General features: G+C 64.7%; 74 protein-coding genes and 1 pseudogene. 31 read left to right on the top strand and 44 right to left on the bottom strand.

What is annotated here, in order from left to right; all coding sequences use genetic code 11:
• Nucleotides 1-151 precede the first annotated feature (151 nt).
• Nucleotides 152-1,078: a response regulator gene (locus tag AB4Z51_RS28630; protein ID WP_441498450.1), complete on the bottom strand. Its 927-nt coding sequence runs from the start codon at nt 1,076-1,078 to the stop codon at nt 152-154.
• Complete coding sequence (locus AB4Z51_RS28635; RefSeq protein WP_441498451.1) at nt 1,062-4,433, bottom strand: hybrid sensor histidine kinase/response regulator; 3,372 nt, start codon at nt 4,431-4,433, stop codon at nt 1,062-1,064. Before AB4Z51_RS28635 ends, AB4Z51_RS28630 begins: the two co-directional genes overlap by 17 nt.
• Nucleotides 4,434-4,602: 169 nt before the next feature.
• Here AB4Z51_RS28635 and urtA point away from each other — a divergent pair, with 169 nt between their 5' ends.
• From urtA to AB4Z51_RS28680, 9 genes are all read left to right on the top strand, one after another.
• Nucleotides 4,603-5,862, top strand: coding sequence for an urea ABC transporter substrate-binding protein (gene urtA, locus AB4Z51_RS28640; protein ID WP_028149118.1), 1,260 nt, complete (start codon nt 4,603-4,605; stop codon nt 5,860-5,862).
• A 124-nt stretch (nt 5,863-5,986) separates the two neighbouring features.
• Nucleotides 5,987-6,913, top strand: a complete 927-nt coding sequence (urtB, locus tag AB4Z51_RS28645) for an urea ABC transporter permease subunit UrtB (RefSeq protein WP_441498452.1) — start codon at nt 5,987-5,989, stop codon at nt 6,911-6,913.
• Between the two features lie 18 nt (nt 6,914-6,931).
• A complete protein-coding gene (urtC, locus tag AB4Z51_RS28650; protein WP_354177123.1) occupies nt 6,932-8,074 on the top strand; it encodes an urea ABC transporter permease subunit UrtC in 1,143 nt (380 codons plus the stop codon).
• Nucleotides 8,075-8,138: 64 nt separating this feature from the next.
• Nucleotides 8,139-8,894, top strand: coding sequence for an urea ABC transporter ATP-binding protein UrtD (gene urtD / locus AB4Z51_RS28655; protein ID WP_011083791.1), 756 nt, complete (start codon nt 8,139-8,141; stop codon nt 8,892-8,894).
• Nucleotides 8,895-8,906: 12 nt separating this feature from the next.
• Complete coding sequence (urtE, locus tag AB4Z51_RS28660; protein WP_028149116.1) at nt 8,907-9,596, top strand: urea ABC transporter ATP-binding subunit UrtE; 690 nt, start codon at nt 8,907-8,909, stop codon at nt 9,594-9,596.
• Nucleotides 9,597-9,624: 28 nt separating this feature from the next.
• The gene (gene fmdA / locus AB4Z51_RS28665; RefSeq protein WP_441498453.1) at nt 9,625-10,854 is read left to right on the top strand and encodes a formamidase; all 1,230 of its coding nucleotides are present in this window, start codon (nt 9,625-9,627) and stop codon (nt 10,852-10,854) included.
• A gap of 94 nt (nt 10,855-10,948) precedes the next feature.
• Nucleotides 10,949-11,326, top strand: coding sequence for an FmdB family zinc ribbon protein (locus tag AB4Z51_RS28670; RefSeq protein ID WP_085404020.1), 378 nt, complete (start codon nt 10,949-10,951; stop codon nt 11,324-11,326).
• Between the two features lie 56 nt (nt 11,327-11,382).
• On the top strand, nt 11,383-12,423 hold the full coding sequence (locus AB4Z51_RS28675) for an aliphatic amidase (protein WP_441498454.1): 1,041 nt from the start codon (nt 11,383-11,385) through the stop codon (nt 12,421-12,423).
• Nucleotides 12,424-12,816: 393 nt separating this feature from the next.
• A complete protein-coding gene (locus AB4Z51_RS28680) occupies nt 12,817-15,813 on the top strand; it encodes an autotransporter outer membrane beta-barrel domain-containing protein (RefSeq protein ID WP_441498455.1) in 2,997 nt (998 codons plus the stop codon).
• A 199-nt stretch (nt 15,814-16,012) separates the two neighbouring features.
• On the opposite strand, the gene AB4Z51_RS28685 is transcribed toward AB4Z51_RS28680, so the two are convergent.
• The 5 genes from AB4Z51_RS28685 to AB4Z51_RS28705 all read right to left on the bottom strand — a co-directional run bounded on the left by AB4Z51_RS28685 (nt 16,013) and on the right by AB4Z51_RS28705 (nt 23,566).
• Nucleotides 16,013-16,843, bottom strand: coding sequence for an MlaD family protein (locus AB4Z51_RS28685; protein WP_441498456.1), 831 nt, complete (start codon nt 16,841-16,843; stop codon nt 16,013-16,015).
• Nucleotides 16,844-16,987: 144 nt separating this feature from the next.
• Nucleotides 16,988-19,207, bottom strand: coding sequence for an acetate--CoA ligase family protein (locus tag AB4Z51_RS28690; RefSeq protein ID WP_441498457.1), 2,220 nt, complete (start codon nt 19,205-19,207; stop codon nt 16,988-16,990).
• 215 nt (nt 19,208-19,422) lie between these two features.
• The gene (locus AB4Z51_RS28695) at nt 19,423-20,397 is read right to left on the bottom strand and encodes a glycosyltransferase family 2 protein (RefSeq protein ID WP_441498458.1); all 975 of its coding nucleotides are present in this window, start codon (nt 20,395-20,397) and stop codon (nt 19,423-19,425) included.
• 153 nt (nt 20,398-20,550) lie between these two features.
• Entirely contained in the window at nt 20,551-21,120 is a 570-nt protein-coding gene (locus AB4Z51_RS28700) for a class GN sortase (RefSeq protein ID WP_441498495.1), read from the bottom strand.
• A 181-nt stretch (nt 21,121-21,301) separates the two neighbouring features.
• Nucleotides 21,302-23,566: a marine proteobacterial sortase target protein gene (locus AB4Z51_RS28705; RefSeq protein WP_441498459.1), complete on the bottom strand. Its 2,265-nt coding sequence runs from the start codon at nt 23,564-23,566 to the stop codon at nt 21,302-21,304.
• Nucleotides 23,567-23,753: 187 nt separating this feature from the next.
• On the opposite strand from AB4Z51_RS28705, the gene AB4Z51_RS28710 reads away from it, so the two are divergent.
• A complete protein-coding gene (locus AB4Z51_RS28710; RefSeq protein WP_166071581.1) occupies nt 23,754-24,524 on the top strand; it encodes a helix-turn-helix transcriptional regulator in 771 nt (256 codons plus the stop codon).
• 48 nt (nt 24,525-24,572) lie between these two features.
• Nucleotides 24,573-26,063, top strand: coding sequence for a glycosyltransferase family 2 protein (locus tag AB4Z51_RS28715; RefSeq protein ID WP_441498460.1), 1,491 nt, complete (start codon nt 24,573-24,575; stop codon nt 26,061-26,063).
• Here the strand turns inward: AB4Z51_RS28715 and AB4Z51_RS28720 are convergent.
• Both AB4Z51_RS28720 and AB4Z51_RS28725 read right to left on the bottom strand, forming a co-directional pair.
• On the bottom strand, nt 26,060-27,280 hold the full coding sequence (locus AB4Z51_RS28720; protein ID WP_441498461.1) for an ABC transporter substrate-binding protein: 1,221 nt from the start codon (nt 27,278-27,280) through the stop codon (nt 26,060-26,062). The genes AB4Z51_RS28715 and AB4Z51_RS28720 overlap by 4 nt on opposite strands.
• Before the next feature lie 88 nt (nt 27,281-27,368).
• A complete protein-coding gene (locus AB4Z51_RS28725; RefSeq protein ID WP_441498462.1) occupies nt 27,369-28,919 on the bottom strand; it encodes an acyl-CoA synthetase in 1,551 nt (516 codons plus the stop codon).
• A 264-nt stretch (nt 28,920-29,183) separates the two neighbouring features.
• Between AB4Z51_RS28725 and AB4Z51_RS28730 the strand changes: the two genes are divergently transcribed.
• The 8 genes from AB4Z51_RS28730 to AB4Z51_RS28765 all read left to right on the top strand — a co-directional run bounded on the left by AB4Z51_RS28730 (nt 29,184) and on the right by AB4Z51_RS28765 (nt 39,164).
• Nucleotides 29,184-30,320, top strand: a complete 1,137-nt coding sequence (locus AB4Z51_RS28730) for an acyl-CoA dehydrogenase family protein (protein WP_208083600.1) — start codon at nt 29,184-29,186, stop codon at nt 30,318-30,320.
• 169 nt (nt 30,321-30,489) lie between these two features.
• Nucleotides 30,490-31,653 (top strand): acyl-CoA dehydrogenase family protein, encoded by a 1,164-nt coding sequence (locus AB4Z51_RS28735; RefSeq protein WP_441498496.1) that lies wholly within the window; start codon nt 30,490-30,492, stop codon nt 31,651-31,653.
• The gene (locus tag AB4Z51_RS28740) at nt 31,653-32,309 is read left to right on the top strand and encodes a glutathione S-transferase family protein (protein ID WP_441498463.1); all 657 of its coding nucleotides are present in this window, start codon (nt 31,653-31,655) and stop codon (nt 32,307-32,309) included. The genes AB4Z51_RS28735 and AB4Z51_RS28740 overlap by 1 nt, the downstream gene beginning before the upstream one ends.
• Before the next feature lie 207 nt (nt 32,310-32,516).
• A complete protein-coding gene (locus AB4Z51_RS28745; RefSeq protein ID WP_071909063.1) occupies nt 32,517-33,317 on the top strand; it encodes a helix-turn-helix domain-containing protein in 801 nt (266 codons plus the stop codon).
• Between the two features lie 197 nt (nt 33,318-33,514).
• The gene (locus tag AB4Z51_RS28750; protein WP_441498464.1) at nt 33,515-34,381 is read left to right on the top strand and encodes a 3-keto-5-aminohexanoate cleavage protein; all 867 of its coding nucleotides are present in this window, start codon (nt 33,515-33,517) and stop codon (nt 34,379-34,381) included.
• Nucleotides 34,382-34,495: 114 nt separating this feature from the next.
• Nucleotides 34,496-36,112: an acyl-CoA carboxylase subunit beta gene (locus AB4Z51_RS28755; protein ID WP_441498465.1), complete on the top strand. Its 1,617-nt coding sequence runs from the start codon at nt 34,496-34,498 to the stop codon at nt 36,110-36,112.
• On the top strand, nt 36,109-38,085 hold the full coding sequence (locus AB4Z51_RS28760) for an acetyl/propionyl/methylcrotonyl-CoA carboxylase subunit alpha (RefSeq protein ID WP_441498466.1): 1,977 nt from the start codon (nt 36,109-36,111) through the stop codon (nt 38,083-38,085). The genes AB4Z51_RS28755 and AB4Z51_RS28760 overlap by 4 nt, the downstream gene beginning before the upstream one ends.
• A gap of 266 nt (nt 38,086-38,351) precedes the next feature.
• On the top strand, nt 38,352-39,164 hold the full coding sequence (locus AB4Z51_RS28765) for a hypothetical protein (RefSeq protein ID WP_441498467.1): 813 nt from the start codon (nt 38,352-38,354) through the stop codon (nt 39,162-39,164).
• On the opposite strand, the gene AB4Z51_RS28770 is transcribed toward AB4Z51_RS28765, so the two are convergent.
• The 7 genes from AB4Z51_RS28770 to AB4Z51_RS28800 form a co-directional block, all read right to left on the bottom strand.
• Nucleotides 39,136-40,122, bottom strand: a complete 987-nt coding sequence (locus tag AB4Z51_RS28770) for an ABC transporter ATP-binding protein (protein ID WP_441498468.1) — start codon at nt 40,120-40,122, stop codon at nt 39,136-39,138. The two genes, AB4Z51_RS28765 and AB4Z51_RS28770, sit on opposite strands and share 29 nt — an antisense overlap.
• Entirely contained in the window at nt 40,119-41,126 is a 1,008-nt protein-coding gene (locus AB4Z51_RS28775) for an ABC transporter ATP-binding protein (protein ID WP_441498469.1), read from the bottom strand. Before AB4Z51_RS28775 ends, AB4Z51_RS28770 begins: the two co-directional genes overlap by 4 nt.
• Nucleotides 41,126-42,019, bottom strand: a complete 894-nt coding sequence (locus AB4Z51_RS28780) for an ABC transporter permease (RefSeq protein ID WP_441498470.1) — start codon at nt 42,017-42,019, stop codon at nt 41,126-41,128. The genes AB4Z51_RS28775 and AB4Z51_RS28780 overlap by 1 nt, the downstream gene beginning before the upstream one ends.
• Nucleotides 42,020-42,028: 9 nt before the next feature.
• Nucleotides 42,029-42,976, bottom strand: coding sequence for an ABC transporter permease (locus AB4Z51_RS28785; RefSeq protein WP_441498471.1), 948 nt, complete (start codon nt 42,974-42,976; stop codon nt 42,029-42,031).
• A gap of 35 nt (nt 42,977-43,011) precedes the next feature.
• Nucleotides 43,012-44,610, bottom strand: a complete 1,599-nt coding sequence (locus tag AB4Z51_RS28790; RefSeq protein WP_441498472.1) for an ABC transporter substrate-binding protein — start codon at nt 44,608-44,610, stop codon at nt 43,012-43,014.
• A 374-nt stretch (nt 44,611-44,984) separates the two neighbouring features.
• Entirely contained in the window at nt 44,985-46,535 is a 1,551-nt protein-coding gene (locus AB4Z51_RS28795) for an AMP-binding protein (protein ID WP_441498473.1), read from the bottom strand.
• Between the two features lie 18 nt (nt 46,536-46,553).
• Nucleotides 46,554-47,708, bottom strand: coding sequence for an iron-containing alcohol dehydrogenase (locus tag AB4Z51_RS28800; protein WP_441498474.1), 1,155 nt, complete (start codon nt 47,706-47,708; stop codon nt 46,554-46,556).
• Nucleotides 47,709-48,046: 338 nt separating this feature from the next.
• Between AB4Z51_RS28800 and AB4Z51_RS28805 the strand changes: the two genes are divergently transcribed.
• The 3 genes from AB4Z51_RS28805 to AB4Z51_RS28815 all read left to right on the top strand — a co-directional run bounded on the left by AB4Z51_RS28805 (nt 48,047) and on the right by AB4Z51_RS28815 (nt 53,817).
• Nucleotides 48,047-49,258 carry an efflux RND transporter periplasmic adaptor subunit gene (locus AB4Z51_RS28805; RefSeq protein WP_354118986.1) on the top strand — a complete coding sequence of 404 codons (1,212 nt, stop codon included), beginning with the start codon at nt 48,047-48,049 and terminating at the stop codon, nt 49,256-49,258.
• Nucleotides 49,255-52,425: an efflux RND transporter permease subunit gene (locus AB4Z51_RS28810; RefSeq protein ID WP_441498475.1), complete on the top strand. Its 3,171-nt coding sequence runs from the start codon at nt 49,255-49,257 to the stop codon at nt 52,423-52,425. Before AB4Z51_RS28805 ends, AB4Z51_RS28810 begins: the two co-directional genes overlap by 4 nt.
• A 198-nt stretch (nt 52,426-52,623) precedes the next feature.
• Nucleotides 52,624-53,817, top strand: coding sequence for an ABC transporter substrate-binding protein (locus AB4Z51_RS28815; protein WP_071909074.1), 1,194 nt, complete (start codon nt 52,624-52,626; stop codon nt 53,815-53,817).
• A 158-nt stretch (nt 53,818-53,975) separates the two neighbouring features.
• Here the strand turns inward: AB4Z51_RS28815 and AB4Z51_RS28820 are convergent, their stop codons facing one another.
• Genes AB4Z51_RS28820 through AB4Z51_RS28835 form a run of 4 tightly spaced genes read right to left on the bottom strand, consistent with a single transcriptional unit; the run spans nt 53,976 to nt 58,574 of the window.
• Entirely contained in the window at nt 53,976-54,362 is a 387-nt protein-coding gene (locus AB4Z51_RS28820; protein WP_063979972.1) for an MAPEG family protein, read from the bottom strand.
• 27 nt (nt 54,363-54,389) lie between these two features.
• Entirely contained in the window at nt 54,390-55,472 is a 1,083-nt protein-coding gene (locus AB4Z51_RS28825) for a lipocalin-like domain-containing protein (protein ID WP_354113858.1), read from the bottom strand.
• Nucleotides 55,462-57,924 (bottom strand): FtsX-like permease family protein, encoded by a 2,463-nt coding sequence (locus AB4Z51_RS28830; protein WP_354113859.1) that lies wholly within the window; start codon nt 57,922-57,924, stop codon nt 55,462-55,464. Before AB4Z51_RS28830 ends, AB4Z51_RS28825 begins: the two co-directional genes overlap by 11 nt.
• Nucleotides 57,921-58,574, bottom strand: coding sequence for an ABC transporter ATP-binding protein (locus AB4Z51_RS28835; RefSeq protein ID WP_085404087.1), 654 nt, complete (start codon nt 58,572-58,574; stop codon nt 57,921-57,923). Before AB4Z51_RS28835 ends, AB4Z51_RS28830 begins: the two co-directional genes overlap by 4 nt.
• A gap of 146 nt (nt 58,575-58,720) precedes the next feature.
• Here AB4Z51_RS28835 and AB4Z51_RS28840 point away from each other — a divergent pair, with 146 nt between their 5' ends.
• Nucleotides 58,721-60,058: an MFS transporter gene (locus AB4Z51_RS28840; protein WP_441498476.1), complete on the top strand. Its 1,338-nt coding sequence runs from the start codon at nt 58,721-58,723 to the stop codon at nt 60,056-60,058.
• A gap of 189 nt (nt 60,059-60,247) precedes the next feature.
• On the opposite strand, the gene AB4Z51_RS28845 is transcribed toward AB4Z51_RS28840, so the two are convergent.
• The 11 genes from AB4Z51_RS28845 to soxX all read right to left on the bottom strand — a co-directional run bounded on the left by AB4Z51_RS28845 (nt 60,248) and on the right by soxX (nt 69,881).
• Complete coding sequence (locus tag AB4Z51_RS28845; RefSeq protein WP_441498477.1) at nt 60,248-61,963, bottom strand: N-acyl-D-amino-acid deacylase family protein; 1,716 nt, start codon at nt 61,961-61,963, stop codon at nt 60,248-60,250.
• A 188-nt stretch (nt 61,964-62,151) separates the two neighbouring features.
• Nucleotides 62,152-63,357, bottom strand: a complete 1,206-nt coding sequence (locus AB4Z51_RS28850) for an MFS transporter (RefSeq protein ID WP_441498478.1) — start codon at nt 63,355-63,357, stop codon at nt 62,152-62,154.
• A gap of 276 nt (nt 63,358-63,633) precedes the next feature.
• A complete protein-coding gene (locus tag AB4Z51_RS28855) occupies nt 63,634-63,801 on the bottom strand; it encodes a hypothetical protein (RefSeq protein ID WP_441498479.1) in 168 nt (55 codons plus the stop codon).
• Between the two features lie 81 nt (nt 63,802-63,882).
• Nucleotides 63,883-64,920, bottom strand: coding sequence for an MBL fold metallo-hydrolase (locus tag AB4Z51_RS28860; RefSeq protein WP_085403993.1), 1,038 nt, complete (start codon nt 64,918-64,920; stop codon nt 63,883-63,885).
• Between the two features lie 334 nt (nt 64,921-65,254).
• Complete coding sequence (locus AB4Z51_RS28865) at nt 65,255-65,710, bottom strand: DsrE family protein (RefSeq protein WP_441498480.1); 456 nt, start codon at nt 65,708-65,710, stop codon at nt 65,255-65,257.
• Entirely contained in the window at nt 65,707-67,458 is a 1,752-nt protein-coding gene (soxB, locus tag AB4Z51_RS28870; RefSeq protein WP_441498481.1) for a thiosulfohydrolase SoxB, read from the bottom strand. Before soxB ends, AB4Z51_RS28865 begins: the two co-directional genes overlap by 4 nt.
• 56 nt (nt 67,459-67,514) lie before the next feature.
• Nucleotides 67,515-67,820: a hypothetical protein gene (locus tag AB4Z51_RS28875; RefSeq protein ID WP_028151965.1), complete on the bottom strand. Its 306-nt coding sequence runs from the start codon at nt 67,818-67,820 to the stop codon at nt 67,515-67,517.
• The gene (gene soxA / locus AB4Z51_RS28880; protein ID WP_354113866.1) at nt 67,817-68,680 is read right to left on the bottom strand and encodes a sulfur oxidation c-type cytochrome SoxA; all 864 of its coding nucleotides are present in this window, start codon (nt 68,678-68,680) and stop codon (nt 67,817-67,819) included. Before soxA ends, AB4Z51_RS28875 begins: the two co-directional genes overlap by 4 nt.
• Complete coding sequence (soxZ, locus tag AB4Z51_RS28885; RefSeq protein ID WP_441498482.1) at nt 68,680-68,991, bottom strand: thiosulfate oxidation carrier complex protein SoxZ; 312 nt, start codon at nt 68,989-68,991, stop codon at nt 68,680-68,682. The genes soxA and soxZ overlap by 1 nt, the downstream gene beginning before the upstream one ends.
• 10 nt (nt 68,992-69,001) lie before the next feature.
• On the bottom strand, nt 69,002-69,487 hold the full coding sequence (gene soxY, locus AB4Z51_RS28890; protein WP_208067648.1) for a thiosulfate oxidation carrier protein SoxY: 486 nt from the start codon (nt 69,485-69,487) through the stop codon (nt 69,002-69,004).
• A gap of 37 nt (nt 69,488-69,524) precedes the next feature.
• Nucleotides 69,525-69,881: a sulfur oxidation c-type cytochrome SoxX gene (soxX, locus tag AB4Z51_RS28895; protein ID WP_028151969.1), complete on the bottom strand. Its 357-nt coding sequence runs from the start codon at nt 69,879-69,881 to the stop codon at nt 69,525-69,527.
• 245 nt (nt 69,882-70,126) lie between these two features.
• Here soxX and AB4Z51_RS28900 point away from each other — a divergent pair, with 245 nt between their 5' ends.
• Entirely contained in the window at nt 70,127-70,801 is a 675-nt protein-coding gene (locus AB4Z51_RS28900; RefSeq protein WP_441498483.1) for a DUF938 domain-containing protein, read from the top strand.
• Between the two features lie 121 nt (nt 70,802-70,922).
• Here the strand turns inward: AB4Z51_RS28900 and AB4Z51_RS28905 are convergent, their stop codons facing one another.
• Nucleotides 70,923-72,989 (bottom strand): prolyl oligopeptidase family serine peptidase, encoded by a 2,067-nt coding sequence (locus tag AB4Z51_RS28905; RefSeq protein ID WP_441498484.1) that lies wholly within the window; start codon nt 72,987-72,989, stop codon nt 70,923-70,925.
• 197 nt (nt 72,990-73,186) lie between these two features.
• On the opposite strand from AB4Z51_RS28905, the gene AB4Z51_RS28910 reads away from it, so the two are divergent.
• Entirely contained in the window at nt 73,187-74,434 is a 1,248-nt protein-coding gene (locus AB4Z51_RS28910) for an MFS transporter (RefSeq protein ID WP_038942180.1), read from the top strand.
• Nucleotides 74,435-74,610: 176 nt separating this feature from the next.
• Nucleotides 74,611-75,846: an MFS transporter gene (locus tag AB4Z51_RS28915; protein WP_441498485.1), complete on the top strand. Its 1,236-nt coding sequence runs from the start codon at nt 74,611-74,613 to the stop codon at nt 75,844-75,846.
• Between the two features lie 127 nt (nt 75,847-75,973).
• Here the strand turns inward: AB4Z51_RS28915 and AB4Z51_RS28920 are convergent.
• Nucleotides 75,974-76,468: pseudogene (locus tag AB4Z51_RS28920) on the bottom strand (VOC family protein).
• A gap of 90 nt (nt 76,469-76,558) precedes the next feature.
• Nucleotides 76,559-77,104, bottom strand: coding sequence for a carboxymuconolactone decarboxylase family protein (locus tag AB4Z51_RS28925; RefSeq protein ID WP_441498486.1), 546 nt, complete (start codon nt 77,102-77,104; stop codon nt 76,559-76,561).
• Nucleotides 77,105-77,240: 136 nt separating this feature from the next.
• Between AB4Z51_RS28925 and AB4Z51_RS28930 the strand changes: the two genes are divergently transcribed.
• Both AB4Z51_RS28930 and AB4Z51_RS28935 read left to right on the top strand, forming a co-directional pair.
• Nucleotides 77,241-78,440 (top strand): acyl-CoA dehydrogenase family protein, encoded by a 1,200-nt coding sequence (locus tag AB4Z51_RS28930; protein WP_441498487.1) that lies wholly within the window; start codon nt 77,241-77,243, stop codon nt 78,438-78,440.
• Between the two features lie 181 nt (nt 78,441-78,621).
• Nucleotides 78,622-79,761: an acyl-CoA dehydrogenase family protein gene (locus tag AB4Z51_RS28935; protein WP_441498488.1), complete on the top strand. Its 1,140-nt coding sequence runs from the start codon at nt 78,622-78,624 to the stop codon at nt 79,759-79,761.
• 290 nt (nt 79,762-80,051) lie between these two features.
• On the opposite strand, the gene AB4Z51_RS28940 is transcribed toward AB4Z51_RS28935, so the two are convergent.
• The 10 genes from AB4Z51_RS28940 to AB4Z51_RS28985 all read right to left on the bottom strand — a co-directional run bounded on the left by AB4Z51_RS28940 (nt 80,052) and on the right by AB4Z51_RS28985 (nt 91,454).
• Nucleotides 80,052-81,089 carry an amino acid ABC transporter substrate-binding protein gene (locus tag AB4Z51_RS28940; RefSeq protein ID WP_441498497.1) on the bottom strand — a complete coding sequence of 346 codons (1,038 nt, stop codon included), beginning with the start codon at nt 81,087-81,089 and terminating at the stop codon, nt 80,052-80,054.
• 54 nt (nt 81,090-81,143) lie between these two features.
• Nucleotides 81,144-81,737, bottom strand: a complete 594-nt coding sequence (locus tag AB4Z51_RS28945; protein WP_028151979.1) for a L,D-transpeptidase — start codon at nt 81,735-81,737, stop codon at nt 81,144-81,146.
• Nucleotides 81,738-82,087: 350 nt separating this feature from the next.
• A complete protein-coding gene (locus AB4Z51_RS28950; RefSeq protein ID WP_441498489.1) occupies nt 82,088-83,062 on the bottom strand; it encodes a hypothetical protein in 975 nt (324 codons plus the stop codon).
• Between the two features lie 84 nt (nt 83,063-83,146).
• Nucleotides 83,147-83,710: a redoxin domain-containing protein gene (locus tag AB4Z51_RS28955; RefSeq protein ID WP_441498490.1), complete on the bottom strand. Its 564-nt coding sequence runs from the start codon at nt 83,708-83,710 to the stop codon at nt 83,147-83,149.
• Nucleotides 83,711-83,741: 31 nt separating this feature from the next.
• Nucleotides 83,742-84,440 (bottom strand): cytochrome c biogenesis CcdA family protein, encoded by a 699-nt coding sequence (locus tag AB4Z51_RS28960; RefSeq protein ID WP_085403979.1) that lies wholly within the window; start codon nt 84,438-84,440, stop codon nt 83,742-83,744.
• A 529-nt stretch (nt 84,441-84,969) separates the two neighbouring features.
• Nucleotides 84,970-85,581, bottom strand: coding sequence for a sigma-70 family RNA polymerase sigma factor (locus AB4Z51_RS28965; RefSeq protein WP_441498491.1), 612 nt, complete (start codon nt 85,579-85,581; stop codon nt 84,970-84,972).
• 322 nt (nt 85,582-85,903) lie between these two features.
• Nucleotides 85,904-86,635 carry a response regulator gene (locus AB4Z51_RS28970; protein WP_166348014.1) on the bottom strand — a complete coding sequence of 244 codons (732 nt, stop codon included), beginning with the start codon at nt 86,633-86,635 and terminating at the stop codon, nt 85,904-85,906.
• 24 nt (nt 86,636-86,659) lie between these two features.
• Entirely contained in the window at nt 86,660-88,405 is a 1,746-nt protein-coding gene (locus AB4Z51_RS28975) for an ATP-binding response regulator (RefSeq protein WP_063979952.1), read from the bottom strand.
• A complete protein-coding gene (locus AB4Z51_RS28980; RefSeq protein ID WP_223154137.1) occupies nt 88,375-90,375 on the bottom strand; it encodes a sensor histidine kinase in 2,001 nt (666 codons plus the stop codon). The genes AB4Z51_RS28975 and AB4Z51_RS28980 overlap by 31 nt, the downstream gene beginning before the upstream one ends.
• A gap of 83 nt (nt 90,376-90,458) precedes the next feature.
• The gene (locus tag AB4Z51_RS28985; RefSeq protein WP_441498492.1) at nt 90,459-91,454 is read right to left on the bottom strand and encodes a TRAP transporter substrate-binding protein; all 996 of its coding nucleotides are present in this window, start codon (nt 91,452-91,454) and stop codon (nt 90,459-90,461) included.
• Nucleotides 91,455-91,597: 143 nt separating this feature from the next.
• Here AB4Z51_RS28985 and ugpB point away from each other — a divergent pair, with 143 nt between their 5' ends.
• The 3 genes from ugpB to AB4Z51_RS29000 form a co-directional block, all read left to right on the top strand.
• On the top strand, nt 91,598-92,980 hold the full coding sequence (gene ugpB, locus AB4Z51_RS28990; RefSeq protein ID WP_441498493.1) for a sn-glycerol-3-phosphate ABC transporter substrate-binding protein UgpB: 1,383 nt from the start codon (nt 91,598-91,600) through the stop codon (nt 92,978-92,980).
• A gap of 191 nt (nt 92,981-93,171) precedes the next feature.
• On the top strand, nt 93,172-94,119 hold the full coding sequence (locus AB4Z51_RS28995) for an aminoglycoside phosphotransferase family protein (protein ID WP_441498498.1): 948 nt from the start codon (nt 93,172-93,174) through the stop codon (nt 94,117-94,119).
• 245 nt (nt 94,120-94,364) lie between these two features.
• Nucleotides 94,365-95,467 (top strand): ABC transporter substrate-binding protein (locus AB4Z51_RS29000; protein WP_441498494.1); only part of this gene is annotated, 1,103 nt, incomplete at its 3' end.

Genomic DNA, 95,467 nt, shown 5'->3' on the forward strand with positions numbered 1-95,467 from the left:
CCCATACTCCCAGGCAGTGGTTATAGAACGGGCAGGTAACTCCGAGTCTTCGCCAAACATCTTCCTGTGGTTATGGGTCCCGGGCTCGCTGCGCGCCCCGGGACGACATTGTTTGTTGGGCAAGTGGCATCTCAACTCATTCGCAGTACCGCTACGAATTCCTTCGCGTCGCATTCGTTGCAATCGCCGCCGCCGCGGTCCGGTTCTCCACGCCGAGCTTGGCGTAAATCTGCTCCAGGTGCTTGTCGACGGTGCGCGGGCTCAAGCCCAGAATCTGCGCGATGTCGCGGTTGGTCTTGCCCTTGCTGAGCCAGGCCAGCACTTCGCCCTCGCGGGTGGTGAGGCCGAGCTCGCTGGTGAATTCGGGCGGCAGCGCGGTGCCGGACTCCTTGGACAGCCGCAGCAGGAATTCGTTCGGCGCGGTTTCGCCCATGTAGTAGAGCCGCAGTTGCGGATTGTCGGGCAGGGGAGCCGCCTGCGACTTCGAGCTGCCCTTGTCCTTCGCCTGCTCCAGCCATTGCAGGAGTGATGGCGGCAGGACGAAGTCGTCGGTCTGCGCGCCGTGATGATCGGCCAGCAGTTTTTGCGCCTGCGGCGTTGCCCATAAAATATTGCCCTGGCGGTTGACCGCGAACAGGAAGCGGCCGGAGACGTCGAGCGCTGCGCGCGCGCTCTGGGTCAGGCGGGCGTTGCCGAGATGGACACGGATGCGCGCCAGCATCTCCTCGATCACAATCGGTTTTGTCACGTAGTCGACGCCGCCGGCCTCCAGCCCGCGCACGATGTGCTCGGTCTCCGCAAGGCCCGTCATGAAGATCACGGGCACGTTGGCAACGCCCGCATCGCGCTTGAGCCGGCGGCAGGTCTCGAATCCGTCCATGCCGGGCATCACGGCGTCCAGCAGCACGATGTCGGGGGTGATCTGGTCGACGATGCGCATCGCGGCCGCGCCGTCGAGCGCTACCATCACCGTCATCCCGGCGCCGTCGAGCGCGTCGGTGAGCAGCCGCAGCGTCTCCGGGGAGTCATCGACAACGAGCGCGACATCGCGCTTCCTCGACTCAATGCTCATGCGCATGCAACGTCTTCAATGTGGCCATGTACCGGTCGAGATCGAAGCGATCGACCAGCGACCGCATTTCCGCGACGAAGTCGGCATGCTCGGGGTGCTCGCTGCCGATCTCGTCCAGCTTCAACTGGATGCCCTTGACGTAGCCGATCTGGCCGAGCCCCATCAGCGCCTCGATGTGCCGCACCGGTGGCCTTGATCCGCTCTCGAGCCGCCAGAACGGCACCGCGATCTGGTCCGCGCCGTACTGCCATTCGATCTTCAGGAGCTGACGGATCGTTTCCAGCAGCCGCGGGATGTCGATCGGCTTCATCAAATAGCCGTCGTGGAAGGGCTGCGCCAACGGCGTGCCGTGAGCCTCCAGCGCGCTCGCCGACACCATCAGGATGCGCGCCTGGTGATGGCCGCTCGTGCGCAAGGCCTCCGCGACGGCCCAGCCGTCCATGGCAGGCATCGAGATGTCGAGCAGGAACAGGTCGGGCCGGCAATGTTGCGCCAGCGCGAGGCATCCTGGCCCATCGGGTGCACTGAGCAGGATGAAGCCGAGCGGCGCCAGCACCTCGCGCAGGAGGTCGCGATGCACGGGGTCGTCGTCGGTGATGAGGATGGTCTTGCGTGCGCCGCGATAGCCGGAGACCGGCGCCTCCACCGGCGCGATGCGCAGCGGATTGGCGACTTCCGACAGCAGGAGCTTGACCTTGAAGGTGCTCCCGGCGCCAACCGTGCTCAAGACCTTGATGTCGCCGCCCATGACGCCAGCGAGCAGCCGGCTGATGGTCAGGCCCAGCCCGGTGCCGGTCTGCGGCTGCGAGACGCCGAGCGCGCCACGCTCGAAGGGCGCAAAGATGCGTTCGAGGTCGTCGCCCTGGATGCCGGGGCCGGTGTCGATCACTTCGAACTCGGCAACGGGGCTGCGATAGTGTACGACGAACTGCACGCTGCCGGTCTGGGTGAACTTGATCGCGTTGGAGAGCAGATTGATCAGCACCTGGCGGAGCCGCTTCTCGTCGGCGTAGACCACGACCGGCAAATGCGCGGGCCGCCTGAACACGAAGTCGATGCCCTTGGCGGCCGCCTGGAGACGGAACATGCCGACGAGCTGGTCGAGGAATTCGCTCAGGCGCACTTCGTCGCGCGACAGATACAGCCGCCCCGCCTCGATCTTGGAGATATCCAGAATGCCGTCGATCAGGCCGGAGAGGTGATCGGCGCTGCGGCGAACCACGCGGACCTGGTCGCGCGGCTTGGTGTTGAGCGTCGCGTCCTGCTCCAGGAGCTGGGCATAGCCGCTGATCGCGTTCAGCGGTGAGCGCAGCTCGTGGCTCAGCCCGACCACGTAGCGGCTCTTGGCGAGGTTGGCGGATTCGGCGACCTCCTTGGCGCGCTGAAGCTCGGCGTCGGTGCGCTTGTGCGCATCGATTTCCTGGATCAAAAGCGTGGTCTGCCGCCGCGTCTCGGCTTCCGCTGCGCGACGGCTCTGCTGCGCCAGCACGAACAGCCACGCCACCACGCCGATGATGATGCTGAGCGAGAAGAACACCTTCCAGAGCACGTTCGAGACGAGCAAATTCTCGCCGGGCACGCTCGCCGAGGTCTGGAGATAGATCAGCCCCAGCACCAGCGCGACGAGTCCGGCGGAGACCACGAACACGCCGATATAGTGGCCGAACTGCGAGTTGATCCGCCGGTAGATCGGTTCGGGAAGAATCCTGCCGAGCGCTTCGGCGAACTGCACCTGCGCGCGCGCATGCGGTTTGCAGAGGTCGTGGCAGCGTGCATCGAGCGAGCAGCACAGCGAGCAGATCGGGCCGGCGTAAGCGGGGCAGGACGTCATGTCCTCCGGCTCGAAACTGTGCTCGCAGATACAGCACTGGATCGACTCGATATTGGCCCAGCTCTTCTTCGGCTTGCGCGCGATGTAGTACTTTCCGTCGGTGAGCCAGGCGATGACAGGCGCGGTGACGAAGGCGACAGTCAGCGCGACGAAGGCGGCGAGCGCCTTCATGGTCGGGCCGAACAGGCCGTAGAACGCCGCGATCGAGACGATGGTCGCGATCGTCATGGCGCCGACGCCGACCGGATTGATGTCGTAGAGATGGGCGCGCTTGAACTCCATCTGCGGCGGACGCAGGCCAAGCGGCTTGTTGACGACGAGATCGGCGACGAGCGCGCCGACCCAGGCGATCGCGACATTGGAATAGAGCGCCAGCGTCTGCTCCAGCGCCTTGTAGACGCCGATCTCCATCAACAGCAGCGCCACCATCACGTTGAACACCAGCCAGACCACCCGGCCGGGATGGCTGTGCGTCAGACGCGAGAAGAAGTTCGACCAGGCGATCGAGCCGGCATAGGCATTGGTGACGTTGATCTTGAGCTGCGACAGGATCACGAACATGCCGGTGAGCGCCAGCGCCAGATCCGGCTGCGACAGCAYGTAGCGAAACGCTTCGAGATACATGTGCGCGGGCTCGGCCGCCAGCTCGCCCGAGAGGCCGTGGCTCAGCGCGAAGAAGGCGAGAAACGAGCCCAGCAACAATTTCAGTGCGCCGAAGATGATCCAGCCCGGGCCCGCGATCAGCAGGGCGATCCACCACGACGTTCGCGACGTGCGGCGGTCGCGCGGCAGAAACCGGAGGAAGTCGACCTGCTCGCCGATCTGCGCCACCAGCGAGAACACCACCGAGGATGCGACACCGAACAGCAGCAGATCGAAATGTCCGCTCGGGTCGCCATGCTCGCCGGCGAACTTGCGCCACTCCGTGAACGAGTAGGGGTTGGCCCAGGCGATCGCGGCAAAGGGCAGGATGTGCAGGATGATCCAGATCGGCTGCGTCCAGAGCTGGAAGCGGCTGATCAGCGTGATGCCGTAGGTCACGAGCGGAATGATCGCCACTGCGCTGATGAGGTAGCCGATCGGGCGCGGAATGCCGAAGCACATCTCCAGCGCCGTTGCCAGGATCACCGCCTCGATGGCGAAGAAGATGAAGGTGAAGGAGGCGTAGATCAACGAGGTGACGGTCGAGCCGATATAGCCGAAGCCGGCGCCGCGGGTGAGCAGGTCAATGTCGATGCCGCACTTGGCTGCGTAATAGGCAATCGGCACGCCGCAGAAGAAGATGATGATGGAGACGACGAGGATCGCGGCGCTGGCGTTGGTGACGCCGTAGTTCAGCGTGATGGTGCCGCCGATCGCTTCCAGCGCCAGGAAGGAGATGGCGCCGAGTGCAGTGTTGGCGACACGGGCGGCAGACCAGCGGCGCGCGCTCTTGGCGGTGAAGCGCAGCGCGTAGTCTTCCAGCGTCTGGTTGGCGACCCACTGGTTGTACTGGCGCCTGACGCGGTCTATTCGCTGCCGCCCTGCCACTCGTTACCCCACTCCCGATACGTCCCAGAGCCCTCGCAAATTCCGTACCAGAAGCCTACGTCGGTATTTTGCGGTGCAGTATACGCGATCTTGCGTATGCTTGCGCTGCACAAATTCGAGCCATCCTCACGGCACCAATCGCGTGTCCTCGAACAAAAGTGGGGTGCTCATGTCAGACGAAGCAAACAAGGGCCTGTTGTCGCCGCTCCGGCGCAAACTATTGATGGGAATGGCCGCCGTGCCGGCCATCACGATGCTGCCGCGGGCCTCTTTCGCGCAGGCTCCGGCGACCTCGGCGGTCAACACGACGGGCCTGGCGGTCACCGACACCGAGGTGACGGTCGGCATCCTGCACTCGGCGACCGGCACCATGGCCATCTCCGAGACCGGCTCGATCGAGGCCGAAAAGCTCGCCATCGAGCAGATCAATGCCATGGGCGGCGTGCTCGGGCGCAAGATCAAGTTCATCCAGGAAGACGGCGCCAGCGATTGGCCGACCTTTGCGGAGAAGGCCAAGAAGCTGCTCGTCAACGACAAGGTCGCGGCGATCATGGGCTGCTGGACCTCGGCATCCCGCAAGGCGGTGCTGCCGGTCATGGAGCAGTACAACGGCATGCTCTACTACCCGACCTTCTATGAAGGCCTCGAGCAGTCCAAGAACGTGATCTACACCGGMCAGGAAGCGACCCAGCAGATTCTCGCCGGCCTGAACTGGATCGCCAAGGAAAAGGGCGCCAAGTCGTTCTTCTTCATCGGCTCTGACTACATCTGGCCGCGCACCTCGAACAAGATCGCGCGCAAGCACGTCGAGAACGTGCTGAAGGGCAAGGTCGTCGGCGAAGAGTACTATCCGCTCGGCAACACCCAGTTCAATTCGGTCATCAACAAGATCAAGCTGACCAAGCCCGACGTGATCTTCACCGACGTCGTCGGCGGCTCGAACGTCGCCTTCTACAAGCAGCTCAAGGCGGCCGGCATCGACCTCTCCAAGCAGGCGCTGCTGACCATCTCGGTGACTGAGGACGAAATCGACGGCATCGGCGGCGAGAACATCGCGGGCGCCTATGCCTGCATGAAGTACTTCCAGTCGCTCGACAATCCGAACAACAAGACCTTCGTGCCGGCCTTCAAGAAGATGTGGGGCGAGAAGACCGTGATCGGAGACGTCACCCAGGCTGCCTATCTCGGCCCGTGGCTGTGGAAGTTGACGGTGGAGAAGGCAGGCTCGTTCGACGTCGACAAGATCGCGGCGGCCTCGCCCGGCGTCGAGTTCAAGGGTGCGCCGGAAGGCTATGTCCGCATCCACGAAAACCATCACCTCTGGTCGAAGACCCGGGTGGGACGCGCCAAGCTCGATGGTCAGTTCGAGCTGATCTACGAGACCGCCGATCTCGTCGAGCCGGATCCGTTCCCCAAGGGCTATCAGTAAGTCGCGGCATCAGCCGCGCTTTCTCCCAAACCYCTCCCTGGCGTGGACCGCAAATCCACGCTCAAGACCCCCGCGTCGCGAACCTGCTCGCGACGCGGGACCTTATCCCTGACGGAGGACATCGATGTTCGGCGACTATTCGCTTGGTGATCTTGGCTCCATCTTCGTCATGCAGGGTTTTGCGGGACTGATCCTGTTCTCGGTCTACGTCCTGATGGCGCTCGGGCTTGCGATCATCTTCGGCCAGATGGGCGTCATCAACATGGCTCACGGCGAGTTCATGATCCTCGGGGCCTACGTCACCTGGATGACGTCGAATTTCTTCCAGGCCTATTTGCCGAGCCTGTTCAGCGGCTACTTCTTCCTGGCGATGATCCTGGCCTTCGTCGCATCCGGCGCGCTGGGAATGCTGGTGGAGTGGGTGCTGATACGGCATCTCTACAAGCGCCCGCTCGATACGCTGTTGGCGACCTGGGGCCTCAGCCTGATGCTGCAGCAGGCCTATCGTTCCGTGTTCGGCGCGCGCGAGGTCGGCGTCGAGCTGCCGCAATGGATGCTCGGCTCGCTGCACGTCACCGACAGCATCGAGGTGCCGATCAACGGCGTCTTCGTGATGTGCCTCACCGTGCTGATCACCATCGGCGTCGCCTATTTCATGTACAAGTCGCGCTGGGGCCGCCAGGTCCGCGCCGTTGTGCAGAACCGCATCATGGCCGGAGCCGTCGGCATCAACACCGAAAAGGTCGATCGCTACACCTTCGGTCTCGGTTGCGGCATCGCCGGTGTCGCCGGCAGCGCCTTTACGATGATCGGCTCCACCGGGCCAACCTCCGGACAGCTCTACATCGTCGATACGTTCCTGGTGGTCGTGTTCGGCGGCGCCGCCAGCCTGATCGGCACCATCGCCTCGGCCTTCTCGATCTCGCAGACGCAATCCACCCTCGAATTCTTCATGTCGGGCTCGATGGCGAAAGTGCTGACGCTGCTCGCGGTTGTCGGAATCCTGATGCTGCGGCCGCAAGGGCTGTTCGCCCTCAAGGTCCGCAAGTGAGAAACTGGGGCTGATGCAATGACCGACAATCGCTTCTTCAACCGATCGGAGTTCATCGGAATTCTGGTGCTCGCGGTCTTCCTGGTGGTAGTTCTGCCGCTTACGCTCGACGTCTTCAGGCTCAATCTGGTCGCGAAATACCTGACCTATGCCTTCGTCGCGCTGGGGCTGGTGATCTGCTGGGGTTATGGCGGCATTCTGAGCCTCGGTCAGGGCGTGTTTTTCGGGCTCGGCGGCTACTGCATGGCGATGTTCCTCAAGCTCGAGGCATCGAGCGTGGAGAACACCAAGATCCAGTCGACGCCGGGTATCCCCGATTTCATGGACTGGAATCAGATCACCGCGCTGCCGCTGTTCTGGAAGCCATTCAGCAGCCTCACCTTCACGATCGCCGCCATCATTCTCGTGCCTGGCATCTTCGCCCTCATCATCGGCACCGCGATGTTCAAGCGCCGAGTCGGCGGCACCTACTTCGCCATCATCACCCAGGCGGTCGCGGCCATCCTCACGATCCTGATCGTGGGACAGCAGGGCTACACCGGCGGAATCAACGGCATGACCGACCTGCGGACGTTGAAGGGCTGGGACATCCGGCCCGACCACGCCAAGATCGTGCTGTACTTCTTTGAAGTCGGACTTCTGTTCGCCTGCATCATGATCGCGCAGTTCGTCCGGCACTCCAAGCTCGGGCGCATCCTGGTCGCGATGCGGGAGAAGGAGGACCGGGTCCGCTTCTCCGGGTACAGCGTCGCGAACTTCAAGATCTTCGCCTTCTGCATCGCCGCCGTGTTCGCCGCGATCGGCGGCGCCATGTTCGCGCTCAACGTCGGCTTCATGTCGCCGTCCTTCGTCGGCATCGTGCCGTCGATCGAAATGGTGATCTACACGGCGGTCGGCGGCCGGCTTTCGATCCTCGGCGCGGTCTACGGCACGCTGCTGGTTAACTTCGCCAAGACCAGCCTGTCGGAAACCTTTCCCGAATTGTGGCTGTTTGGCCTCGGCGGTCTGTTCATCGCCGTGGTCCTGGCCTTCCCGAACGGTCTCGCCGGGATCTGGGGCGACTACGTCCAGCCGCGCATCAATCGCCTGATCTCGTCGCGCAAACCGAAACCCGAAGGCTGGACCGACAGCTCCGTCGCCGACGGCGCCCCGGCGGAGTGAGGAGATCATCATGCTCGTAGGTCACCACGATGCCGATGCCACGCTGGCAGTGAGGAGATAGATCATGCTCGTCGGTCATCAGCCCAAGGAATTCCTGCTCGCCGTCGAGGCACTGACCGTGTCGTTCGACGGGTTCAAGGCGGTCAACGATCTCTCTTTCTACGTCGACGAGAACGAGATCCGCGTCATCATCGGTCCCAACGGCGCCGGCAAGACCACCGTGCTCGACCTGATCTGCGGCAAGACCAAAGCAACGTCGGGTTCGATCCAGTTCCGTGGCAAGGAGCTGACGCGGATGAAGGAAAACGAGATCGTCAAGACGGGCGTCGGCCGCAAATTCCAGAACCCGTCGATCTACGACGATCTCACGGTGTTCGAGAATCTGGAGATCTCCTATCCGCGCGGACGCTCGGTGTTCGGCGCGCTGACCTTCACCCGCGACGCCGCCGTGCGCGACCGGGTGCACGAAGTCGCCGAAATGATCTTCCTGAAGGACCGGCTCAACGTGAACGCCGATCTGCTCAGCCACGGCCAGAAGCAGTGGCTCGAAATCGGCATGCTGCTGATCCAGGATCCGGATCTGCTGATGCTGGACGAGCCCGTTGCCGGCATGAGTGTGTCCGAGCGCGCCAAGACCGCCGAGCTGCTCAACCGCATCATCAAGAACCGTTCAGTGCTGGTGATCGAGCACGACATGAAATTCGTCGAGGACATCGCGCACAAGGTCACCGTGCTTCACCAGGGCCAGATCCTCTCGGAGGGCACCATGGAGAAGGTGAAGAACGACCCCAAGGTCGTCGAAGTCTATCTGGGCCATTAAGGAGACGCGACGATGCTGGCTATTTCCGATCTTCACGTCGCCTACGGCCAGAGCGAGGTGCTGCACGGGCTCAACGTCAAGGTCGCGCCCAACGAGATCGTTGCGATCATGGGCCGCAACGGCATGGGCAAGACCACGCTGATGAAGTCGCTGATGGGCATCCTCCCCGCCAAAAGCGGCTCGGTGACCATGGACGGTGCCGAGCTCGGCGGCCTGCCGAGCTACGAGCGCGTCGCCAAGGGCCTCGCTTATGTGCCGCAGGGCCGCATGATCTTCTCGACCATGACGGTGAAGGAGAACATCGAGACCGGCCTCGTCGTCTCCGGCGGATCGGAGGTGCCGGCCGACATCTACGAATTGTTTCCAGTGCTGCTGGAGATGAAGGGCCGCCGCGGCGGCAATCTCTCCGGCGGCCAGCAGCAACAGCTCGCCATCGCGCGCGCGTTAGCGACCAAGCCGAAGGTGCTGCTGCTGGACGAGCCGACCGAAGGCATCCAGCCGTCGATCATCAAGGACATGGCGCGCACGCTGAAGCGCATCCGCGACGAAAAGGGGCTCTCGATCGTGGTGTCAGAGCAGGTCCTGAGCTTCGCGCTCGATATCGCCGACCGCGTGCTGGTGATCGAGAACGGCGAGATCGTGCGCGACGATCCGCGCGACGCCGTCGATGCCGCGCAGGTCTCGAAATATCTGTCCGTCTAACCAACCGTGTAAAAAGGGGAGCATCTCGATGCCAGAAACACTGATCAAGGTCGATCTCACCAAGTCGGCCTACGATAATGACATGGTGCACAACCGCTGGCACCCCGACATCCCGATCGTGGCCTGGGTCAACTCCGGCGACGACTTCATCATCGAGACCTATGACTGGACCGGCGGCTTCATCAAGAACAACGATTCCGCCGACGACGTGCGCGACATCGATCTGTCGATCGTGCATTTCCTGTCCGGCCCGATCGGCGTCAAGGGCGCCGAGCCCGGCGATCTCCTCGTCGTCGACCTGCTCGACGTCGGCCCGATGAAGGAGAGCCTGTGGGGCTTCAACGGCTTCTTCTCCAAGCAGAACGGCGGCGGCTTCCTCACCGACCATTTCCCGCTGGCGCAGAAGTCGATCTGGGACATCAAGGGTCTCTACACCTCGTCGCGTCACGTGCCCGGCGTCAACTTCGCCGGCCTGATCCATCCTGGCCTGATTGGCTGCCTGCCCGATCCGAAGATGCTGGAGACGTGGAACAGGCGCGAGGCCGAGCTGATCGCGACCAACCCGACCCGCGTGCCCGGCCTCGCCAATCCGCCGTTCGCGCCGACCGCCCATGGCGGCCGCGCCAAAGGGGACGTCAAGGACAAGATCGGCGCGGAGGGCGCGCGCACCGTGCCGCCGCGCGAGCACGGCGGCAATTGCGACATCAAGGATCTCTCGCGCGGCTCGAAGATCTACTTCCCGGTCTACGTGCCCGGCGCCGGTCTCTCGATGGGCGATCTGCACTTCAGCCAGGGCGACGGCGAGATCACGTTCTGCGGCGCCATCGAGATGGCCGGCTGGCTGCATCTGAAGGTCGAAGTGATCAAGGACGGCATGGCGAAGTACGGCATCAAGAATCCGATCTTCAAGCCGTCGCCGATCACGCCGAACTACAAGGACTATCTAATCTTCGAGGGCATCTCGGTCGACGAGCAAGGCAAGCAGCACTATCTCGACGTCCACATCGCCTATCGCCAGGCCTGCCTCAACGCGATCGAGTATCTGAAGAAGTTCGGCTACTCCGGCGCCCAGGCCTATTCGATCCTCGGCACCGCGCCGTGCCAGGGCCACATCTCTGGCGTGGTCGACGTTCCCAATGCTTGCGCCACGCTATGGCTGCCGACCGAGATCTTCGACTTCGACGTGATGCCGTCGGCGGCAGGACCCATCAAGCACATCACCGGCGATATCCAGATGCCGATCTCGCCGGACAAATAGTCTCCCTGCGCGACAGGATGCGGGACGGCGCGATCTTGCCGCCCCGCATCCGCCGCGGGAATTCTCTCACAGGCAACAGCGTAGGGATGATGCGATGCCGGTCTATGAATATCTCTGTGACGATTGCGGGCCGTTCAAGGACCTGCGCCCGATGGCGGAATGCGACGATCCGCAAAGCTGTCCGCACTGCGAGACCATGGCGCCGCGGGTGATCCTGACCGCGCCGAATTTCTTCTGCATGCCGGCGGAGAAGCGCAAGGCGCACGCCGTCAACGAGCGCAGCACGCATGCGCCGCAGACGCTCGCGCAATACAAGGCCTCGCATGGTCCCGGCTGCGGTTGCTGTTCGTCGGGCAAGACCGTGAAGGACAAGAGCTCGACGGACAAGACAAAGCCCGCGCGGTTGATGACCAAAACCAGGAGCGGCGCCAAGGGCTTTCCGACCGCGCGGCCCTGGATGATCAGCCACTAGTCTCGGTCGCTCGATCGACGGCAACCTCAAACAAATAAAAGACAGGAGCGCTCAAAATGCTTCACGGTGACATTTCCAGCAGCAACGACACCGTCGGCGTCGCGGTGGTCAACTACAAGATGCCTCGCCTGCACACCAAGGCCGAGGTGCTCGATAACGCCCGCAAGATCGCCGACATGCTGGTGGGCATGAAGGCAGGCCTGCCCGGCATGGATCTCGTGATCTTCCCGGAATACTCCACCCAGGGCATCATGTACGACTCCAAGGAGATGTACGAGACGGCCTCGACGGTGCCAGGTGAAGAGACCGCGATCTTCGCGGAGGCCTGCCGCAAGGCGAAGGTCTGGGGCGTGTTCTCGCTGACCGGCGAACGCCACGAGGAGCATCCGCACAAGGCGCCCTACAACACCCTGATCCTGATGAACGACAAGGGTGAGATCGTCCAGAAGTACCGCAAGATCATGCCATGGGTGCCGATCGAGGGCTGGTATCCCGGCAATTGCACCTATGTCTCCGACGGCCCGAAAGGGATGAAGGTCAGCCTGATCATCTGCGACGACGGCAACTTTCCGGAGATCTGGCGCGACTGTGCCATGAAGGGCGCCGAATTGATCGTGCGTTGCCAGGGCTACATGTATCCGGCCAAGGAGCAGCAGGTCATGATCTCCAAGGCGATGGCGTGGGCCAACAACGTCTATGTCGCCGTCGCCAACGCCGCCGGCTTCGACGGCGTCTATTCCTACTTCGGTCACTCCGCGATCATCGGCTTCGACGGCCGGACGCTCGGCGAGTGCGGCGAGGAGGATTACGGCATCCAATATGCCCAGCTGTCGAAACATCTGATCCGCGATGCGCGCCGCAACGGCCAGTCGCAGAACCATCTCTACAAGCTGGTCCACCGCGGCTACACCGGCATGATCAATTCCGGCGAAAGCCCGCGCGGCGTGGCGGCCTGCCCCTATGATTTCTACAAGAACTGGATCGCCGATCCGGAAGGGACGCGGGACATGGTCGAGGCGATGACCCGCTCGACGCCGGGGACGGAGGAATGTCCGATCGACGGCATCCCGAACGGGTCGGCCCCGAGCAACTATTGAGCTATTGCGGACGGCGCGCTTGCCATTCATGCGAATGCACCGAGGAATGGGGGCACGGGGCGCGGCCCTGGATGATGAGCCAAGATGTGAACAGCTGTACATGGAGCGGACATTCTGACGCATGGGCGCATGCGCGGGGTGGGAATTGAGCCCGGCAAAACCGTGGCTCGGTTGCAACATGAGTTGTTGAATCTGCCCAAGTTGCGGTCCCGTTGGCTGATTCTCGAGGAACCGTAGTTCTACCGGCCAGCCTCATGGCCTAAGTTCCTCGCGGCGCCGCTGGGGAGCGCCGCGGGTGAGGGGAAGAGCGTGGGGGCTTGGTTGCCATCGAGCGGGCGGGGTTGCTCGCGTCGTGCCACCGCTGTTCGCGCGGCATTCTGGATCGGCCTCGCCTTGAGCGCGGCGGCGGCGGCGAGCCCCGCAGCAGCGCAGCAAATCTTCAACGGGTCGCAGACCACGCCGAACGGCGCCGTCAACGGCGGAGGCGGCGTCTGGGACACCACCACCACGAATTGGACGGACGTCTTCGGTTCGACCAGCACTGCTTACGATCCCTCGTCAGTCGGCACGGTGTTCGGCTACTCGGGAGTCTCGACGCCGGCAAGCGGTGGCACGGTGACGGTTACGCCAGGCGGCGTGCAGCTCACCAGCCTCGTGGGCTTCGACCTCACCGGCGACGGTTCTGTCTACACCATTCAGGGCGGCGATCTCAGGCTAGCCTCCGGGGGGACGACGTTCTTCACCAACGATGTCACCGGCACGACAGACCCATCGGCCGTCATCGCCTCGCGCATCACCGGCAGTGGTGGCATCTCCGTGCAGGGACCCGGCATCCTGGCGCTGCTCGGCGCCAACACCTATACCGGCGACACTTTCATCTGTTCGTGCGCAGCGCTGCAGCTCGGTGACGCCACCCACACCGCGAGCATCATTGGCGCCGTTAACAACGAGGGCCTCTTCAATATCGTCAATGCCGATACGTCGGGAATTACATCGCTCCTGAACGCTGTCTCCGGCACGACGATGTTCCTCAACGCGACCTCCGCCAGCTCTATGGTGATCACCAATAACGGCCAGCTGTACTTCGGTGATCCGCTCGGGGGCGGCACCGACACCGCCACGGCCGGCCGGGCGACCATCATCAATGACGGCGGCTTGACCGGCTTCTTTGGCCGGACCAACGCGGGCACGGCCAACATCACCAACCAGAATGGCGGCGGCACCGCATTCCTCGATCAATCCTCGGCGGGCTCCGCGACCATCGTGAACAAGGATTTCAGCGGGACCGTGTTTGGTACGCTGTCCGGGTCCGATACTGCGACCGCCGGCAATGCAACCATTATCAACGAGGCCGATGGCCTGACCAATTTCGGTGCGTTCACGACGGCCGGCAACGCCACGATCATCACCAAGGACGGTGGCAAGACCGAGTTCTTCGATAATTCCACCGGCGGCAATGCGCGCTTCATCACCACCGGCACAGGCGTCGTCGATTTCGGGATCAGCCTCGGCCCGAACGGCGACGGCCGCATCACGGCCGGTTCGATCGAAGGCAATGGCGCCTACTATATCGGTGGCGGCAACACGCTCGTCGTCGGCAGCAATAACCGCTCCGCGCTGGTTGATGGCGTCATCGGCGACTACGATCCCTGCGGGTGTGGTTTCATCGGCTCCGGCTCGCTGGAAAAGGTCGGCAGCGGAACGCTGATCCTCTCCGGCACAAACACTTACACCGGTACGACGACGGTGAATGGCGGCATCCTGCGGGTTGATGGCGACATCTCGCAATCGAGCCTGACCACCGTGAATGCCGGCGGTGCGTTGTTCGGCGCCGGGATTGTCGGCAACACCGTTATCGCCACAGGTGGCATCTATGCGCCCGGCGACGGCGGCCCGGGCTCAAGCATGCAGGTCCAGGGCGATCTCACCTTGCAGCCCGGCTCGGTCTATGTTGTGCAGGCCGGTAGTGGATTCAGCACGAGCCATGCGCTCGTCAGCGGCAACGTCACGCTGGACGGGACCGTGGGTGTCGCGCTGTATCCCGGCAGCAAGATAATGCAGCACTACTCGATCATGCAGTTTTTCGGCAGCGCCACCGGTAATTTCGCCGGCGTTGCCGCGCCGGGTGGCCTAGTCGGCACCACGACGGTCGGGTCAAACGAAGTGTTCCTCGATTTCACGCTGAACTATGGCGCGAAATACGCGCTCAACATCAACCAGCAGAACGTCGCCACGACGCTTCAGAATTTCTTCAACGCCAATGGCTTCCTTCAAGCCGAATTCGCGGGCCTCGGCCCCAACGGCCTCACCCAGGCCTCCGGCGAACCGGCAACGGGTTCGCAGCAGACGACCTTCAATGCGATGAACCTGTTCCTTGGCCTCTTGACCGATGTGTTCGGCTCGGGACGCAGCGGCACATCAGGTGCGACGCCCTATGCCGACGAGCCGGGCGCGAATGCCTATGCCGCAACCGGCAAGGGCGGGCGTGACAAGAACGCGCGCGACGCCTTCGCCTCGATCTACCGCAAGGCACCGGCCGCAACCTTCGAGCAGCGCTGGGATGTGTGGGCGGCCGGCTATGGCGGCTCGCAGACCACCGACGGCAATGTCGGTCTCGGTTCGAACAACACCACCAGCAGCGTCTATGGCACCGCCGTCGGCCTCGACTATCGCTTCTCGCCGTCGACGATCGCCGGCTTTGCGCTTGCCGGCGGTGGGACCGGCTTCAACGTCAACGRGCTCGGCTGGGGCCGCTCCGACCTGTTCCAGGCCGGCGCCTTCGTTCGTCACACGGTAGGACCTGCCTACATCACCGCTGCGCTGGCCTATGGCTGGCAGGACGTCACGACCAACCGCATCGTCACGGCCGCCGGCGTCGATCAGCTGCGGGCGCAGTTCAACGCCAACGCCCTCTCGGGCCGTGTCGAGGGCGGTTACCGCTACGCTACGCAGTGGATCGGCCTGACGCCCTATGCTGCGGCCCAGGCCACCCTGTTCAGCCTTCCGAACTATTCGGAGTTCGCGGTGGTCGGCAACAACACCTTCGCGCTCAACTATGCCGCCAAGGACGTCACCAGCACCCGCACCGAGCTCGGCCTGCGCGCCGACAAATCATTCGCCGCGGCCGGTGGCCTGATGACCCTGCGCGGCCGCGTCGCCTGGGCGCATGATTACAATCCGGACCGCAGCGTCGGTGCAGTGTTCCAGACCCTGCCGGGATCGGCCTTCGTCGTGAACGGTGCAGCGCAGGCACGCGATTCCGCACTGACCACGGCCGCGGTGCAGATGAGCTGGATGAACGGCTGGTCTGCGTCGGCGACCTTCGAGGGCGAGTTCTCGAACGTCACCCGCTCCTACGCCGGCAAGGGCGTCGTGCGCTACGCGTGGTAGGGCGCGACCTGCAAGCCACGGCGAGACTACCATCCTCCCCTGGAGGGGGAGGATCGGTTCGCATGGAGCAAAGCGCAATGCGAACCGAGGTGGGGTGACAGCCTTTCCGCATTGCGCGCTGCCCGTGGGGAGAGATCACCCCACCCCGCTCGCGCTGCGCGCGATCGACCCTCCCCCTCCAGGGGAGGGTAAGAGGTCTCTACTGCTTCTTCTGCGGAGGCTTGCGCGGCGGGCGCGGGGCGGCGGCAGGCCCCGGCGTGCCGCTCATCTTGTTGGCGGCCTCGCTGACGTCGAGCAGCGAGCGGCGGGTGTCCTCGAGGAAGCTCGCCGATTTCTTCTTCATGGTGTCGGCGAGTTCGTGCAGCCCTTTGATCTTCTCGAATAGCTCGTCGGCCTTGCCGTCGACGAAGCCGGGCACCACGCTCTCGATCTTCGTGACCGCCTTGTCGAAGCCCGCGAAGGCGCTGTCGACCTTGGCCATGACGGAGTCGATTTCGCCGCCCTTGCTTCTGAGATCGGCGGTGTAGTTCTCGAACGTGCGCAGGCCGTCCTTGATCGCAGGGGCATTGCTGACGATCGTGCGATCGACGCTGTGCAGGGTGTCGACGATGGATTCGGCGTCGCTGAGATCGGCGATCAGCATGGGGACGCCGTCCGTATCCAGCGGCACCGGCGGCGCGGAGGGCGCGCCGCCGATCAACGAAATCGCGGCGACGCCGGTGAGACCCTGGAACTCGATGCCCGCAACCGTGTCCTTGCGAATCGGCGCGGTGTTGTCGAGCAACACCAGCGCCACGATCTTGCGCGGATTATCCAGCTTGATCGACAGGATCTGGCCCGCGGGAACACCGTCGAAATTGACCGGCCCGCCGCGGCGGAGGCCGCTGGCGGAGCCGCCCTCGAACACCACGCGCAACTGGCTCCGGCTCTGGGCGGTGCGCCATTTCTGCACGCCGAGCACGCCGCCGAACGCCACGGCGATGACCGCCAGCGTCGCCGTTCCGATTACGAGGTTGCTCGCGCGTGCCATGCAGGGCGATTTTACGGCCAAAGCGGGATGGTTGGAAGGACGATGCTGCGGCCGCAATACTAGRGCGGGCGGGTTAACGACTTGTCCGCCGTAGCTCGAAGAGCGAAGGCGGAAGCGTAACCCGCCAATCCGCCTTACGCGACATCAATGCCCTGCCGCGCGTTTTGCCGCAGCATTGTTCAATACGATCAGCGCGTCGACGGCGATGCCCGTTTTGGTGTTGATCAGGAACGGGTTGACGTCGATCGAGGCGATCCGGTCGCCGGCATCTGCGATCAAATTGGACAGGCCGACCAGCGCTTTCACCGCGGAGGCCTCGTGCAAGGCCGGCTTGCCGCGATAGCCACGCATCTTGATGCCGGCCTTGGTGCGGCCGATCAGGAGCCGGGCCTCGGCCTCGTCGAGCGGTGCGCCGGCGAGTGCGACGTCCTTCATCAGCTCGATGTCGATGCCGCCGGTGCCGAACAGCACGACCGGACCCATCTCGGCATCGAGCGACGCGCCGACCACGAGCTCGAGATCGGCCTTGACCTGCTGCGCGATCAGGATGCCGTCGAGCTTCGGCTTGCCCTTCAACTTCGCCACCCGCGCGGTGATGTCGGCGAATGCCTTCTTCACCTCCGCCGCGCTGGCGAGGTTCAGCACCACGCCGCCGATGTCGGATTTGTGCAGGATCTCGGCGCTGACGACTTTTGCCACGACCGGGAAACCGATCTGCTTCGCGATCTTCGCGGCGTCCGCCGCCGTCTGCGCAATCGCCTCCTTCGAGATCGGGATGCCGTAGGCCTTCAGCAGCTTCTTCGAGGCAACCTCGTCGAGCGCGGCACCGCTCGCCGATTTCAGCGCCTTCTCCAGCACGGCGCGGGCGGCAGGCTTCGAGCTCGAGGCGATGTCGGGCACTGCCTTGCGCAGCTTCGCATAGTCGAGCAGCGATTTGATCGCGGTCACCGCGCGGTCCATGCCCTGCATGACCGCGAGATGCGGCAGCGATTTGCGCAAGCCTTTGGTGAATTCGGTGAAGCCGACCGACATCGCGCTGATGTAGATCACCGGCTTGCCGGCCCGGCTCGCCATCCCATCAACGATGCGCAGATTGCGCTCGCGCAACTCGTGCGGCGCCTTGGGCAGTTCGGCATCGATGATGACGATGTCGATATCGGGGTCGTCGATCATCAGCTCGATCGACTTCATGTAGACGGAGGGATCGACCACCGCGGCAAAGCCGGCATCGAGCGGATTGCCGACGATCGAGCCCGGCCCGAGCATCTTCGCCAGTTCGGAGCCGACGTGCGGGCTCAGCGGCGCAAAGTTCAGGCCTTCGGCATAGAAGGCGTCAAGCAGCATGCCACGCTTGCCGCCTGATAGTGTGACCGCGGCGAGCCGGTCGCCCTTGGGCACGGCCGCGTGAACGAAGCATTCGGTGGTCTCGATCAGCTCGTCGAGCCCGCCAACCCGGATCACGCCTTCACGGGTCGCGATGGCGTCGAACGTCTCGATTGAGCCTGCGAGCGCACCGGTATGCGCCATCGCCGCGGCGCGGCCGCCCTCGGACGAACCGAGCTTGAGCGCGATGACCGGCTTGCTTGCGGCGCGCGCGGCCTTGCAGGCGTCGCGAAACGCCTTGGTATTGCGCACGCCTTCGAGGTAGACCACGATCACCTTGATGCTCGGATCCTCGGCGAAATAGCGCATCAGGTCCGGCGTCTCGAGCCCGGCCTCGTTGCCGGTCGTCACCATGTAGCCGACCCCGACGCCACGATCCTCCAGCGCCTGCCGGATCGCCATCACGATGGCGCCGGACTGTCCGGCAATCGCCACCGCACCCTGTTCCATGGTGACGACACGGTCGTCGATATTGGTGAAGAGCTTTTCGCCCGCGCTCAGATTGCCGAGGCAGTTCGGGCCGGTGACCGCGAGCCCCGTTTCGCGTATCGCGGCTTGCAATTCGGTAGCGAGCTTCTGGCTCTCCTCATCCTGCAACTCGCTGAAGCCCGAGGTGACGATGGTGGCCGAGCGCGCGCCGGCCGCGGCGGCGTCGCGGATCACCTGCACGGCAAAGCGCGCGGGCACCAGCACCAGCACGTGATCGGGCTTTTCCGGGAGGCTCGCAAAATCCTTGTAGCAGGGCACGCCCCAGACGGTGTCGCGCTTGGCGTTGACCGGATAGAGCCCGCCCTCGTAGCCGTACTTGACGAGGTTGTTCCAGATGCGCTCGGCATAATTGCCGGGCTTGTCGGTCGCGCCCACCAGCACGATGTTGTGCGGGTGCAGCATGGCGTGGATGCCCTTGACGACATCGCTGGCATCGGGCGCTGGAGACCATGGACGCGGAGAAACAGACGCAGCAGGTACCTGGGCTTCCATGGCGCTTTACCTCTTGTTCTTGTTGCAGCGCCCTGTCTTGCGCCGGCGTCTGGTGGGGCTGATCGTGATGGCTCCATGCCGCGTGGCGGAATGGTGCATGTTTCGCGACAACGCTAGCATCACCAGACTTTTGGCGAAAGTGCGAACGATCGGACGACGTGCCACGACTGCGTGCCGCGCATTCTTTCCAATGGTGATCACGCCTCTGCTATCGTTCAGTAACGCAGCAGGCGCAGCTTGTAGGCGTAGTGATAGGCCAATTGCTTCGCGAGATAGGAAGCGATGGCGCGCCGGATCTGCATCTGCGTCGGATCGAAGCCGAGAACGCGGCGCCGCAGGATGCCCATCTCCCTGACGCCGAGCGCGTAGGTCGAAGCCGTCTTCTGTGCATCGTGGATGCGGAAGCAGGCGAGAAATCGCGGCAGGCGCACGAATTTGAATTCTGCGGCTTGCGCCCGCAGGATGAAATCCCAGTCCATCGCGTAGTGGAAGCTCTCGTCGATGGGCCCGATCCTGTCCCACACGCGCTTGCGCCAGAACATCGTCTCCTGCGGGATGTAGTCGGCATATTGCAAAGCCTTGCCGTCATGGGGCGGCAGCACGGCGCGTCCGACCTCGAGCCCCTCGCGGTCGACGAAAACACGATGGCCGTAGACGACGTCGACATCGGGATGCGACATGAAATAGTCGGTGACATAGGCGAGCGCTCCGGGCAGCAGCATGTCATCGCTGTTGAGATAGGCCATGATCTCGCAGTCGGCACCGGCGAAGCCGAGATTGATGGCGTTCGACTGCCCCTCGTCCGGCTCGCTCGTCCAGCTGATGCTCTCACCTCGGCTCTTCAGGAGATCGATCGTGCCGTCGATCGAGGCGCCGTCCTGCACGTGATAAGTCAGCTTCGGATAGTTCTGACTGACGATGCTCTCGATCGTGGCGCCGAGATATTGCGCCTGATTGTAGCTCGGTGTGACCATCGTGATCCGCGGCGCATTCGCCGGGATCGCGGGCGCAGGCGGGAAGGCAGTCAGGTTGAGCAGACGCGGCGGATATTGCTCGAAGGTCCACATCGGCGGGCGTCGCCAGCGTCTCTGTCCGGCAGCAATGAGGTCCTGATTCCGTTCAAGGAGCGCGACACGATTTTCGAGTTGCTCCAGCCGCTGTTCGAGGCGCTGCCTGAACTCGTCGTCCATTACAGGTTGTCCTGAAAATTACAGCGCCAAAAGATCAATCGGCTGTTCTTACAGGTCTATGGGAGACGACGCCAGTTCAGCGGCCCGATCAAGCGCGGTTCCCCGGCTGTTCGGCGCGGTCTCTATCGATCCCGGATGGCCGATTGCGAACCGCTATTCACCTGTTTCGATCAAGGTGGCATGCAGGACGTAGCGCTCGGGCCCGGGCGTGACGGCGTCGAAGGGCCAGCAGGTTGTGAGCACCAGTTCGACRTCTTGCGCCGCGGGATCGATGCCGGACTCATCGAAGCGAACCACAGCGGAGGAATCCGCCCGATAGCGAAAGTGCTTTCCGTCACGGCGTGTGACATCGATTACGTCACCAATGGCGACATTCCGCAGGAAGCGGAAATGTGTATCGCGGTGCGCAGCATATACGGCAATGCCGCGCTCGCCGGCATCAGCCGTTTGGTGGATATGGCCGGGTCCGAACGCGAGGGCCTGGCCGCTGGTGCCTTCCAGCACGATCGCGCTGGCCCCGATCCGCTTCACCTCGATCCGCGCGACCGGCCAGGTGTCGGCCCATGACCATGGCTTGACCGCCTCGCCGGTCGCAACGCTCCTGTCGAACGCGCGCTCCAGCAGCACCTGCGCGAGCCAGGCCTTGGCATGGATGTAGGCGCCGTCACCGAACAGGATGAGGCCGACAAGCGCAACAGCGACGGGGGAGATGAGGCGGGGCATAATGGTCCTTCCCCCGTCATTGCGAGCGAAGCGGAGCAATCCAGATTGTCTCCGTGGCGGCAGTCTGGATTGCTTCGTCGCTTCGCTCCTCGCAATGACGGCTGATAAAAAGGCGCGCGCGGCCGTTGGTATGGGACGGGCAGCCGCGCGCGCTAACAGAGGAGTTCGGGGGGCTCCTCTCTCAAACGGCGTCAGTGAGCAAGGGCTGACGCCGGTTGAACACGTACAGGATCAGGGCGAGCACGATCAGGATGAAACCTGCGATCATCTTTAGCTCGGCTGAGGTCGCGGTCTTCGGTAGACGGATCGCATCCGGCGCGGCGGGCGTCGGCCGCCTCGTCGTCGGCTGGTTGCGCGCATCCGCATGGCGTTCGCGCAACTGTGTGGGCGTCAGGTGCGGTCGCTCACCAAAAACCTTCTCGAAATCCCAGCCGGCCGGCAGGTTGAGCGGCAGCTCGCTGAGCTTGAGCGGCGCGCCCTCGGGGCGGCTCGGCGTCTTGTCGACCGCGACGAGGCTGGTGAGCCGCGTGACGATCTGATGGTCGAGCGCCAGCGCCAGGATCGCCTTGTCGGAGTCTTCGGGCGTCATCTCGCGCATGGTACGCGCCACCTCGGCGTCGCCGATCTTGCGCTTGGCCCAGAGTTTTGACAGGCCCTTGCCTTCGGCGGCGTTTTGCAGCGGCAGCGTCACCGACCACGGGCGGTCGCCGACGCGTCCCTTGATCTCGAGCGAGCCGGCGAGCTTGTCGAGCTTCGCCGCCAGCACCAGCGGTTCGTCGCGATAGACGTCGGGAATGATCGCAGGCGTCACGTCCGCCTTGGCGTCGGAGAACTTTACGCTGAGGCCGGTCACGGCCGGGTTTTCCAGCTTGGCGAACAGGCCGCGCATGCGCTCCTCGACCTGCTCGACGGAGCCGATATGGGTGAAGGCCCCGCGGCCGAGCTCGGCGGCGCGCGTCATCAGATAGGTATTGGGTGCGGATCCGATGCCGACCATGAACACGCGCGAGCGGCCCCTCATCGCAGTGATCGTTTCGAACAATTGCTGCTCGTTGCCGATCGCGCCGTCGGTCAGGAACACCACCTGGCGGACCATGCCGGTGTCGCCAGCCTTGTCGGTCAGCGCCGCGCGCATCGCCGGCACCATCTCGGTGCCGCCGCGCGCCTGCAAGGCACTGACGAACGAAGTGGCTTCACCGACATGCGTGGCGTCGGCCGGCACGGAGGCCGGGAACAGCACATCCATGGTGTCGTCGAAGCGGATGACGTTGAAGCGGTCGTTGGGTTGAAGGCGAGAGAGGGCGTAAGTCAGGCTGGCCTTGGCCTGAACGATCGACGTACCGCCCATCGAGCCCGAATTGTCGATCACGAAGACGACCTCGCGCGGCAGCGGCTTTTGCGTCGTCTGCTCGGCACTGGGCGGGGTGACGAAGGCGAGCAAATAATCGGCACCGCCGACACGCTCGCGGAACAGGCCAACCGACGGTGCCTTCTCCGCGGCCGGCTTCCAGGTCAGCTCGAAATCGCGGTCGGCGGCCACGGCGCCGTCAGCGAGCGTGACGATTCGCGTCGCATTGTCCGGGCTCTCGACCTTGACGTTATGGTGGTGACTCCTGACCTCGCCGAGCGCGAAGCCTGCCTTCAGGCGGACCGTGATGCTGGTCGGATTGACCGGCGCGTTCCTGGCGGGATCCAGCACCGGCGGCGAGATACGGTCGCGGTCCGGCACCGGCTCCGAATTGGTCGCGCCCCAGCCCGAGCCGTCCTTGCGGAAGTCGACGCTCTGCACGATCGGCGCCGGATTGTAGCGCGGCCCGACCACCAGCGGCAGCCGCAGCGAATATTCATTGCCGGATTGATGCACCGGCTCCTGATATTCGATCTGCACCAGCACGGTTTCGCCGGGACCGATATTGGCGACCGAATTGGTGAAGATGTTCGGCCGCTCCTGCTCCGTGAGCGCGGCCTTCTGGCCGGCACGGCGCGCCTGCTCGTAGATCACCCGTGCCTGCTGCCGCTCCTTGATGTCGCCGATGATGACGCGGTCGCCGACCACCATTTTCAGCGTGTCGACGGCGCCACCGGTGGGAAGCGGATAAACGTAGGTCGCCTCGACCCAGTCCTTGGTCGGATTGCGGAAGACCTGGGTGACGCGGGCGCGCAGCGTCGGGCCTGATACCGTGATGTCGACGTCGATGCCGAGGCGGATCGCCTCCGTGTAGGCACCGTCCTCCTTCAGGAGAAGGGTGCCGGATTTGGCATCGCCGGGCTGGAGCAGGCTGGCCTGCTCCGTCGTCGCCGACCATCCGGGCTCAAGACTCACGAGCAGGGCCACGAAGGCGACCAGCATCACTGCGATGCCCTGCACCAGAAGAAACAATCCGAGCTTGATCAGCCGCCCCAGCATGGGGTGCTCGTCGCTGTCGGCTGTGTCGTAGCTATCCATTTCGCCTGCTCCCGAAGGGTGTTCGCTGGCTCGGAGCATCCGTCGGGAGCGCCTGAATGCGCGAGCAGAATGATCGGCAATGTTCCGCCGCGGCCGGCCCCGGCAGGCCAWGGCCGGGATCGCCATGTACGGTTTTGTGCTGGTTTGTCCGCCCTGCTAGACTGGTGTCCGTGGAGCAGGGTTGACGATGCAGACGCAGGATAAAGTCACCGACAGGCAGCTTTCGGACGAGCAGAGCCGCGAGATCGCGGAGACCATTCGCGAGGAGCTCGCCAGGCGCCGGATTTCCCGGCAGGCGTTGGCCGAGCAGGCCAAGCTCAGCCTGTCGACGCTGGAGAAGGTGCTCGGCGGCCGGCGGCCGTTCACGCTGGCAACGACCGTACGGCTGGAGCAGGCGCTGGGCGTCTCCTTGCGCAAAAGCGCCGCCGTGGTGACGCCTCCGGCCGCAAACGATGTCGCGCCCGACAGCCTCGGCTCCTATGCGCATCGCGCGGTGACCTGGCTCGAGGACGTCTACATCACGCTGCGGCCGTCCTTCGGCGACAAGGATGCGATCTTCGCCTATCGCACCGAGATCGTCTGGGAGCCGAAGGTGTCTTCACTGGTGTTCCGCGAGGGCGAGCGGACCGATGCCGCCTATGAGCATACCGGCGAGGTTGCGGTGCCGCATCAGTCCGGCTTCATCTATCTCGTCATCATCAAGCACGGCCAGCATCGCGTGATCACGGTGTCGCGGCCGACGGTTGCCGGCGAGATGTACGGCATCATCTCGACGCTCCGCGCCGGACCCGGCTCGCAACTGACGCCGATCGCAGCGCCGATCGCCTATGTGCCGCTCCGCAACGTCGCGAAGCCGTCCCTGGGACGGGTCGGCCCCGACGATGCCAACCACGCATTGTATGGAAAGCATCTGCGCCGCACGGTGGAGGAATCGTTCGCGTTGTTTCTGTCGGTATAGTCCGCGAGAAAGAGTCCGGAATGGCGTCGCGTGCGTCTATAAGGGAACATGCAGGACGTGCCCGCACCATACGGTGGTGAATCTCCGCTGTTCTCCATCATCATCCCGCTGGAACATCACCGCGGGCAGTGGGAGCTGTCCTGGCTCGGCTGGACGTCGCAGACCGCCGACAAATCGCTTTACGAAATCATTCTGGTGGTGCCGCCTGATTTCGAGGCACTCAATGAGCTGAAGGCGCTGGCCGGCGGCAAAGCGCGCCTCGAATTCACCAATTCGGACCATGACATCGGGCTCTGCGCCTTCGGCGCCGCCAAGGCCCGCGGCAAATATCTGTTCTTTACGGAGTCGCATTGCCGGCCCGAGCCTGACGTGATGGAGGCCTGCATCCGCGCGATCGGCGCTCGTCCCGACTGGGCGGGGTTCTCCTGCCAGTCGGTGCCGATCTGCCATAATCGGCTGTCCGTGGCGGAGGCCGCCATGTACCAGGCCGACATCGAGTTCGGCATGAAGCAGCATCCCTGGCGCAAGGTGCTGGACCAGTGCTTCGTGACGCGGCGCGACGTCTATTGGGAATGCGGCGGCCTGCGCGAGGAGCTCGGCCATTTCGCCGAATGGGTGCTCGCCGCCGCGTATCACGCGAGGGGCCATACGATCGGCTATCTCGAGGAGGCGCGCTTCCATCACTACTATATCGGCGAAATCGGCGAGCTGAAGACATTCACGCTCGATTTCGTGCAGGGCGAGATCCGCCATCTCAGCGAAGCGCGCAACGATCCCGGCAGCGAGCTGCTCGAAGCTCCGGTCGAGTGGAGCAGCCGCGGCGACTTCAACGTCGTGCTGGCGCGTAGCGCCCTTGGTGCACGGATGCGCGCCGGCCGCGTGACAAGCGAAGGCCTGCAGGCGATCGGGCGTTGGGGCGCGATCGCACTGGCCGGCGACCGCCTTGCGCTTGGTCTTGCACGTGTGTCGGCGGGCTATGCGCGCTGCAGTCTGACCCTGCTCACCATGGGCGGCTCTCGCGGCAGCATCGCGCGCTGGCTGAAGCGTTATATCGCCGCGCTGATCCACTATCAGCGCCTCTATTGTATCCGTGGCATTCGGGGGAGCCTTGGCGGAGCTGCGCAGAATCTCGGCGATCAGATGGTCGCACAGGCCGGCTTCCATGCCTGGGAGGTCTGGCAGGGCCGCAGCTTCCGCTGGAGCGAGCCGGAAGCCGCCGTGCGGATCGAGGCGCCGCCTGGACGCGCCATCATTCGCGTCGCGTCGCCGGAGATTCGCGGGCCGCTGGATCGGATCGGCGTGCTCTTCTATCTCGACGGCGTGCGCGTTGCGGATACCGCGACCGCGATCGACGCGGGTGCCTTCGTTCTTCAGCTCGATCTGCCGCCATCGGGCCGGGCGATCCTGGCATGGGCCTGTCCGCGTTTTGCGGCCATCGATGACCCGCGCCGGCTCGGCCTGCCGGTCGCGGGGATCGACGTCAGTGCAGGCGAAGACGTCAGCTGCACGTCTCCGCCCGTTGCTGCGATGCGTGGCTAGCCGCCCGTTTCGGCGCTGATGATGTCGCCGAACAGCTCCCATTGGCCCTTCTTGAACCGCCACATCTTGAGCTGCTCGATTGGCGCGAAGTCGGTGGCCGAGGTGTTGATCTTGATCCCCGGGATCAGCGTATCAGGGACGAAGTCCTTCAGGTTCGCGGCCTGCTTCATCACGTTCTCGCGGGTCAGATTGTCGCCCGACTGCTTCAGCACCTGCACCATGGTCTGGGCTGCGGCATAGGCGTACACCAGATTGGCGTCCGAGATGTTCGCGCCGGGCATGTACTTGTCGATGAAGGTCATGAACTTCTTCATGCCTTCGTCGTCCTTCCACTGCGGGTCCGACGCATCCTTCAGATAGCCGGCCGACAGCACGCCCTCGGATGCCTCGAGGCCGGCCGGCTTCATCACCGCGCCGATCGACACCGAGACGTCGGTCATCAGGTGCATCGGCTTCCACTCCAGCTCGGCGATCTTCTTGATGGCCTGGGCCGCGAATTTCGGGGTCGCGATGTTCACGAAGACATCGGCGCCGGTGCCCTTGAGCTTGACGATATGGGCATCGATCGACGGCTCCGAGGTCTCGTAGCTCTCCTCCGCCACGATCAGCTTCGACGCCTTTTCGCCGAACACGTCCTTGATGCCGGCGAGGTAGTCCTTGCCGAAATCGTCGTTGGCATAGAAGATCGCGACCTTCGCGTCCGGCTTCTCCTTCAGAATGTATTTTGCGAAGATCTGTGCCTCGACCCGGTAGCTGGGCTGGAAGCCCATCGTCCAGGGAAAGTTCTTCGGGTCGTTCCACTTGCTGGCGCCGGTGGCGAGGAAGAGCTGCGGCACCTTCTTGGAATTGTGATACTTCTGCACGGCGGTCTGGGTCGGCGTGCCCAGCGCGTTGAAGACCAGGAAGACCTCGTCGCTCTCGATCAGCTTGCGGATCTGCTCCACCGTCTTCGGCGGCGAATAGCCGTCGTCATAGGAGATCCAGTTGATCTTGCGGCCGTTGATGCCGCCCTGGTCGTTGATCATCTTGAAATAGGCTTCCTCGGTCTTGCCGATGATGCCGTAGGCGGAGGCGGGACCGGAATAGGCCTCGACATTGCCGATCTTGATCTCGGTGTCGGTGACGCCGGTGTCGTACGCCTTCTGCGCATACGCGGACGGGGTCGCAAGCAGCGTCAACGCCGTTGCTGCGGCAAGCAGGGGGAGTTTCTTGTTCATGAAAATTCCTTGGGGTTTTCTTTGCGGTTTCTTCTGGGTTGGAGCAGGCACGTCAGAAACGAAGAAGCGCCCGCAAGGGGCGCTTTGATCAGGCGTTGGCGACTTTCTTGTCGACTTCGGACGCCACCGAGAATTCTTTCCGCAAGGTCGGCTTGTGGATCTTGCCGGTGGCGTTGCGCGGCAGCGCATCGACGAAGCGCACCTGTCGCGGGCATTTGAAGCGCGCGAGATTGGCTGCGCAGTGCACAAAGACGTCAGCCTCGGTCAGCCGCTGACCGGGCTTGGCCGCCACGATGGCGAGTCCCACTTCGCCCCATTGCGGATCGGGAATGCCGATCACCGCGGCTTCCGCGATCGCGGTGAGCTGATGCAGGACGTTCTCGACCTCGGCCGGATAGACGTTCTCGCCGCCCGAGATGTACATGTCCTTCCAGCGGTCGACGATATAGTAGAAGCCTTCCTCGTCGACGCGCGTCGCATCGCCCGTGTGCAGCCAGCCGTCGGTGAAGGACGTCTTGTTTGCCTCCGGCCTGTTCCAGTAGCCCGGCGTGATGTTCGGGCCCTTGACCCAGAGCTCGCCGAGTTCGCCGACATCGGCATCGCTGCCGTCGGGTCGCACGATCCGCACCTCGGTGTGCAGCACCGGCTTGCCGGCCGAGCCCGCCTTGCGCGCCGCATCCTCGCGATCCAGTACCAGCACGGCCGGCGAGGTCTCGGTCATGCCGTAGCCCTGCTGCAGCGCGACGCCGCGCGCCTCCCAGACTTTGAGCAGCGGCACCGGCATCGGTGCGCCGCCGACACCGCAGACGATCAGCCGGGTCAGGTCGGTGGTCGCGAAGGCCGGATGCTGCGCCATGAACTGGTAGATCGCGGGCACGCCGAAGAAGACGTTGATGCCCTGCGCGGGATCGTTGATCAGGCCGAGCGCCGTGCCGGGATCGAAGGCGCGCATGATCATCACGGTGCCGCCGGCATGCAACACCGGGTTGGTGTAGCAATTGAGCCCGCCGGTGTGGAACAGCGGCAGCACCGTGAGCAGCACCGAGGCCGGGCCGATGCAGGCGGGACCGCCGAGATTGACGCAATTCCAGAAGGTCATGCCATGGGTGATGGTCGCGCCCTTGGGATGGCCCGTGGTGCCCGACGTGTACATGATGGTCGAGACGTCATCGAGCGTGACCTCCTCGGCGCGGGCGAGCGGCTTGGCGGACGCGATGCCGGTCTCGTAAGCGCCGCCGGGGCCGAGCAGCAGGCTGGTCGCGACGTTGCAGAGCTTTGCGACGGCGAGCGCGGTCTCGGCGAGATCAGTGTCGTGGATCATCACCTTCGGCGCGCAATCGCCGGTGATGAACTGGAGCTCGGGAACGGTGAGGCGGGTGTTCAGCGGCACGAAGACGGCGCCGAGCCGTCCGCAGGCGAACTGCACCTCCAGCGTATCGGTCGTGTTCAGCGCCAGCACGGCGACGCGGTCACCGCGCGACACCTTGAGAGTGTCACGGAGAAATCCGGCCAGGCGCGAGACGCGGGCATCGAGCTGCGAATAGGTGAAGCGGCGCTCGCTCGCGAGGTCGATGACCGCGACCTTGTCAGGTGTGCGGCGGCCGTGATGGACGATCCAGTCGTAATAACGAACGGCCAAAATCCCTCCCTCGGCGGTCTTGTGCCGCCTGCGTTCCTATTGCCGGCACCATGCCCGGCGTGGCCCTGGGGCCAGCCGGAGTTTGTGTGCCACGTCTTTTTTTGCCCCGGAGTTGGCCTGCGGGGGGCGAAAATCGTCTTGCGTTGAGTTGCTAGGCCTTAGGCTGCGTGGAGCGGTTCCCCCGGTCAGCCACTCTGCGCAAGTGAACGGCAAATGTTCCGGCCATGGTGGCCAACACGAATCCGCCAGCAGGGCGAGACGACGATGAAGAGCCCGTTCTATACCGACGAGCATGACGCCTTCCGCGAGGTGATGCGCCGCTTCGTCGAGAAAGAGATCACGCCCTTTGCCCATGAATGGGACGAGGCTGGCGAATTTCCCCGCGTGCTCTATCGCAAGGCGGCCGAGATTGGCCTGTTGGGGCTCGGATTCCCCGAGGAATATGGCGGGATCGCCGCCGACCAGTTCATGAAGATCGTCGCGAGCCAGGAATTGGCGCGTGCCGGGGCCGGCGGGGTCAGCGCCAGCCTGATGAGCCACACCATCGGCTCGCCGCCGATCGCGCGGGCGGCGCGCCCGGAAGTGAAGGCGCGGGTGCTACCGCAAGTGCTGTCAGGCGAGAAGATCTCCGCGTTGGCGATCACCGAGCCGGGTGGCGGCTCGGATGTGGCGAACCTCCGCACCAGGGCGCGGCGCGATGGCGATCACTACGTCGTGACCGGCGAGAAGACCTTCATCACCTCAGGGATGCGCGCCGATTATCTGACCGTTGCGGTGCGTACCGGCGGCGAGGGCGCCGGCGGCGTCAGCCTGCTCCTGATCGAGGGCGACACGCCCGGCCTGTCACGCACGAAACTGAAGAAGATGGGCTGGTGGGCCTCCGACACCGCGACGCTGCATTTCGACGACTGCCGCGTGCCGGCCGAAAATCTGATCGGCGAGGAAGGCCAGGGCTTCAAGATCATCATGCGGAATTTCAACAGCGAACGCATGGGCATGGCGGCGGGCTGCACCGCCTTCGCGCGGGTCTGCCTCGACGAGGCGATCGCCTATGCCAAGGAGCGCAAGACTTTTGGCAAGCCGCTCGCCCAGCACCAGGTCATCCGTCACAAGATCGTCGACATGGCGCAGAAGGTCGCGGCATCCCAGTCGATGCTGGAATTGCTGGCCTGGCGGCTGGAGCAGGGCGAGAGCCCGGTCGCCGAGATCTGCATGATGAAGAACCAGGCGACGCAAACCATGGCGTTCTGCGCCTCCGAAGCCGTGCAGATCTTCGGCGGCGCCGGCTTCATGCGCGGCATCAAGGCCGAGCGTATCTACCGCGAGGTCAAGGTCAACGCCATCGGCGGCGGCACCGAGGAGATCATGAAGGATCTGGCGTCAAGGCAGATGGGGCTGTGAACGCCCCACCGTCATGCCCGGGCATAGCCGTCCACAGGACGGCGTCGCTTCCGCTTGCCTATGTCCCGGGCATCCACGTTCTTGCTGCCGGCTGACGAAGACGTGGATGGCCGGGACAAGCCCGGCCATGACGAGCACATTAGAGATACTGAGAGCTGAGCTGACAAAAATGCTATTCACCGCCGACCACGACGACATCCGCCGCTCCTTGCAAAAATTCATCGCCAACGAGATCAAYCCTCATGTCGATGACTGGGAGAAGGCCGACATCTTCCCGGCGCATGAGCTGTTCAAGAAGATGGGCAGCCTCGGTTTCCTCGGCTTGAACAAGCCGGTCGAGTTCGGCGGCTCCGGCCTCGACTATTCCTACGCCCTGATGATGGCGGAGGAGCTTGGCGCCATCACCTGCGGCGGCGTGCCGATGGCGATCGGGGTCCAAACCGACATGGCAACGCCGGCGCTGGCGCGGTTTGGCTCCGACGAGGTGCGGCGCGAATTCCTCAGCCCGTCGATTGCCGGCGATTACGTCGCCTGCATCGGCGTCTCCGAGCCCGGCGCGGGTTCGGACGTTGCCTCGATCAAGACCAATGCACGCTCCGACGGCGACGACTACGTCATCAACGGCGGCAAGATGTGGATCACCAACGGCACGCAGGCCGACTGGATCTGCCTGCTCGCCAACTCCGGCGATGGGCCGGTTCACCGCAACAAGTCGCTGATCTGCGTGCCCATGAAGAGCAAGGGCGTCACGGTGGCGCGAAAGCTCGACAAGATGGGCATGCGCTCCTCCGACACTGCGCAGATCTTCTTCGACAATGTCCGCGTGCCCAAGCGCAACCGGATCGGCGAGGAGGGCAAGGGCTTTACCTACCAGATGATCCAGTTCCAGGAGGAGCGGCTCTGGGGCGCGGCGGCCTGCCTGAAGGCGCATGAATACATCATCAACGAGACCATCGAGTACACGCGTAACCGGAGGGCATTCGGGAAGTCGATCCTCGACAACCAGGTCGTGCACTTCAAGCTCGCGGAGATGCAGACCGAAGTCGAGCTGTTGCGCGCGCTGATCTATCGCGCCGCCGAGCAACTCGTGGCCGGCGAGGACGTGACCAAGCTTGCGACCATGGCCAAGCTGAAAGCCGGCCGGCTCGGGCGCGAGCTCACCGACGCCTGCTTGCAATATTGGGGCGGAATGGGCTTTACCAACGAGACGCCGGTCAGCCGTGCCTATCGCGACAGCCGCCTGACCTCGATCGGCGGCGGCGCCGACGAGGTCATGCTGATGGTCCTGTGCAAGATGATGGGCACGCTGCCCGGCAGTAAAGGTATTTCCTGATGATCACGCTCTATCATTGCGACGCCGCGCGCTCGTTCCGTCCGCTCTGGATGCTGGAGGAGATGGGGCTTCCGTATGAATTGAAGATGCTGCCGTTCCCGCCGCGGGTCTTCGCCAAGGAGTACCTTGCGCTCAATCCGCTCGGCACCATTCCCTTCATGGTCGACGGCGAGACGAAGATGACCGAGTCCTCCGGCATCTGCCATTACCTCGGCATCAAGCACGGACCGACGCCGTTGATGGTCGGACCCGAAGATCCCGCCTATGGCGCGTTCCTGAACTGGATGTATTTTAGCGATGCCACGCTAACCTTCCCGCAGACGCTGGTGCTCCGATACACCCAGCTCGAGCCGGAGGAGCGCCGCAATCCGCAGGTCGCAGGCGATTATGCGAAATGGTTCCTGGGGCGCCTGCGCGCGGTCGAGGCGGCGACGGCCAATGCCGAAACATTGTGCGCAGGCCGCTTCACCGCCGCTGACATTGTCATCGGCTACGCGCTCCGGCTCGCCAACAACGTCGGCCTCGCCAAGGATTTCGGGCCAAATGTCGCAGCCTATTGGGCGCGGCTGCAGCGGCGCGACGGATTCAAGCGCGCGGTTGCGGCGGAGCAGAAGGCCGGCGTCGAGCAGAATGTTGCGCCGCGCGTGAGGGCGTAAGGGAGGCTGTCATTCCGGGGGCGATGCGAAGCGTCGAACCCGGAATCGCGCGCAGCAATCTCCAGGTTCCGGTTTCGGTCCGGCGGACCGCCCCGGAACAATAACGCATGTCTCCATGACAGCGCTATCGCGCCGTGACAGCGCCCAAATTTCCGCTAAGGTGACCTCCGTCCGCAGCGGCCAAAGAGCCGCGCGAGGAGGATCCCAATGGAAGATAACGGTCGCGAATCCGACCATCTGATGCTGATCACGCCGGAGCGGGTATTCTATGCCGGCCTGCTTGGCCGCCCCCGCAAGCGCACCCCCGGCTGCTGCCACGTCTATGTCGCTGTGAAGGGCAGCCTGCATCTGACGATCGACGACGTTCTCGCCACCGGCGAGCTGTTCGTGACCCTGCCGAACCAGCGGCATTCCATCGCCAGCGACTACCGCACTGCAATCAGCGTGACGCTTGAGCCGGAAAGCATGCCGGACGGCGTGATCGAGGCCCTGGCCGAGCGGCTGACCGGACCTGACCGGGCCGTCTATGCCCGCAAGATCCTCGCCGCCTACACGCTGCTGCGCCAGCGCCGCTATGGCGACATCACCACCGCCGAATTCGACGAGATGTGCTTTGGCGAGGCGTTGCCGCGTCGCGTGCTCGATCCGCGCGTGATGCGCGCCGTCGCCCGCATCGGCCGCTTCTCCGGCGAGCCGGTGACGGCGGATACGTGCGCCGCCGAAGCGGGGCTCTCGGCCTCGCGCTTCCTGCATCTGTTCAAGGAGGAGACCGGCATCTCGTTCCGCTCCTTCCGCGCCTGGAAGCGCGCGCGGCATTTGCTGCACTTCGCCAACCAGGACCTCAATCTCGCCCATCTCGCGCAGGACATCGGCTATCCCGACTCGACCCATTTTAGCCATTCGATCCGGCGCTTCTATGGATTGAAACCGCGCGCGATCTTCGTCGGCTCGCGCGACCTCGCGATCTACCGCAGCACCGAGACGGTGAGGCTCGCGGAGGCGAGTTAGGCGCGCTCTCGTAGGGGGGCAAAGCGAAAGCGTGCCCACCATCTTCGTTCAGCGCCAAGACGTGGTGGGCACGGCGCGAGAGCGCCTTGGCCCACCCTACGATAGCCGTGCCTTCCAGCTTCTCCGCGCAAGAAGCCGCATGCCGCTCATCACATGATCGCAAGCGTTGAATTCTCAACGTGCGAGACATTTTTGGCATGAGCGACAAGGCCGTCATCACCTGCGCGCTGAACGGCGTGCTCACCGACCCGAAGCAGCACAACGTGCCTGTGACGCCCGAGCAGATGGCGCGCGAAGCCAAGGCTGCGTTCGATGCCGGTGCCAGCATCATGCACATCCATCTGCGCGAGCAGGCGCCAGACAAGGGACATCTGCCGTCCTGGGACGTGAGCGTCAGCAAGGAGATTCAGCAGGCCATCCGCGAGGCCTGCCCCGGCGTCATCATCAATCACACCTCGGGCGTCTCAGGGCCGAACTACAGCGGCGCGCTCGACTGCATCCGCGAGACCAGGCCCGAGATCGCGGCCTGCAACGCCGGCTCGCTGAACTATCTGAAGGTGAAAGCCGACAACAGTTGGGCCTGGCCGCCGATGATGTTCGACAACGCGGTCGAGAAGGTGAAGGACTATCTCGACGTCATGAACGCGGTCGGGACCATCCCCGAGTTCGAATGTTTCGACGTCGGCATCGTCCGCTGTGTCGGCATGTACCACCAGGTCGGCATGTACAAAGGCCCGCTCGAATATAATTTCGTGATGGGCGTTGCCTCCGGCATGCCGTCCGATCCCGATCTGCTGCCGATCCTGATCAAGCTGAAGCGGCCCGAGGCGCATTTCCAGGTCACCGCGATCGGCCGCGAAGAGATCTGGCCGCTGCACCAGCGCTGCGCCGAGCTCGGCGGCCATCTCCGCACCGGCCTGGAGGACGCCTTCTATCTCGCCGACGGCAAGAAGGTGACGTCGAACGGCCAGTTGATCGAGGCCATCGCCGCCTGCGCCCGCCGTGCGGGCCGCGAGATCGCAAGCCCCGCCGAGGCGCGGAAGATCTTTGGGACGAATAGGTAAGGTATCGCCTCAACCGTCATTGCGAGCGAAGCGAAGCAATCCAGGGTCTTTCCGCGGTGACGGTCTGGATTGCTTCGTCGCTTCGCTCCTCGCAATGACGAGCAGGATAGAGTTATGTCCATTCTCGACAACACCATTTCCCCCGGCAGCACTGCCTATCACGCCAATCGCGACGGCATGCTCGCGCTGATCGACCGCATGCGCGCGCTGGAAGAGCGCACGCGTGCGGCGTCGGCGGCGGCAAAGGATCGCTTCCACAAGCGCGGCCAGCTGCTGCCGCGCGAACGCGTCGCGCTGGTGCTCGATCCCGGCGCGCCCTTCATTGAGCTGTCGACGCTCGCCGGTTACATGTTCGACGTATCAGATGCGAACAAGAGCGTGCCCGGCGGCGGCGTCATCGCCGGCATCGGCTTCGTCTCCGGCGTCCGCTGCATGGTCAGCGCCAATGACGCCGGCATCGATGCCGGTGCGCTCCAGCCTTACGGCCTCGACAAGACGCTGCGGGTGCAGGAGCTCGCGCTGGAGAACAAGCTGCCTTACGTCCAGCTCGTCGAAAGCGCCGGGGCCAATCTGCTGCGCTACCGCGTCGAGGACTTTGTCCGTGGCGGCAACATCTTTCGCAATCTCGCGCGGCTCTCGGCGGCGGGGCTGCCGGTCGTCACCGTCACGCACGGTTCGTCCACGGCGGGCGGCGCCTATCAGACCGGCCTGTCCGACTACATCGTCATGGTGCGCGGCCGCACCCGCGCGTTCCTTGCAGGTCCCCCATTGCTGAAGGCCGCGACAGGCGAGATCGCGACCGAGGAAGAGCTTGGCGGTGCCGAGATGCACACCCAAATCTCCGGCCTCGGCGATTATCTCGCGGAGGACGACCGCGATGCGTTGCGCATCGCGCGCGAGATCATGGCGGCGCTGGAATGGGAGCGGCCGGGCCGGGCGGCTCCGCAGTTCAAGCCGCCGCGCTATGATCAGGACGAGCTGCTCGGCATCATGCCGATGGATCACAAGCGCACCGTCGACATGAAGCAGGTGATCGCGCGTATCGTCGACGATTCCGACTTTACCGAGATGGCGCCCAATTACGGCCCCGCCACCGTCTGCGGTCACGCCCGCATCGAAGGCCAGGCGATCGGCATCATCACCAACAACGGCCCGCTCGATCCCGCCGGCGCCAACAAGGCGACGCATTTCATCCAGGCCTGCTGCCAGACCCGCACGCCGATCCTCTATCTCAACAACACCACCGGCTACATGGTCGGCAAGGCCTATGAAGAAGCCGGCATGATCAAGCACGGCTCCAAGATGATCCAGGCTGTCACGTCGGCGACGGTGCCGCAGATCACCATCTATTGCGGCGCCTCGTTCGGCGCCGGCAATTACGGCATGTGCGGACGCGGCTTCCATCCGCGCTTCTGCTTCTCCTGGCCCAATGCCAAGACCGCCGTGATGGGCGGCGAGCAGGCGGCGGAAACCATGGCGATCGTGACGGAAGCCGCTGCCGCGCGCCGCGGCAAGCCGGTCGAGAAAGAAAAGCTCGACGCGATGAAGGCCCAGATCATCGGCGTGTTCGACGGCCAGATGGACGTGTTCTCGACCAGCGCGCGCGTGCTCGACGACGGCGTGATCGATCCGCGCGACACCCGCGCGGTGCTGTCCGAGGTGCTCGCGATCTGCCGCGAGGGCGATACGCGCACACCCCAGCGCATGCAATTCTCGGTGGCCCGCCCATGAGGAACGGATCAGTGCAGCACCGGCCGTTCTTCAGGGTTTTGGTTGCCAATCGCGGCGAGATCGCGCTACGCGTGATGCGGAGTGCGCGGCAGCTCGGCCTCGGCGTCGTTGCGGTCTATTCGGATGCCGATCGCGATGCGCTCCATGTGCGGCAGGCCGACCAGGCCGTGCGCATCGGCGAGGCCCTGCCCGCGCAATCCTATCTCAACATTTCCGCGATCATCGCCGCGGCCAAGGCGAGCGGCGCGGATGCCGTGCATCCCGGCTATGGCTTCCTCGCCGAGAACGAGGAGTTTGCACAAGCGTGCAAGGATGCGGGCCTCGTCTTCATCGGTCCCTCGCCGCAGGCGATCGAGGCCATGGGTAACAAGGCCGGCGCCAAGGAGATCATGAAGAAGGCCGGCGTGCCCTGCGTGCCCGGCTATCAGGGTGCCGACCAAAGCGACGAGGTCATGCTCGCGGAAGCCAGGAAGATCGGCTTCCCCGTGATGATTAAGGCGGTTGCGGGCGGTGGTGGCCGCGGCATGCGGCTCGTCACCGATGCGGCATCCTTCCCGGATGCGTTGCGTAGCGCGCGGTCGGAGGCAAACGCCGCCTTCGGCGATCCGACCGTTATCCTCGAGCGAGCGATCCAGAACCCGCGGCACATCGAGATCCAGGTGTTCGGCGACAGCCATGGCAACGCCATCCATCTCGGCGAGCGCGACTGCTCGGTGCAGCGGCGACATCAGAAGCTGATCGAGGAGGCGCCATCGCCGGCGGTCACGCCGGAGCTGCGTGCGAAAATGGGCGAGGTCGCGGTAGCGGCAGTCAAGGCGCTGCGCTATGAGGGCGCCGGCACGCTGGAATTCCTGCTCGACGCCAGCGGCGAGTTCTACTTCATGGAGATGAACACGCGCCTCCAGGTCGAGCATCCCGTCACCGAAGCCATCACCGGGCTCGATCTCGTCGAGCTGCAGCTGCGTGTCGCCCGTGGCGAGCCTCTGCCGGTGAAGCAGCAGGACATCAAATTCTCAGGCCACGCCATCGAGGTGCGGCTCTGCTCTGAAGATGCCGCGCAGGATTTCATGCCGCAGTCCGGCCGCATGGCCCGCTGGCAGGTGCCTGACAGCATCCGCGTCGAGCACGCGCTGCAATCGGGCGCGGAGATCCCGCCGTTCTACGATTCCATGATCGCCAAGGTGATCGGCCATGGCGCGACACGGGAGGAGGCGAGGGGGCGGCTGATCGTCGGCCTGGAGCAACTCACTGCGTTTGGCGTGACCACCAATCAGGCGTTCCTGATGTCCTGCCTGCGCCATCCCGGATTTGCCAGGGGCGAGGCGACGACAGCTTTCATCGGCGCACATCGCGACGAACTGTTGGCGCCGCCGGCGAATGCTGCATTCGATACGGCGCTGGCTGGCCTGCTGCTCTATGTCACCAATCCGCGCGCGCCGTCATGGCAAGATGGCCGAAGCCTGGCGGCAACATTCCCGCTGCCGGCGAAAGTCGAGATCGCCGGCCACACCCACGAGCTCGAAGTCACGCGCGAGCGCGATGGCGGCTACATCGTCGCCGCCGACGGCCGTCAGGACAAGTTCGAGATCGACCAGCTCGATCCCGACGCCGTCCGCTTCCGCCACGACGGCGTGATGGACAGCGCAAAATTCCTGCGCGATGGCGACCGGCTCTACCTCCAGCATCGCGGCATCCCGCTTGCGGTCACCGATCTCACCCTCGCCGCACCGAAGGCGGCTGCGAGTAATGGCGGCGATGGCAAAGTCCGCGCCGCCATGAACGGCCGTGTCGTCGCCGTGCTGGTCAAGCCCGGCGACCGCGTCACCGCCGGTCAACCGGTGATGACCTTGGAAGCAATGAAGATGGAGCACGTCCACAAGGCCGGTATCGACGGCGTGGTCGCCGCGATCGACGTCGCCGAAGGCGAACAGGTCACGACGGGCAGGATCGTCGCGGAGATCGGGGCAGGCTAGCCTCTCTCCGTCATTGCGAGCGAAGCGAAGCAATCCAGTCTGCATCCGCAGAAGCACTCTGGATTGCTTCGCAGCGCTCGCAATGACGATGGGGAGAGATGCCGTCTCAAACGCGACTCGCTGCCGTGGCTGCACGCGGGCGTCCCAATAAATCCAAATAATTCCAATATGATATTGCCTGTTTGATCTCGCTCACGATTATTATTGAACATTGTTCAATCCTGGGCTACTAATAATGAGCGATGTCAAATCATGTGGAGGCCTGCATGTTGCGCGCAAATCACCACGCCCGAGAGACCGATGCCCTGCTGCCGTCAGTGTCCCGCCGGTTCTCGTTCGCCCCGCCGCAAGTTCGCGAAAAATATCTGATCGGCGCACTCTTCGTCCTGACGCTCGTGGCGCTCCTCGCGCCGGCGTTGCCCGCCTCCGCCTGGCACATCCCGCATTTCGTCGACACTCGCACCTGGCTGGGCGTGCCCAACGCAGGCGACGTGCTGAGCAATCTTGCCTTCCTGGCGATGGGCGCTTGGGGCTTGCTGCGCCTGCGTGCCCACCCTGATGCGCCCGCGGGTGCAGGTTGCCTCTTCGTGGGTCTGATCCTCACTTGCATAGGATCGTGCATCTATCATCTGGATCCCGACGCGCCGCAGCGGCTGGTGGCCGATCGTCTCGGTATGGCGGTGGCGTTCGCGGGCTTTCTGGGCATCGCGGCCAGCGAGCGCATCAGCGTGCGTGCCGGTCAGGCGGTGGTGGTGCTGGTGACGGTTGCGGGCCTGCTCGCGGCCTGGGTGGCACGCGAGAATCTCACGCCATGGGTGGTCGTGCAGTTCGGCGGCATGGCGTTGGCCGTGGGACTGGCGTTGACACGGCCCCGGCCCGGTGCGCTTGGCGTGTCTCTGGGCGGCGTGATCTTCTTTTACGCGCTGGCCAAGCTTTTCGAGCTGGGTGACGTGACCATATTTGAAGCGACAGGCCACATTGTCTCGGGCCACACGCTCAAGCATCTGGCCGCCGCGCTGGCGGCGTGGCCGGTGATCCGGGCGTTGCGGCCTACTGGCTCCGCCCCGTCCCCTCGTTGAGCAGACACGCCACCTGATGCCCGTCGCCGGCATCCACCAGCGCCGGCCGCTCCGTCTTGCACCGCTCGATCGCAAACCGGCAGCGGGTGTGAAACGCGCAGCCCGATGGCGGATTGACCGGGCTCGGCACGTCGCCGTCGACCAGCGGCGCGAGCTTCTTGGCAAACGGGTTCGCAACCGGCACTGACGCGAGCAGGGCCTGCGTGTAGGGATGGCGCGGGTTGCGGAACAGCTCGTCCTTGCCGGCGATCTCGACGATCCGACCGAGATACATCACGGCGACGCGGTGGCTGATATGGGCGACCACGGCGAGGTCATGCGCGATGAAGAGATAGGAGAAGCCGTGCGCCTTCTGCAGGTCGATCAGGAGATTGATCACCTGCGCCTGGATCGAGACGTCGAGCGCGGAGACCGGTTCATCGCAGACGATCAGGCGCGGCCCGAGCGCCAGCGCGCGTGCGATGCAGATGCGCTGGCGCTGGCCGCCGGAGAATTGATGCGGGAAGTTGCGCATCTGATCAGGCCGCAGGCCCACCTGCTCGAACAGTCTTGCGGTACGCGCTTCCAGCTCCTTGCCGCTTGCGAGCCCGTGCACGGCGAGCGGCTCGCCGACGATGTCGCCGGCGGTCATGCGCGGATTGAGCGAAGCGAACGGGTCCTGGAACACGATCTGCATTGAGCGGCGATGCGGCCGCAGCGCGGTCTTGGAGAGACGGGTGATGTCCTCTCCGTCAAGGCGGATCTGGCCCGAAGTCGGCTCGACCAGCCGCAGCACGCTGCGCGCCACCGTCGACTTGCCGCAGCCGGATTCGCCAACCAGGCCGAGCGTCTCGCCGGTATGAACCGAGAACGAGACGCCATCGACCGCATGCACGGTGCCGACCTGCCGCCGCAACACGCCGGCGCGCACCGGATAGTGCTTCTTGAGATCAGTGACTTCGAGCAGCGCTTCGGTCATGCCACCTCCGCCACTTCGGCCGCGCGCCAGCACGCCGCGAGATGGCCGCCGCCCCAGTCCGCCAGCGGCGGATATTCGACCTCGCAACGCTTGATCGCGAGCTTGCAGCGTGGCGCGAAGGCGCAGCCTTTCGGCAACCGCACCAGCGACGGCACCGTGCCGGGAATTTCGTTCAGTCGAGCCTGCGCCGGCATGCCGGACGCCGGCACAGCGGGGATCGAGGCCATCAGCCCGCGCGTATAGGGATGCTTTGGCGCCGCGAACAGCGCTTCCACCGTTGCCTCCTCCACCTTCTTCCCCGCATACATCACGATCACCCGCTGCGCGGTCTGCGCGACGACGCCGAGATCATGCGTGATCAGCAGGAGCCCGGTGCCGAGCTCCTTCTGAAGGTCGAGGATCAGCGCCAGGATCTGCGCCTGGATGGTGACGTCGAGCGCGGTGGTCGGCTCGTCCGCGATCAGCAGCGCCGGCCGGCAGGCGAGAGCCATCGCGATCATCGCGCGCTGGCGCATGCCGCCGGAAAGCTGATGCGGATATTCCCGCGCGCGCCGCGCCGGTTCGGGAATGCGTACCAGCCGCAGCATTTCGACCGCGATGTCGCGCGCTTCTCTGGCCGGCATCGCCCGGTGCAGCCGCACCGCCTCGACGATCTGGTCACCGATCCGCATCACCGGATTGAGCGAGGTCATCGGCTCCTGGAAGATCATGGAGATGCGATTGCCCCTGACGGCGCGCATCTCGGCTTCATCCAGTGCCAGCAGCTCGGTGCCTTCGAGCGTGACCGTGCCGCCGACGATGCGACCGGGCGGATCGGGGACGAGCCGCATCAGGGAAAGCGCGGTGACGCTCTTGCCGCAGCCGGATTCGCCGACGATCGCCAGCGTCTCGCCGCGCCTCACGGTGAAGGAGACGTCGTCGACGGCTTTGAACAGGCCGGAATTGGTGAAGAACACCGTCTTCAGGTTCTTCACATCGAGCACGAGATCGGATTTGTTTGCCATCAGCCGCGCTGCCGGGGATCGAGGATGTCGCGCAGGGCGTCGCCGAACAGGTTGGCGCCGAACACGGCGAGGCTGATCGCGATGCCCGGGAAGATCACCAGCCATGGCGCAGTGCGGACATATTCGGCGGCGGATTCCGAGAGCATGCGTCCCCAGGACGGATAGGGTTCGGGAATGCCGAGGCCGAGGAAGGACAGCGAGGCCTCGGTCAGGATGGTCGAGCCGAGCTGCGCGGTCGCGAGCACGATCAGCGGCGCCAGCGTGTTCGGCAGCACGTGGCGCAGCGCGATGCGCACCTCGCTCATGCCGATCGACTTGGCGGCTTCGATAAAGGGCAGTTCGCGCAGCGCCAGCGTGTTGGCACGAATGACGCGCGACACCGTCGGGATCAGCGGAATGGCGATGGCGATGATGACGTTCGGCAGGGACGGACCGAGCGCGGCGGTCATGATCAGCGCGAGGACCAGCAATGGAAGCGCTTGAAGAATATCGGAGACGCGCTGGAACACGAGATCGACCCAGCCGGAGAGATAGCCCGAGGTCAGCCCGACGATGACCCCGATCGTGCCGCCAAGTGCCGTCGAGCCGATGCCGACGGCGAGCGAGATCCGCGCGCCGTGGATGATGCGGCTGAACACGTCGCGGCCGAAGGAATCCGTGCCCATCCAATGCGCCAGGCTCGGGCGCGCCAGCGCGCGGGCGGCGTCGATGGTCAGGGGATCGTAACGCGCGATGAAATCGGCAAAGATCGCCGTGAACACGAACAGCGTCATGATCATCAGCCCGGCCGCGCCCAGCACATGCCGCTGCGCCAAATACAGCACGCGCCGCCAGCCACCGGTCGCATACGCGCCGGCCCGCCTCAGTTCAACGTCATAGTCGATTGCGGCCAAGCTGATCTCCTAATCCGTATACCGGATACGCGGGTCGAACACGGCATAGAGCATGTCGACGATGAAGTTCGCGCTCACCACCACGACCGCGATCAGCATCACGAGGTTCTGCACGATCGGATAGTCGCGCCAGCGGATCGCCTCGACCAGGAAGCGCGCGACGCCGGGGATGTTGAATACGGTCTCGGTCACGATCAGGCCGCCGATCAGGAACGCGGCCTCGATGCCGATCACGGTGATGACGGGCAGGATCGCGTTCTTCAGCGCATGCTTATAGTTGACGGCGGCGTCGGAGGCGCCCTTGGCGCGCGCGGTGCGGATATAGTCCTGCCGCAGCACCTCCAGCATCGAGGATCGCGTGATGCGCATGGTCAGCGCGGCGCTGCGGAAGCCGACGGCGGCCGCCGGCACGGCGTAGGTCGCGAACGCCTCGAGCCAGGTCTGCGGGTTGGGATTGAAGATCGGCATCTGGTTGAACATCGCCACCGACGCCGTGAGGATCAGCAGGCCAAGCCAGAACGAGGGCAGCGACAAGCCGCTGAGGCTGACGACGCGCAACGCGTAATCGAGCCGTGTGCCCTGCTTCACCGCGCTGATGACGCCGAGCGGAATGCCGATCGACGCCGAAAACAACAGCGCCAGCCCGGCGAGCCGCGCGGTGATTGGGATCCGCGGCAAAATCTCCTGAAGCGCGGGCTTCTCGGAAACATAGGAGTAGCCGAAATCGCCGCGCAGAAAGCCGCTGATCCAGTGCCAATACTGCACGACCAGCGGCTGGTCGATGCCGAGCTCCTTCTCCAGATTGGCCTTGTCGGCGGGGTCGACGTAGCCCGCCGCGGCGAACAGGATCTCGACGATGTTGCCGGGCACGATGCGCAGCAGGAAGAAGATGACGACCGAGATCCCGAACAGGGTCACGAGCATCAGGAACAGGCGCCGCACCAGATAGGCAAACATGCATCGCCTCCTGTCGAAACCGTCAGCCGCCTGCGCTACTTGTCCATCCAGACGTCCTCGTAGCGATACCCATTATAGGAGCTGTTCGACATCACCGTTACGCCCTTGACATAGGGCTGCCAGCAGGAGCCGGTGCGCGCGTGGAAGATGATCGGGCGGGCGACGTCCTCCTGCAGCTTCTTGTCGATGTCCCACACCAGCTTCTTGCGCTTGTTGACGTCGGTCTCCTGCGACTGCACGTCGAACAGCTTTTCGATCTCCTTGTTGCAGTAATTGGTGTAGTTGCGCTCGGAGCCGCAGGAATAGTTCTCGTAGAACGACTGGTCGGGATCGTCGACGGCGTTGCCGGTCAAATTGAGCCCGAGCATGTAGTCCTTGCGTGCGATCTTCGGGAACCAGTTCGCGGTCTCGACCACGTCGAGCTCGCCGTCGATATAGATGCTCTTGAGCTGGTCGATCAGGATCACCGCGGGATCGCGGTAGACCGGGATGTTGCGGGTCGAGACCTTGACGGCGAGATGCTTGTCCGGCCCGTAGCCGGCCTTCTGCATCAGCTTCCTGGCTTCCTCGCGGTTGGCGTTCACATCGGGGCCATAGCCGGGAATGGTCTCGAGCATCTCCTTCGGCATGCCCCACAGCCCGTTCGGCGGCGGCAGCATGGTGCCGCCGACATCGCCCTGGCCCTCGAACATGATCGAGATGAACGCCTTGCGGTCGAGCGACAGCGCCATGGCGCGGCGGATGTCGATATTGTCGAACGGCGGCGAGGACGAATTGACGATGATGTTGGTGGCGACATTGTTGGGCTCGACCACGCAGACCGCTTTCGGCGCCTGCGATTTGACGTCCTTCAGCAGCGGAATGCTCACTTCAGTCGGGAACGCCATGTCGAACTTGCCGGCGACGAAGGCGAGGATCGCGGTCGAACGGTTCGGGATGATGGTGAACTCGATGCCGTCGAGATAGGGCCGCCCCTCGCGCCAATAGTCGGGATTGCGGGTCAGCTTGATCGATTCATTGGCCTTGAACTCGACGAATTTGAAGGGGCCGGTGCCGATCGGGTGCGTGCGCATGTCGCCGGGCGAGACGTGACAGGGATAGACCGGCGTGTAGCCCGAGGCGAGCAGGGCCAGCAGCGACGGCTGCGGCCGCTTCAAGTTGAAGGAAACTTCGAGGTCGCCGTTGGTGGAGACGTCGTTGACCTGCTCGTACCAGGTCTTGCGCGGATTCTGCCGGAACTTCTGCTGCGACTTGCCCATCAGCATGTCGAAGGTGCATTTGACGTCCGCGGAGGTGAACGGCTTGCCGTCATGCCATTTCACGCCCGGGCGCAGCTTGAAGGTCAGCGTCTTGTTGTCGTTGACCCAGGCCCAGCTCTCGGCGAGTTCCGGAATGATGTTGTCCATCCTGTTCTGCGCCTCGTCCTGCTTGTAGATGACGAGGTTGTTGAACACAGGCATGAAGGGAACATTGAGCGAATAGGTCGCGCCTTCATGGATCGAGGCATTGCCGGGGCTGTCGCGGTGGTACATCCGCAGGATTCCGCCCTGCTTGGGCCCGCCGGCGAGCGCGGTCGTCGAGGCCGTCAGCACAGATAGCACCGCCACTGCGGCGAGCGCCCACACGCTCCGCATGCTCATCCTCCCTGGACATTAGTCTTTTGGGCCTTTGCGGCCTGTTTGTCAGACGATAGCGACGCGCGTGCAACGAGGCAACCGGCAAGGCCGCTCGCCGCCTCGACAATTCGGATGACGGAAGGCCGCAGGCGTTCACACTCTCTTCATGTGAGAGTGCAGGTGCGAAGGGATGGTTCCTGTGCAGATGTTGCGGGCAGCTGCCTCAACAAACTCCGCCGTCGTCCCGGACAAGCGAAGCGCAGATCCGGGATCCATAGCCACAGGAAGTCGTTTGATGAAGACTCGGAGTTACCTGCTCGCGTGACGACTCCTGCCGGTGGTTATTGGTCCCGGGTTCGCGGCTTCGTCGCGCCCCGGGACGACAGTGGGGCTCACACGATCCGTGACGTCTTGTTCCCCCAATAGCGGTCCCGCAGCAGCCGCTTGTACAGCTTGCCCGTCGGCAGCCGCGGCAGTTCCTTCTCGAAATCGACCGAGCGCGGCACCTTCTGCCGCGACAGCGACTGGCCGCAGAAGGCGATCAGTTCTTCGGCGAGCGCCTCGCCCGGCACGATGCCGGGCATCAGCTGCACCACCGCCTTCACCTCTTCGCCGAGATCGGGATTGGGCACGCCGAACACCGCGGCATCGGCGACCTTCGGATGGGTGATCAGCAGGTTCTCGCATTCCTGCGGATAGATGTTCACCCCGCCGGAGACGATCATGAAGGTCGCGCGGTCGGTCAAATAGAGGAAACGATCCTCGTCGACATAGCCGACGTCGCCGACCGTGCTCATGCTGCCGTCGGCCGAGCGCGCCTCCCTGGTCTTCTCGGGGTCGTTGAAATATTCGAACGCCGAGGCCGTCTTGAACCAGACCTGGCCCGGCGTCCCGGTCGGGCACGCCCTCATGTTCTCGTCGAGAATGTGGAGGTCGCCGAGCAGCACCTTGCCGACGGTGCCGCGGTGGCTAAGCCATTCCTCGCTGTTGCAGGCGGTGAAGCCGAGGCCTTCGGTCGCGCCGTAATATTCGTGGATGATCGGCCCCCACCATTTGATGATGTCGTCCTTGACCAGTGCCGGGCAGGGCGCTGCGGCGTGGATCGCGATCTCGAGCGACGACAGGTCGTAGCGGCCGCGCACCTCCTCCGGCAGCTTCAGCAAGCGCGAGAACATCGTCGGCACCAGCTGGGTGTGGGTGATACCCCATTGCTGGACGAGCTGGAGATAACGTTCGGGATCGAACGTCTCCTTGATGATCACGGTGCCGCCCATGCGGATCGTGAGGTTCACCGCGGCTTGCGGCGCGGAGTGATAGAGCGGGGCAGGCGAGAGATAGACCATGCCCTCGCGATAGCGCCAAAGCTTTGTCAGGAAATCGAACAGCGGCAGATTGTGCTTCGGCGGTTCCTCCGGCAGCGGGCGCAGGATGCCTTTCGGCCGTCCGGTCGTGCCGGATGAATAGAGCATGGCGGTGCCGAGCCATTCATCGGCGATCGGAGCCTCGGGCAGGTCGGCGGTCACCTCGGCGAGGCCGACGATACGGTCGCTCTCGCCGGGGCCGTCGGCGACGATGCAGAGCTTGATGGCCGGACAGGCCTTGATCGCCTCGCGGGCGATGTCGAGTTTCGCAACGGACGTGATCAGGATTTTCGACTGGCTGTTGACGAGGAGATAGGCGAGCTCGCCCGGCGTCAGGAACGAGTTGATGCAGGTGTAGTACAGCCCGGAGCGCTCGCCCGCGCCGCAGGCTTCGAGGTAGCGCGAATTGTTCTCCATGAAGATCGAATAATGGTCGAGCCGCTTCAAGCCGTGCTCGCGGAACAGATGCGCCAGGCGGTTGCTGCGCGCATCGAGCTCGCGATAGGTGACGGCCTCGCCGGTTGCAGCCATGATGAAGGCGGGCTGGAGCGGGCGTAGACGAGCATGCTGACCTGGATACATCAGTCCTCCGGCTTGAAATTATGCGGCGAGAAGCAGGATTTCGCGAATGTCGGCGGGGCCGCCGATCTTGCGCGGGTTGCGCGGGATCCAGTTGGTGCGCATCGCCTGTTCGGCGATGGCGTCGAAATGCTCAGGCGAGACGCGGACGTCGGCGAGGCTGCGCGGCATGCCGAGCGAGCGGATGAAGGCGTCGAGCACGTCGCCGGCGTTGTGGCCGGGAAAACCCATCGCGGCGGCGACGATCGTCTGGCGCTCGGAATTGTCGCGCGCATTCCAGCGCATCACCGCAGGGAGCATGATGCAGGAGGTGTAGCCGTGCGGCACGTCGAAGGCCGCACCCAGCACATAGCCAATGCCATGGCTCGCGCCCATCGGCACGCCGGCGGCGAGCGCGCCCATCGACAGCCAGGTGCCGATCTGCGCATCCATGYGGGCGTCGAGGTCGGCAGGGTCGGCCTTCACCCGCGGCAGCGCGTCGGCGAGCATGGCCAGCCCCTTCACCGACTGCGCATCGGCATAAGGGTGCGTCTCGCGCGAGCAGATCGCCTCGACGCAATGGTCGACGGCGCGGATGCCGGTGGAGAGAAACAGCCATTCCGGCGTGTGCACGGTGATGGCGGGATCGAGGATGGTCGCGCGCGGCACCGTGAGCGGATGCCGCAGCATCTGCTTCACATGCGTGACACGGTCGGTGACGCCGGCGATCGCGCTGAATTCGCCGCCGGCGATCGTGGTCGGAACGCTGATCTGGCGCACGCTCGGCGCCGTTATTTCCGGCGCGACGCCCTTGTGGACGCGGATGCGCTCGATGCCGTCGATATCGTCAATGCCGTTGGCAAGGCAGAGCTGCACCGCCTTGGCACCGTCGGTGATCGAGCCGCCGCCCACGGTTACGATCAGGTCGGCGTTCACTTCGCGTGCGGCATTGGTGGCGGCGATCACCGCCTCGCGCGGAGTGTGCGCCGGCATGGCGTCGAACAGGCCGGCGCAACGCGCGCCGAGCGCCTGTTTGATCTTCGCGATTTCGTCGGTCTGACGGTTCAGCGTGCCCGAGACCATCAGGAAGGCGCGGCGCGTCCCCAGCCGGTCCATCTGCGCAACGACGGCCTCGGCCGCGGGATGGCCGAACACGACCTCCTCGATCGCGCCGTAAACGACACGTCCCTGGTGCACGCCTGTCCTCCCAGGACAATTCGGCTTTGTTTTTCTGGGAGCAATCTAGCCGAGCGGACGGTGTCCGTCATGTGCGAAGACGCTGGCGACTTTCTTACCCTCCGCCTCCAGGGGAGGGTGGCGAGCGCCGCGTCTTGATTGCTGACCTTCCGCCGACGCGCATCAGCTGCCGCTTGTCATCATCTCTCTCGCTGTCAACCCGTCATCCGGCTAGGGCATCCGCCCAAGCGTTGCRCGCGCTTTCGTCTTGAAGATTTCATCATTGAAACCCATCTTGTGTCGCCCGCGGGTAGGCGAGTACGCTGCTTTTGCTGCGGCAAATGTGCGAGGGACTTGGGATGAGCGGACCGGACCGAAACGAGCATTTTGTCAAAACGCACGATTTCGTCCTACCTCGACTTTGCGCAATTGCCGGGCTCCTCGCCGCGACGTTCGCTCTCACTGGTTGCGGACAACCGGCCTCGCAGGCCGCCGCCCCACCGCCGCCGCCGGTGACCGTCGCCCAGCCCGTCAAGCGCACCGTCACCGATTGGGATGAGTTCACCGGCCGCTTCGAGGCGGTCGAGGAGGTGCAGGTGCGCCCCCGTGTCGGCGGCTTCGTCAACTCCGTCGAGTTCCAGGACGGCGCGATCGTGCATCAGGGCGACCTGCTCTATGTCATCGACCCGCGCCCGTTCGAGGCGGTGGCCGAGCAGGCGGACGGCCAGTTGTCCGACGCGCGTGCCAAGGTGGAGCTTGCCAAGCGCGAGCTCGACCGTGGCCTGAACCTGGTCCAGACCAGCGCGGTCTCCGAGCAGGCCGTCGACCAGCGTCGCCAGGCCTTGCAGGCGGCGCATGCCGCGGAGACGCAGGCCGCAGGTGCGCTGAAGGCCGCCCGGCTCAATATCGAGTTCACCCATGTGACCGCGCCGCTCACCGGCCGCGTCAGCCGCCATCTCGTCAGCCCCGGCAATCTCGTGCAGGGCAGCGATACCGGCACCTCGACGCTGCTGACCTCGATCGTCGCGCTCGACCCGATCTACGTCTATTTCGACATGGATGAGGCGACCTTCATCAAATACAGCAAGCTGTGGTTCGAAGGCCGGCGCCCGAGCTCGCGCGACACCGCGAACCCAGTGCAGGTGACGCTCGCCGGCGAGACCAAGCCGTCGCATGAGGGCACCATCAACTTCCTCGACAACCGCCTCGATGTCTCCACCGGCACGCTGCGCAGCCGCGCCGTGATCAAGAACACCGATCTCTCGATCCTGCCGGGCCAGTTCGGCCGCGTCCGCCTGATCGGCAGCGCGCCCTATGAGGCGCTGCTGATTCCCGACGTTGCCGTCGCAACCGACCAGTCCCGCAAGATCGTGTTCGTCGTGAAGCCGGACGACACCGTCGAGGCGCGCCCCGTGGTGCTCGGTCCGCTCGATGAGGGCCTGCGCGTGATCCGCGAGGGACTGAAGGCGGAGGACCGCGTCATCGTCAACGGCATCCAGCGCGCCCGCGTCGGCGCCAAGGTCGCTCCGTCTCCTGCGCCAGCGCCGGCCAAGCCCGGTGACAAGTCATGAACCTTGGCCGTCTCTCCATCAACCAGCCCATCCTGGCGATGGTGCTGTCGATCGTGCTGCTGATCGTCGGCGCGCTCGCCTATACGACGCTGCCGGTCTCCGAATATCCGCAAGTGGTGCCGCCGACCGTCGTTGTCACCACGCAATATCCGGGCGCCTCGGCGCAGACCGTGTCCGACACCGTCGCAGCTCCCATCGAGCAGCAGATCAATGGCGTCGAGGACATGCTGTATCTCTACAGCCAGGCGACCTCGAACGGGCAATTGACGATCACCGTCACCTTCAAGCTCGGGACTGACCTCGACAAGGCGCAGGTGCTGGTGCAGAACCGCGTCGCGATCGCACAGCCGCAACTGCCGGACGAAGTGCAGCGCAACGGCGTCGTCACGCGCAAGAACTCGCCCGACATCCTGATGGTCGTGTTCATGCTGTCGCCGGACGACACCTTCGACCAGCTCTACATCTCCAATTACGCGCTGCTCCAGGTCCGTGACCAGCTGCTGCGGATCGACGGCGTCGGCGACATCCAGATCTTCGGCGCACGCGACTATTCGATGCGGCTCTGGCTCGATCCTGATCGTATCGCCAATCTCGGCCTGACCTCGACCGAGGTGCTGGCCGCGATCCGTGCCCAGAACGTCCAGATCGCGGGCGGCCAGATCGCCGAACCGCCGATCGGCGACCGCGCCTTCCAGCCAAACCTCGTTTTCACCGGGCGCCTGAAGGACCAGAAGCAGTTCGAGGACATCCTGATCAAGGCCGGCTCCGACGGCCGCACGGTGCGGCTGCGCGACGTCGCCCGCATCGAGCTTGGTGCTCTCGCGTACTCAACCAACAGCTTCCTGTTGCGCAAGTCGGCGGTTGCCATGCTGGTGACGCAGCGGCCGGGATCGAACGCGCTTGCGACGGCAAAGAATATCTCCGACACCATGGTGAAGCTCAAGGAGAGCTTTCCGAAAGGCCTCGACTACAATATCGGCTACAACCCGACCGAGTTTATCGCGCAGTCCGTCCACGAGCTGATCAAGACCATCTACGAGGCCATGCTGCTCGTGGTCATCGTGGTGCTGGTGTTCCTGCAAGGCTGGCGGCCCGCGATCATTCCGATCATCGCGATCCCTGTCTCGCTGGTCGGCACCTTCGCGGTGATGGCGGCGCTCGGCTTCTCCATCAACAACCTCACTTTGTTCGGCCTCGTGCTTGCGGTTGGCATCGTGGTCGACGACGCCATCGTGGTGGTGGAGAATGTGGAGCGCCATCTCGAGCACGGCTTAAGTCGGCGCGATGCGGCGCTGAAGACCATGGAGGAGGTCGGCGGCGCGCTGGTCTCGATCGCGCTGGTGCTCTGCGCCGTGTTCGTGCCGACCGCATTCATTGGCGGCATCTCCGGGCAGTTCTTCCAGCAATTCGCCGTCACCATCGCGGTGGCGACCGCGATCTCCTGCTTCTGCTCGCTGACGCTGTCGCCGGCGCTGGCTTCGATGATCCTCACACCGCACGCAGAGAAGCGACCGCCTGCCGCCTGGAATCTCCTCGCGCGTGGCTGGAATGCGTTCACTGGCGTGTTCAACCGCGTGTTCGACCGGCTCTCGCACGGCTATGCCGGTCTCGCCAATTTCGTCATCCGTCACTCCGTGGTGATGATCCTGATCTATGTCGTGCTGATCRGCAGCGCCGGCTGGCTGATCGCGACCACGCCGCAGGGCTTCATTCCCGCGCAGGATCGCGGCTACGTCATCATCTCCGTGCAATTGCCGGGCGCGGCGTCGCTGGCGCGCACCACCGAAGTCGTGCGCGAGATCGAGCGGATCTCGCTGGACACGCCCGGCATCGTCCGCGTCGCCGCCTTCGCCGGCTTCTCGGGCGCCACCCGCACGCAGGCGGGCAATGCTGCGGCGCTGTTCCCGGTGTTCGACGAGCCCGAGGCGCGGATGAAGAAGGGATTGTCTGCGAACGCCATCACGGTCGAACTGCGCAAGCGCCTGGCCGCAATCCAGGGCGCCTTCATCATCGTGATTCCGCCGCCGGCCGTGCCCGGCATCGGCACCGGCGGCGGCTTCACCATCCGCGTCCAGGACCGCCAGGGCCGAGGACCTGAGCTGCTCGCCGCGGCCACCGATGAGCTTGTCGCCGCGGCGCGCAAATCGCCGTTGCTGCTCGGCCCCACGGTGTTCTCCCCGTTCTCGGCCAACACGCCGCAGCTCTTCGTCGACATCGACCGCACCAAGGCGCAGAAGCTCGGCGTGCCCATCGCCAGCATCAACGACACGATCCAGACCTACTTCGGATCGACCTACGTCAACGACTTCAACCTGTTCGGCCGCACCTATCACGTCACCGCGCAGGCTGACTTCCCGTTTCGAAAAGAGCCCAGCGACCTCTCGCGCCTGCGCACGCGCAACGCCTCCGGCGACATGGTGATGCTCGGCAGCGTGGTCGAGTTCAAGGACGTCTCCGGCCCCGACCGCGTCGCGCGCTACAATCTCTATGCTGCGTCCGAGCTCCAAGGCGAGCCGGCGCCGGGCACCAGCTCGACCACCGCGCTCAACACCATCAAGAAGCTCGCGGACGACATCTTGCCCAGCGGCTTCACCTTCGAATGGACCGATCTGTCCTATCAGCAGGTCACCGGCGGCAATGCGGGCCTGCTCGTGTTCCCGATCTGCGTGCTGTTCGTCTATCTCGTGCTCGCCGCGCAATATGGCAGCTGGACGCTGCCGTTCGCGGTGATCCTGATCGTGCCGATGTGCCTGTTGGCCGCCACGATCGGCGTGCGCATCATGGGGCAGGACGTCAACATCCTCACCCAGATCGGATTCGTCGTTCTGGTGGGGTTAGCTGCAAAGAACGCGATCCTGATCGTCGAGTTCGCACGCGACATCGAGAAGGAAGGCAAGCCGCGGCTGGAGGCGGTGATCGATGCCTGCCGCCTGCGCCTGCGGCCGATCCTGATGACCTCCTTCGCCTTCATCCTCGGCGTGCTGCCGCTGGTGATATCGTCCGGCTCCGGCTCGGAGATGCGGCAGGCGGTCGGCGTTGCCGTGTTCTTCGGCATGATCGGCGTCACCCTGTTCGGCCTGCTGTTCACCCCGATCTTCTATGTGGTGGTGCGGAACCTGGCGGAAGGGCGGAACGAGGGGAAGAAGCCGGAGGTGGTGGCCCCCTAGTTGTCGGTGGCGGCCACGGGCTTACCCAAATCCTCCCTGTGGTTATGGGCCCCGGATCTGCGCTGCGCTTGTCCGGGGCGACACCAATTTTGTAGCTGGCGCCCATACTAACGACCAACATGAAATGGATGGGCAGGCGCGGGGTTCTTCACTAGTATCCGCGCGATTTCAAAACAGAAAACTGCTGGGAGCCAACATATGAAATCAGCACTTTTGGCCGCTGTCGCAACGTCTGCTCTGTTACTCGCTGCGCCGGCCTCCGCCCAAGGCGTCAAGATCGGCATTCTCAACGATCAGTCCGGCGTCTATGCCGACTACGGCGGCAAATACTCGGTCGAAGCCGCCAAGATGGCGATCGAGGATTTCGGCGGCGAGGTGCTTGGCCAGAAGATCGAGATGGTCACCGCCGATCACCAGAACAAGCCGGATCTCGCCACGTCGATCGCGCGGCGCTGGTACGACGTCGAGAATGTGGACATGATCACGGAGCTGACGACCTCCTCGGTCGCGCTCGCGATCCACGAGCTCTCCAAGGAAAAGAAGAAGATCGACATCGTCGTCGGCGCCGCGACCTCGCGCCTCACCGGCGATGCCTGCCAGCCCTACGGCTTCCACTGGGCCTATGACACCCGTGCGCTCGGCGTCGGCACTGGCGGCGCGCTGACGAAAGCGGGCGGCGACACCTGGTTCTTCCTCACGGCCGACTATGCCTTCGGCTATGCGCTGGAAAAGGACACCAGCGAGATCGTCACCGCCAATGGCGGCAAGGTGGCCGGCTCGGTCCGCGTGCCGCTCAACTCGTCGGACTTCTCCTCCTTCCTGCTCCAGGCGCAGAGCTCGAAGGCGAAGATCGTCGGCCTCGCCAATGCCGGCCTCGACACCACCAACTCGATCAAGCAGGCGGCCGAGTTCGGCATCGTCTCCGGCGGCCAGAAGCTTGCCGGCCTCCTGATGACGCTCGCCGAGGTGAATGGCCTCGGTCTGCAGGCCGCGCAAGGTCTGGTGCTGACCGAGGGCTATTACTGGGACCTCAACGACCGCACCCGCCATTTCGGCGAACGCTTCTTCAAGCGCACCAGCCGGATGCCGAACATGATCCAGGCCGGCACCTATTCGGCGACGCTGAGCTATCTCAAGGCGGTCAAGGCCGCCGGCACCAAGGACCCCGACGCGGTCGCCAAGAAGCTGAAGGAGCTGCCGGTCGACGACGACTTTGCGCAGGGCGGCAAGGTGCTCGAGAACGGCCGCATGGTCCACGACATGTATCTGTTCGAGGTCAAGAAGCCGTCGGAATCGAAGAAGCCGTGGGATTATTACAAGCTGCTCGCAACCGTCCCCGGCGACAAGGCGTTCTTCGCCGCCAAGGACAGCGGCTGCCCGCTGACGAAGTAAGGCTCTCGTGTCCCGGACGCGCTGCAGCGTGAAACGCTGCTGCGCAGAGCCGGGACCCACATTTCTCCATGGGGCGAGACCAGATTGGGTCCCGGTTCAGCGGCGCAGTGTTGCACGCTGCACCGCGCCCTGGAGACGGGCGCGCGTGATGCCGCGCCTCACACCATCCGCAACACCACCGCCCCCAATGCCCCCGCCCACAGCGCAATCGCCGCGATGCCCTGGATCGCAAAGCCCGGGCCGCGCTTTGCCGCGGCCTGCGAATAACCGATGAAGTAGACGATGCGGCCGATGATCCAGACCGCGCCGATTCCCGCCGCAATGGCGTCGCCGATATAGATCGCGAACAGCCAGAGCGCCGGCAGGAAGACCGGCATCCATTCCAGCGTGTTCGCCTGGATGCGGAAGGCGCGCTCGAAATCCGGGTGGCCCGACATTGCCGGCACCTTGACACCGGTCTTGGTGCGCGCGCGCGAGACGTTGATGCAGGTGAACATGTAGAATGCGATCGCCAGCAGCGTGACGAGGGCGGTGAGATGATACATCGCAGATCCTTTTGAGGAGGTCGCGCTTCAATAGCCGGTCAGCTCGAGATAGCCAACGCCGTCATGCGTGCCGGCAAAGCTGATCGGCCCTTCCCAATAGGAGAAGCCAGTCCCCATCCAGGCTTTTGGGTTAAGCGGCTTGCAGGCAATCGAGAGCGATCGCGAGGGGATCGTGATCTGCCATTCCACCGGCAGCTTGCGCCCCGCGATCTCGGCGGTCGCTTTCGGACTCATCTGGATATCGCCACCCGCGATCATCTGCGTGTCACCCGCGGCGCTGATCCAGTTGCCGAACGGATACTCCTGGCCGTCCTTCTGCCGCAGCCGGTACAGCATCAGCTTGTCGCCGGATGCGAGATGTAGCGACAGCCAGTCCCAGCCGGTCTGGTCGGCATCGAGCGGCTGGCTGCTCCACTCGCGATCCATCCAGGCCTGGCCCGAGACATCGACGGATTTGTCGTCGATCGTGAGGCTGCCGCGTGCGCGGTAGAACGGCTGGCTGTAATAGTAGGACGCCTGCCCGCGCTCGGACTTGCGGCTGTAGCCGTGATCGCCCTGCAGCACCACGGGACGATCGGCCTCTAACGTCAGCGCGTAGCTGAAGTCGGTGCCCGATGCTTTCAGCGCCAAGGGTGCCAGGGTGCGATCGTCGGTGCGCTCAAAACCCTTCATCTCCCAATCGTCGATCCATGCCGCAAATGGCTTTGCGGTGACGCCGGCCTGTCCAATGCCGCCGCGTGCAAACACCTCGCTGAAGCGGTGAGTATCAGCGCGCGTCACCGCCGCATGCGCCATCCAGATCTGCTGATTGGCCCAGCCCTCTCCTTGCGGGCCCGACTGCGCCGCCTGGCGGAACAGCGTCCATTGCAGGCCGCACGCCGCGCCGCTGCCATCGACAAGGTTCGCGGTGAGATACCACCATTCGATACGGAACTCCGGATGCGGGCCGTGATCGGCCGGGAAGCTGAACGTCTTTCCCGGTGTCACCTTCGCAAAGCCGTCGGCGGTCTCGCCGAGCCCGGCATAGCCTTGCGCGCCAGCGCGGCGGGCAGCCGCGAGTGCGGCGATGCCGCCGGCGAACGCGCGCCGCGTGATTTTATCAGCGCTCATTGGCAAACACCTTGACGAGGCTCGCCGGCTGCATCCGCGCCAGTCGTATCATCGGCAGCAGCGCGGCAAGCAGCGAAGCGATCAGCGCCACCGCGACCAGCTCCACCAGCTGCAGCGGAAACACATGGAACGGCAGCCGCCAGCCGAACGCCTTCACATTGACGATCGCGATCAGGCACCACGCCACCAGCAATCCGAGCGGCACGGCCAGCAGGGAGGTGAACAGCGCAACCGACAATGTCTTGGTCAGTTCGATCGCGGCAAGGCGCGGCCGCGTGATGCCGATCGCCCACAACGGCGCAAGCTGCGGCAGGCGGGAGTTCGCCAGCGTCAGCAGGCTGGTCAAGAGCGCGATGCCGGCCACGCCGAGCGTGAAGGCATTCAGCGCCGACGTCACCGCAAAGGTGCGGTTGAAGATCCGGATCGATTCCGCCTTCACTGTTGCCTGATCCGCGACGCTGCGGTCGTCGAGCGCGAATTGCTTCTGCAACGCCGCGATCAGGCCGGGGATATTTTCCTTCGCGACGATCAGGCCGATCCGTGTCTGCGGCGTCTGCGGAAAGTGCCGGATCAGCGCCGCGACGTTGACGGCGAGCTGCCCCTTGGGGTTGCCGTAGTCGGCATAGATGCCGGCGATGTCGAGCTCCCAGGTGCCGCCCGGTGCCGGCACCTCGATGACATCGCCGACGCGGACGTTGAGGCGGCGGCTCAGCTGCTCGCTGATGAAGGCGGCATTGCCGGGCACGAGCTGGGTCCAGGCGCGCGGCGCGGTCTCCAGCAGCGGCCAGCGCTCGCGATAGAGCGCGTGATCGGGCAGGCCGAGCAGCTCCACCGGCTGCCCCTGAACCTGCGTATCGGCGCGTCCGCCCGACAGGATCGCCTGCACGTCGCTGCGCTCCTTCAGCCAGCTCCGGATCGCAACGCCTTGCGCATTGTCGGAGGCGCTGATGTAGACGTCGGCGGCAAGCCGCCCGTTGAGCCAGCCGACGAAGGTGCGGCTGAAGGTCTCCACCATGGTGGACACCCCGACATTGACGGCCAGCGCAAGCAGCAGCGCCATCAGGGCCAGCGACAATCCGGAGAGCTGTTGCCGGCTGTCCGCCCAGAACCACAGCGCCAGCGGCCCCTTCGCCCAGCGCTGGCCAACGAGCAGGATGATCTCGAGGAATGCTGGCAGGATCAACGCCGCGCCGAACATCAATGCGGCCAGCACGCCGAATCCCGCAATCAGCGATTGCCCGTAGTGCAGCAGCAACAGCGCGACCGCAAACACGGCGCAGGCCGCGCCGCTCTGCAGGATCAGCCAGCGGCGCTGCCGCTGCTGCCAGGCGTACGGCTGTGCAGTCGCCAGCACCGGCATCCTGATCGCCTTGATCAGGCTGGTCGCGGCGGCCACGAGTGCACCCGCAATGCTGATGCCGATACCGGCGAGCCACCATTCGGAGCGCAGTGTGAGCTGTCCCGGGATCTGCGCGCCATAGAGCCCGCGCAACGACGCCGCGACGTCGGGCAACAGCGCGGCCGCGATGAAATAGCCGCAGACGAGCCCGATCAGTCCTGCGACCAGCGCCAGCGCCACCAGCTCGACCACCAGCACCGTGTTGACCAGCCGCGCCGAGGCACCGCAGGCCCGCAACGTGCGCAGCATCGGCAGCCGCTGCTCGAAGGCGAGGCCGACGGCGGAGTTGACGATGAAGAGGCCGACGAAGAACGACAGCAGGCCGAAGGCGGTGAGGTTGAGATGAAAGCTGTCGGTGAGGCGCTCCAGCTCCGTCTCCGCATTCGGCTCGACCAGCTGCAACTGCTCGCCAACGATGCTGGCCAGCGGCGCCGGCTTGCCCTTCGGCTTGCCGATCAAAAGCCGCGACACCTGGTCCGGCTTGTTCAGCAGCCGCTGCGCGACGCCGATGTCGACGACGAGTACGCCGGACACGAGCTGCGGCAGCACGCGCAGCGGCGGCAGTTTTGCGCCGTTACTGATCGGCGGTGCCGCGCCTTCCTGTTCCTGCAGATCGCTCAGCGTCTCCCGCGCCGCCAATGTCTGGCCCGGCGGCGCAACAAAACTGCTCAAATCCGAGGCGCCGAGGCGTGGCGCGTTGCCGACATCGGCCGGCATCGTCACCGGCTCGATGCCGAGCAGCCGCACCGAACGCCCGTTAACCTGGACGCGGCCTTCCAGCACCGGCGAGACCGGCCAGCCCGCGCGGCGGAGTTTTATGAACAGCTCCTGCGAAAAGGTCGCGGCATCAGGCGCCACCAGCATCGCCGTGCGCACGCCGCCGAACGTCGCCGCCGCACGGTCATAGGCATTGCGGGCCTGCTGGTTGATCGCCTGCACGCCGCTCCACAGTGCGGTCGCCGCGATCAGCCCGATCAGGAGCGTCGCGAACTGCATCTTGTGCCGCCGCCAGTGGCTCAGGAGCACCGCGAGGACCCACAGCGCGCGCCTCATGCGATCCGCCCCGCATGCAAGGTGACGTGGCGGTCGAGCGTGCCGGCCAGATGCAGGCTGTGCGTCACCATCAGGAAGCCGCAGCCGGTGCGTGTGACGAGGTCGCGCGTCAGCGCCAGCACGTCGTCGGCGGTATCCTCGTCGAGATTGCCGGTCGGCTCGTCCGCGAGCAGGAGCGACGGCTTTGTCGCCAGCGCCCGGCCGATCGCGACCCGCTGCTGCTGGCCGCCTGATAATTGCTCTGGATATCGCTTGAGCAGGCTGCTGAGCCCGAGCCGCTCGATCAGCTCTTTTGACCAGGCCGCATCGTGACGGCCGGCGATCCGCGCCTGGAAGACCAGATTGTCGGCGACCGAGAGGCTCGGGATCAGATTGAACTGCTGAAAAACCAGGCCGATCCGGTCGCGCCGCAGCTCGGCCCGGCCGGCGTCCGAGAGCTTGGTGACCTCGGTGTCCTCCAGGCGAATTGTGCCGCTGTCGGCGGCATCGAGACCCGCAATCAGGTGCAACAGCGTGCTCTTGCCGCTGCCGGACTCGCCGGTCAGCGCGACGCGCTCGCCGGCCTTGAGGTCGAGGTCGACACCACGCAGCACATGGACCGGCTCGCCGGCCGAGGAGAAGGTTTTTGAGAGGTTTCGGATGCTCAGCAAGGTCAATGCGCCGGACGGAATTAACTCAATGCTGCGTAGCACACTTGCCGTGGAAATGCCGGGGTTGCGTTGGCCTTGAAGCCGTTGTTAGCTCCCAAAACGGCCAAATCAAAAACGTGCCGACAAAAAGACATACGGGGAGATTGATGAGCGCTCAGGGAACGCCCGACGTTGCGGGCAGGACGGCAGGGGAAACCAAGGCAACGCCGAAGGGCGCCTGGACCGTCACTTTTCTCCTCTTTCTCTTCATGGTGGTGAACTTCGCGGACAAGATCGTCGTCGGTCTCGCCGGCGTGCCGATCATGACCGACCTGAAGCTCGATGCCGAACAATTCGGCCTGCTCGGCTCCTCGTTCTTCTTCCTGTTCTCGATCTCGGCCATCGTGGTCGGCTTCATCGTCAACAAGGTGCCGACGCGCTGGGTGCTGCTGACGCTGGCGGTGATCTGGGCGCTGGCGCAGTTTCCGATGGTCGGCACCGTCTCGTTCACCACGCTCCTGATCTGCCGCATCGTGCTGGGCGCGGGCGAGGGACCTGCCTTCTCGGTCGCAGCCCACGCCATCTACAAATGGTTTCCCGACGAGAAGCGCACGCTGCCGACCGCGATCCTGTCGCAAGGCTCGGCCTTCGGCGTCATCCTGGCCGTGCCGGCCTTGAACTGGGTCATCGTCAATCACTCCTGGCACTACGCCTTCGGCGCGCTTGGCGTCGTCGGCCTGCTCTGGGTCTGCGCCTGGCTGACGTTCGGCAAGGAAGGCCCGCTCGAGGACACGCAGGTTCTCGCCGTCACCGAGCCGAAAATCCCTTATGTGCAGCTGCTGACCTCGCGCACCTTCCTCGGCTGCGTGATCGCGACCTTCGGGGCCTATTGGGCGCTGTCGCTCGGCCTCACCTGGTTCACGCCGTTCATCGTCAAGGGCCTGGGCTTCTCGCAGAGCCAGGCCGGCTACGTCTCGATCCTGCCCTGGGTGTTCGGCGCGACCGTCGTCATCCTCACGGGGTGGGTCTCGCAGGTGATGATGGCGCGCGGCTACACGACGCGCATCTCGCGCGGCGTGCTCGGCTCGGTGCCGCTGATCATCGGCGGCCTGATCCTGGCGATGATGGCGCATGTGCAGGGTGCTGGCCTGCAGATCGCGCTGCTCGTCGTCGGCTCCGGCCTGTGCGGGGCGATCTACGTCGTCTGCCCGCCGATGCTCGGCGAGTTCACCCCGGCGTCGCAGCGCGRCGCGGTCATCGCGATCTACGGCGCGCTGTACACGCTGTCGGGCATCATCGCGCCGAACGTGATGGGCGCCGTGATCCAGCGCTCCGGCAACATGGTCGACGGCTACCTGACCGGCTTCACCATCAACGCGGTGGTCATGGTCGGCTCCGGTGTCATTGGTCTGCTGCTGCTCTGGCCGAACACGGAAAAGGCCAGGCTGACCCGCGGTGCGGCCCCGCAGGCCGCGGCGCTGAAGGGCGMGGTCTCGCCGACGTAAGGGGCGCGCTTTCTTACCCTCCCCTGGAGGGGGAGGGTCGATCGCGCGCAGCGCGAGCGGGGTGGGGTGATCCCTCCGCTCGGGCACTATTGGATGTGGAGAGACTGTCACCCCACCCCGCTACACATTCCGCTTCGCTACATGCGTAGCGACCCTCCCCCTCCAGGGGAGGGTAAGCGGCAAGCTCGCTTAATTCACCCCCTGCGCACCCCGGATCAACTTCCCCGGTCGCCTGCCGGTGGCCTCACCGTGCCGCCGCGTCACCACGCCCGACACGATCGTCGCGTCATAGCCGTCGACATCCTGCAACAGCCGCCGCCCGCCGACCGGCAGATCGTAATGCACCTTCGGCGGATGCAGATGCAGCCGATCGTAGTCGATCACGTTGACATCGGCTTTATAGCCGGGAGCAACCAGCCCGCGGTCGGTGAGGCCGACCGAGAGCGCGGTCTTGCGCGACTGCGCGGCGACCACGAAGGGGATCGTAAGCTTCTCGCCGCGCGTGCGGTCGCGGGTCCAGTGCGTCAGCAGATAGGTCGGGAAGCTCGCGTCGCAGATGATGCCGCAATGCGCGCCGCCGTCGGAGAGGCCCGGCACCGATTGCGGATCGATCAGCATCTCGCGCGTCGCGTCGAGATTGCCGTCGGCATAGTTGAGGAAGGGCACGTAGAGCATGCCGCGGCCCTCATCCGACAGCATCGCATCGTAAGCGAGTTCTTCCGGCTGGCGGCCCTGCTTGCGCGCCTGCGGCCCCAGCGCGTTCTCCGGCGGCTGCTCGTAATCGGGGGGATCGCCGAGCAAAAACATCTTGTCGTAGTTGGGCCGGAAGAACAGCGGATCGTCGGTCGAGGTCGCCGTCTCGCTCAGGATCGCCTTGCGCACGTCCGGCTGATGCAGCCGCGCCAGGCGCTCCCTGAGCGGCAGATGTGCGATCGCCTTGTAGCTCGGATGGGTCTGGAACGGATTGCGCGACAGCTCCAGCCCAAGCAGCAGGCCGACCGGGCGCGCCGCGATCTGCGCGGTGATGGAAAGGCCGCGTTGTGCGGCCGCATTGATCTCGTCCAGCGTCTGGCGCCAGCGGTTTGGCGCCTTGTCGTTCTGCGTGATCGAGAACGAAATCGGGCATTTCGTGGCATCGGCCACCCGCAGCATCATCGGCAAATCTTCGTGGAGGGTGGAGAGATCCAGCACGAATTGCAGCACGCTGCGGCCCTGGCTGTGCATCGCGCCGGCAATCGCGGTGAGCTCGTCCTCGCCGGCCTTGAGCGTCGGCGTGAAATCGCCGGTCGAGGTGCGGTGGTTGAGCGTGCGCGAGGTCGAGAAGCCCAGCGCGCCCGAGCGCACCGCCTCGCCCGCGAGCTTCGCCATCGCCGCGTTGTCCTCGGCGGTCGAGGGATCGCGGCGCGCGCCGCGTTCGCCCATGACATAGACGCGCAGCGCCGCATGCGGCAGCTGCGCGCCGACGTCGATGTCGAAATCGCGCTTCGACAGCCAGTTCATGTAATCCGGAAAGCTTTCCCACGCCCAGGGAATGCCGGCGCTCAGCACGGGCTCGGGAATGTCCTCGACGCCTTCCATCAGCTGGATCAGGCGGGTGTGGTCGGCAGGCTTGCACGGCGCGAAGCCGACGCCGCAATTGCCCATGATCGCCGTGGTGACGCCGTTCTGCGACGACGGCGTGATGTCCTGGCTCCAGGTGACCTGGCCGTCATAATGGGTGTGCACGTCGACGAAGCCGGGCGTGACGAGCTTGCCGCGCGCGTCGATCTCTTCGTTGCCTTTGCCTGCGACCTTGCCGACCTCGGTGATCTTGCCGGCGGTGATGGCGATATCCGCCTCGAACAATTCGCCGCCGCTTCCATCCGCGACGGTGCCGCCGCGGATCACGAGATCAGGGGTGCTCATGGTGTTTCTTCCCAGTTTGTTGTTTTGCGTTTTTCTATCCGTCGTCCCGGACAAGCGAAGCGCAGATCCGGGACCCATAACCACAGGGAGTAGTGTCGCGAAGACTCGGAGTGACCAGCTTCGCGCGACGATGGCTCCCTGTGGTTATGGGTCCCTGCGTTCAGCAGGGACGACGACTGAATTCTTGGCTACGCCTTGGCAGGCTTCCGCTCCGTAAACGGCGACAGCACCACGGTCGCGACCATGAAGATCACGGACGCCCCGAACACCCAGTGCGGCGCGCTCTGGTCCATGATCCAGCCGAACAGCAGCGGGCTGACGATGCCGCCGAGATTGAAGCCGGTGGAGACGATGCCGAAGGCGCGGCCCGCCGCACCCGGAGGCGCGGCGTTGCGCACCAGCATGTCCCGCGAGGGCGCGATCACGCCGGAGAGGAAGCCCGCCATCATCATCGCGGCGGTCAGCATCCCGCCGGGCAGCGTGACCAGCGCGATCAGCAGCACGATCGCTGCATTCGCGGCAAAGCAGGCGGCTGCGACATAGCCGTGGCGCGCGGTGCGGTCGGCGAGGAAGCCGCCGGCGAGCACGCCTGCGGCGCTGGAGCCGAGAAACGCCGTCAGCGCCACGTTGGCGGCGGAGTAGGACGCGCCGTAGCCGCTCATCAGCGCCACCACGCCGAAATTGTTGATGCCGGCGACCGACAGGCTGAGCAGCATGAACAGCACGGTGAGCGTGATCAGCGCCGGCGTGATGACGGCCTGCTTGGGCGCGTTTTCGTTGCCCGGCTTGGTCTTGTGCGCGCCGGCATCGGGAATGTTCATGACGACCAGCAGCAGGGCCACCAGCACGGCGATCGCGCCCGACGCGATCAGCGCACCCGTGCCGCCGGAGACGGTGACGAGCGCCGCGACGATCGCCGGCGCCACGGCGCCGCCGAGATAGCCGGCAAAGGTGTGGACCGAGAAGGCGCGGCCCATCCGCGCCTCATCCATATGCTCGGCCAGGATGGCGTAGTCAGCGGGGTGGTAGACGCTGTTGGCAAGACCCAGCAGCACCGCGCACGCAATCAGCGAGGCATAGCTGAGGTGCAGGCCGAGCAGGATCAGCGCGAAGCCGCCGAGCGCGAGCCCGCCCAGCAGGATCTTGCGCGCGCCAAAATGGTCGACGAGATAGCCGGTCGGCGCCTGCGTCAGGCCGGATACGACCGCAGAGACGGTGAGCGCGAAGCCGAGCTCGATATAGCCGACGCCGAGCTGGCTCTTCAGGAACGGAAACAGCATCGGCAGGACCAGCAGATGGAAATGGCTGACCCAATGCGCGATCGAAATCCCGGTCAGCGTGCGCAGCGCGCTGTCCGCCTTGCCTTGTTGCGGTGCGGCGAGAACGTCGACCATTGCAGTTCCGTTTCACGTCCTAAAGGGGGACGCGCAAACTATCGGGCAGAGCCGTTATTTGTCCATGAACGCAGGCGCATGGCAGGTAGCGCGGGTGGGGCGCTGTCCTCGCTGTCGTCCCTGCGAACGCAGGGACCCATAGCCACAGGGAGGAGTTTGGCGGAGGATCGCCGTTCGGTACGGCGACCTATCACAATTGAGAATTGAGATATCACGCGGTATGGGTCCCTGCGTTYGCAGGGACGACATGAGAGGGTGGGGCGAGCTTCACATCCCTCACAACGGCTCGTCATCCGAACCGTAGCGGTCGCGTTTCGGCGTCGCGATGTCGCCGTCGTCGTAATCGTCGTCGTCGAGCGGAGGCGGGGGCTTCTTCGCCTTGTCGTCCGCTTGCTTGTTATCAGCGACTTTGGGCGGCTTGCGCGGCTTGGCGGTCTTGGCCATGGGTGATCCCGGATGGTGATGCGTCATCCGCTTCTACCCCAAAAATATGTGCGGTTCCTGACTTACCGCAAGATGGGGGCGTCAGTGCACCACAGGCCCGCCGGCCTTCTTCCAGGCATCGATGCCGCCGGCGATGTGGGCAGTGTTGCTGAGGCCGGCTTCCTTGGCGGCGGCGACAGCCATCGCCGAGCGTTCGCCGAAGGCGCAGAAGAACACGACGCGGCGGCCGGTGGCGGCCGCGACCTCGCGCAGCATGCCGCCGGGCTTCAGACTGTCTTCAACGGACGGATAGGGCGTATGCAGCGCGCCTTCGAGCATGCCGTGCTTCATCCGCTCATTGGTCTCGCGCAGATCGACCAGCAGGATATCGGGACGGCCGAGCGAGCGGATCGCCTCGACGGCGCTGACCGCGCGGCCCTCTTTCTCCAGCTCCTCCTGATGCAGGCCGACATGCATGTTGGCGGGCACCGCGACGTCCATCATCTTCGGATTCGGCAGCTTAAGGTTCGCCATCAGCTCGATATATTCGTCGACCGAACGCACCTGGAGCCGCGGATTGTAGCGCTTCTCCTCGCCGATGGTGGAGACGGTGTCGCCCTTGTAGTCATGCGCCGGGAACACCATCGTCTCGTCCGGCAGCTTGAGCAGGCGGTTGAAGATCGACTCGTATTGCGCGCGCGACGAGCCGTTCTGGAAATCGGTGCGGCCGGTGCCGCGGATCAGAAGGGTGTCGCCGGTGAAGACGCGGTCGCCCATCAGATAGGAGTAGGAATCGTCGGTGTGGCCGGGCGTGTACATCACGTCGAGCGACAGGCCCTCGATCGTCACCTTGTCGCCGTCGGCGACCCGCATCGCCACAACGTCGGCCTTGGTCTGGTCGCCCATCACGGTCATGCAATGGGTGCGGTCGCGGAGCTCGCCGAGCCCGGTGACGTGGTCGGCATGCAGATGGGTGTCGACGGCTTTCACCAGCTTGAGGTCGAGTTCGCGCAGCAGCTGGCAATAGCGATCGACCTTCTCCAGCACGGGATCGAGGATCAGCGCCTCGCCGCCGGGGCGGCTGGCGAGGACATAGCTGTAGGTGCCCGAAACGCTGTCGAAGAGCTGGCGGAAGATCATGGCAAGACCCGGCGTGGAACTGGTTTCGAGGATTCTACTACGCCAGAGGCTGGAAAGAGAAGCAATTCACTGTGTAGACAAGAAAATTTAGAAGATTTTTGTTCTGCGTGATGGGGCCGCGGCCGGATCGGCAGAGCCGGATTGCGCGCCCGAGAGCCGTCAGGGACGCCATGGTGTCGCCCCACCCACCGCTGTCATTCCCCGCGAAGGCGGGGAATCCAGTACGCCGCGGCTTCTCCGTACCCCTCGCTGTCTCTGGAATACTGGATCGCCCGCTTTCGCGGGCGATGACAGTGAGTGTGTTGCAGGGACGTGCCACAAACTCCGGGCGCCCCTACGGCCRCACCACCGTGTACCCATTCTCCGCCAGGAACAGGATCTGCCCGACGCCCACCTGCACCGGCGTCGCAGCGGGGATGAACTCCGGCCGGTTTCCGGTCTCCCGCTCGATCGTGTCGACCGTGTTGAGGCAGATATCGAAGCGCACGCCCTGCACGATCAGGCTTTCGACCTGCTTGCGGCGCTCGCTGCCGGTGAACAGGAGATCAATGCCGGGGCCGAACGCCACCACCTCGATCGCGACCTTGTCCGGATCGTAGGCCTTCAGGAGATTGTTGGCGACGCTCAGCACCAGCGCGTGCTTCTTCGCATCGCCGTCGGAGAGCTGAAGCACGATCTTGTGCTCGGCGAACGGCTTGTCCTGGAGCGGCACCTGCTGTGCCGAGGACCATGGCGTGGCGAAGGCGAGCGCCGCCAGCAGCATCGCGCGACAGATTTGCGACCGCATCATCCCTGTCCTGCAATGCCTGGATTGCCCTCGACGCCCTTCAGCGTCACGCCGGAGCCGAGCCGCTCCTGAAACATCCGGCCCGAGCGCAGATATTTGGCAACGACATCCCACACCGGCGCGCCCTGCTGGCCGTTGACCGAGGCCCAGCCCGCGACCTTGTAGCGGTGGCTCGCGCTGAGCGCCTTGCCGCCATTGAGCTTCAGCTCGGAGATGCGGCTGCCGACCGCACCGGTCGGCGTGCAGGTGTAGCTGAGCCCGCCGGCGCGCACCATGTCGCCGCCCTGCTGGTAATAGGGGTCGGGATTGAAGAGGTTGTCGCAGATGTCTTCCAGCACCTCCTTGATCTGGGCGCCGGTCATCTCCTGCACGTAAGTCTCGGGATAGGTGATCGCGGTTTCCGCGAGCACGTCCTCCATGGTCAGCGGCTGGCCGGACAGTGCGGTGACGCCCCAGCGGAAGCCCGGCGACAGCGCGATCTCGGCGTCGAGCTCGCTGCGCAGCGCGGTGCAGATCAGCTCGTCGACGGGGCCGGCGAAATTGTCGCGGCGATACAGCAGGCGGTCGGGCGTTGCGATCTTCTCCGACCAGTCGGTCACGTGCGGCGCGCGCACCCGGCCGATCAGCTCGGCCATGCCAGGGTCGGGCTTCAGCAGCTCGGAATAGACCGGCAGCAGATGGTACCTGACATCGCCGACCTTGCCCTTGTCGAGCGCGAGATCGAGGACGCCCAGAAATTTTCCGTTGGAGCCGGCATTGGTGACGAGCGTCGTGCCGCTTACGTTCTTCACCGCGATTGGTTGCGGGATCGCATCATGGGTATGGCCGCCGAGGATGACGTCGATGCCGGTGACGCGGCTCGCGAGCTTGAGATCGACGTCCATGCCGTTGTGCGACAGCAGGACGACCGCATCGACCTTCTCGGTGCCGCGCAAGGCATCGACATGCTTCTGCAACTCCTCCTCGCGGATGCCAAAAGTCCAGTCCGGCGTGAATCGCCTGGGATGCGCGATCGGCACATAGGGGAAGGCCTGGCCGATGATCGCAACACGATGGCCGCCGAGCTCCTTGATCATCGAAGGCTTGAACACGCGCCCGCTCGCCTTGTCGAAGGCGGGAGCGTCGTTGAACGCGGCTTCCTCGGTCAGGAAGACGTTCTGCGCCAGAAATTCGCCCTTGAAGCGCTCGAGATTGTCGCGCAGCGCCTGCTCGCCATAGGTGAATTCCCAATGCCCGGTCATCGCCTCGATGCCGAGCAGATTGGCGACCTCGACCATGTCGCGGCCCTGCATGACGTTGGCAAGACCCGTGCCCTGCCAGAGGTCGCCGCCGTCGACGAGCACGGAGTGCTTTTCGCCGGCATCGCCGCGCAAGCGATCGATCAGTGTCTTCAGATGGGCGAAGCCGCCGAGCTTGCCGAAGCGGCCCGCCGACTTCTCGAACTCGAAGCAGCTGAAGGCATAGGCATCGGCGCTGTCGGAGCGGATCCCGAACCGTTCGAGGAAAGCGCGGCCAACCAGATGCGGCGGCCGTCCCGCCATCTCGCCGATGCCGATATTGACGCTGGGCTCGCGGACATAGACCGGGTTGAGCTGCGCATGCGTGTCGGTGGTGTGCAGGATGCGCGCATTGCCGAACCGTTCGAGGTCGTAAATGCTCGCGGTCTCGGCGCCGCGCGCGAGCCGCGGCAGGCTGAGCGATGTGGCGACAGCAGCGGTGCTCTTCAGGAAATCGCGGCGGCGGATGGCCATCCAGAAATTCTCCGCGCCTCTCAACGGCAATTCGACGGTTCCACGAGATTTTTAGTCTAGCGGATTTCCATCGCCTTCCACGCCTCTTTTTCTGACGTCGCCTGGAAGATCGAGGCCTTCGCCAGCGCCTCGGCCTCCTTCGAAGCGGCAACCGCGCGGTCGAAATCGCCGCCGTCGGCCGCCTTCTTGGCTGCCGCCAGCGCAGATACGGTCACGGTCCACTGGTTGCGCATGCCGGCTGCCTCCTTGGAGGCGGCCTCCGCGGCGGCATAGGCCGCTTTGTAGTCCGCCTCGTTTGCCGCGCGCGCTGCTGGCGCGAGGCTCAATGCGAGCAACATGGCGAGAGGAAGTGACAGCTTCATGGCCGCGCTCCCGGCCCTGAAATCGGCAGGCCGTTGGCGACGTAGGACAGGAAATATTCGACGTCGCGATATTCATCGGCCTGCGGCTCCAGCGGAACCGCGCGGGTCTGGCTGTTGCAGGTGACGAAGCGGCGGCTGGTGGTGCCCATCCCGCTCCATTCCGAGCGGTAGATCGGCATCGCGTTCAGAATGCCGAGCGCCGGTGCGAGGATCTCGGCGCGGATGCGCTCGCCCGGGCTCTGCACATGGCAGCTCGCGCAGGAGAAATTCATCTGGCCGCGGCGCGTGTAGAAGTAGCGCTTGCCGTTCTCGTACGCGGCGAGCGCGCGCGGGTCGTCGGGAATCTTGATGTCCATCGGCTTGCCGCGCGAGGTGAACGCCATGTAGGCGGTCAGCGAAGCCATCTCGTCCTTGACGTAGGAGTAGGGCGCCTCGCCGTTGGCCTCGCGGCAGCGGTTGAGCGCGAGCTCCAGCGTGACGACCTTGCCCTCCCCAGTGTCGAAGTAAGGATAGTTCTGGCGGATGCCGATGCCGCCGTTCGGGAAGCAGTCGGCATAGGTCTTGCCGTTCTTGAACGGGGTCGCGAACATCTCCTTGCCGGCGTCGAGCGCGAACTCGTAGGGCGGGAATTCCTCTTTCTCCTGCCACTGCCGCTTCATGTCCTCGTTCATCGAATAAGGACCGTTGACGAAATCCTCGTGCTTTACGGTCGGAAACTTCTGGAAGAAGAAGTTCTGGAACGCTTTCGCATCGGCAACGGGATCGACCTTGTCGGCCGCGATGACGCGCGGCGAGGTGAGGGCGAACGCGACCAGCGCGGCGCTCACCGAACCAAGCAGGAGACAGAAGCGGACATTCATCACGAAATCTTCGCAGTGGTCGTGTCCGACCCGCCCTTGTTGTCGGTCCAGGAGACCTTGAGGTCGTCGCCCTTCTTGGCGCCCTTGAAGCTGAACTTCACGTAGGGGTCCTTGGAGACCGCGGTGCCCCAATCGGCAACGAAGACGTCCTTGCCGTTACATTCGAACTTCAGCCGCTGGATGAAGTGCGCCGGAATCACGTCGCCCTTGGCGTCCTTGACCAAGCCGGTGTCCATGGGGTGCTGGATCAGCGTTTGCACCTCGGTGATGTCGCCGTTGGCCGTGGCGCGGACGCGAATGCTGGATGCCATCTAAATTCTCCTAACCGCCGCAGCCGCCGACTGTGACTTTGACTTCCTTGGTCGCGCTGTAGAGCTTGCCGTCGGCTTCCACGATCGCGGTCACGTTGGTGGTCTTGGCCATCTTCAGGCGGTTGGCGACAGCGGGGATCGTGCCATCGGGAATCTTGTAGCTCGCCGCGAGCGCGCTCGGATTCTCGGCCACGAAGAACGAGATCGAGGTGACCTTGTCGAGCGTCGTCGTCACCGAGATCGGCACCACGCCGCCATTCTCGGCGATCTCGGGTGCGTCGAGCTTGACCTTGTCGGACGGCTCGGCGGTCTTGCCGTAGAGCGCCTTGATCGCGTCCGCCTCGCTCTTCTGCTTGAACGCTTCTTCCGGATATTTGTCGTTGGCCGCCGCACGCGCGGGCGCGAACGGCAGGTCGCCGAGGCCGAGCAGCACGACGCCGGCTGCGCCCTGAAGGATCAGGCGCCGCGTCGGATGAGGGCCGGTGGTGATGGTCATCTCAAATCTCCTGGACATTCTCTTGGCGTGCCGGTGGTCACAGGGTCTGGAGGAAATCAACGATCGCGCTGATCTCCTGCTCGGTCAAAATCCGGTTCCGGCCGAACGGCGGCATCATGGTCTGCGGATTGCGCTTGGTCTCGTCGAAGATGATCGCGACCAGCTCGTTGCGATCAGGGTATTTTGACTTGATGTCCTTGAGCTCCGGTCCGATCGTGCCCGGCAGGTCGCCGCCCTTGATGACGTGGCAGGTCAGGCAATTGCCCTTGCCGCGGTCGAAGGCGAGCTTCTGGCCGTCAGCCACGGCGGATTGCGCCCGCGCGGGGCCTGCGGCAAGGCCGGCGGCGATCGCCAGCAGGACGTAAAGGACGGGCGTCCGTGGAAAGGCGGTCAAGGCGTCATTCCGAGGCGTTATGTCGATGATCTCGTTCGCGGAAATATAGTGTTCCAAAGCACAAAGGGCATCGGCTGACAATCAAGACTATGCGCGCGGCAAAATGGAGTTAATATCTTCCGCATTGCAACTAAAGAGCTTATTTGTCCGGCGGATTCGGCCAGGAGCGCTGGCCGGCTGTTTTCGGGGCGTTTGGGCGCCCATCGTGTTTTTTTCCCGTTCTCGTTTTTTCAAGGGGACCTCAATTGGCTGAATATGTCGTCGAATTTGGCAGGGACGGCGGACGGGTCGAGTCGGATGGGCGGCTCGACGCACCGGCATTTCATCRCAATCACGAGCCGCTCTGGGCGGCGCTGGAAAAGCATCTCGCAGGCCTGACCGGTAACGTCGTCGAGCTCGGCAGCGGAACCGGCCAGCACGTGGTCCATTTCGCGCAGCACACGCCCGGGCTGATCTGGTGGCCGAGCGACCTCAACCAGCGCCACCTCAAGAGCATCGAGGCCTGGCGCGTTCATTCGGGCCTGCAAAACATCCGCTCGCCGCTGCGGATCGATCTCACCRACCCCGACTGGTGTCCGGAGATGCGAAGCGGGCAGGGCCCGACGAGCCTGGCCGCATTGTTCTGCGCCAACGTGATCCACATCGCACCATGGAGCGTGGCCGAGGGCCTGTTCGCCGGTGCCGGCCGTTACTTGCGGGCCGACGGCAAGCTGTTCCTCTACGGCCCGTTCAAGCGCGACGGCAAGCACACCGCGCTCAGCAATGCCGTGTTCGACACCTCCTTGCGCGAAGGCAATCCCGAATGGGGCGTGCGTGATATCAGCGACGTCGAGACGCTCGCCCGCGGAGCGGGGCTGGGCCTCGTCGATACGGTCGAGATGCCGGCGAACAACCTGACGCTGGTGTTTTCGCGGAGCTAATTCGGGTCGTCGTCATGCCCGGGCTTGTCCCGGGCATCCACGTTCTTCGAGTGGCAAGGCAAGGCGTGGATGGCCGGGTCAAGCCCGGCCATGACGACGTGGAGGCGTCAGCGTCCAAGCGCTAGCCTTCATCCTTCCACCCGATCCTGTCCTTCAAGAACCGGAAGCCGATCACCTCGAACCCCGCGCGCTCCTTGTTGTCCTTGCCGTAGCCGTGGCCGCCGGCTTCCGGCTCGTAGAACCAGGCCTCGTAGCCCATCGCCTGCAGCTTTGCGGCCATCTTGCGCGCGTGGCCGGGATGAACGCGGTCGTCGCGGCGTGTCGTGGCGATCAGGATCGGCGGATAGGACTGGCCGGCTTTCACATTGTGATAGGCCGAGTAGGTCTTCAGCCACTCCCACTCTTCGGGCTTATCAGGGTCGCCATATTCCGCGATCCAGCTCGCGCCAGCGAGCAGCTTTGTGTAGCGGCGCATGTCGATCAGCGGAATGGTGCAGAACAGCGCGCCGAAGCGCTCGGGGTAGCGCACCAGCATGTTGGTGATGAGGATGCCGCCGTTCGACCCGCCTTGCGCCGCGATCCGCTTTGGCTTCGTCACGCCGCGTCGCACGAGATCGGCGGCAACGGCCGCGAAATCGTCGTGCGAGAGTTTCTTGCCTGCGAGGCGCCCGGCATCGTGCCAGCGGGTGCCGAACTCGCCGCCGCCGCGCAAATTCGCCTGCACGATGGTGCCGCCGCGCTCGAGCCACAGCTTGCCGAGCGAGGGGTTGTAGTACGGCTTCACCGCATGGGCGAAACCGCCATAGGCGCTCATATAGACCGGCGCATCGCCGGTCTCGCCGGCGGGACCCGTCTGGACATAGGGGATGCGCTCGCCGTCGATCGAGATCGCCTCGTGCTGTGTGACCACGAGGCCGTCGGCGGTGAACGTCTTCGGCGCCTGCTTCAGCACGGTCGGGCTTGCGACGCCGCGCTCCAGCAACAGCAGCGACGGCGGCGTCAGCGGGTCCTGCACATTGGCGAGCAGGTCGCCATTGCTCTCGGACGGATGGCGATCGAGCGGCCAGATGTCGACGACGCCGATCTCGGGGAGGCCGGGAAGCGTCTCGCGGCTCCAGCCCGTCGCTGATGGCGTGCAGATCTCGAAGCGCGGCCTGAGCTCGTCGAGGATCGACAGCACCAGCTTGCCGCCCGCCCAGAACAGGCCTTGCAGGGCGCGCCGCGGCGCCGGCTCGAACAGGACCGCGAAATCGCGGTGGCCTGCGAGGAACGCCGAGAGCGAGATGCCGAGCACGGTGTCGGTGGCATAGGTCTGCCCCTCGACCTGCCAGTCCTTGCGCAGCTTCACCGCGAACCAGTCGCCATGCGCCTGCATCCAGATGCCGGTCGGCAGATCGAGCTTCGTCGTCGTGCCGGCCGCATCGCGCAGCCAGATCGCATGATTGAAGAAATCGATCTGGTCGACGATCCAGACCCGCGGCGCCGGTCCCGTGTCGTCGGCCATGCCTGACATCGCCATGTGATCGGCCGTGGTCTCGAGGATCATTTGCGCCTGATCGACAGGCTGGCCGCGCCGCCACACGCGAACGGTCCGCGAATAACCCGAGCTCGTCGCCATGCCCTCGCCATGGGCGCTCGACAGCAACAGCGTATCGGCATCGATCCAGTCCACGCCGCCCTTGGCTTCCGGCAGCGTAAATCCGTCCGCGACGAAGCTCTTCGTGTCGATGTCGAATTCCCGCAAGGTGACGGCGTCGCTGCCGCCGCGCGACAGGCTCAGAATCGCCCGCGAGTGTCCCGGCATCGTGGCGATCCCGCTCAGCAGCCAGTCCTCGCCTTCGCTCGCCGCGAGCTGGTCGATGTCCAGCATGCGCTCCCACGCCGGATGCGGTTTGCGAAATTCCGCCAGCGTGGTTTGCCGCCACAGGCCGCGCGGGTTGGCGGCATCCTTCCAGAGATTGTGTAGATCGCTGCCGCGCCGGCTGACATAGGGGATGTTGTCGGGACGATCGTAGATCGCCGCGAGGACATCGCGGTCGCGCTCGAAGGCCGCGCCCCCGAACGCGGCGAGCGTCAGTTGATTCTGCCGCGCGACGAAATCGAGCGCCTGCTTGCCTTCGATCTCCTCCAGCCAGAGCCAGGGATCGTCGTCGGGAGCGCTGAGCGTGGGCCGGTCGTCGACGGACATGAACGATACTCCCAGAGGTCGCGGCGGATAGGATTTGATCGAGCGCAAGCCGTCAATAGCGCGGGCCGGTATCATCCGCCCGATTGCGTCAGGGGCATGGCCTGCGCCCGTTTGCGCCGGTTGCCCGCCCTCCCACGCCCCTCCATAGTGCCGGGAATCAACAAGGCTCTTGTGAGCCCCTTGGGGCGGAAATGCCGATGTTAGACGTGACTACAGCCCACGAAATCGCTGCCGACGCCCGCGTGCGTGCCAATGTGGTGCGCCTTGCGGCGGCGCAAGCGCTGACCGGCGCCAACTCGGCGGTGATCTTCGCCACCGGCTCGATCGTCGGCGCGACGCTCGCGCCCGACATGTCGTTCGCGACGGTGCCGATCTCGATGTATGTGCTGGGGCTCGCCGCCGGCACGCTGCCGACCGGTGCGATCTCGCGCCGCTTCGGCCGCCGCGCGGCCTTTATCGTCGGCACGGGTCTGGGCACGCTCACCGGTCTGTGCGGCTCGTTCGCGATTCTGCATGCGTCGTTCGCACTGTTCTGCGTCGCGACCTTCCTCGGCGGCCTCTACGGCGCGGTGGCGCAATCCTATCGCTTCGCCGCCGCCGACGGCGCGAGCGCGGCCTACCGGCCCAAGGCAGTGTCCTGGGTGATGGCCGGCGGCGTGTTCGCCGGCGTGCTCGGTCCGCAGCTCGTGCAATGGACCATGGACGTCTGGTCGCCCTATCTATTCGCCTTCAGCTTCCTGGTGCAGGCTGCGGTTGCGCTTGTGGCGATGGGCATCGTCGCCGGCGTCGACATGCCGAAGCCGGCACCGGCAGATCTGCATGGCGGCCGGCCGCTGCTCGACATCGTGACTCAGCCGCGCTTCATCGCGGCCGCGCTGTGCGGCGTCATCTCCTATCCCATGATGAACCTGGTGATGACCTCGGCGCCGCTCGCCATGAAGATGTGCGGCCTCAGTGTCAGCGATTCCAATTTCGGCATTCAATGGCACATCGTCGCCATGTACGGGCCGAGCTTCTTCACGGGCGCGCTGATTGCGCGTTTCGGCGCGCCGAAGATCGTCGCCGCCGGCCTGCTGCTGGAGGCCGTGGCCGCCGGCATCGGTCTCTCCGGCCTCACCGCGATGCATTTCTGGGCCACGCTGATCGTGCTTGGTGTCGGCTGGAATTTCTCCTTCATCGGCGCCTCCGCGCTGGTGCTGGAGACGCACCGTCCGCAGGAGCGCAACAAGGTGCAGGCCTTCAACGATTTCCTGGTGTTCGGCATGATGGCGATCGGCTCGTTCTCCTCCGGCCAGTTGCTGGCGAATTACGGCTGGTCGGCGGTGAACATGGTGGTGTTCCCGCCGGTGGTGCTCGGCCTTGCCGTGCTTTCGCTGGCGTCCTGGGCCCGCCGCCGCAAGGCGCGGCTGGACGCGGCGATGGGCGAATTCCCGGATGCGATCTGAGTTGGCAGGAGGCTGTCAGCAGCGTCGATACTTCGATCTGCGTCGAAGTGATTTTCGAGTGAGAGTTAATTAGATGTCGTCATGGCCGGGCTTGTCCCGGCCATCCACGTCTTTGCTACGTCGAAGGAAGAGCGTGGATGCCCGGGACACGCCCGGGCATGACGGAGTAAGCGGCAATGCTCGATAATCCTCAACACGCCCCCATCGACGAATCCTCCCTMCGTTACGAAGGCTGGCGCATCGTCGCGGTCTGCTTCCTGCTTGCGACCTTCGGCTGGGGGCTCGGCTTTTACGGCCAGAGCGTCTATGTCGCCGAGCTCCAGCGCGCGCGGGGCTGGCCGGCCTCGCTGATCTCCTCGGGCACGACGTTCTTCTATCTGTTCGGCGCGCTGCTCGTCGTCTTCGTTGGCGAGGCCGTCAGAAAATATGGCCCGCGGCTCTGCCTGATCGCCGGCACGCTGGCGATGGCGGCGGCCGCGGTTGCGATCGGCGCGGTGCGCGAGCCCTGGCAGCTCTATCTCGCCGACGCCGTGCTCGCCTTCGGTTGGGCCGGCACCAGTCTCGCCATGATCACCAACACGATCAGCCTGTGGTTCGACCAGAAGCGCGGCATGGCGATCAGCCTTGCGCTCAACGGCGCCAGCTTCGGCGGCATCGTCGGCGTGCCGCTGCTGGTGACCCTGATCGGCCACATCGGCTTCGCCAGCGCGATGTACGCCGCCGCCGGCGCCATGCTGGTGTTGCTGCTGCCGGTGATCCTCCTTCTCGTCGGCCGGCCGCCCGATCTTGACGGCTGGCAYGCGACGGCGAAGGCCAGGCCGCAATCGTCGACGGAGATCCGCGCATGGGCGCTGCGCGATATCGGCTTCCTCACGGTGACGATTGCCTTTGCGTTGGTGCTGTTCGCGCAGGTCGGCTTCATCGTGCACCTGATCTCGTTCCTCGATCCCGTGATCGGCCGCGAGCGCGCAGCCGTGGCGGTCGCGGTGCTGACCGCGATGGCGGTGATCGGCCGGGTGCTGTTCTCGATGGTGATCGACCGCCTCAACCAGCGGCTGGCCGCGGCACTGTCGTTCCTCAGCCAGGCCGCGGCGCTTTGCGTCGTCATCAATTTGCACAACGACTATGTGCTGATCGCGGCCTGCGCGGTGTTCGGCTTCTCGGTCGGCAATCTCATCACGCTRCCGTCGCTGATCGTGCAGCAGGAATTCGACTCCGCCTCGTTCGGCGTGCTGATCAGCCTGAATACGGCGATCAACCAGGTGACCTATGCGTTCGGCCCGGGCGTCGTCGGCTTCCTGCGAGATTTCTCCGGCGGCTATACGCTGCCGTTCTATCTGTGTATCGCGCTGGAGGTGGCGGCTGCGGCGCTGATCATGGTGCGGGGGAAGCCGCGAGCGAAAACGGCATAGAGGCGCGACGGCGCCTCAACACACTCCGTCATTGCGAGCGCAGCGAAGCAATCCAGGCTGCCACTGCGGAAAGATTCTGGATTGCTTCGTCACTTCGCTCCTCGCAATGACGAGGAGAGAGCGGTATTTAAGCCTCGCGCTGCTTCAGCAACGCCTCGACATCCAGCCGCTTCGTGAACATCGCAAGCTTGCCATCCGGCCCGAGCGGCCATTGCTCTTTCGGCTTGTCTCAATATAGCTCCACGCCGTTCTCGTCGGGATCGCGCAGATACAGCGCCTCGCTGACGCCGTGATCGCTGGCGCCATCGAGCGCAATGCCGGCCGTGAGCACGCGATGCAGCGCATCCGCCAGCGCCGGCCGCGTCGGGTAGAGGATCGCGGTGTGGAAGAGGCCTGTCGTGCCCGGCGGCGGCGGCGAGCCGCCCTTGCTCTCCCAGGTGTTGAGCCCGATGTGGTGATGATAGCCGCCGGCCGAGATGAACGCCGCGCCCGATCCCATGCGCTGCATCAGCTCGAAGCCGAGCACGCCGCAATAGAAGCCGAGCGCACGATCGAGATCGGCGACCTTGAGATGAACGTGGCCGATCCTTGTGCCGGCATGGACGGCTGGGCTTTGCGACATGGTGCTGCTCCGTTGACCAACTCCAGATAAGGCCGGCTCCGGGACAGTGCTACCTGCCTATCCCGAAACCCATCGTTTCCGGATACGAAACTATGAGAGCTCCGGCACCTCGCCCTCCGGCAGCTCGAACTCGAACGTGTTCAGCGTCATGGATACCATTGTGTAATAGCCGCACAGCCCGATCACCTCGACCACGCCGCGCTCGCTGAGGACCTTCACCGCGGCATCGTAGAGGCCCTTCTCGACGCCATGGCCTTCATGCAGCGACTTCGCGACGTCGTAGATCATCTGGCCCTTGGGATCGTCGAAGACAGGCGTGCGGCGATCGCGGATCGCGTGGATGATTTCAGGGTCCATGCCGCCCTGGAGCGCCAGGCGCTTATGCGCATACCATTCGTAATGCGCAGTCCAGTGCCGCGCCGTCACCAGGATCGCGATCTCCGAAAGCTTGGCGGGGAATATCGTGTCGTAGCGCAGGACTTCGCCGAGCCGCGTGGCGTGACGGGCCATGTCGGGGCTGTTGAGCCAGGCCATCATCGGCGCTGGCGGCTTGCCGCGCTTGCCGGCAATCGACTCGTCATAGGTCTGCCGCTGGCTCTCGTTCATTTCGCCAGGCGAAAGGAGTTTCAGGCGCATTGTTATTTCCTCTTTGTTTTCAAGCTCGCCGTGGCGGCGACTATAGCCGAGTGCAGCGCCACGGAAGTGGTTGAATTCCACGGTGCGATGGCTCAGAGTCGCGCCCAACAAGTCTTTTTGATTGATGGAAACGACCATGAGCGAATCTGAAGCCGCCGATCTTGAGAAATTCCGCAGCGAGACGCGCGCCTGGCTGGAAGCCAACTGCCCGCCGGAGATGCGCAAGCCCGTGACCTCTGAGGGCGACGTGTTCTGGGGCGGGCGCAATACGAAATTCGTCTCCGAGCCGCAGCGCATCTGGTTCGAGCGCATGCGCGACAAGGGCTGGACCGTGCCGGACTGGCCTAGGGAATATGGCGGCGGTGGCCTCAGCGCTGCCGAGCACAAGGTGCTGCGCGCCGAGATGGCCAGGATGGGCGCGCGTCCGCCGCTGTCGAGCTTTGGCATCTGGATGCTGGGGCCGGCGCTGCTCAAATACGGCAACGAGGCGCAGAAGAAGGAGCACCTGCCTGACATCGCGGCGGGCCTGATCCGCTGGTGCCAGGGCTATTCCGAGCCGAACGCCGGCTCCGATCTCGCTTCGCTCCAGACCCGCGCCGAAAGTGACGGCGACGATTTCGTCATCACGGGGTCGAAGATCTGGACGTCCTACGCCAACTACGCCGACTGGATCTTCTGCCTGGTCCGCACCGATCCCGCGGCGAAGAAGCACGACGGCATCAGCTTCATCCTGTTCGACATGGCCTCGAAGGGCGTGACGACCAAGCCGATCCTTTTGATCTCGGGCTATTCGCCGTTCTGCGAAACCTTCTTCGACGGTGTCCGCGTGCCGAAGTCGCAATTGGTCGGCACCGTCAACCGCGGTTGGGACGTCGCAAAATATCTGCTGCAGCATGAGCGCGCGATGATATCAGGCATGGGCGAGCGCGGCGTCGGCCGGCCGCTCGGGCAGATCGCGGCGGATTCCGTCGGCACCGATGCACAAGGCAAGCTCGACGATTCCATGCTGCGCGGCCGGATCGCGAGCTTCGACGTCGACGAGGCAGCGCTCGCCGCTTGCGCCGAACGCGCGGTCGATCTCGCCAAGGCCGGCCAAGCGCATCCGGCGTTCTCGTCCGCGATGAAATATTACGGCACCGAGCTCAACAAGCGCCGCCACGAGATCCTGATGTCGGCCGGTGGCGTCAACGCGCTGGAATGGGAGAGCGAGCGCTCCAGGCAGGGCGCCCGCCCGCGCGCCTGGCTGCGCACCAAGGCCAACTCGATCGAGGGCGGCACGACGGAGGTGATGCTCGGCATCGTCGCCAAGCGCATCCTGGATTTGCCGGGGGCGTGAGGCGTCCCTCACCACCCGTCATTCCGGGGCGCGCGACTTGTCCGCCGAAGCTCGAAGAGCGAAGGCGGAAGCGCGAGCCCGGAATCCATACTCCCGATCGTGGTTATGGATTCCGGGCCTGGCCTTACGGGCCATCCCGGAATGACGAACAAAAAGTAGATTTCGAATCGGAAACACGCACATGGCCCTCGTCCTCACCGAAGAACAATCAATGCTCCGCGACTCAGCGCGCGGGCTGATCAGCGACAAGGCGCCGGTGTCGCACCTGCGATCCCTGCGCGACGCCAAGGATCCCACCGGCTTCTCCAAGGAGCTGTGGCATTCCTTCGCCGAGATGGGCTTTGCCGGCCTCCTGGTGCCGGAAGAGTTCGGCGGCAGCGGTCTTGGCTTCATGGAGGCCGGTGTGGTGATGGAGGAGATCGGCCGCACCTTGATGCCGTCTCCGTTCCTTGCCACCAGCGTGGTCGCGGCCTCCGCCCTGAATCGCGGCGGCAATGCCGCGCAGAAGTCGGAATTCTTGCCGAAAATTTCCAACGGCTCGCTGCTCGCGACGCTCGCGATCGATGAAGGCGCCAAGCATCGCCCGCTTCAGACCAGCCTCCAGGCGGTGCGCGCCGGCAACGGCTTCAAGCTCTCCGGCGCCAAGGCGCTGGTCGTCGACGGCCACGTCGCGGACCTCTTCATCGTCGCGGCGCGCACCGCTGGCGCCGCCGGCGAGCGTGACGGGCTGACGCTGTTCCTGGTCAATCCCAAGGCCAAGGGCGTTGCGATCGAGCGCACCATCATGGTCGATGCGCACAACGCGGCACGGATCGAGCTTGCCAATGTCGAGGTCAASGCCGATAGCGTGCTCGGCGAGGTCGATCAGGGGGCCGCGCTGCTCGACGGCGTGCTCGACATTGGCCGCGGTGCGGTCGCCGCCGAAATGGTGGGCTTGAGCGAAGAAGTCTTCAACCGCACCGTCGAGTACCTCAAGAACAGAAAGCAGTTCGGCAAGCTGATCGGCGAGTTCCAGGCGCTGCAGCACCGTGCCGCCGAGCTCTATGTCGACATCGAGATCACTCGCGCCGCCACGATGAAGGCGCTCCAGGCACTCGATGCCGACGTCGCCAAGGCCGCATCAAGCGTCGCCGTGGCCAAGGCCCGCGCCGGCACCACCGCCACCCGCGCGGTGCAGGAAGGCGTGCAGATGCATGGCGGCATGGGCATGACCGACCAGTTCGACATTGGCTTCTTCATGAAGCGCGCGCGCGTGTGCGAGGAGCTGTTCGGCGACGCGAACTACCACACCGAGCAGCTGGCAAGGGCGCGGGGGTATTGAGCTGAGTTGAGGAGAGGCGCGAGGGGCGCGCCTCACACGCGGTGTCGTCGCCCGGCTTGACCGGGCGACCCGGTACGCCGCGGCCTGTCCGCATACGATCGGCGTCTCGGAATACTGGATCGCCCGGTCAAGCCGGGCGATGACAGTTGAGAGGGTGGAGAGCGCCTGCCCCAAGCTCCGTCATGGCCGGGCTTGTCCCGGCCATCCACGTTCTTAAGGTGCCTCAAAAACGTAGATGCCCGGGACAAGCCCGGGCATGACGATTGTGAGCGTGGCTGAGCCGGAAGCTACTACCGCATCGGCGGCGCGTACTGCACGCCGCCGGCATTCCACAGCTGGTTCATGCCGCGCGGGATCTTCAGCTTGGACTTCTCGCCGATGTTGCGCTCGTACATCTCGCCGTAATTGCCGACGTTGCGGATGATGCGGACGACCCAGTCCTTGGTGAGGCCGAGCTGCTCGCCGTAATTGCCCTCGGTGCCGACCAGGCGCATCACTTCCGGCTTCTTCGACTTCAGGGCCTCGTCGATGTTCTCCGAGCTCACGCCGAGCTCCTCGGCGTTGATCATCGCGTAGAGCGTCCACTTCACGATCATCATCCAGTCGTCGTCGCGCTGGCGCACCACGGGCGCGAGCGGCTCCTTGGAGATCATGTCCGGCAGGATCATGTTGTCGCCGGGCTTGGAGAGGTTCAGCCTGAGCGCGTAGAGCTGGGAGACGTCGGCGGAGAGCGTGTCGCACTTGCCGGAGTCGTAGGCCTTCACCACGTCATCCAGCTTGTCGAACTTCACCTCTTCATACTTCATGTTGTTGGCACGGAAGTAGTCGGCGACGTTGAGCAGCGTTGTCGTGCCAGCCTGCACGCAGACCTTGCTGCCGGTCAGGTCCAGCGAAGTCTCCTTGTTGCGTGAACGCGGCAGCATGAAGCCGGCGCCGTCGTAATAGGCCACCGCCGGGAAATAGAGGTCATAGTCGAGCTCGCGCGCCATGCTCCAGGTCGAGTTGCGCGAGAGGATGTCCACCTTGCGGCTCTGCAATTCCTTGAAGCGCTCGCTGGCGTCGAGTGGAACGAACTTGGCCTTGCCGGGATCATTGAAGATGGCGGCTGCCACCGCGCGACAGAAATCGACGTCGAATCCGGTCCAGTTGCCCTTGTCATCGGGGATCGAGAAGCCCGGCAGGCCCTTGTTGACGCCGCACAGCACCTCGCCGCGGCGCACGGTGCGCTTCAGGGTGCGGGTATCGTAGAACTCATAGATCACCGCCAGGGCGCCGACCAGTACGGCAACCGCGAGCCCGATCAGCAGGCCGCCTCGAAAAGTGCGCATCATGTTGCTCTCTCGAAAAATCGGGAAAAGGAATATTCGCTAAGGCGAGGAAGATCAGAGCTCGGGCTTCTGCCGGATGACCACCTTGGTACCGACCGGGACGCGATCGTAGAGATCGGCGACGTCATGGTTGACGAGACGGAAGCAGCCCGAGGACACCTTGGTGCCGATCGTATCAGGGCGGTTGGTGCCGTGGATGCGGTAGACGGTGGTGCCGAGATACATGGCGCGGGCACCGAGCGGATTGCCGGGGCCGCCGGCCATGAAGCGCGGCAGATAGGGCTGTCGCTGGATCATCTCCGGCGGCGGCGTCCAGTCCGGCCACTCCTTCTTGTTGGTGATGTTCACCAGCCCCTGCCACTGGAAGCCGTCGCGGCCGACGCCGATGCCGTAACGGATCGCGCGCCCGCCCGGCTGCACCAGATAGAGGTGGCGCTCAGCGGTCGAGATGATGATGGTGCCCGGCGTCTCGGTGGTGCGGAAATAGACCACCTGCTTCTGCCATTCCGGCTCGAGCTGGTAAGCGTCGTCGGCGACCAGCCCCGGCTCGTCGCCGCGGTCGGGCTGCTGCGCGGAGGCGTATGAGGTGGTCAGGACCAGGCCCAGCGCCGCGATGAACGCCCCGGTCAGGCGACGATAATCCGTCATTTCAAGCTCTCCCCGCTGCCACAGCGTAAATCATTCGGACCATCTGAACTCAGGGGCAGCTTCGTGGCAAGTTCATGGCGCGCCCGGCTGGTATGTCACGAGAATGCTTTGGTTTTTTGACGAGCCCGGGCAATGCCACAAACAGGGGATGGCGCGAAAAGCAGTGCCGGCGCCATCCGCCGGGTGGCGGGCTGTCAAATCTGCAGCCGTCATGCCCGGGCTTGTCCCGCCTGCGCGGCCGAAGCCGCTTCGGCGAGGCGAAGGCCCGGGCATCCACGTTCTTCGTGCCCTGGGTAAAGACGTGGATGGCCGGGACAAGCCCGGCCATGACGACGTGGAGGTAGCGCGCTCTAAATCTTGTTGTTCTCCGGCGCGATCTCGAGACGCCGGACGATTTCGGTCCCCACCGCGCGGGCCTCGATCCGGGACCCGATTCGTGGGCTGCGAAAGCGTCGCCCTGAGCGCAACCGGATCGTGACGATGCAGTGCTCGTCCTCGGACCGGCCGCGGCGGTCGACGGTGATCGTCTTCACGTCGTGCCCCTCGATATGGTCGGCGCGCGGCGTGCCGTCGCCCCACAGGCGTTCGACGCGGATATCGCTTTCGCGGATGATCCAGAACGCGCCGGTCACGAGATTGGCGTATCTGTAAACCGCGAATGCGGCGATCGCGCCGAGCGGCAGCAGCAGGATGTCGACATGGCTCGGCGGCCATCCACGCCAGAGCTTGTAGGCGTAGGGAACGGCGGACAAGGCGACGGCGATCAGCGCGACTATCCTTATGTCCCGGGCGGAAAACGCCTCGAGCGGCTCGCCGAGACGCATCTCGGGATTGCTGGCATCGAGCGGATTGATGGGTGACTCGACGTCGGGGACATCGAACTGCGCGGCGATCCGCGCCACGGTGTCGCGTACATGCGTGACGTCGGAGATCGGCGGGGACGTCAGGCGCTCCCCCGAGGCCAGTGTGAAGGCCAGCTGGAAACGGGCTTTCGCCCGCTTGCTGCCGGGAACCTGTAATCCCCTGATGTCGTCTTTCGCCACGATCCTGGTCCGGAGTTTTCCGAACGGTCGCTGTTGCCCGATCAGGATCTCGTTCGGCGTGATGATCCACACCACCGCCGGCGCCAGCATGATGCCGACGACGAACGCCGCTCCCACGAAGAGCGCGGCCACCGAGACGATCACCTCCAACGTGTCGTGCGTGAACAGGCCCGGCGTGAAGCACAGCGCCACAGCGGCCGCAAAGCCGGACATGACCAGCCGCTGCGCGATCGAGGCGCCTTCGCGAAGGCGAATGTCGTTGCTGGTGGTCGCGTCGTCCATTGCGGGCGCTGATTCCGTCGCTCGGGAAACTCCACGGACGGGTCCGTGGAGTCAAGCAACAACGGCGGCAGCGGCGATCCGGCCTCAGCTGTTGGCGTTCAGCAGCTTTGCCACGGTGCGGTCGATCTCGTCGTAGCGGCCCTCGCCCTCGTGCTGGAACACGATCTTGCCGTTCTGATCGATGATGTATTGCGCCGGCCAATACTGGTTCTGGTAGGCGTTCCAGGTCTTGGAATCATTATCCTGCGCCACCGGATAGGTGATGCCGTGGCGCTTGAGCGCGGCCTGCACATTGGCGGCGGAGCGCTCGAACGGGAATTCCGGCGTATGCACGCCGACCACGACGAGGCCCTTGTCCTTGTACTTGGCATAGAGGTCGGTGACGTGCGGCAGCGTGTTGACGCAGTTGACGCAGCCATAGGTCCWGAAGTCGATCAGCACGACCTTGCCGCGGAGGTCGGCGATGCTCAGCGGTTTCGAGTTGAACCAGGTGTTGATGCCGGTGAAGTCGGGCGCGGTCTGCTGGCTTGCGGCAGCCGTGACGACAGGGGTGGCGCGCGCGGCCTCGTCGCAGATGCCGGGGATGACGGCGCCTGTCACGGCCATGCCGATCAATGCGGCGGAGACGGCGAGCAGTTTGAAAGTCATGGAAGCGTCCTCCGGTGAAGATGAGGGATGATCACAGGCCGATCTGGCCGGTGGGATAGAATCCGGTAAGCCACGCCACGATCAGCGTGTCGTACTGGAAATAGGCCGCGACCGCGAAGGCGATCACGACGACACCAAAGCCCTGCTGCAGCCGCGGCGAGATCCGCGCGAGGCTGCGCACGCGCGTGGTCGCAGCCTGTCCGCCATAGGCGATCGCGAGCATCGGGATCGCTGCGCCGATGGCATAGGCAATCAACAGCACGCCGGCCCAGCTGGCGTTCTTCGACGTCGCGACCAGCGTCAGGATCGAGCCGAGCACCGGACCGGCGCAGGGCGTCCAGACCAGGCCGAGCGTGGTGCCGAGCACGAGGCCGCCGAGCGCGCCCTCGCGCTGCACGGCGCCGGAATTGCCGAGATCGAGCCAGCCATTGAGCCGGATCGAGAGCCATTCGAACGGCGCCGGCCACAGCATCAACAGGCCGAAGCCGAGCAGCAGGATCGACGCGGCCTCGCGCAGCACGTTCGGATCGAAATCGAACAGCCGCGTGATCGCACCCAACAGCAGCGCGGTCGCCGAGAACGAGACGACGAAGCCGAGCGCGATCATCGCGGGCCGCAAGTGGCCCGCCCGCCCGATCGAGGCGCCAAGCAGGATCGGCAGCATCGGCAGCGTGCAGGGCGCGGCGATGGTCAGGATGCCGGCAAGGACGGCGAAGACAAGTTCGAGCATCGGGCACTCGTGAAGGAGGTCACGAGGGCAGTTCGGGATGGCTGCGCGGGTTGTTACGTGGCGTCACACCTTCGTGAGGGGGCGGCTGCCTCGCGCGGCCGCTCTGCCGGCCACGGCGACGGTGCGCTCCCTCCCCCCTTGCGGGGGAGGGCGGGGGAGAGGGGTAGCCCCGGAAAAGGTCTATCCATCCGCGATCGTACCGCGCACGGCAAATCGAGGGAGTCCCCGTGCGGTACCCCTCTCCCTGCCCCTCCCCCGCAAGGGGGGAGGGAATGAAAGAGCGGTGCCTACCTCACGCCAGCGGGAAGCGGGGCCTCAGCCCGCCAAACACAAAACGACCCGGAGGGGGGCATCCCGTCCGGGTCGCTGGAAGTCTTGGGAGGTTTAACGAAACCGTATGTGGGCTTTATAGGAGGGAAGTTTTTCCGCCTGATGTTGTGCTTTGTTTCAATTATTTCGTCGGCGGTAACACTTCCGTGTCCGGGGACAGGGCCGAAACTTCGGTCCTATCCCATTGAAATCCTTGGTCTTAGGCGGCGAAACGGTCGACGCCGGCGCCCTTAAGCAAATCGGCCAGTTGCTTGCGGGCATAGAACATCCGGGTCTTCACCGTGCTCTGCGGGATGCCGATGATCTGACCGACCTCCTCCACCGACTTCTCATGGTAGTAGACGAGGTTGATGATCTCGCGATGCGCGGGCGACAGCTTTTGCACGCAGGCGCGCAGGATGGCGCTGGTGTCGTTGCGGTCGAGCGAGGTCTCCGGCGTCTCGGCATCGTCAGGAATCTGGCGCACGTCGTCCTGGTCGATGTCCTCGAAGCGGCGCTGGCGCATCGCAGTGAGTGCCTTGAAGCGCGCGATCGAGAGCAGCCAGGTCGAGACCTGCGAGCGGCCCTGGAACTGGCCTGCCGTGCGCCACACGTCGAGGAACACCTGGCTGACCAGGTCTTCCGCCGTGGTCGCGTCACGCACGATGCGCAGGATGAAGCGATAAACCCGCACATTGTGCCGGCAATAGAGGATGTGCATGGACGTCCGGTTGCCGTCCGCAATGCTCTCCAGGAGCATGTCGTCCGAGGCCGCCTGAGCGGCAATGATGCTCTGGCTGGCTTGGGCGTTGATGGCGATGACGTTCGGCATTGACTTAGCTCCCCGTAGCGCCGCAACCGAGCGGCGTTTCCTTGGACCAAAGTGTTAATCAGCGAACGTTTCGGGACGTCTGCACGAAAAGCGAAAAATGGTTTCGTGCGCYGCCAAATTGTTTCGTCGGACAGGCCGCGACGAAACATTCGGGGTGAAAAGCCGTGGAATTTCAATGTACGGAAAATACGGGGGTGGGGATTGGGGAGCGCCCGGCGCAGCCGGGAACGAAATTCCGGGCTTTGCGTTCGGTCGCGCCACCCATGCCGTCATTCCGGGGCGCGAAGCGAGCCCGGGACGACAGCGGTAGGTGCCGCACGACTTACGCCTTCTCGCCCGCGGGCGAGAACAGATAGCCGCCGCCGCGGATGGTGCGGATCACGGCTGGCTTGGTCGGGTCGGGCTCGATCTTGCGGCGGATGCGCATGATGCGCAGATCCACAGCGCGGTCGAAGGCTTCGGCGTCGCGCGCATTGGCCAGTTCGAGCAGGCGTTCGCGCGACAGCACGCGCTTCGGATTGGCCGCAAACACCTTGAGCAGCCCGAACTCGGACGCGGTGAGCGGATGCTCGTTGCCTTCGTCGTCGCGCAAGGCCTGCGCTTCGAGGTCGAGCCATTTGGTGCCGAAGCGCACCAATTGATCCTTGTCCGATTTGGCGGGCGTGGTCTCGGCCGCCTTCACCGGCGTGCTCCGCCGCAACACCGAGCGGATGCGCGCCATCAGCTCGCGCAGCTCGCAGGGCTTTGCCACGTAATCGTCGGCGCCGAGCTCGAGACCGACGACACGGTCGATCGGGCTCGCGGTCGCCGTCAGCATGATCACGGGCACGTTGATGCGGCTCTTGAGGTCGCGGATGATCGAGAGGCCGTCTTCCTCGGGCATGTTGAGGTCGAGCACGACGAGGTCGGGCATGCTGCCGTCGATCGCGGTGCGCAAACTCTTGCCGCCGTCGCACAGCGTCACGGTGAAGCCGTGCATCTTGAGGTAATCGCCGACCATCTCCCGGGCCGGGGCCTCGTCGTCGACGATCATGATGTGCTGGCTTTGGGTCATATCACTCAGATCTCGGTACTCGAATCACGGCAACTCGGTCGCGGGCAGGGTGATGGTGAAGGTCGATCCCTTGCCGGGACCGTCGCTCTCGGCCGTCACCTCGCCGCCATGCATGTCGATAATACGCTTGACGATGGAAAGCCCAAGCCCCGTCGAGCTCTCGCCCGCGGTCGGTTTGGCCGACAGCCGCTGGAACCGGCCGAACAGGCGGCCGAGATCCTCCGGCGACAGGCCGGCGCCCTCGTCGCTGACGCGGACGACGGTATCGCTGGCTTCATGGGTGACGGCGACGATGATCTTGCCGCCGATCGGGCTGTATTTGATGGCGTTGCTGATCAGATTGTCGATCGCCTCGCGGATGCGGTCGGTGTCGCACATGGTGACGATGTTGGGTGGCGCCGTGACGCTGATCGCCTGCTGCTTGTTGACCGCGAGCGGGTGGTTGGCATCGGCGACCTCCTTCACCAGCGCCGCGACGTCGACCGGCTCGCGGCGGATGGTGATGTCGAAGGCATCGGCCATCGCGTCCGAGATCAGATGATCGACCATCGTGGTCAGGCGCTTCGTCGCATCGCGGATGTGATCGACCTGGGCGACCACGCCGTCGGACGAGGCGCCGGTCGAGATCAGCTCCTTCAGCATCTCGGTKCGGCCGAGGATGACGCCCAGCGGGTTCTTGAGGTCGTGGGCGACGGTGCCCAAAATCTCGTTCTTGAAGCCGTTGGCGCGCTGCAGCCGCAGCCATTGCGCCGAGAGGCGGCGGTTGGCCTGCATCAGCGCGCGGGTGCGCTGGGCGACGCGGTCCTCGAGCTGCGTGTTGGCGTCCTGGAGCTGCTGGTAGAGGATGACGTTGTCGAAGGCGATCGAGAGCCGGCTGGAGAAGATCTCGACCAGCGAGCGGTCGGTCTCGGACAGCTCGCGCTCGGCCTGCAGCAGCACCACCACCTCGCGGCCGGAGCCGGTCCGCAGATAGATCACGCTGCGGTGGTCGGCGAATTCGTTCTTGCGGCCCTGGAACGCGGCTTCCACCATCGTACGCAGATCGGGGTCGAGCGCCTTCGACGAGGTCGTGCCGATGAAGCGGCTGTAGCAGCCGCTGCCGGCGAGCACGGAGAGCTCGGGGTCCACGCCGCCATTGTCGCGCAGCACCAGTATGCCGGCGCAATCGACATTGAGCAGCGAGGCGAGCTGGGTCAGCACGCCCTCGGCGAGCCGCTGCATCGACTTGAAGTCGTACAGCGTCGAGGCGGCGTCGATGATGATCTCGAGCCCGCGCCGCGTCTGCACCATGCGCTCGAGCTGCTGATAGGAGCGCAGCGCCGCGGTCAGCGAGGTGAACAGCTTGTCGGCGGTGAGCTCGGTCTTGGCCTTGTAGTCGTTGATGTCGTACTGGACGATCACGCGCCGCTCCGGCGCCTGGCCGGGCTGTCCCGTGCGCAGGATGATACGTACGGTCTCGTTCTTGAGCTCGTTGCGGATGAACTCGACCAGCTCGAGGCCGGCGACATCGGTCTCCATGATGACGTCGAGCAGCACGGCGGCGATATCGCCATGCGCGGCCATCAGCTTGCGACCTTCCGCCGCGGAATGGGCGGAGAGGATCTCCAGCCCCTGGCCGTTGAGGCTGTAGTCGGACAGTGCGAAGCGGGTGCCGTCGTGCACGGCCGGATCGTCGTCGATGACGGCGATCTTCCACTTCCGTGCGTTCTGGTCCTCCGGTGCGGTACCGGTATCGTCGATCAGGTGGAGGACATCGTCCTGTTCGGCCATTGAGAAGTCCCGTCAGTCTCTGTGCTTTGCGCGCCGCCCTTGGCGACCCGGGGCATGATAATGCGAAAAGTAGTGCCTTGTCCCAGCTTGGATTCCAGCATCATGCGTCCGCCGAGCTGCTGGGTGACAAGGTTATAGACGATATGCAAGCCGAGTCCCGTACCACCTTCATTGCGCCGGGTGGTAAAGAATGGGTCAAAGGCCTGGCGCTGCACGTCAGGGGTCATGCCGGCCCCGTCATCGGCGAAGATGATCTCGATGTCGTCGGTCCCGCGCGGCCGCGCCGAGATCGTGATCGTGCCGGCGCGGCCGTCGGCAAAGGCGTGGTTGGCGGCGTTGAGGAAGAGGTTGGTCAGGATCTGGCCGTAGGAGCCGGGATAGCCGTCGAGCAGGAGCCCCTCGGGTACGTCGGCCTGGAGCGTGATCGGCGAGCGCTTCAGGACCGGACGCAGGCTGGCGATGATCTGGTCGGTGGCTTCGCTGAGTGAGAACTGCCGCCGCTCGGCATGCGAGCGGTCGACCGCGACCTGCTTGAACGACTGGATCAGCTCGCCGGCGCGGGTGAGGTTGGCGACGAGCTGCTGCGAGGCGTCGCGCGAGGACTGCACGAACTCCTCCAGCTGCGAGCGCCGCAGGCCGCCGTCGCCCTTGAGCTGGGCCTCGAATATCTCGGTGCGCCGGGCAAAGCTGGAAGCGACGGTCAGGCTGATGCCGATTGGGTTGTTGACCTCGTGCGCGACGCCGGCGACGAGGCCGCCGAGCGCCGCCAGCCGTTCGGCGTCGATCAAATTCTGCTGCGCGGTGTTGAGCTCGAGTAGCGCGCTCTCGGCCTTCTCCTTGGACGCGCGCAGCTCGTCCTCGGTCTCGCGCTTCGCGATCGCGTTCTCGCGGAACACCTCGACGGCGCGCGCCATGGCGCCGACCTCGTCGCGTGCCTTGGTGCCCTGCACCTCGCGGTCGAGGTCGCCGAGCGTGATCGCGCGCATCGCGGTCATGATCTGCTGCAGCGGCAGGCGGATCGACAGCGCGATCAGCACGCCCGCGGTGAGGATGATGCCGAGGAAGATCACCGCGATCGACAGCACCCGCCGCGAGATATCGGCGAGGGTACGATCAAACGTCTCCTGCGCCTTCTGCTCGCGCTGGCGCATCTTGGTGGAGAGATCGTCGATGGCGCCGATCGCCTCGGCCTGGCTGGCGTCGATGGTGTTGCGCAGCAATTCGGTGCGGCTCGTCAGCTGCTCGGAGAGTTTGGCGAAACCCTCGCGCAGCGCCATGGTGCGGGTCCCGAGCCGTTGCAGCGCCATGCGCTGCAGGTCGTTGTCGGCGAGATCGATCATGACCGGAATGGTCTTCTCGATCGTCTCGGTGTTGCGGCGCGCATCATCAGCGGCACCGGGCGAGAGCGACAGATAGTAGGAGTTGGCGGCCACCAGCATCGCGGTGAAGGCCTCGCGCGACTTGCCGAGCGAGGGCCAGATCAGCGCGTCGCGATGACCGGTGGCACCTTCGATGATGGAATAGAGACCGGCCATGTCCCTGGCCGGGCCCTGCACCTGCTCCTCATAGGTCTTGGCGATGGTCGCCTGCACGCTGCGCAACTCGCCGAAGCCGTTGAGGAAGCGGTCGGTGGTGCGCTCCAGCTCCTCGACCGAGCCCGACAGCATCGGGTCCTTGGCGGCACGGTCGGTGAGCGTGCCCAGCACCGCCTCGCGCAGCAGCAGGATCTCGGCGAACAGGTCCGGGCTCGGCTGGTTGATGTAGCGGTGGATCAGATTGTGCAGGCGCCCGGTCTCGCTCTCGAGCAGCGCCAGGATGCGGTCGGATTCGCGTACCTGGCGGACGTCGCCCCAGGCCGAGCCCAGCACCTGCGTGCCGTTCCAGATCAGCCCCACCAGCACCACGACCACGGCCGAATTCAGCGCCGCGATCGACAGGATGCGCCAGCGGATCGGCACCGCGCGGAGCATCCCGACCAGGCGTGCGCGCAGCCGCCCGAGCGGGCCGGGCGGCCTGTCTGCGTGCTCGCTGTGTCCAAGTGYAGCCAAGCGGCTCACTCCACCTTGCGAATGCGTTCAATCAGCGCGGCCGCGGCGGGATCGCGCCCCGCCTTGGCATAGATCGCAGCCATCGCGTCCTCGAACGGCTTGCGGTCGATATCCCTGGCGACGGTGATGCCGGCGGCTTCAGCCTTGTGCTGCGACTGCTCCTCGAGGTCGTGCCACTTCTCGCGCATGAACCGGCTGGAGCGAGCCGCGGCCTCGCGGAATATCTGCTGGTCGTCCGCCGACAGGCTTTTCCAGGCCTTCAGCGAGATCACCAGCACTTCCGGGCTCATCGTGTGCTCGGTGAGCGCGAGGTGGCCGGCATGTTTGTAATGGTCTGTCGTCACGAAAGATGGCCAGTTGTTTTCGGCGCCGTCGATCAGATGGTTGGCAAGCCCGGTGAGCACCTGCCCATAGGGCATCTCGACCGGTTCGGCGCCGAGCGAGCGAATCATCTCGCTCATCAACTCCGACTGCTGCACCCGGATCCGCAATCCCTTGAGGTCGGCGACACTTCGTATCGGACGGACGCCGTTGTAGATCGACCGCGCGCCGGAATCGTAGAAGGCGAGCCCGACGAAGCCGTAGGGCTCGAAACTGCCGAGGATCTCGCTGCCGATCGGCCCGTCCAGCACCTTCTGCATGTGCTCGATGGACCGGAACAGGAACGGCATGGCGAGCACGTTCATCGCCGGGACGAAGTTGCCGATCAGCGCCACATTGGTCCGGTTGAGGTCGATCGCGCCGACCCTGGTCTGCTCGATGGTCTCCTTCTCTTCGCCGAGCTGACGGGAATGGAACACCTTGATCTCGTGCCGGCCGCCGGTGCGCTCGGCAATCAGCGCGCCCATGTAGCGCAGCGCCTGGACGGTCGGGTAATCCTCGGCCTGGGTGTCGGCGGCGCGGAATTCGCGCGCAGCTGCGCCCGTCGCGCAGACCGCGAGAAGAAGCGCGACGAAGATCAACCCGGTCCGCGAGAGTTCGGCACGGTTCAGCACTGGCACACTCAACCCCTCAGTGGTGGAGTCTATGGCGAAGCAAAAAGGTTCAATGCAATCTAGCAGATGGTTGAGGGAAGGCCATCCCGCCGCACCCGGCGGAGCGATTGTGCGGCGCGGCCGCCGTTCATTCCCGGTTGAAACAGGAAATGCCGCGCCTTAAGCAGGTATGGTCGCCTTTGCCGCGCGACACGGGAAGAGCCATCGTGATTTCAGCATCGAGTCTTTTGCGGATCCTCGCCGCTTTCATCGTCCTCGCAATGCCTCTTCAGGCGCGCGCCGCAACCGACATCGCGCTGTGGCACGCCATGTCCGGAGAGCTTGGCCGGCAGCTCGAGAAGCTCGCCGCCGACTTCAACGCCTCGCAATCCGATTACCGCATCGTGCCTGCTTACAAGGGCAACTACACCGAGACCGTGACGGCGGCGATCTTCGCCTTCCGCTCGCGCAGCCAGCCGGCGATCGTCCAGGTCAACGAGGTCGCGACCGCCACCATGACCGCGGCCAAGGGCGCGATCTATCCCGTGTTCACCATGATGCGAGACATGAACGAGCCGTTCTCGCTGGGCGATTACCTTCCCGCAGTCTCCGGCTATTACACCGATGCGGCCGGCAATCTGTTGTCCTTCCCGTTCAATTCCTCGACGCCGATCCTCTATTACAACAAGACCATGTTCCGTGACGCGGGCCTCGATCCGGAGACGCCGCCGAGGACATGGCCCGAGCTTGGGCTTGCCGCGAAACGCCTGCGCGAGCGCGGCGCTGTGTGCGGCTTCACCACCTCCTGGCCGTCCTGGATCCACATCGAGAATTTCTCCGCCTTCCACAATCTGCCGCTCGCGACGCGGACCAATGGCTTTGCGGGGCTGGATGCCGAGCTGACCATCAACAACCCGGTCGTCGTGCAACACATCGCCCAGCTCGCCGAGTGGCAGAAGGACAAGGTGTTCGATTACGGCGGCCGCGGGCAGTCGGCCGAGCCGCGCTTCCAGAAGGGCGAATGCGGCATCTTCATCGGCTCCTCGGCCACGCGGGCCGACATCAAGGCGAATTCGAAGTTCGACATCGGCTACGGCATGATGCCGTATTGGCCCGATGTGAAGAACGCGCCGCAGAACTCGATCATCGGCGGCGCCACGCTATGGGTGCTGCGCGACCGCCCGCGCCAGGAATACAAGGGCGTGGCGCGGTTCTTCGCCTATCTGTCGCAGCCCGGCGTGCAGGCGGCCTGGCACCAGAACACCGGCTATCTGCCGATCACCCGCGCCGCCTTCGAGCTGACGCGCGCGCAGGGTTTTTACGAGCGCAATCCGGGCTCCGCGATCTCGTTCGAGGAGATCACGCTGCATCAGCCGACGGAGAACTCGAAGGGCATCCGGCTCGGCTCCTTCGTGCTGATCCGCGGCGCAATCGAGGACGAGCTGGAGCAGGCCTTTACCGGCCAGAAGGGCGCGCAGGCAGCGCTCGATGCCGCGGTCGAGCGCGGCAACAAGCTGCTGCGCCAGTTCGAGCGCGCCAGCCCGGACCGGTAGCGTATGCCTGAGCGCGCGCCTCGTCCTTCGAGACGACCGCTTCGCGGTCTCCTCAGGATGAGGCTAAGCGGCATCGGTGCCTGCCAAAATCGCTGCCACGCACTCCGCCCTCATCCTGAGGAGCCCGCCAAAGCGGGCGTCTCGAAGGATGGGCCGAGAGGGGAACTGCTTTTGAAATGCATAAGGTTGCGATGTCGATGAAACTACCTCACTTCACCGACGCGGACAGCTTTCTCGCCTTTCGCTCTGATCCACGGCAATGGCTGGGAATTGCGATCGACATCGCGCGCAGCCATGGTCTCGATACCAGTTCGCCGCACGTGTTTGCGACCGGCACCAATCTCGTCGTCGGCCTCAGTGAGAAGCTGATCCTGAAAATCTTCCCGCCGCTGTTGCGCGCGCAATTCGTCTCCGAACGCGGGTCCCTGGCGCAGCTTGCCGGCCGCCTTCATCTGCCGATCCCGGAGATCGTCGCGGAGGGTGAGCGCGACGGCTGGCCTTACCTCGTCATCACGCGCCTTGCCGGCACGCTCGGCTCGGAGGTGTGGCCGCAATTGGCCGAAGCGCAGAAGGAGCGCCTGCTGCGGCAGATCGGCGAGACCATCGCCGCCGTGCAGCGCGCGCCGCTTGGATCGCTGGCGGAGATCGAGCCGCGCTGGGCCGCGTTCATGCGCGCCCAGATGCAAGGCTGTAGGGCGCGGCACATGCGCCTCGGCCTTGCACCGAAATTCCTCGAAGGCCTCGACGATCTCCTGCGCGACGCGGCCGAGCTGATTCCGATGGAAGCGCCGCCGGTGATCCTGGTCGGCGAATATATCCCCCAGAACTTCCTGCTCGCCTGCCACGACGATCAATGGTCGCTCGCGGGCCTGTTCGACTTCGGCGACGTGCTGACGGGATGGCGCGACTACGATCTGCTCGGCCCCGGCGCCTTCATGGCGGCCGGCCGGCCGGGCCGGGTGCGCAGCCTGCTCGAAGGCTTTGGCTATACGAAGCCGGATTTCGCACTGAAGCGCCGGCTGATGGCGCTGATGCTGCTGCACCGCGCCAGTGACCTCAACAGCCACGTCTGTATCGAGGGCTGGCAGGACAGGGCGAACGATCTCGTCGAGTTGCAGGATCTTATCTGGGCGGGCTGAACCGCCCAAGCCATCTGCGACGTCCTGCTCAATCCGGCAGCGCTCAATCTTTCAGCTTATTTTTAGAGCAGAATCGCATCTTTGTATGCAATTGACCGGCTTGCCCAAAAGGCGATCAGCCGCCGAAATCATAAAAAATCGATTAGTATCAATGATTTATATGGAAATTAAGATCCCATTAAGCGCTGGCACGAACCTTGCGAATCCCTGTTCCAACCAGAAACTTTTGCGTTGGAGCATTTTCCATGAAGCGCCGCGATTTCCTCAAGTCCGTGTCCGGATTGGCCGCAGGCGCGGCGCTTCCGGCGATGCCACAGGTCATCTCCACCGCCTATGCCGATGCGCGTTCGGAGACGCTGCTGATCGTCTCGGAAGGCGGCCCGAACAATCTCGACATCCACGGCGTCGGCACCAACGTGCCCGGCTATGAAGTGTCGTGGAATTGCTACGACCGCCTGATCAGCCACGAGATGAAGGCCGGCCCTGGCGGCGTGCCCTATTACGACCGCGACAAGTTCAAGGGCGAACTCGCCGAGGAGATGAAGATCGACGACATGTCGGTCACCTTCAAGCTGCGCAAGAACGCCAAATTCCACGACGGCACGCCTGTCACCGCCAAGGACGTGAAGTGGTCGCTTGACCGCGCCGTCAGCGTCGGCGGCTTCCCGACCTTCCAGATGAGCGCGGGCTCGCTGACCAAGCCGGAGCAGTTCGTCGTGATCGACGACACCACCGTGCGCGTCGACTTCCTGAAAAAGGACAAGCTCACGATCCCCGATCTCGCCGTGATCGTGCCCTGCATCGTCAACTCCGAGCTGGTGAAGAAGAACGCCAGTGAGAAGGACCCCTGGGGTCTCGAATTCACCAAGCAGCAGACCGCGGGCTCTGGCGCCTACAAGGTGACGAAGTGGACCGCCGGCACCGAAGTGATCATGGAGCGCAACGAGGATTGGGTCTGCGGTCCCCTGCCGAAGATCAAGCGCGTGATCTGGCGCATGGTGCCGCAGGCCGGCAACCGCCGCGCGCTGCTGGAGCGGGGCGACGCCGACATCTCCTACGAGCTGCCGAACAAGGATTTTCAGGAGATGAAGGCGAACGGCAAGCTCAACGTCGTGTCGCTGCCGTTCTCCAACGGCATCCAGTATATCGGCATGAACGTCACCAAGCCGCCGTTCGACAATCCGAAGGTGCGCCAGGCGGTCGCCTACGCGCTGCCCTATCAGAAGATCATGGACGCGGTGATGTTCGGTCTCGCCAACCCGATGTTCGGCGCGCCGAAGGACAAGCCGACCGAAGTCGCCTGGCCGCAGCCGCACACATACAACACCGACATCGAGAAGGCGAAAGC

The sequence above is a fragment of the Bradyrhizobium sp. 2TAF36 genome, from assembly GCF_052114925.1.
Classification (GTDB): Bacteria; Pseudomonadota; Alphaproteobacteria; order Rhizobiales; family Xanthobacteraceae; genus Bradyrhizobium; species Bradyrhizobium barranii.

Bases quoted from the DNA above. Each gene is read 5' to 3' on its own strand.
- urtC (WP_354177123.1), top strand. From the start codon at position 6,932: ATGACCGACAATCGCTTCTTCAACCGATCGGAGTTCATCGGAATTCTG.
- soxB (WP_441498481.1), bottom strand. From the start codon at position 67,458: ATGGCCATCCGCCGCCGCGATTTCCTGAAGAGCACCGCTGCTGTCGCC.
- AB4Z51_RS28905 (WP_441498484.1), bottom strand. From the start codon at position 72,989: ATGTCCGTCGACGACCGGCCCACGCTCAGCGCTCCCGACGACGATCCC.
- urtE (WP_028149116.1), top strand. From the start codon at position 8,907: ATGCTGGCTATTTCCGATCTTCACGTCGCCTACGGCCAGAGCGAGGTG.
- AB4Z51_RS28755 (WP_441498465.1), top strand. From the start codon at position 34,496: ATGTCCATTCTCGACAACACCATTTCCCCCGGCAGCACTGCCTATCAC.
- AB4Z51_RS28945 (WP_028151979.1), bottom strand. From the start codon at position 81,737: ATGACGGATTATCGTCGCCTGACCGGGGCGTTCATCGCGGCGCTGGGC.
- AB4Z51_RS28970 (WP_166348014.1), bottom strand. From the start codon at position 86,635: ATGACCCAAAGCCAGCACATCATGATCGTCGACGACGAGGCCCCGGCC.
- AB4Z51_RS28950 (WP_441498489.1), bottom strand. From the start codon at position 83,062: ATGGACGACGCGACCACCAGCAACGACATTCGCCTTCGCGAAGGCGCC.
- AB4Z51_RS28770 (WP_441498468.1), bottom strand. From the start codon at position 40,122: ATGACCGAAGCGCTGCTCGAAGTCACTGATCTCAAGAAGCACTATCCG.
- AB4Z51_RS28820 (WP_063979972.1), bottom strand. From the start codon at position 54,362: ATGTATCATCTCACCGCCCTCGTCACGCTGCTGGCGATCGCATTCTAC.
- AB4Z51_RS28965 (WP_441498491.1), bottom strand. From the start codon at position 85,581: ATGCCGAACGTCATCGCCATCAACGCCCAAGCCAGCCAGAGCATCATT.
- AB4Z51_RS28785 (WP_441498471.1), bottom strand. From the start codon at position 42,976: ATGTTTGCCTATCTGGTGCGGCGCCTGTTCCTGATGCTCGTGACCCTG.
- AB4Z51_RS28765 (WP_441498467.1), top strand. From the start codon at position 38,352: ATGTTGCGCGCAAATCACCACGCCCGAGAGACCGATGCCCTGCTGCCG.
- AB4Z51_RS28690 (WP_441498457.1), bottom strand. From the start codon at position 19,207: ATGGAAGCCCAGGTACCTGCTGCGTCTGTTTCTCCGCGTCCATGGTCT.
- AB4Z51_RS28845 (WP_441498477.1), bottom strand. From the start codon at position 61,963: ATGAGCACCCCTGATCTCGTGATCCGCGGCGGCACCGTCGCGGATGGA.
- AB4Z51_RS28740 (WP_441498463.1), top strand. From the start codon at position 31,653: ATGATCACGCTCTATCATTGCGACGCCGCGCGCTCGTTCCGTCCGCTC.
- AB4Z51_RS28695 (WP_441498458.1), bottom strand. From the start codon at position 20,397: ATGGACGACGAGTTCAGGCAGCGCCTCGAACAGCGGCTGGAGCAACTC.
- AB4Z51_RS28860 (WP_085403993.1), bottom strand. From the start codon at position 64,920: ATGATCTTCCGCCAGCTCTTCGACAGCGTTTCGGGCACCTACAGCTAT.
- AB4Z51_RS28630 (WP_441498450.1), bottom strand. From the start codon at position 1,078: ATGCGCATGAGCATTGAGTCGAGGAAGCGCGATGTCGCGCTCGTTGTC.
- AB4Z51_RS28675 (WP_441498454.1), top strand. From the start codon at position 11,383: ATGCTTCACGGTGACATTTCCAGCAGCAACGACACCGTCGGCGTCGCG.
- AB4Z51_RS28980 (WP_223154137.1), bottom strand. From the start codon at position 90,375: ATGCTCCGCGCGGTGCCGATCCGCTGGCGCATCCTGTCGATCGCGGCG.
- AB4Z51_RS28795 (WP_441498473.1), bottom strand. From the start codon at position 46,535: ATGTATCCAGGTCAGCATGCTCGTCTACGCCCGCTCCAGCCCGCCTTC.
- AB4Z51_RS28805 (WP_354118986.1), top strand. From the start codon at position 48,047: ATGAGCGGACCGGACCGAAACGAGCATTTTGTCAAAACGCACGATTTC.
- AB4Z51_RS28730 (WP_208083600.1), top strand. From the start codon at position 29,184: ATGAAGAGCCCGTTCTATACCGACGAGCATGACGCCTTCCGCGAGGTG.
- AB4Z51_RS28830 (WP_354113859.1), bottom strand. From the start codon at position 57,924: ATGAGGCGCGCGCTGTGGGTCCTCGCGGTGCTCCTGAGCCACTGGCGG.
- AB4Z51_RS28815 (WP_071909074.1), top strand. From the start codon at position 52,624: ATGAAATCAGCACTTTTGGCCGCTGTCGCAACGTCTGCTCTGTTACTC.
- AB4Z51_RS28995 (WP_441498498.1), top strand. From the start codon at position 93,172: ATGTCGATGAAACTACCTCACTTCACCGACGCGGACAGCTTTCTCGCC.
- AB4Z51_RS28685 (WP_441498456.1), bottom strand. From the start codon at position 16,843: ATGGCACGCGCGAGCAACCTCGTAATCGGAACGGCGACGCTGGCGGTC.
- AB4Z51_RS28850 (WP_441498478.1), bottom strand. From the start codon at position 63,357: ATGGTCGACGTTCTCGCCGCACCGCAACAAGGCAAGGCGGACAGCGCG.
- soxA (WP_354113866.1), bottom strand. From the start codon at position 68,680: ATGAATGTCCGCTTCTGTCTCCTGCTTGGTTCGGTGAGCGCCGCGCTG.
- urtB (WP_441498452.1), top strand. From the start codon at position 5,987: ATGTTCGGCGACTATTCGCTTGGTGATCTTGGCTCCATCTTCGTCATG.
- AB4Z51_RS28775 (WP_441498469.1), bottom strand. From the start codon at position 41,126: ATGGCAAACAAATCCGATCTCGTGCTCGATGTGAAGAACCTGAAGACG.
- AB4Z51_RS28745 (WP_071909063.1), top strand. From the start codon at position 32,517: ATGGAAGATAACGGTCGCGAATCCGACCATCTGATGCTGATCACGCCG.
- AB4Z51_RS28910 (WP_038942180.1), top strand. From the start codon at position 73,187: ATGTTAGACGTGACTACAGCCCACGAAATCGCTGCCGACGCCCGCGTG.
- AB4Z51_RS28710 (WP_166071581.1), top strand. From the start codon at position 23,754: ATGCAGACGCAGGATAAAGTCACCGACAGGCAGCTTTCGGACGAGCAG.
- soxY (WP_208067648.1), bottom strand. From the start codon at position 69,487: ATGACCATCACCACCGGCCCTCATCCGACGCGGCGCCTGATCCTTCAG.
- AB4Z51_RS28705 (WP_441498459.1), bottom strand. From the start codon at position 23,566: ATGGATAGCTACGACACAGCCGACAGCGACGAGCACCCCATGCTGGGG.
- AB4Z51_RS28940 (WP_441498497.1), bottom strand. From the start codon at position 81,089: ATGCGCACTTTTCGAGGCGGCCTGCTGATCGGGCTCGCGGTTGCCGTA.
- AB4Z51_RS28720 (WP_441498461.1), bottom strand. From the start codon at position 27,280: ATGAACAAGAAACTCCCCCTGCTTGCCGCAGCAACGGCGTTGACGCTG.
- ugpB (WP_441498493.1), top strand. From the start codon at position 91,598: ATGCCGCGCCTTAAGCAGGTATGGTCGCCTTTGCCGCGCGACACGGGA.
- AB4Z51_RS28760 (WP_441498466.1), top strand. From the start codon at position 36,109: ATGAGGAACGGATCAGTGCAGCACCGGCCGTTCTTCAGGGTTTTGGTT.
- AB4Z51_RS28670 (WP_085404020.1), top strand. From the start codon at position 10,949: ATGCCGGTCTATGAATATCTCTGTGACGATTGCGGGCCGTTCAAGGAC.
- AB4Z51_RS28925 (WP_441498486.1), bottom strand. From the start codon at position 77,104: ATGCGCCTGAAACTCCTTTCGCCTGGCGAAATGAACGAGAGCCAGCGG.
- AB4Z51_RS28875 (WP_028151965.1), bottom strand. From the start codon at position 67,820: ATGAAGCTGTCACTTCCTCTCGCCATGTTGCTCGCATTGAGCCTCGCG.
- AB4Z51_RS28750 (WP_441498464.1), top strand. From the start codon at position 33,515: ATGAGCGACAAGGCCGTCATCACCTGCGCGCTGAACGGCGTGCTCACC.
- AB4Z51_RS28715 (WP_441498460.1), top strand. From the start codon at position 24,573: ATGCAGGACGTGCCCGCACCATACGGTGGTGAATCTCCGCTGTTCTCC.
- AB4Z51_RS28855 (WP_441498479.1), bottom strand. From the start codon at position 63,801: ATGGCCAAGACCGCCAAGCCGCGCAAGCCGCCCAAAGTCGCTGATAAC.
- urtD (WP_011083791.1), top strand. From the start codon at position 8,139: ATGCTCGTCGGTCATCAGCCCAAGGAATTCCTGCTCGCCGTCGAGGCA.
- soxZ (WP_441498482.1), bottom strand. From the start codon at position 68,991: ATGGCATCCAGCATTCGCGTCCGCGCCACGGCCAACGGCGACATCACC.
- AB4Z51_RS28790 (WP_441498472.1), bottom strand. From the start codon at position 44,610: ATGCGGAGCGTGTGGGCGCTCGCCGCAGTGGCGGTGCTATCTGTGCTG.
- AB4Z51_RS28825 (WP_354113858.1), bottom strand. From the start codon at position 55,472: ATGAGCGCTGATAAAATCACGCGGCGCGCGTTCGCCGGCGGCATCGCC.
- AB4Z51_RS28960 (WP_085403979.1), bottom strand. From the start codon at position 84,440: ATGCTCGAACTTGTCTTCGCCGTCCTTGCCGGCATCCTGACCATCGCC.
- fmdA (WP_441498453.1), top strand. From the start codon at position 9,625: ATGCCAGAAACACTGATCAAGGTCGATCTCACCAAGTCGGCCTACGAT.
- AB4Z51_RS28930 (WP_441498487.1), top strand. From the start codon at position 77,241: ATGAGCGAATCTGAAGCCGCCGATCTTGAGAAATTCCGCAGCGAGACG.